Below are 114680 nucleotides of genomic sequence, written 5' to 3' on the forward strand. Positions count from 1 at the left end.
GAAGTCCTTGCGCAGGACGGGAATGTCGCAGGCAGCGCGCGCCTGTTTCAGGTATTCGTTCGAGCCCTGGAAGAAATTGACATCGGTCAGTACCGACAGGCAGGCCGCGCCGGCACTGGCGTAGCTGCCGGCGATTTCGGCTGGGCGGAAGTCCGGACGCAGCACGCCTTTCGATGGCGAGGCTTTCTTCACCTCGGCGATCACGCCGGCCTGGCCGGCTTCGATCTTGCTGCGCAGGCCGGCTTCAAAGCCGCGCAGGCCGGCGCGCAGTTCATTGTCGCCTTCGACTTCGTCGCGCAGGGATTGAAGGCTGCGGTGCTTCTTGGCCGCCGCTACTTCGTCGGCCTTCACGGCCAGGATTTTGTTCAGGATGTCGGACATGATGATTCTTTAATGTTGTTCGGCCAGGGCCAGGCGCGCTCCAAGCGCGATGAACAGGCTGCCGGTCGCGCGATTCAGCCACAGTGCCACCTGTGGTTTGACCTTCAGCCGCGCGCTGGCGAAGGCGGTGAAGATGGCAAGGCTGTTACACCACAGCATGCTGTTGAAATTGAAGATGCAGCCCAGGACCAGGAAGGCCAGCGGTTTGTTGGCCGCGCCCGCGTCGATAAACTGCGGCACGAATGCCAGGAAGAACAACGCGACTTTCGGGTTCAGGACATTGGTCAGGAAGCCTTGCGCGAAGATTTTGCGGTAGGGCAGATTCGCCTGCGGCGCAAACCGGTAGGGCGGTGTCTGACCCAATGGGTCAGACACCGGTGTGCCGGTTTTATCGGCCTTAAGCCGCGCCCGCAGCATGCAAATGCCGCACCAGACGATATACGCCGCGCCCACCCATTTGACAACGGTGAAGGCGGTGGCGGAGGTAGCCAGCAGGGCCGACAGGCCAAGCGCTGCCGCGCCGATGTGCAGCATGGTGCCCGCGCCGACCCCCAGCGCCGCAGCGCAACCAGCACGCCAGCCCTGGGTAGCGCTGCGCGCCATGATCAGCAGCGAGTCCGGCCCCGGCATGATGTTCAGCAGCAGACCGGAGATCACAAACAGCGTCAGGTCATGGATGCCGAACATCGCTTAACCCTCCCGGCCGAGTTCCTGCGTGACGCGAACGAACTGTTCCAGCTTGGCCACCGCGGCGCCGGACGACACGGCCGTTCGTGCCCGCGCCAGCCCGTCCTCGATGGACGAGGCTACGCCGGCCGCATACAAGGCGGTGCCAGCATTCAGCGCCACGATATCCGACGCAGGCCCCGGTTCGCCGTGCAGGGCTTCCATCACGCGCGCCTTCGATTCGGTGGCATCCGCCACCTTGAGGTTGCGCGAAGCGATCATCGACAGGCCGAAATCTTCAGGATGGATTTCATACTCGCGGATTTCGCCGTTGACCAGTTCACCCACCATGGTGCCTGCGCCCAGCGACACTTCATCCATATTGTCGCGGCCATAGACGACCACCGCATGCTGCGCGCCCAAACGCTGCAGCACGCGCACCTGGATACCCACCAGGTCCGGGTGGAACACGCCCATCAGGATGTTCGGGGCGCCGGCTGGATTGGTCAGCGGGCCAAGGATATTGAAGATGGAGCGCACGCCCAGTTCGCGGCGCACCGGCGCCACATGCTTCATCGCAGCGTGGTGATTTGGCGCGAACATGAAGCCGATGCCGGTCTGCGCGATCGACTGCGCGATCTGTTCCGGCTTCAGGTTGATGTTCGCGCCCAGCGATTCGATCAGGTCGGCGCTGCCCGAGGAGGACGACACGGAGCGTCCGCCATGCTTGGCCACGCGCGCACCGGCGGCAGCGGCGACAAACATCGAAGCGGAAGAAATATTGAACGTGTGCGCGCCATCGCCGCCGGTGCCGACGATATCCACCAGGTTGGTGGTATCGGCCATCGGGACCTTGGTCGAGAACTCGCGCATGACCTGCGCTGCAGCGGTGATCTCGCCGATGGTTTCCTTCTTGACGCGCAAACCCATGGTCAGGGCAGCCACCATGACTGGCGACATTTCGCCGGACATGATCTGGCGGAACAGGTACAGCATCTCGTCGTGGAAAATCTCACGGTGTTCGATGCAGCGAACCAGTGCTTCTTGATGCGTGATAGGCATGATGCTTCCTTCTCTTATTTGCGATCGAGGAAATTCTTCAGCAAGGCGTGGCCGTGCTCGGACAGGATGGACTCGGGGTGGAACTGCACGCCCTCGATGTCGTATTCCTTGTGACGCACGCCCATGATTTCGCCGTCGTCGGTCCAGGCTGTGACTTCCAGGCAGGAAGGCAGCGAGGATCGCTCGATTGCCAAAGAGTGGTAGCGGATTACTGTGAACGGGCTGGATAAGCCCTGGAACACGCCCACACCCGTATGCGCGATAAGAGAAGTTTTGCCATGCATGACTTGCTTGGCGCGGATAACTTTGCCGCCAAAGGCTTCGCCGATGGCCTGGTGCCCCAGGCAGACGCCCAGGATTGGTTTCTTGCCTGCGAAGTGCTTCAGCACTTCCAGCGAAATGCCCGCCTGCGACGGGTCTTTCGGACCCGGCGAGATGCAGATGCGGTCGGGATTCAATGCTTCGATTTCGTCGATGGTGATTTCGTCGTTGCGGTGCACGCGCACGTCTTCGCCCAACTCGCCGAAATACTGCACGATGTTGTAGGTGAAGGAGTCGTAGTTGTCGATCATCAGCAGCATTTCAGAACTCCCCATCCAGGCCATCTTGCACTTGCTCGGCCGCGCGCAGCACGGCGCGCGCCTTGTTTTCGGTTTCCTGCCATTCCATTTCCGGTATCGAGTCGGCGACGATGCCGGCGGCGGCCTGCACGTACAGCATGCCGTCCTTGATCACGCCGGTGCGGATCGCAATCGCCACGTCCATTTCGCCGCCGAAGGACAGGTAGCCACAGGCGCCGCCGTAGATGCCGCGCTTGCAGATTTCCAGTTCGTCGATGATTTCCATCGCACGCACTTTCGGCGCACCGGTCAGGGTGCCGGCAGGGAAGGTGGCGCGCAGCACGTCCAGGTTGGACATGCCTTTCTTCAGCTTGCCCTCCACGTTGGAAACGATGTGCTGCACGTGCGAGTACTTCTCGATCACCATCTTGTCGGTCAGCTTCACGCTGCCGGTTTCGGAGATGCGGCCCAGGTCATTGCGGGCCAGGTCGATCAGCATCACGTGTTCCGCCACTTCCTTCGGATCGTTCAGCAGCTCTTCGGCCAGCGCCGCATCGCGTTCGGGCGTATTGCCGCGCGGGCGTGTACCGGCGATCGGGCGCAGCGTGACTTTCTTTTCGCCGTCAGCCAGGGTTTCGTTGCGTACCAGGATTTCCGGCGATGCACCAACGATCTGCATGTCGCCGAAATTGTAGAAGTACATGTACGGCGACGGGTTCAGCGAACGCAGCGAGCGGTACAGCGTGAGTGGCGAATCCACATATGGCTTGCGGATGCGCTGGCCGATCTGCACCTGCATCAAGTCGCCCGCCAGGATATATTCGTGTGCCTTGGCGACGGCCTTCAGGTAATCCTCCTTGGCGAAGTCGCGGATGGTCTCGGTGCGTACCGACGGCGTGGTTACCGGCGCATCGACACCGCGCCGCAGCAGGGCGCGCAGGTCTTTGAGGCGCTGGCGCGCCTTGGCGAAGGCTTCCGGCTGCTGCGGATCGGCGTAGACGATCAAGTACAACTTGCCGGACAGGTTGTCGATGACGGCCAGTTCTTCGGTCACCATCAACTGGATTTCCGGCAGGCCCAGGTCGTCCTTCGGCTGCGTCCTGGCCAGGGTCTTTTCAATATGACGCACGGTGTCGTAGCCGAAGTAGCCGGCCAGGCCGCCGCAGAAGCGTGGCATGCCGGGACGCACGGCTACTTTGAAGCGCGCCTGGTATTGCTCAATGAATTCGAGGGGATTGCCTTCGTGGGTCTCGATCACCTCGCCGTTCTTGACGATTTCGGTCAGCTTGCCGGTGCTGCGAAGCAGGGTGTTGGCAGGCAGGCCGATGAAGGAGTAGCGGCCGAAACGCTCGCCGCCCACCACCGACTCCAGCAGGAAGGTGTTCTTGCCGTAATTCTGGGTCTGGGCCAGCTTGAGGTACAGGGTGAGCGGGGTTTCCAGGTCGGCGAAAGCTTCCGCGATCAGAGGGATACGGTTGTAGCCATCCGCGGCCAGGGATTTGAATTCGAGTTCAGTCATGTTTCTCTCCATTCCGCCATGGACGTGGTGGTGGCGGTTCGGTTACAAAAAACCTGCCGGAGCAGTGACACGCACGTGCGCCGACAGCAATCGGGACTAAGTCAGGATTGCCAGCGTCGCCACAGCCAGGCCTCAATCGAGCCCCGGTGGGTTACATTGTGTCTTTTGTTGAGAAACATTTCGGTCAGATAGCGTCGTTTTGCGTGCTAATCAAGGTTGCTGCATGAAGCAGCGTGTCAACTATACCATCGGAATCCGTTTCGTGTATACCCACGCCGTGGTTATATCCATATGGCACAGTCAGCACAGGACAGCCGGCCGCGCGGGCCGCTTCGGCGTCGTTCGAGGAGTCGCCGATCGCCACTACCTGCGCCGGTGGCAAGTCGAAAAATTCGCAGGCCTTCAGCAAGGGTAGAGGGTGCGGTTTCTTCTTTTCGAAGGAATCGCCGCCGAACAGCACTTCGAAGTAGCCGTCCAGGCCCTTCAGCGCAAGCAGCGGCTTGGCGAATGCCACCGGCTTGTTGGTCACGCAGGCCAGACGCAAGCCGTCTGCGCGCATGCGCTCCAGGCCCGCCACCACGTCGGCATATACTTCGCTGTGGCGGCCATTGATGACCAGGTAGTGGCGCTGGTAGGCTTCCATCGCGGCCGGGAAGTGCTGCTCGACGCCGGCCTCGTCGTAGTCCAGCGCGAGCACGCGCCGCACCAGGTTCTCCGACCCTTTGCCGACCATCAGCTCAATCTGCGCGACTGTAATGGGCGCCAGCCCCAGTTCTTCGCGCATCAGGTTGATGGCCACTTCGAAGTCCGGCATCGTGTCGAGCATCGTGCCGTCGAGGTCAATGATGGCGGCCCTTACGCCGCGCAGGACCGCCGCCATTCTTACAGCGAAGCCAGTTGGCCGCGCATCGCGTCGATCACGGCCTTGTAGTCGGGCTGGCCGAAGATCGCGGAACCTGCCACGAAGGTGTCGGCGCCGGCTTCCGCTGCCGCCTTGATGTTGTCGATCTTGATGCCGCCGTCGACTTCCAGCATGATGTCGCGGCCGGATTCGTCGATGCGGCGGCGCGCTTCGGCGATCTTCTTCAGCGCCTGCGGGATGAAGGACTGGCCGCCGAAGCCCGGGTTCACCGACATGATCAGGATCATGTCGATCTTGTCCATCACGTGATCCAGGTAGCTCAGTGGGGTGGCAGGATTGAACACCAGGCCAGCCTTGCAGCCGTTGTCGCGGATCAGCTGCAGCGAACGGTCGATATGGTCGGACGCTTCCGGATGGAAGGTGATGATGTTGGCGCCAGCCTTGGCGAAATCAGGGATGATGCGGTCGACCGGCTTGACCATCAGGTGCACGTCGATCGGCACTTGCACGTGCGGGCGGATCGCCTGGCAGACCAGCGGGCCGACGGTGAGGTTAGGCACGTAGTGGTTGTCCATGACGTCGAAGTGGATGATGTCGGCGCCAGCGGCAACGACGTTGCGAACCTCTTCACCCAGGCGGGCGAAGTCGGCGGACAGGATGCTCGGAGCGATACGGAAAGAGGTCATGGCTGGTCGGCTGAGAAAAAAGATGCGTTATTTTACGCTGCTGTGCGGACGATGTCCGATTGCTTGGACTAGAATTGCCCAATTGTTATGAAGGAAACCCTTATGGCCCAGTATGAGTTTGCGGTCGAGGTACGCACGCAGTACCTGCCGGAACAGTCCAATCCGGACCGCACCAATTTCGTGTTCACTTACACGATCACCATCAAGAACACCGGCACCGTGCCGGCCCAGCTGATCTCCCGTCACTGGGTGATCACCGATGCGAACAACCATATTGAAGAAGTACGCGGCCTGGGCGTCGTCGGCCACCAGCCATTGCTGGCGCCGGGCGAGGTGTTCGAGTACACCAGCGGCACGCAGCTGCGCACGCCGCAGGGCTCCATGTATGGGGAATATTTCTGCGTGGCTGAAGACGGCCACCAGTTTGAAACCAAGATTCCTGAATTCGTGCTGTCCTTGCCGCGAACCCTGCACTAGTTACTTCTCGCCGTCCTTCTTCTTTTTGTTGGACGGCAGCGTCCACCAGACGATGAATACCAGAAGGAAGAGCGCCACCAGCGCTTCAAGCATCAGATAAATCATAGACAACACCTCATGTTTTTGACACGCCGTAGTTTACCCGTTTGCGCCACCGCCGTCGCGTTAGTGCTGGCCGGTTGCGTCACTCCACCACCGCCGCCTGCCAAACCGTCGCAGCCTGCCCCTGTCACGCCGACTGCGCCTGCCACGCCGGCCCAGCCGCCGGTCCAACCCACCGTGCCGGCCGCACCGCCCCCGCCTGCCAAAGCGGAATTCATTCCCGCCCGCTTCTCCGACTTGCCGGGCTGGGATCGTGACGACCTGCGCGCTGCATGGCCGGCCTTCATGCTGTCCTGCTCCAAGCTGGCAAGCGGAGCAGACTGGAAGGAACCCTGCGCGATCGCCAAGACCGTGGACGCCAATAGCCAGGCTGCCATCCGCCTGTTCTTTGAATCCTTCTTCGACCCGCACCAAGTGGTCGCGCCGGATGGCAGCAATACCGGCCTGATTACCGGCTATTACGAACCGCTGCTGCGCGGCGCCCGCAAGAAGGGCGGCCCTTACCAGACACCGTTGTACAAGGTGCCGGACGATATGGTCATCATCGATGTCGGCTCGGTCTATCCCGAACTGGCGGGCAAGCGTGTACGCGGCCGCCTGAAAGGCAAGCGCGTCGTGCCCTATCCGGCGCGAGAAGAAATCAGCCGTACGGGCTTGGCGGGCAACGAGCTGCTGTGGGTGGACGATTCGGTCGAGGCCTTCTTCCTGGAAGTGCAGGGTTCCGGCCGTGTGCAACTGCCTGACGGCGATACCGTGCGCGTTGCCTATGCCGACCAGAATGGCCGGCCGTACCAGTCGATCGGCAAATGGCTGGTGCAGAAGGGTGAGCTGACCGCTGAACAAGCCACTGCGCAAGGCATCAAGGCCTGGATCGACGGCCACCCGACGCGCCAGCAGGAGCTGTTCAATGCCAATCCAAGCTACGTCTTCTTCAAGGAAGAAAAGCTGCCCGACCCGAAGGTCGGCCCGAAAGGGACGCTGAACGTGCCGCTGACGCCGCAGCGTTCCGTGGCGATCGACCGCAGCCAGCTTCCGCTGGGAGCCCCGGTCTACCTGAATACCACGCTGCCTGGCGACGATGAGCTGCCGCTGCAAAGGCTGATGCTGGCGCAGGATACCGGCGGCGCAATCAAGGGCGCCATCCGTCTTGACCTGTTCTTCGGCTTTGGTTCGGAAGCTGCCGATTTCGCCGGCCGCATGAAACAGCGCGGCAGTATCTGGGTGCTGTTGCCCAAGCTCGCCCGCTAACGCTTGCCCTGCGCATCGGGCACATTCAGCGCGCGCATGATCTTGCCGATATCGGCAGCATACATGCGCGCGCTTGCCTGGTAGGGAGAGCGGCAGGGAACGGGCAGCGTAGCGCCGTCCTTCAAACCCAGCACCACTTCATGCCGCGCGGCGCATGCCTGCGAGATGGCCGGCAAGGCCTGCATGCCGCCAAACAGCGGCTTTCTCTCGACCTGCACCACTTCCACATCCTGGCGCAAGGTCGTGCACGAAGGCAGGGTATCGACCAGGATGCTGGTGCTGGTGGGCGTCATGCTGCGCTTGCCCTTGCAGTCTTCGCGCACCAGCTTGGTCAGCGCCCGCAGCATCATCGCGTCGGTCTGGCGCTGCGTCGGCGCCACCGGCTTGGCCAACCCTGTCTGATCGAGCACGCGCGACCATTCGTCGCGCATTGCGCCGGAGCCATCCAGCACTGCCGGGAGCACCATTGCCTTGCAGGCCTGGCTTCCGCATTCCATTGCCTGGGCCAGGTCCGGCTTGGCGCCATTGCGAAGCTGGCGGTAAAAGTCGTCGATGCGCGCGACGGCGTCACCCTTGCCCTGGCGTGCCGCCAAGGCGTAAACAAAGGCCGGCAGGCCACATTCGTACTCCAGGCGCGTGCCGCCGATCTCCGCGGGGGAGATAGCATGCCAGCGGCGGTCGTCGGCGATCAGCATGCAGGCGGCCAGGGCATCATCCAGTTCGTTCGCGGCTTCCTGTGGCGTCAACCAGCCTTCGTGCACGGACACCAGCCAGCGCAGGAATTCGCCGATACCCTCGTTGATCAGGCGCGAATCGTCGTAGATGTCCACGGCGTCGCGGATCTGGAAGCGGTGGCTCATTTCATGCGCCACCAGCTTGTTGGCAAGGCGGGATACCTCCGGCGATGGCTCGGCAGGCCAGTTGAACAGCGCCAGATGGAGCATGTCGCCGGCGCTTCCGCCAATATTCGGTCCGCCCGGCTCCTTCGCCATGGTGGCAGCAATGATCGGGCGCCTGAACCGTGCTCCCGGCATGCGGTTGTTCAGCCACTTCGCAGTGCGGTCGGCCCGCTCGCGCAATTGCGCCACGGTGGCGGGCGGCAGCGCCGGATCGTAGTAGTCGAGGCTCGTGTCTGCCGCCGGCAAGCGGGCCGGGAACAGCAGTGCCGGCGCATCGGCGTGGGCAGTTGCGCTTCCTTCGTGCCGCGCCAAACCTGTCAGTATGCTGCCGGGCGCAGCAAAGCGGTAAATCACCGCTCCACAGGCCTCGGTGACAGCATAGTTCGACATATGCGCGTAGATACCTTCGCCGGTAGGGAAGGAACCGGGATATCCCTCGACCTTGTTGGTCGTGGCAGGGACGCGGAAGGCGAGCGCCTTGCAATTGTTGGCGCCGCGCGCCAGTGCGTCACCGCCAGCTTTGCCGCACTCACCGACAGCTTGCCAGTGCGAGCGTATCTCGGCAGCGCCGGCGCCGGTCTTCAGGAACGGCAGTTGCGTGCAGGCGGCGGGCAGCTCGTAGCTGACTTCCAATGCGTCGGGAGCCGCCAGGCGGACAGTGACGTGTACGTTTTCGGCAGCGGCGCCAGACATCGCCAGTGCCAGCCCTGCCAGTAAGCCGAGGTGCTTCATTCTGACCCTTGATCAAGTTGTGAATTCGATAAATATTACCAAATTCGCAATAAGATCAGGGGGTCAGCGTAGAACGAGCACCGGCAAATGCGTATGTGCGAGAACCTTCTGGGTTTCGCTTCCAAGGAATAGTTTATTCAGGCCCTTGCGGCCATGGGACGCCATCAGGATGATGTCGCAATGCCGCTCTTCCGCGGTCTTGACGATGACCTCGTAGGGGTTGATTGCCTCGCCCAGCACGGCATCGCACTCGATGCCGGCTGCGGTGGCTGCCGCAAGCACCTTATCCAGGCCAGCCTGGACGTTGCTCCGTACTTCGCGGTCAAAGACGCCGGGGTCTGGCAGCACGGCCGCATCGGCCAAGGGTACGAAGGGGAGGGGCTGGACCACGGAGACCGCAGTGATGCGCGCGCCATGGATCTTTGCGAATTCGATCGCAGTCTGGGTGGCCCGTTCCGAAAGTTGCGAGCCGTCGGTGGGCAGCAAAATCGATTTGAACATGGCAGTTCTCCTGACAAATTCTCCAGTCCAGTGTAGGTCTACCCCGGATTCATCGGCGCGCGCTTCGTGCACAACAGCTACAATTGCCCGATAGCTAACCGACTGGAGGAGAATAAATGGAATACCAGGACCTGCTCGTAGAAGTTCACGACAAAGTGGCGCTGATCCGCCTGAACCGTCCCAAGGCCCTCAACGCCCTGAACGACAATATGATGAATGAGCTGGGCGAGGCTTTTGCCAAGTTCGAAAAAGACCCCGCAATCCACGTGATCGTGCTGACCGGCAGCGAAAAGGCCTTTGCCGCCGGCGCGGACATCGCTGCGATGAAGGATTACACCTACCAGGACACCCACCGCGACAACTATATTGGGCGCAACTGGGAGCACATCCTGAAAGTGCGCAAGCCGGTGATCGGCGCCGTGGCCGGTTTCGCGCTGGGTGGCGGTTGCGAACTGGCCATGATGTGCGATTTCCTGGTTGCAGCTGACACCGCCAAGTTCGGCCAGCCTGAAATCAAGGTCGGCGTTACGCCGGGCGCCGGCGGCACCCAGCGCCTGCCGCGCACCATTGGCAAGGCGAAAGCGATGGATATGCTGCTGACCACCCGCATGATCGATGCGGCCGAAGCGGAGCGCATTGGCCTGGTCTCGCGCGTAGTCCCGGCCGACAAGCTGATCGAATCCGTGCTGGAGATCGCCCAGGGCATCGCCCAGATGCCGGTTTCCGTCGCCATGCAAATCAAGGACTGCGTGAACCGCGCCTTTGAGACCACGTTGTCGGAAGGCGTGAATTACGAGCGCCGCCTGTTCCACGCAGGCTTCGGCACGCCGGCCCAGCGCGAAGGCATGTATGCCTTCCTCGAAAAGCGCTTGCCAAACTTCGAGGGGCTTTGATATAGTTCGGTCCCTCGCAACGCAGCGTACTTAACGCAACGAAGCGAGAGAAGAAAAAGAGGGGTTGACGAGTTGCACGCTGTACCGCATAATCTCGCTTCTCTGCTGCTGACAAACACAACGCTTTGTCAACGATAAGGCAGCGATCTTTAAAAATCAACAGTCGATAAGTGTGGGCGTTTGACGATATGCCCGAGCCTTCGGGCTCGATGCTCAAAATATACGTTATAACGCTCGCACAAAATTAAACGTAAATCTCTTTATGAGATTTCGTCAGTATTTTGAGTGAGTGACCTGCCGCAGAAATGCGGCAAAAACAGAGATTGAACTGAAGAGTTTGATCCTGGCTCAGATTGAACGCTGGCGGCATGCTTTACACATGCAAGTCGAACGGCAGCGCGGGCTTCGGCCTGGCGGCGAGTGGCGAACGGGTGAGTAATATATCGGAACGTACCCAAGAGTGGGGGATAACGTAGCGAAAGTTACGCTAATACCGCATACGATCTAAGGATGAAAGCAGGGGACCGCAAGGCCTTGTGCTCCTGGAGCGGCCGATATCTGATTAGCTAGTTGGTGAGGTAAAGGCTCACCAAGGCAACGATCAGTAGCTGGTCTGAGAGGACGACCAGCCACACTGGAACTGAGACACGGTCCAGACTCCTACGGGAGGCAGCAGTGGGGAATTTTGGACAATGGGGGCAACCCTGATCCAGCAATGCCGCGTGAGTGAAGAAGGCCTTCGGGTTGTAAAGCTCTTTTGTCAGGGAAGAAAAGGGTCTGGCTAATATCCAGATCTGCTGACGGTACCTGAAGAATAAGCACCGGCTAACTACGTGCCAGCAGCCGCGGTAATACGTAGGGTGCAAGCGTTAATCGGAATTACTGGGCGTAAAGCGTGCGCAGGCGGTTTCGTAAGTCTGTCGTGAAATCCCCGGGCTTAACCTGGGAATGGCGATGGAGACTGCGAGGCTAGAGTTTGGCAGAGGGGGGTAGAATTCCACGTGTAGCAGTGAAATGCGTAGAGATGTGGAGGAACACCGATGGCGAAGGCAGCCCCCTGGGTCAAAACTGACGCTCATGCACGAAAGCGTGGGGAGCAAACAGGATTAGATACCCTGGTAGTCCACGCCCTAAACGATGTCTACTAGTTGTTGGGTCTTAATTGACTTAGTAACGCAGCTAACGCGTGAAGTAGACCGCCTGGGGAGTACGGTCGCAAGATTAAAACTCAAAGGAATTGACGGGGACCCGCACAAGCGGTGGATGATGTGGATTAATTCGATGCAACGCGAAAAACCTTACCTACCCTTGACATGGCAGGAATCCTGGAGAGATCTGGGAGTGCTCGAAAGAGAACCTGCACACAGGTGCTGCATGGCTGTCGTCAGCTCGTGTCGTGAGATGTTGGGTTAAGTCCCGCAACGAGCGCAACCCTTGTCATTAGTTGCTACGCAAGAGCACTCTAATGAGACTGCCGGTGACAAACCGGAGGAAGGTGGGGATGACGTCAAGTCCTCATGGCCCTTATGGGTAGGGCTTCACACGTCATACAATGGTACATACAGAGGGCCGCCAACCCGCGAGGGGGAGCTAATCCCAGAAAGTGTATCGTAGTCCGGATTGTAGTCTGCAACTCGACTACATGAAGTTGGAATCGCTAGTAATCGCGGATCAGCATGTCGCGGTGAATACGTTCCCGGGTCTTGTACACACCGCCCGTCACACCATGGGAGCGGGTTTTACCAGAAGTAGGTAGCTTAACCGCAAGGAGGGCGCTTACCACGGTAGGATTCGTGACTGGGGTGAAGTCGTAACAAGGTAGCCGTATCGGAAGGTGCGGCTGGATCACCTCCTTTCTAGAGTCGGCATCAGACTCAAACGTTCACACTTATCGACTGTTGTAATACGAAGAACAGCAATGTTGGGGCTGTAGCTCAGCTGGTTAGAGCACCGTGTTGATAACGCGGGGGTCGTTGGTTCGAGCCCAACCAGCCCTACCAAACCAATGGGGGATTAGCTCAGCTGGGAGAGCACCTGCTTTGCAAGCAGGGGGTCGTCGGTTCGATCCCGTCATCCTCCACCAAGTTTTCAAACGTAAGCGTAGCCGCTTAGGTTTGAACGCTTAAATGTTCATCGTTCTTTAACAATCTGGAAGAAGTAAAAGTTTTATTAAGCGATATCGAAAGATATTACTTAGGGTAGTAGTAAAACTCATCAAACACAGTAGTAAGTGCTTGTAACTGATAGCCGTCAAGGTTATAGGGACAAGTGAATAAGTGCACATGGCGGATGCCTTGGCGATTACAGGCGATGAAGGACGTAGAAGTCTGCGATAAGCTTCGGGGAGCTGACAAACAAGCTTTGATCCGAAGATTTCCGAATGGGGAAACCCGGCCTTATAGGTCATCACTCACTGAATACATAGGTGTGTGAAGCGAACGCGGCGAACTGAAACATCTAAGTAGCTGCAGGAAAAGAAATCAACCGAGATTCCCAAAGTAGTGGCGAGCGAAATGGGAAGAGCCTGTACGTGATAGTCGTTTGGATAATGGAACAGATTGGAAACTCTGGCCATAGCGGGTGATAGCCCCGTACATGAAATCCAAGCGGTGGTACTAAGCGTACGACAAGTAGGGCGGGACACGAGAAATCCTGTCTGAACATGGGGGGACCATCCTCCAAGGCTAAATACTCGTAATCGACCGATAGTGAACCAGTACCGTGAGGGAAAGGCGAAAAGAACCCCGGGAGGGGAGTGAAATAGATCCTGAAACCGTGTGCATACAAACAGTCGGAGCCTCGTAAGGGGTGACGGCGTACCTTTTGTATAATGGGTCAGCGACTTACATTCAGTGGCGAGGTTAACCAGATAGGGGAGCCGTAGAGAAATCGAGTCCGAACAGGGCGCCAGTCGCTGGGTGTAGACCCGAAACCAAGTGATCTATCCATGGCCAGGTTGAAGGTGCGGTAACACGCACTGGAGGACCGAACCCACTAATGTTGAAAAATTAGGGGATGAGCTGTGGATAGGGGTGAAAGGCTAAACAAACTTGGAAATAGCTGGTTCTCTCCGAAAACTATTTAGGTAGTGCCTCAAGTATCACCGACGGGGGTAGAGCACTGTTATGGCTAGGGGGTCATCGCGACTTACCAAACCATTGCAAACTCCGAATACCGTTGAGTGCGAGCTTGGGAGACAGACATCGGGTGCTAACGTCCGGTGTCAAGAGGGAAACAACCCAGACCGCCAGCTAAGGTCCCAAAGATTGGCTAAGTGGAAAACGAAGTGGGAAGGCTAAAACAGTCAGGATGTTGGCTTAGAAGCAGCCATCATTTAAAGAAAGCGTAATAGCTCACTGATCGAGTCGTCCTGCGCGGAAGATGTAACGGGGCTAAGCCAGTCACCGAAGCTGCGGATATCCGCAAGGATATGGTAGGAGAGCGTTCTGTAAGCCTGCGAAGGTGTCTTGTAAAGGATGCTGGAGGTATCAGAAGTGCGAATGCTGACATGAGTAGCGATAATGCGGGTGAAAAGCCCGCACGCCGTAAGCCCAAGGTTTCCTGTTCAACGTTCATCGGAGCAGGGTGAGTCGGCCCCTAAGGCGAGGCAGAGATGCGTAGCTGATGGGAAGCAGGTTAATATTCCTGCACCGTCGTATGATGCGATGGGGGGACGGATCGCGGAAGGTTGTCTGCCTGTTGGAATAGGCAGTTCCTGGTTCATAGAAGGCGCTTAGGCAAATCCGGGCGCGTAATTCAAGGGACTGGGACGAGTGAGCTTGCTCACGAAGCAATCGGAAGTGGTTCCAAGAAAAGCCTCTAAGCTTCAGTCATACGAGACCGTACCGCAAACCGACACAGGTGGGCGAGATGAGTATTCTAAGGCGCTTGAGAGAACTCGGGAGAAGGAACTCGGCAAATTGGTACCGTAACTTCGGGATAAGGTACGCCTCGGTAGCTTGACCACTTTACTGTGGAAGGGCGAAAAGGTTGCAATAAACTGGTGGCTGCGACTGTTTAATAAAAACACAGCACTCTGCAAACACGAAAGTGGACGTATAGGGTGTGACGCCTGCCCGGTGCTGGAAGATTAAATGATGGGGTGCAAGCTCTTGATTGAAGTCCCAGTAAACGGCGGCCGTAACTATAACGGTCCTAAGGTAGCGAAATTCCTTGTCGGGTAAGTTCCGACCTGCACGAATGGCGTAACGATGGCCACACTGTCTCCTCCCGAGACTCAGCGAAGTTGAAGTGTTTGTGATGATGCAATCTACCCGCGGCTAGACGGAAAGACCCCATGAACCTTTACTGTAGCTTTGCATTGGACTTTGAACCAATCTGTGTAGGATAGGTGGGAGGCTTTGAAGTAGGGACGCCAGTTCCTATGGAGCCATCCTTGAAATACCACCCTGGTTTGTTTGAGGTTCTAACCTTGGTCCGTGATCCGGATCGGGGACAGTGCATGGTAGGCAGTTTGACTGGGGCGGTCTCCTCCCAAACGGTAACGGAGGAGTTCGAAGGTACGCTAGGTACGGTCGGACATCGTGCTAATAGTGCAATGGCATAAGCGTGCTTAACTGCGAGACCGACAAGTCGAGCAGGTACGAAAGTAGGACATAGTGATCCGGTGGTTCTGTATGGAAGGGCCATCGCTCAACGGATAAAAGGTACTCTGGGGATAACAGGCTGATTCCTCCCAAGAGTTCATATCGACGGGGGAGTTTGGCACCTCGATGTCGGCTCATCACATCCTGGGGCTGTAGCCGGTCCCAAGGGTATGGCTGTTCGCCATTTAAAGTGGTACGTGAGCTGGGTTTAAAACGTCGTGAGACAGTTTGGTCCCTATCTGCCGTGGGCGTTGGAAATTTGAAGGGGGCTGCTCCTAGTACGAGAGGACCGGAGTGGACGAACCTCTGGTGTACCGGTTGTCACGCCAGTGGCATTGCCGGGTAGCTAAGTTCGGAAGAGATAACCGCTGAAAGCATCTAAGCGGGAAACTTGCCTTAAGATGAGATTTCCCGGAGCCTTGAGCTCCTTGAAGGGTCGTTCGAGACCAGGACGTTGATAGGTCAGGTGTGGAAGTGCAGTAATGCATTAAGCTAACTGATACTAATTGCCCGTACGGCTTGTCCCTATAACCTTGACGGTTATGTAGCACTTACACAGTGTTTGAGAACACTACCCCCACTTTTACTTCTTCCCGATTGTTGACAAGTCATGCCTGATGACCATAGCAAGTCGGTCCCACCCCTTCCCATCCCGAACAGGACCGTGAAACGACTCTGCGCCGATGATAGTGCTGCAACCAGTGTGAAAGTAGGTTATCGTCAGGCTCTTATTAGAAAAGCCCGCCAGGCATGAATGCCGGCGGGCTTTTTGCTTTTCTACTTCAGGCTCCCGCATGCAGCGTCAGTGTGAACTCGACGCCGCCAGCCACATTGCGCACAGCTACTGTGCCGCCCATCTTGGCCATATAAGTCTTGACGACGAACAGGCCTTGGCCGCGATTGGCGCCTTCTTCCTGGCCCGATACGCCAAACTCGAATACCTTGTCGATCAGCGCCGGCGCGATCGAGGCGCCTTTGTTATGGATTGCCAGGCTGGCTGTGCGCTGGTCTGACGTCAACGTCATCGTGATCGGGGTGCCCGGCGTTCGGTGGCGGTTAGCGTTGTTCAAGATGTGGGTCACCACATCTTCCAGCGAATAAGGATCGGCGCGAACCATGGCGGGCGTTCCGCCCTGGTAGCTTACGTCGGCAATGCCGACACAAGGTGCGTTGGCTGCCACATCGCGCAGGAAGGCGTCGAGGTCCAGGGTTTCCAGCTGCAGGGTGGTCGACTGAAATGCCTCGCTGGGTGATGCTTGTCCATAAAGTACACGTACTGCCTGCTGCATGCGGTGAATATAGCGCCCACTTGGGTCATGCTCGCCACCGTGCAGCGCCATCAGCGACTGTAGCGGCGACATGATTTCGTGGCCGACTGCGTGCCACATGTCTCGCTCCTGCTCGGCGCGAATCGCTTCCTTCTCCACGTCCTCGCGCACGCGCCGCAGCAGGTCGTGCAGGCAGTTGGCCAGCACACCCAATTCGTCGCGGCCGCGCAGGTCGGACAAGTCAAATTCATCGAGCGCTCCGGCAGTCTTGACTGAGCGTGCTACTTTGTCGGCGCGTTTGGTCAGGATGCTGATTGGGCGGATGATGCCAGCTTCCACTACAAGCCAAGCCACCAGCAATGCACCAAGGATGGCGCCGACAAACCAGGACACGCGGGTGGCCACCACGCTCAAGGTGTCGCTGACGCTGCGCGCATCTCCGCTCAATTCAATTTCGAAATTGCCAAGCGGTGTAGGCACGCTGGCGTGGGTTTGCAGTGCCTTGACGGTGGTGTCGACTGGCAGGTGGCGCACCAGGGTAAGCAGGGCGTGCCAGCTTTGGTCGCCACTGCTGCTGGCTGCCGAAAGGGTCAACACTTCCTTGCCTTGCTCGGTGCGGATGCGCAGGGTTTCACCTGGCAAAAGCAGCGACTGCAGGTCGCGCAGGGAAAACAGCGGCGTGGCCTGGTCGCGTGTCGTGTCCAGCAGCGCAGGGCCATCGCCTGGCGGCAGTACTGCCAAGTCAACGTTGATGTTGGCCAAGTCCGCTGGCGGCCAGGCTGGCCGGGGCTTGGCAAAAAGGGCGTCTTGCAGCACCCCGACCGGCAGCCGGACAGAGAAGAACGTGCTGTGCGCGCAGCCAGGCGTGCCTTCAGGTGCGCAAATCGGGCTTTGCCAGATCCAGCCGCGGAAATCCTTGACCGGACGGGCATGCGGCTGGCCTGCATCGGCCGCTGTGTAGCCGGTCAGGCGGCCGCGTATGCCGCCGTTTGCCGGGTCGCCGGTCTGTTCGAAAGGAGCGATCCAGTGGTACTCCTGGCCACGCAAGCTTACCTTCACGTCGACGCGGTGAGCCCCTTCGATTGACTCTTCGCGTATCGGGTGGGCCGCAAGCGGTGGAGCATGGAAGGTCCCGGCGACGTAGATAAAGCCGCCTGCCCAGGGATTGTTCCCGATGCCGACACAAAGCGTGCCCTTGTCGCTGCGCGGTGCAGCGCAGCCGGCCATGGAGATCGCTTGCTGCACCTTGGCCTGGTCGTCGAAATCCAATGCCGCATAAGGCAATAGTACCGGATGAAGGCCGGGGTTCTGGCCCACGGTTGGATTCAGCAGGGCGAGCTGGCCGGTTGGATGGCGCAGCGTAGCGGCGATCTGCTCGCGTGTCTTGTGGAAGGAGTGCTCGTAAGCCTGGTAGCTGAGCTGCTTTTCCTGCTGCAGCACGGATACCGCCAGGCCGACTGTGGCGACTCCCAGTAGCGGAAAGGCCATGCGCAATACGATGCGCAGTCGGTATGGCGTCAGCAGGGAAATGGGGTTCATGCCTGGTCGGTCCAGCGGAAACCGCGCATCGGGATGTTCTCGATGCACTCGAAGTCCGGATCGATTTCGCGGAAGGCGTCGCGAATGGTGCTCACATGCTTGCGGATATTGTCGCGGTTGCGCCCACTTTTCACCACTTCAAACAGGTCTTCGTAGGACACCACCTGGCCGCGCCGCTCGAACAGTGCTGCGAGGATGCGCTGCGCCGTCAGCGGCAGGTTGATGCGTTGTCCGCGCCAGGTGGGCGTGCGTTGGCGCAGCGGATCCATCGCAAGCTCGCTGGCCGGGGCGGCGGGCTTGCTGTCTTTTGCAGCGCGCAGGATCTCCAGGAAGGTTTCGATGAAATCGGCTTCTTCGAAAGTGGTTTTTTGCAGGTAATCCCAGGCATCCAGCGCTTTCATGATCGAGCGGTAGATAGCTGCCGGCATGGCCGACACCACCAATACCGGCGTCGCATGGCGCTTGTTGATGGCGTTGATGACGGCGACGCCGGCGTGGCGCTCGCGTCCCAGTTCAATGTCCAGTACCACCAGGTCATAGCGTTCGCGGGCGATGGCTGCCTCGGCGTCGTCGCGGTTGAACCACTGGTCGACCTGAATGCCGGGGCGGGCCGCGGCAATCCAGCCGGCGAGCTGGTTGCTGGTGGGGAGATCGTCTTCAATGATGGCTACGCGTGTCATGCAGGAAGTATTACCCAAAAGCCCGGCCGCCGGCGTGAATTTTTCTTCACAGGCCGGAAGGCAGTGGGCAGGCGGCAGCATTGAACGTTCGCGGCCTGCGGCCGGAAGATTGCTGTACCGGCGCCGTGCCGGGCCAACCAACCAGAAAGGCAATCATCATGAACAACCGGATCAGTACGATGCTGCAGGCGATTCGCTCGACGCTCGGCCGTGCTGCCAGCAGCATTCATCTCCCTTCCGGCGCCCGCAAGGGCGTCGTGCTGCTTGCCGTGACCGGCGCCGCCGCTTACGGTTTGTACCAGTTCCCTCCAATGCGCACGGTTGGCCGCGGCGAAGTGGCAGTGCGTACCAACCACCTGACCGGCGATACGGCGATTGTGCGCGAAGGCCTGGCGCTGGACCTGCCCGGCATCCATGAATTGCGCCTGCTGTCGCTGCGCGACCAGACCTATCGCCCGGCTGCTGCCGGCGAGACTCCCTTCCAGTCAGGGGAAGGCTTGTCTCTGGGTCTGGACATGTCGGTGCGCTATGGCCTGGACCAGGCCCGCCTTGAGCAATTCGCGTCCAAACTGCCGGCCGATATCTCGCGCGACGTGGTAGCGCCCGATGTGGAAGGGGTGATCTACAAGATACTGACGCGCTACACGGTGCGTGAAATCTTTTCTTCCAAGCGCGCCGAAATCCAGCAGGCCATTGAGGCTGAACTGAAGCCCAAGCTGGCTGCTGACGGCCTTGTGCTGCGCAGCGTCACCATCGGCAAGGTCGTGCTGCCGGAAGATTTCAAAGCCGGCATGGAGAAACTGCTGGCCGAAGAGCTGGCGTCCGAAAAAATGCGCTACACGTTGGAACTGAAAGAAAAGCAGGTGCGCCAGACCGCGCTCGAAGCCGAGGCTGAAAAAGTGGCGCGCGAAAAGGCCGCCGAAGCTGCCGCTTCCGAACAAGTGATTGCCGCCCGGGCCCAGGAAGAAGCCATGCGCCACGTGCTGCCGTTCAAGGAAAAGCAAGTCAAGCAACGTGAACTGGAAGCAGAGGCTGAAAAGACGGCCCGCATCAAGACTTCGGAGGGCAATGCCCAGGCCCGCATCATCGAAGCTGCCGGCGAAGCGGATTCGCGCCGCAAGCTGGCCGACGCCGAAGCCTATCGCCAGGAACTGGTGGGCAAGATCGCCAGCGCCCAGATGGAGCGCGACGGCGAGCTGCTGAGCAAGCATCCGCTGCTGATCCAGAAGACCATGGCCGACAAGCTGTCGGACAAGGTGTCGGTCATCATCGCGCCGCCGCCGGCCGATGGCGGCTTCATTGGCTCGACGCTGGTGGGTGCGCCGAAGACCGCGCACGCCGAGCGTATTGCTGCCACCGCTGGAGAATAAGCATGGCCGCCTCAATGCTTGCCGCCACCCTGGCCTTGGCCATCGTCGCCCAGGACCAACTCCCGCTGCGGGCGGCGCCGCGCGAATCAGCCCAGGCCCAGGCCGTGCTGTGGCAGGGCGACGCGCTGGAAGTGCGCGGCACCCGCGGCGATTTCCTGCAGGTGTACGACCATCGCCGCGAGCGGGCCGGCTATGTGCGCGCGAGCCGCGTGCGGCAAGTCGGCTTGCAGCCTGCTGCCGCGCCGGAGCTGCTGTCGGTGCTGCGCTTCCTGCGCGATACGCCGGGTTCCGAGGCGCTGGGCATCAGCTACGGTGCTGCCTACCTGAAGGCCGCCGCACCGCAAGCCATCGATGCTGAACCGTTTGATGCGATCGGCAGCATGGCGGAGCGGCTGGCGGCGCGTGCTTCTTCCAAACTGGCGCCGCAGGCCGAGACGGCGCTGGCCGCCCACCTGGAAGTGGTGGCCAGCTATGGCGTGGCGATGCGCAGCTACGAGAATGACGGCAAGATGCGGGTCTGCTACGACGGCGACGCTTTTCGCCGCGTGCTGGCGGTCGCCGCCAGTGCCGAGCAACGCTACCGCGCGGCGCTGGCGTTGAGCAACGGCGCCTGCATCGATCCAGCGCTGGGCGTCGTGCAGCGCGCCGAGCATGACCGCTGGCGCGCCGAACTGCTCGACACGGTGGACCTGGCGCGCCTGCCGGAACACATGAAGAACCGCATCCATATGCGGCGCGCGGCAGTCTGGTCGAGCGTGGCGTTCCAGCGCGCGCGCAAGGGCGAGGATGCGTCGCAGGCAGCCGGCCGCGCGGAGCAGGCGCTGGCGGCAGTCAACAAGTCAGAACTGGCGGACGAAGACAATGCTGCGTATGCGGAAGCCGGCGTGCGGGTCGGCGCGGTGCGCTGGGCGCTGGAACCCACCCCGGCGCCGGCGCAGGGCAAGACGGCGCCCCAGCTGGCAGTGACTTCCGCCGCGGGCCGGCCGGGCGAAACTTGCGTCAGCTTGCAAGGCGGCGGCAAGCAGCTCGCGAGCCGCTGTACCTGGGGTGTGGCGTGGATGGCGTCGGCGCGCGTACATCCGCAAGGCACGGCGTTGGCATTGGCGGTGCAGCCGCTCGATGGCTGGCGCGAAATGTGGCTGTTTCGCCGCCATGGCGAGAGTTGGGTGATCGACGTGCTGCCGCCGGCCTCCAGCGATCCGGACATCGGCTACGCGGAATTCGCGGGCTGGGTGCCGGGCACCGCCAAGATGCTGGCGGCGCGGGAAGTGCGCGCCGAGGGCAAGTTCCGCCGCAGCTTCGAGCTGCTGGACATGGCCACGCTGGCAACTGAACGCGGCGCCGACAGGCCGGAATCGCTGTCCACTTTCTACAAGTGGCAGGACCCGGCCTGGAAACGCCAGACGGTCAGCCTGCGCTGATTACTGCGGACGGTAAGTCACCTTCAGGTTATAGGTCCCGGCGCTGTAGCCGTTCAACATGACGTAGACGTCGCCATTGGCCGTGACACTGGTGCTGCAGGTCTCGGTCGCAGTGGAGCCGTCCGACTTGCAGCTGTAGCTGCTGGTGGTCGGCAGCGAACCTTTGCGGACATACAGGTCGATGTCGCCGGTGCCGGTGGTTTCAGCCTTGAAGGTGCCAACGCCTGCCTTGAACGGGCCGAAGGTTTTCTTCTGGTTCAGGGTCAGGCTGCCGCTGAAGGTTTCGACCGTGTCCGGCTGAACGATGACAGGACCGTCGCTGCCAAGTTCCACCGCAAAAGCGGCAGCCAGCTTGGCGAACTTCAGCGCATGGTCGGCCTGGTTGCCTGAATTGGCATAGGTGTCGTTGGACGTATGGATGTAAGGGTTATCTTCACCCATCAGCGTTTCGAACGGTATCGAGGCCGGGAAGCCCTGGTTCTGCCAGGAGGCATGGTCGGAGCAAGCGTAACCGCAGGAGCTGTAGCCCACGGTGACGCTCGGCTGGTAGGTCGACATCAGGGAGGCCAGGAATGTGTTCTGCTGGCTGTCCGTGTAGTCGGTGTAGATCCAGACATCCTTGGCCGAACCGCGGTAGTTGGTCATATCCAGCTGCAGCACGCCGACCACGTTGACGTTGTTCGCCTTGAAGTTCGCCGCGATATCCTTGGAGCCGAGCAGGCCGGCTTCCTCCGCCGCATAACCCATGATCTTGATGGTACGGCGCGGCTTGTAGCCGGCGGCGATCATGGCGCGCACCGCTTCGGTCAGGCTGGCGATGCCGGAAGCGTCATCGTCGGCGCCGGGCGAGCGTGAGGTCTCGCCATTGCCGCTCATGTTGATGCTATCCAGGTGGCCGCCCATGACAATGACTTCGGAAGCATTGTCGGTGCCGTTGATGGTCATGATCACGGACTTCTGGTTATAGCCCGAGTGCGTGTACTGGCTCACGCTGATGTCGCTGCGGCCCGCAGCCATGCTGGTCCACTTCTGCGCCAGCCAGTTGGAGGCATTGGCGCCATTGGTGGTGCGGTAGTAGCGGTTCGCGAAGTTCGACATGTCGATGATGGTCTGCGCGATGTTCGAGGCCTGCATCGTCGGCAGAATTCCGTTGACAGCGGTCTGGTTATCGATGGCGTAGCTTGGGCGGCTGACGGCCAATGCCAGCGGCTGCACGGTGCCTGCCTTGACCAACGCCTGGCGGCCTTCCTCCTCACTGGCATGCACGATGAAACCACCGCAGCGCTTCAATTCCTTATGGATGGCGGCCGACAGTTTCAGCATGGTTTCTTCATCGATTTGCACCAGATGGACTTTCTCCTTGCCCTGGCCTTGCTTGCTCTGCTTCGCAACGGCTTGCGGAGCGGCGGCTTGCAGCTTGGCGTAAGCGGCGTCGCCGAGGGTAATCCAGGTTGGGGCTGCATTTGCTGCGCTGGCTGCAAAGAGTCCTGCGGCCAGTACGACTGGGGTGAATCTCTTCATGTCTGCTCCTTTGCGCAAAAAAAAATGCACCCGGGGCGGGTGCATTTGTCAAAAATCTTAGCAGATTATTGGTTTCGCACGATTGTGTACCAATTTGATTTGCCTCAACTGTCGCAGAAATGCCGCGCACATCATGGAAGCGTGCACTTTTCTGACGGGGGAGGCAGACCATGAAAGCGCAACTGCTGGCCGCATGTGCGGCCATATTCCTCACTGCCTGCAGTGGCAAGGGCAGTAACGGCGGCACGCCGGCACCACAGTTTGCCGCGGAAGTCACCCGTACCAGCTATGGCGTGGCGCATATCCAGGCCAAGGATTTCGCAGGCGTCGGCTATGGCCTGGCCTATTCTTTTGCCGAAGACAATATCTGCATGTTGGCCGACAGCTTCCTGACGGTGCGCGGCGAGCGCTCGCGCTACTTCGGACCGGATGCCCACGCGACAAAGCCCCTCAACGGCGAATATGGCGCCGCCCTTGATTTCATGGATTTGCGCAACGAAGATAGCGACTTCTTTTTCAAAGGCTACCTGGATATCGAGAAGCTACGGGCCGGCTATGCCGCCGGTTCGAGCGAAATCCAGCAACTGCTGCGCGGCTATGCCGCCGGCTACAACCGCTATCTGCGCGAGCATGGTGCGCGCCTGCCCGAGGCCTGCAGGAATGCGGCCTGGGTCAAGCCGATCAGCTTTGACGACGTGATGCTCCTGATCGCGGAGAAGGCATTGCATGCCACGGGTGAAGTGTTTGCCGCCGAAATCGTGGCCGCAGCGCGCGATGTAGGCGGCAACGTTACCCTGGCTTTGCAGGAAGGCCCGGTGGATGCGCCACCATCGGGCGAGCCGTACGTCATGCCAACCCAGGGCGCGATGGCCAGCAACGCACTGGCAATCGGCAGGGAAGCCAGCAGCAACGGCCGCGGCATCCTGTTGGGGAATCCACATTATCCATGGACCAGCACCGACCGTTTCTACCAGCTGCACGTCACGGTGCCGGGCAGCTACGATGCAATGGGCGTGAGCCTGGGCGGCCTGCCGCTGGTGGTCATCGGCTTCAACAAGGACCTGGCCTGGACCCATACCGTGACCAAGGCGGTGCATTTCACCACTTTCCGCCTGCCCCGCGACGGCGCCGATCCCATGCGCTACGTGATCGACGGCGTGCCGCAATGGCTGGAGACCCGCACGGCGGCAATCGATGTGCTGCAGCCGGATGGCAGCTTGCTGAAAAAGAGCAAAGCCTTCTACTTCAGCAAACTGGGCGCCGTGCTGGCGGTGCCTGGCAGTCCGCAGGGGCAGGGCGGCCTGCTGGTGCTGGGCGACCCAAATCGCAACAACACGCGCTTGATGGAGCAATGGCTCGCCATCGGTCGCGCCAGCAGCGTGCAGGACTTGCAAAAACAGCTCGGGCGGCTGGTCGGCCTGCCTTGGGTGAACACGGTGGCCGCAGACAGGAACGGCGGTGCTTTCTATGCCGATGCCAGCGTCGTGCCGCACCAGGGCGCCGATCAGTTCAGCGGCGATTGCCTGTTGCTGGCGACACTGCTGATGTTCGACGGGGCGCGCTCATCCTGCGCCTGGGGGCACGATGACGATGGCACGCCGGACGGCATATTCGGCGGCGCCAATGCACCAAGCATGCTGCGCGCAGACTATGTGGCAAATTCCAACGACGGCTATTGGGTCACCAATGCGCGGCAATTGCTGGTCGGGCCGACGCCGCTTGGGTATTCTCCCTTGTATGGCCCTGTGGGTGTGGCGCAGCACCTGCGCACGCGCAGCGGCTTTATCGGCATCGAGGACATGCTGGCGCAGCGCGGCCATGTCGGGCAGGAGGACCTGCAGGCGCTGATGTTCGCCAATCGCGTGCTGGCGGCGGAACTGGTGCTGCCGGAACTGGTCCCGGCCTGCATGGCCAGTACCGACGACTTGCTGCTGCAAGCTTGCACCGCGCTGGCGACATGGGACCGCAAGGCGGAGCTGGACAGCCGCGGCGCCGTGCTGTTCCGCGAATTCTGGAACAGCGCCGCCAAGCTGCCGGCGATATGGTCGCAGGCATTCGATGCAACCGATCCGCTGCACTCGCCGCGCGGCGTGGCGCCGGCAGCAATACCTGCCATGCTGGCGGCGCTGAAGGACGCCGCTGTGCGATTGCGGCAGCTTGGCGTGCCGTTTGACGGGCGCCTGGCCGATTTCCAGGTAGAGCCGCGCAACGGCCAGCGCTTCCCCATCCACGGCGCGATTGGCGATATCGACGGCAGTTACAACTCCATCCATATGGCCGGCGTGCTGGGAACTTCGGGCTACGAGCGGGTGACCTGGGGCACCAGCTATATCCACCTGGTCAGCTTCGACGAAGATGGGCCGCAGGCGCGCGGCCTGCTGGTCTACGGGCAGTCCACCGACCCGCGCTCGGCGCATTATGCCGACCAGCTGCCGCTTTACGCCGAAAAGCGCCTGCCCCTGCTGCCCTTCACGGCAGCCGCCATCGCCGCCGACCCGGCGCGCCGCGTCAGGCAATTGCGAGAATAGTGACTTAGTGCAACTCCGCACACCGGGCTTGCCAGTCACCGGGCATGGGCATACGATGGGCGCATGAGCCCACAGCGCATCGAGCCGCCGGCGCTGCTCTTCATCGAGGGCGACCTCACGATCCGGCGCGTGCAGGAAATGAAGGACGTGCTCCTGGCACGCCTTGCCCAGTCACAGGCGCTGGAAGTGGACCTGGCTGGCGTGACGGAGATCGACACGGCCGGCGCCCAGCTGTTGCTGATGGCGCGCCGCGCCGCTCAAGCCAGCCGGAAGGAGCTGCGGCTGGTCGCGCACAGTCCCGCTGTCGTCGCGCTGTTCGAGCTGCTGCGCATCCAATAGGAAGGCACCCCCATGGACCTGGACGAGGGCTTGCTGGCGTTTGTCACCGAGGCGGGGGAGTTGCTGGCCGAGATGGAAGCCGGCTTGCTGAAGCTGGGCGAGCCTGCCGTGCAGGAGGAAGCCGTCAATGCCATTTTTCGCGCGGCTCACACCATCAAGGGAACGGCGGGACTGTTTGGACTGGATTACGTCGTGCTGTTCACGCATGCAGTGGAAAGCGTGCTGGAAGAAGTGCGCAACGGTGCCCAACCGCTCGATGGCGAACTGGTAGCGCTGCTGCTGGAATGCGCCGACCAGATTGGCGCGATGGTGCGCGATGTCGAGCGAGGCGGACGGGGCGAGCTGGGCGAACGGTGCCGCCCGCAGCTCGATGCACTGCATGCCTATCTTGCCCCGGCGCCCGCCCTGTTGCCGATGGCGGCGTCCTTCGGCGCCGCGGCCGATATTGGTGAAAGCGGCCGCTGGCTGGTGTCGCTGGAGTTCGGGCGCGATGTCTTCCGGCAGGGCATGGACCCGGCTTCCTTCATCGCCTATCTCGGCCGCCTGGGGCGAATCGTGGCGCTGGCCACGGTCGATGGCGGTTTGCCCCCGCCGGGGCAGATGGACCCGCAAAGCTGCTACCTTGGTTTCGAGATCGTGCTGGAAACGGCGGCAAACGCCGAACAAATCAGCAAGGTGTTCGAGTTCCTGCACGATGAATGTATTTTGCGGCTTCTGCCGCCCGGCAGCGGCAATGAGGACTTCCAGCGCCTGGCCAATATCTTGCCGCTGCACGGCGCCGCCATCGCGGAAGTGCTGCAGGCCAGCGCCCTCGGGACGGTGGCGCCGCCGGTTGCAGCGCCACCGGCGGCGCCTGGCGTTGCCGCAGCAGCGGCGGGGCCGCGAGAAAGCCGTACCATCCGCGTCGACGCCGAGCGTCTCGGCCAGCTGATTACGCTGGTGGGAGAGTTGATCATTGCCAGCGCACGCACCCAGATGATAGGCGGCCGCTTCAAGGACGCCGACCTGCAGGACAGTACTTCCGCGCTGGCTGGCCTGGTGGAGCAGGTGCGCGACAGCGCCCTGCAATTGCGCATGGTGAAGATCGGCGCCACGTTCAACCGTTTCCAGCGGGTGGTGCACGATGTGGCGCGCGAAATCGGCAAGGATATTCGCCTGGTCCTGGGCGGCGAGGACGTGGAGCTGGACAAGACGCTGGTGGAGCGCATCGGCGACCCGCTGACCCACCTGGTGCGCAACGCCATCGACCACGGCATAGAGGCGCCCGAAGTACGGCGCCTGCGTGGCAAGCCTTTGCAGGGGACCGTGTTCCTGAACGCCTTTCACGACTCGGGCAGCATCGTGATCGAAGTCGGCGACGATGGCGGCGGCCTGCAGCGCGAACGCATCATTGCCAGCGCCATCGAGCGCGGCCTGCTCGGGCCGGAGCAAAGACCCGGCGACAGCGAAGTGTTCGCGCTGATATTCGAGCCGGGCTTCTCGACCGCCAGTGCGGTGACCAGCCTGTCGGGGCGTGGCGTCGGGATGGATGTGGTCAAGCGCAATATCGAAGCGCTGCGCGGCAGCATCGCCATCGACAGCGAAGCTGGCCGCGGCACCACGGTACGGGTGCGCTTGCCGCTGACGCTGGCCATCATGGACTGCATGCTGGTGACGGTTGGCAGCTCGCGCTTCGCCATCCCGCTCGGCACGATCGAGGAATGCGTGGAGCATGAGCGTGGGGAACGGCGCGGCTTCGTCGACTTGCGCGGCGAGGTGCTGCCAACGGTGGCCCTGCGCCGGCTATTTCGCCTGCAAGGCGTAGCTCCCTGCCGCGAAAGCGTGCTGGTGGTGCGGCACGCCGGCCAGCGCGCCGGGCTGGTCGTCGATAGCCTGCAGGGACAATGCCAGGCGGTGATCAAGCCCCTCAGCCCAGTGTTCAGCGCCATCTCCTGCCTCAGCGGGTCGACCGTGCTGGGCAGCGGCGACGTGGCATTGATCCTGGACATACCGGCCCTGCTCAAGCAACTGCAGGCAAGGCAAGCTGGAAACCTGGCGGCATAGGAGCACGACGATGCGGCGAAAACTGACGGTGGGTATGCGCCTTGGCTTGCTGGTCGGGGTGCTGGTGATGATGATGGCGGGCATCGGCTACGCCGGCATGCGCGGCATTGAGTTCAGCAATGCCCGCCTGAAAACAACCTATGAGGACCGGACGGTGGCATTGATCTACCTTGGCAAGGTCAATGAATACATGCTGCGCACCCGCCACCGCATGGTGATGACCGCCGCGGCCGCCAGCCCGGCCGAGGTGGAGGCAGCCCAGCAGGGCGATGCCTCGCACCAGGAGTTGATCCGCAAGAACTGGAGCGCGTACATGGCTACCTCGCTGACGCAGCAGGAGCAGCAGCTGGCGGCGCAGTACACGGTAGCCTGGAGCGGCTGGCAGAACATGCGCAGCGCCATCATCCAGAAGGCGCGCGCCGGCAAGCATAAGGATGCGCTGGAGGATGCGCGCGGCGCCGACGTGCAGTTTCGCGCCGTGCTGGCAGCCATGGGCAAACTGATCGACTTGCAGGAGCGGGTAGCGCGCGAAGAATACGAGTCGGCCATGGCGCAGGCCAAGGCCACCATGCGCACCAACGCCATGCTGTTGGGCGGCGGCCTGCTGGCGGGCATCGTGCTGTCGGTGTGGATGATACGGGGCCTGTTGCGCCAACTGGGCGGCGAGCCGGATTACGCGGCCCACATCGTGCAGGAGGTCGCCGAGGGCAACCTGGCAGTGCAAATCAAGCTGCGGAAAGGGGACAAGGCCAGCCTGCTCGCGTCCATGAAACAGATGGTCGACAAGCTGTCCGGCGTCGCCTCGGAAGTGAGCAACGGTGCGCTGGCGCTTGCAGCGGCGTCGGAGCAAGTCAGCGCCACGGCGCAATCCCTGTCGCAGGCGGCCAGCCAGCAAGCGGCCAGCGTGGAGGAAACCAGCGCTTCGGTGGAAGAAATGAGCGCCTCCATCGGCCAGAACACGGACAATGCGCGCCTGACCGACACTACTGCCTCCAGGGCGGCTGGCGAGGCGGGAGAAAGCGGCGAGGCGGTGCGCAGCACGGTGAGCGCCATGCGCGATATCGCCAAACGCATCGTGATCATTGACGATATCGCTTACCAGACCAATTTGCTGGCGCTGAATGCCGCCATCGAAGCGGCGCGCGCCGGCGAGCATGGGCGGGGCTTTGCCGTTGTCGCGGCGGAAGTGCGCAAGCTGGCGGAGCGCAGCCAGGTGGCGGCGCAGGAAATCGGCGACCTGGCCAGCGGCAGCGTACAGGTGGCGGAACGGGCCGGCGGCCTGCTCGACGCCATGGTGCCGGCCATCCAGCAGACTTCGCGCCTGGTGCAGGAAATCGCCGCCGCTTCGATCGAACAGGCGACGGGGGTGGGCCAGATCAACATGGCAATGGGGCAGTTGAACCAGTCGACGCAGCAGAATGCCGCCGGAGCGGAGGAGCTGGCGTCCACCGCAGAAGAAATGAGCAGCCAGGCGGAGGAGTTGCAGCAGCTGGTGCGCTTCTTCCGCGTCGCCCATGACGAAGCGCCGCGCCGCACTGTTGAGACGAAGCCCCCGGCCGGCCAGCGGGCACCGCAGCGCCGGCTGGCGCGGGTGCCGCCGCTGGATGAAAGCAACTTCACGCGATTCTGAGGGCAGGGCATGGAAGCAGAACACCAGTACTTGAGTTTCCGCCTTGGCGAGGAAACGTTCGGGCTGGGGATCCTCGGCGTGCGCGAGATCATCGAGTACGGCGGCGTGACCGACGTGCCGATGATGCCGTCCTGCGTGCGCGGCGTGATCAACCTGCGTGGCGCCGTGGTGCCGGTGCTGGACCTGGCCGCGCGCTTCGGGCGCGCCCCGTGCACAACAGGACGGCGGAGCTGCATCGTCATCGTCGAATGCGGGCAGGCGCCGGAGCAGCAGGTGCTTGGCCTGCTGGTCGACGCGGTGAATGCGGTGCTCGACATCGACGCAGGGCAAATCGAACCTGCGCCCGGCTTCGGAGCGGGGCTGCGCAACGACTTCATCACTGGCATCGGCAAAGTCGATGGTAAATTCGTCATCCTGGTCAACCTGGAGGCCGTGCTGAACGTGCCGGAGATCGCCGCAATGGCGGGAGATGTGAATTGATGCAGACAGTTGCTCCCCTGACGGATCGCGAATTCGTGCAATTCCAGCGCTTCATCCACGAAGCGGCCGGGATTTCGCTGTCGGAGGCCAAGAAGCCGCTGGTGTCGGGACGCCTCGCCAAGCGCCTGCAGCACCTGCAGTTCGATAGCTACGGCTCCTATTTCGCGTTCATCGCCAGCGGAACGGCGCCGGAGGAAACCCAGATCGCGATCGACCTCCTGACCACCAATGAGACTTACTTCTTCCGCGAAGCCCGCCATTTCGAGCATTTGCGCACCGTGCTGAAGGAACGCCGGCAGGACGGGGCGCCGTTCCGGGTCTGGAGCGCAGCCTGCTCCACAGGGGAGGAGCCGTATTCGATCGCCATGGTGCTGGCCGACCTGCTGCCGCCACAAGGCTGGGAGGTGCTCGCTTCCGACGTCAGCGCGCGCGTGCTGGAGACGGCGCGCCGGGGCCACTACCCGATGACGCGCGCCGCCCATGTTCCGCCGGAATACCTGCGCCGCTTCTGCCTGAAGGGCATCGACGTCGAAGACGGTACGCTTCTTGTTTCACGCGTGCTGCGCGAATGCGTGGAATTCGCCCAGATCAACCTGAATGCGGCGCGCCTGCCGGCGCTGGGCAGGTTCGAGGTGGTATTCCTGCGCAATGTGCTGATCTACTTTGACGGCGAAACCAAGCGGCGCGTGGTGCTGCGCGTGCTCGATTACCTGCGCCCGGGCGGCTACCTGTACATCGGCCACTCAGAGAGCCTGCACGATATGGGGCTGCCGGTACGCGGCGTTTCCCCGGCAATTTATTGCAAGGAATGAGATGAAAACGGGCGCCGGCTTCGAGGTCTACCTGCTGCCCGGCGAGTACTTCGTCGGCGATGCGCGTTACCGCATCCGTACCGTGCTGGGCTCCTGCGTGTCGATCACCTTGTGGCACCGGCCCTTGCGCATCGGCGCCATGTCGCACTTCCTGCTGTCGGAGCGCGAAGCGGGGGCGGACGGCGAGCCGGAAGCTGGCTTGAGCGGCCGCTATGGCAAGGACGCGATGACGTTGATGGTGGCCCAGCTCAAGGAGCGCGGCGTGCCCGCGCGGGAATGCGAGGCGAAGGTATTCGGCGGCGGCACCATGTTTCCATCGATCGAAGCGGGCCGGCAAATGGGAATCGGGCACCGCAACGGTGTCGCGGCGGAAAAGCTGTTGGCTGAGTACGGCATTCCCGTGGTGTCGGAAAGCCTGTTCGGCACGGGCCACCGGCATATCCTGTTCGACGTGGCCACCGGCGATGTCTGGGTGCGCCAGGGAGAGCTGGCGGAAAAGGGCGAGGCATGAAGCAGATCAAGGTCATGGTGGTGGACGATTCGGCCGTGGTGCGGCAAGTGCTGAGCGGCCTGCTCGGCCGCGAGCCGGACATGCAGGTCACGCACGCCGTGGCCGACCCGATCCTGGCCGGGGAGCGCATGCGCCTGCAGTGGCCGGATGTGGTGGTGCTGGATGTCGAAATGCCGCGCATGGATGGCATCACCTTCCTGCGCAAGATCATGGCCGAACGCCCGACGCCGGTTGTCATCTGCTCCTCGCTGACGGAGAAGAGCACCCGCATATCGATGGAGGCGCTGGCTGCCGGCGCCGTTGCGGTAGTCGGCAAGCCCCGGCTGGACCTGCGCCAGTCGCCGCACGAGGGCTGCGACGATCTGGTAGCTGCGGTGCGCAGCGCGGCCCAGGCCAGGCTGCAAGCTCTTCCCGCCGTCCGCCTGTCGGCGCCGCCCCAGGTACCGCCGGCCAAGCTGAGCGCGGACGCTATCCTGTCCCCGATGGGCGAGCGAGAACTGCCCGCGCGTGGCAATGGGCGCGTCGTGGCCCTCGGCACGTCGACCGGCGGCACGCAAGCGCTGGAACGCGTATTGAGCGAGCTTACGCCGGCTGCGCCGGGCATCGTCATCGTGCAGCACATGCCGGAACAGTTCACCGCTGCTTTCGCCGAGCGCCTGGACGGCCTGTGCCAGATCGAGGTCAGGGAAGCTCGCAATAACGACCCCGTGCGTCCGGGCCAAGCATTGATTGCTCCAGGCGGCCGCCATATGCTGCTGCGGCGCGGGCCATCCCAATACTTCGTCGAAGTGGTCGATGGACCGTTGGTTAACCGTCACCGACCCTCGGTCGACGTGCTATTCAGGTCCGTGGCAAAGTGTGCCGGCGCGAGTGCGCTCGGCATTATCATGACCGGAATGGGCGACGATGGCGCTGTCGGCCTGCTGGAAATGCGCCAGGCCGGCGCCCGCACGCTGGCGCAGGACGAACAGAGTTGCGTGGTTTACGGCATGCCGCGGGAAGCGGTGAAGCGCGGCGCGGCGGAGCGCAGTGTCGCGCTGGATGCAATAAGCCGCGAAATCCTGCAATATGGAGGTGTCGAACGGAGGGCGAATGAAGGACTTTAGCGCAAGCACGGCCTTGATCGTCGAGGACAGCGCAGTGCAACGCGAGCACGTAGCAGCGTTGCTGCGCCAGATTGGCTTCGGCACTGTCCTGGTCGCGAACGACGGGATCAATGCCTTGCTCACGCTGGAGCAGCGCGCCGCCCCGGTGGACCTGGTATTGACGGACCTCGACATGCCTGGCATGGACGGCGTGGAGTTGATCCAGCAACTGGCCAAGCGGCGTTGGGCGGCCAACCTGATCGCCGCATCGGCCAACCAGCCGCGCCTGATGGAAGCGGCAAGCAGCCTGCCTGCAGGCAGTGCGATGCGCCTGCTGTCCACCATGCCCAAGCCGGTGCGGCTGGAAGCGCTGCAGGCACTGCTGCACGACGCATCGATGCTGGCGCTGGCCGAGCTGGAACAGGACGTCGCGCCGGAAGTTCCCAACTTCATGGAGATTGAGGCCGGCCTGGCGGCCGGAGAATTCATATCTTTATATGCGCCGCGCGTCGCCCTCGATAGCGGCCGGATGGTGGGCATCGCGGTGCAGGGCACTTGGCGCCGCCCGGGGCGTACTGCAATCGATGTCGCCCGCCTGCTTCCTGCGCTGGCGGGCGACAGTGAAACCATCGGCGCCATCTTGCTGGCGCTGGCAACCCAGTCCGCAGCAGACTTGCACGGTTGGCAGGAAATGGGGCTGTCAGCGATCAAGCTGTCGCTTCCGCTGCCGGCCGAACTCCTGGAAGACCTGGGAGAGCTGGGGCGGCTGGTGGCCGGCATCCAGGCGCAGGACGTCAAGCCGGGCAGCGTTTGCTGGGAGATTAGCGAGGCGGTGATTGCAGCCTGTGAGCCGGAAGCGCTGCACAATATAGGCCGCCTTAGCTTGCGCGGCTACGGCGTCGGGGCAGTCCACTGCGGGCGCTATGAGGCAAAAACGCGCGACTTTGCCTGCTTCCCGCTGGCGGAGATTTCGATCGACCCCTTGTTCGTGCACGAGGCGGCGCAGCGCAGCCATCGCAGGCCGTTGTTCGAGGGCCTGCTGGCCATGGCCGGCAAGCTTGGCGTGCCGGCTTGCGCCGACGGCATCGAAAACGTCGAAGACTGGGCGCTCATGAGGGAGATGGGCTGCAGCACTGGACAAGGCCCGTTGATTGCCGCCCCGATGGAGGGAGGCGAATTCGTCGAGTGGTACAAGGACAGCCGCCAGCGATTGCGCGACTGCGCGGGCCATCATCTCAGTGACGCGGCGCCTCCAGCGGCAGGGACAGGGTAAAGCAGGTACCGCAGCCCTCCTCGCTGCGTACGGTAATCCGTCCGCCCAGGATGTCGGAGACGATACTGTGCACGATATGCAGGCCGAGGCCTGAACCGCCGACGCCCATCTTGGTGGTAAAGAAGGGATCGAAGATGCGTTCCTGGTTGCTGGCGCTGATGCCGTTGCCGTTATCGCGCACGTGCAGCGCAATCCAGTCGGCCTTCTCATACTCAGCCACCAGTTCCACCTTGCCCTCGCTGCGGCCATCAAAGGCATGCATGATGGCGTTGTTGACCAGGTTGGCGATTACCTGGCCGAGCGGGCCGGGGTAGCTGTCCATCATCAGCTCGTCCGGGACGGACTGCACGACCTCGAACGGGGTGCGCCTGATCGATGGCAGCAGGGTCAATACATTCCCTGAAACGACTTCCGACAGCAGGAAGGTGCGGCGCTGGGTGCTGGTCTGGTCCACCGCCACTTGCTTGAAGTTGGTGACCAGGTCGGCGGCACGTTGCAGGTTGCGCATCAGGATCTCGGTCGTGGTGCAGGCATTATCCAGATAGCCGACCAGTTCCGAGCGCCGCATGTTTTCGCCCTTGTTGAAGTGCTCGCGAATATCCCCTGTTTGCGCCTCGAAGGTGCTTGCCACCATCAGGCTGTTGCCGATCGGCGTATTCAGTTCATGTGCAATGCCGGCAACCAGGGAACCAAGTGCCGCCAGTTTTTCATGGTGCACCAGGTCTTCCTGGGCCCGCGCCAGCGATTGGTAAGCCTGCTTCAACTCATTATTCGCGCGGCGCAGCGCAATGTGGGTATTGATGCGGGCCAGGACTTCTTCGACCTGGAAAGGCTTGGTGATGTAATCGACGCCGCCAACTGCGAAGCCGCTGACAATCTGTTTGGCGTCGCTGAGGCCCGTCATGAAGATGACCGGCACGTCTCGCGTATCGGCATCGGCCTTCAGGCGGCGGCATGCCTCGAAGCCATCCAGGCCAGGCATCACAATATCCAGGAGGATGAGGTCAGGTTCGGCCAGTGCCGCCCGCATCATGCCTTCGCGCGCATCGTGCGCCAGCACGACCAGGAAACCATGGTGGCTCAGGTGGTCGAGCAGGGCGAGCAGCAGGGTGGGCGAATCGTCGACGACCAGGACTGTTGGCGGGCGTGGCTGAGCTTGTTTAGATGGCATTCCAAACCTTTTTCACGTGTGGCCCTTGTCAGAGTGAATCTGGCTTGCTATAGTTCTGTCCCTCGCAACGCAGCGCTGACAAATCAGCGAAGCGAAACGAGAAAAAGATGGGGTTGACGAGTTGCACGCTGTACCGCATAATCTCGCTTCTCTGCTGCTGACAAACACAACGCTTTGTCAACGATAAGGCAGCGATCTTTAAAAATCAACAGTCGATAAGTGTGGGCGTTTGACGATATGCCCGGACCTTCGGGTCCGATGCTCAAAATATACGTTATAACGCTCGCAAAAAATAAACGTAAATCTCGAAAGAGATTTCGTCAGTATTTTGAGTGAGTGACCTGCCGCAGAAATGCGGCAAAAACAGAGATTGAACTGAAGAGTTTGATCCTGGCTCAGATTGAACGCTGGCGGCATGCTTTACACATGCAAGTCGAACGGCAGCGCGGGCTTCGGCCTGGCGGCGAGTGGCGAACGGGTGAGTAATATATCGGAACGTACCCAAGAGTGGGGGATAACGTAGCGAAAGTTACGCTAATACCGCATACGATCTAAGGATGAAAGCAGGGGACCGCAAGGCCTTGTGCTCCTGGAGCGGCCGATATCTGATTAGCTAGTTGGTGAGGTAAAGGCTCACCAAGGCAACGATCAGTAGCTGGTCTGAGAGGACGACCAGCCACACTGGAACTGAGACACGGTCCAGACTCCTACGGGAGGCAGCAGTGGGGAATTTTGGACAATGGGGGCAACCCTGATCCAGCAATGCCGCGTGAGTGAAGAAGGCCTTCGGGTTGTAAAGCTCTTTTGTCAGGGAAGAAAAGGTCGTGGCTAATATCCACGACTGCTGACGGTACCTGAAGAATAAGCACCGGCTAACTACGTGCCAGCAGCCGCGGTAATACGTAGGGTGCAAGCGTTAATCGGAATTACTGGGCGTAAAGCGTGCGCAGGCGGTTTCGTAAGTCTGTCGTGAAATCCCCGGGCTTAACCTGGGAATGGCGATGGAGACTGCGAGGCTAGAGTTTGGCAGAGGGGGGTAGAATTCCACGTGTAGCAGTGAAATGCGTAGAGATGTGGAGGAACACCGATGGCGAAGGCAGCCCCCTGGGTCAAAACTGACGCTCATGCACGAAAGCGTGGGGAGCAAACAGGATTAGATACCCTGGTAGTCCACGCCCTAAACGATGTCTACTAGTTGTTGGGTCTTAATTGACTTAGTAACGCAGCTAACGCGTGAAGTAGACCGCCTGGGGAGTACGGTCGCAAGATTAAAACTCAAAGGAATTGACGGGGACCCGCACAAGCGGTGGATGATGTGGATTAATTCGATGCAACGCGAAAAACCTTACCTACCCTTGACATGGCAGGAATCCTGGAGAGATCTGGGAGTGCTCGAAAGAGAACCTGCACACAGGTGCTGCATGGCTGTCGTCAGCTCGTGTCGTGAGATGTTGGGTTAAGTCCCGCAACGAGCGCAACCCTTGTCATTAGTTGCTACGCAAGAGCACTCTAATGAGACTGCCGGTGACAAACCGGAGGAAGGTGGGGATGACGTCAAGTCCTCATGGCCCTTATGGGTAGGGCTTCACACGTCATACAATGGTACATACAGAGGGCCGCCAACCCGCGAGGGGGAGCTAATCCCAGAAAGTGTATCGTAGTCCGGATTGTAGTCTGCAACTCGACTACATGAAGTTGGAATCGCTAGTAATCGCGGATCAGCATGTCGCGGTGAATACGTTCCCGGGTCTTGTACACACCGCCCGTCACACCATGGGAGCGGGTTTTACCAGAAGTAGGTAGCTTAACCGCAAGGAGGGCGCTTACCACGGTAGGATTCGTGACTGGGGTGAAGTCGTAACAAGGTAGCCGTATCGGAAGGTGCGGCTGGATCACCTCCTTTCTAGAGTCGGCATCAGACTCAAACGTTCACACTTATCGACTGTTGTTAGGTACTGGTCAAACGTAAGCCTTCGGGTTTAGGTTTGAGTAGTAACGTTCTTTAACAATCTGGAAGAAGTAAAAGTTTTATTAAGCGATATCGAAAGATATTACTTAGGGTAGTAGTAAAACTCATCAAACACAGTAGTAAGTGCTTGAACCTGTAGCCGTCAAGGTTATAGGGACAAGTGAATAAGTGCACATGGCGGATGCCTTGGCGATTACAGGCGATGAAGGACGTAGAAGTCTGCGATAAGCTTCGGGGAGCTGACAAACAAGCTTTGATCCGAAGATTTCCGAATGGGGAAACCCGGCCTTATAGGTCATCACTCACTGAATACATAGGTGTGTGAAGCGAACGCGGCGAACTGAAACATCTAAGTAGCTGCAGGAAAAGAAATCAACCGAGATTCCCAAAGTAGTGGCGAGCGAAATGGGAAGAGCCTGTACGTGATAGTCGTTCTGATAGTGGAATCCTCTGGAAATAGGAGCCATAGCGGGTGATAGCCCCGTACACGAAATCAGAGCGGTGGTACTAAGCGTACGACAAGTAGGGCGGGACACGAGAAATCCTGTCTGAACATGGGGGGACCATCCTCCAAGGCTAAATACTCGTAATCGACCGATAGTGAACCAGTACCGTGAGGGAAAGGCGAAAAGAACCCCGGGAGGGGAGTGAAATAGATCCTGAAACCGTGTGCATACAAACAGTCGGAGCCTCGTAAGGGGTGACGGCGTACCTTTTGTATAATGGGTCAGCGACTTACATTCAGTGGCGAGGTTAACCAGATAGGGGAGCCGTAGAGAAATCGAGTCCGAACAGGGCGCCAGTCGCTGGGTGTAGACCCGAAACCAAGTGATCTATCCATGGCCAGGTTGAAGGTGCGGTAACACGCACTGGAGGACCGAACCCACTAATGTTGAAAAATTAGGGGATGAGCTGTGGATAGGGGTGAAAGGCTAAACAAACTTGGAAATAGCTGGTTCTCTCCGAAAACTATTTAGGTAGTGCCTCAAGTATCACCGACGGGGGTAGAGCACTGTTATGGCTAGGGGGTCATCGCGACTTACCAAACCATTGCAAACTCCGAATACCGTTGAGTGCGAGCTTGGGAGACAGACATCGGGTGCTAACGTCCGGTGTCAAGAGGGAAACAACCCAGACCGCCAGCTAAGGTCCCAAAGATTGGCTAAGTGGAAAACGAAGTGGGAAGGCTAAAACAGTCAGGATGTTGGCTTAGAAGCAGCCATCATTTAAAGAAAGCGTAATAGCTCACTGATCGAGTCGTCCTGCGCGGAAGATGTAACGGGGCTAAGCCAGTCACCGAAGCTGCGGATATCCGCAAGGATATGGTAGGAGAGCGTTCTGTAAGCCTGCGAAGGTGTCTTGTAAAGGATGCTGGAGGTATCAGAAGTGCGAATGCTGACATGAGTAGCGATAATGCGGGTGAAAAGCCCGCACGCCGTAAGCCCAAGGTTTCCTGTTCAACGTTCATCGGAGCAGGGTGAGTCGGCCCCTAAGGCGAGGCAGAGATGCGTAGCTGATGGGAAGCAGGTTAATATTCCTGCACCGTCGTATGATGCGATGGGGGGACGGATCGCGGAAGGTTGTCTGCCTGTTGGAATAGGCAGTTCCTGGTTCATAGAAGGCGCTTAGGCAAATCCGGGCGCGTAATTCAAGGGACTGGGACGAGCGAGCTTGCTCGCGAAGCAATCGGAAGTGGTTCCAAGAAAAGCCTCTAAGCTTCAGTCATACGAGACCGTACCGCAAACCGACACAGGTGGGCGAGATGAGTATTCTAAGGCGCTTGAGAGAACTCGGGAGAAGGAACTCGGCAAATTGGTACCGTAACTTCGGGATAAGGTACGCCTCGGTAGCTTGACCACTTTACTGTGGAAGGGCGAAAAGGTTGCAATAAACTGGTGGCTGCGACTGTTTAATAAAAACACAGCACTCTGCAAACACGAAAGTGGACGTATAGGGTGTGACGCCTGCCCGGTGCTGGAAGATTAAATGATGGGGTGCAAGCTCTTGATTGAAGTCCCAGTAAACGGCGGCCGTAACTATAACGGTCCTAAGGTAGCGAAATTCCTTGTCGGGTAAGTTCCGACCTGCACGAATGGCGTAACGATGGCCACACTGTCTCCTCCCGAGACTCAGCGAAGTTGAAGTGTTTGTGATGATGCAATCTACCCGCGGCTAGACGGAAAGACCCCATGAACCTTTACTGTAGCTTTGCATTGGACTTTGAACCAATCTGTGTAGGATAGGTGGGAGGCTTTGAAGTAGGGACGCCAGTTCCTATGGAGCCATCCTTGAAATACCACCCTGGTTTGTTTGAGGTTCTAACCTTGGTCCGTAATCCGGATCGGGGACAGTGCATGGTAGGCAGTTTGACTGGGGCGGTCTCCTCCCAAACGGTAACGGAGGAGTTCGAAGGTACGCTAGGTACGGTCGGACATCGTGCTAATAGTGCAATGGCATAAGCGTGCTTAACTGCGAGACCGACAAGTCGAGCAGGTACGAAAGTAGGACATAGTGATCCGGTGGTTCTGTATGGAAGGGCCATCGCTCAACGGATAAAAGGTACTCTGGGGATAACAGGCTGATTCCTCCCAAGAGTTCATATCGACGGGGGAGTTTGGCACCTCGATGTCGGCTCATCACATCCTGGGGCTGTAGCCGGTCCCAAGGGTATGGCTGTTCGCCATTTAAAGTGGTACGTGAGCTGGGTTTAAAACGTCGTGAGACAGTTTGGTCCCTATCTGCCGTGGGCGTTGGAAATTTGAAGGGGGCTGCTCCTAGTACGAGAGGACCGGAGTGGACGAACCTCTGGTGTACCGGTTGTCACGCCAGTGGCATTGCCGGGTAGCTAAGTTCGGAAGAGATAACCGCTGAAAGCATCTAAGCGGGAAACTTGCCTTAAGATGAGATTTCCCGGAGCCTTGAGCTCCTTGAAGGGTCGTTCGAGACCAGGACGTTGATAGGTCAGGTGTGGAAGTGCAGTAATGCATTAAGCTAACTGATACTAATTGCCCGTACGGCTTGTCCCTATAACCTTGACGGTTATGTAGCATTTACACAGTGTTTGAGAACCCTACCCCCACTTTACTTCTTCCACGATTGTTGACAAGTCATGCCTGATGACCATAGCAAGTCGGTCCCACCCCTTCCCATCCCGAACAGGACCGTGAAACGACTCTGCGCCGATGATAGTGCTGCAACCAGTGTGAAAGTAGGTTATCGTCAGGCTCTTATTAGAAAAGCCCGCCCGGCATGAATGCCGGCGGGCTTTTTGCATTATGATACGGCACGCAATTCTTTATAAAGGAATAACGATGCCGATTACGAAACTCCTCAGCGGCCTTACCCTGGCCCTGCTTTCCCTGCACGTCTCCGCGGCGACCGAGCCGGCTTGGGTTACCAAGAGCAATGAGAACGCCAAACTGCTGCTGAACCTGCAAGCCAAGTACTCTCCCGAAAGCGCCAGCAGCCTCGGCGTCGATGGCTATGACGAGCAGATCACCGACATGTCGCGCGACCTGTTCGAAGCCACCGCCAGGGATACGCGCGCTGTCGTCGCCGAACTTCAAAATCGATTGAAGGCTGAGAAGGACCCTAAAGTCAGGCAAGACCTGGAAATCCTGATCGGCGCCGCAGAAGACCAGCTGCGCTCGGCCGCAGTGAACCGCAAATACCTGCTCCCATTCACCGACGTGACCCAGCTGATGTTTGGCGTGATGCGGCAGACGCTGGACCCGCGCATCCCGAAAGAACGCCAGAAAACCCTCCTGGTGCGCATGCAAAAATACGCCGGCATCACCAAGGGCTACCGACCGATTACCGAGCTCGCCTATGAGCGCTACCTGGAACGCCAGAAAGCCGACAAGAACCTGCTTGGCCCGTACAAAGGCGAAGTGGAGCAGGCACTGAGTGCTGCGCCAGCCCTGATCAAGGGCATGAAGGAATTGCTCAGCAAGAGCGAATTGAAGGGCTGGGAGCCGGCATTTGCCGCGATCGAATCGCAACTGACTGCATACAACGCCAAGATCAAGGACCAGATCCTGCCGAAGGCACGTGCCGACCATCGTCTGCCGGCGGAAGTCTATGCGGATAATTTGCACCAGTTCGGCGTAGATATCGCTCCCAAAGAACTGATTGCGAAGGCCTTGACGTCGTTTGCGGAAATTCGCAACCAGATGGCGATCACTGCCAGCCTGATCGCCAAGGAGCGCAAGCTGCCGGACGCAGACTACCGCGTCGTCATGCGCGAGTTGAAAAAACAGCAGATCCCGGTGGAACAGGTGATGCCACTATATGGCGAGCGCCTGTCGCAGATCGAATCTGCCGTGCGTGAGCAAGGCATTGTCACCCTGCCGGACCGCAAGGCGGTGATCCGCCTGGCGAGCGAGGCGGAGAACGCACAGCAGCCTGCGCCACACATGAGCCCACCGCGCCTGATCGGCAACACCGGCGAGTACGGTGAGTTCGTGCTGACCACCGGCATGCCGCCTGATGCGAGCGGCAAGAAGCTGGCCTTCGATGACTTCACCCACCAGGCCGGTAGCTGGACCCTGACCGCGCACGAAGCACGTCCAGGCCACGAGCTGCAGTTCGCGAAGATGATCGAAATGGGCGTGTCGACCGCGCGCGGCGTCTTCGCCTTCAATAGCGTGAACGTGGAAGGCTGGGCACTCTATGCCGAAGCGGAAATGCAGCCTTACGAGCCGCTCGATGGCCAGCTATTCGCCCTGCAGCACCGCATGATGCGTGCGGCTCGTGCGTTCCTGGATCCGATGGTCAACCTGGGGGAGATCACGCCAGAAGGCGTGAAATCGTTCCTGGTCGATGAAGTTGGGCTGTCGGAAGGCATGGCAACGCAGGAAATGCAACGCTATACCTTCCGCGCGCCGGGTCAGGCGACTTCGTACTTCTATGGCTACCAGCGCCTGATGGAAACCCGCCAGGCTGCCGAAGTGGTCTTGCGACAGAAGTTCAATCGCAAGGCCTTCAATGACTTCGTGCTGGCCCAGGGGATGTTGCCGCCTGTGCTGCTGCGCAAGGCGGTGATGGAAGACTTCGTCCAATCCCAGCGTTAAACGCCCCAAACGATATCGTGTCCGCCCGTCTGGGCGGCACGCAGCATTTCCAGCAGGGGGAAGGCGCGCTGCGCAAAGCCAACCTTCTGCGATTCCGCATATGCCGCATCGGCATCATCTTCCGGCAGCGCATGGCTGGGCATATGGGCGGCATGTTCGGAATCGACTTCCGGATGCAGCTTGCTGAGCGCAACTTCCTTCTCGAGCAGTTGCAGCGCCTGGGAAGCTTCCGCTGCCGTGATGACGCCCCGGGTGGGGCTCTTTTTCAGCAGGTCCATGATGCGTTCGACATGCTCGTGAGCCATCATGACTTCCGGTGACGAAATGGATTTAAATTTGATCAACATGGCGCGCTTCCCTTAGTTTGTTGATGTGCTAATACGATAGCACGAGTGCAGTCGCGCGCGTCGTGCCTACTTAATACAATTTAAACGAACTCAAGAATGTATCAACCGTATCCGCATCAAAATGTTTCTGGTTCCCCAGAATGACGACCTGATATACGCGTTTATCCTTCGCCAGGAAGCGGCCATGCATGGCCAGCGGGGCGCCATTGGGCGCGGCGCCGCGTGCTTCCACTTCAAATGCACCGTCCCTGGTGCTTTCCCTGGTAATAGTACCGCCGATATTGCGCACCATGGCAAGCTTCATCGCCTGCACGGCCTGCGCGGCCTTGGCTGCGTCCGGTAGCTCGGCAGTGCCGACGGCAAACATGGTGCCTTCGACTTCCGCTGCGGACATGGTCATCTTCACTTCCTGGCCATCGAGGTTGACGGTGCGGGTGTAGGTGGCGGCTTTGCCGGGCAACATGACGGTGTATGGCGCGTCGGTGCTACGGAAATCGCGCCAGTCGAATTTTGGGCTGCAGGCTGCGAGCGTGCCTGCAGCGAGCAGGGCTGCGAGGGCTTTGTCCAGGGTGAGTTTCTTCATAAGCCGAATGTTAGCACCTCGCGCGCCGCTCACACTCCGCCGGGGCCCATGCCCGGACCCATGCCGCCGCCAGGTGGCGGCCCCATGCCTGGTCCGCCTGGTCCGCGCATGCCGCCTGGCTCGTGGTCTGGGCCTCCTTCGCGACGTGGCCCGGGCGAGCTGCCGAAACGGTAGGACAGGCCGACGTAGATGATGCGGCCGTCGAACTCGCGCAGCGAGCGTTCGCGCAGTGCATAGGTGTCGGTGACGGTCGACATCTTGTTGCTGTTGAAGACGTCGGTGGCATTGACCATCAGGGCCAGTTGCGGCGTGATGGCGTGGCGCCAGGTCAGGTTCAGCGTGGTGTTCGGCTCGCGGTAGCCCTGGCCAGTCAGCATCTTGCCTTGCGCCTGCACTGCCGCCTGCAGCATGTCGGTGCTGGTCGCTTGCCAGTTCAGGCGCAGGCGGCCGCTCAGCGAGGAGGCCGTGCGTTTGGTCTGGTCGCCATTCATTTCGAGCACGCTCTGTTCGAAGCGCGCTACGTTGCCGCTCAGGTTCAAGGCAAGCGTTGGCAACAGCTTGCCGGTCAGCGTGAATTCCATTCCGCCCGAGCGGGTACTGCCGGCATTTTCGCGGGTGGTCAGCAGCACCGTGTCGCTGATGAAGTATTTGCGGTCCAGGATGGAATCGGTCTCGTCGCGGTAGTAGCCGCGCAGGTTGGTCTCCAGGCCGAACATGCGGGTCTCGTAACCGAGTTCGAAGGAATCGGTTTGGGCTGGCTTCAGCTTAGGGTTGCCGGAAGAGACGTTCAGTTCATCGCGGTAGACCACGAAAGGATTCAGGTCCTGCGCATTCGGGCGGCGCAGGCGATGCGCGTAGGCGAAGCGCATTTGCGAGTTTTCGCCCATCTTGTAGGTGGCGAAGAAGCTCGGGATCAGGTTGGTGTAGCTGTTGCCGGCGACGACCTGGCTGGTGAGCTGGTCAATCTCCATTTCGGTATGTTCGGCGCGCAGGCCGGCCATCAGTCCCCATTGCTCGTTGAGGCGCATCTGGTAGGAACCATAGGCGGCGTAGATGGTTTCCTTCATATCGAAGGCATTGCTGCGCAAGGCGTTAGGCGAGCCTTCCTGCGTGATCGGGTCGATGTTGGTGTAATCGATGCTTGAATCGTTGCGGTTCTGGACGATCTTGTAGCCAAGCTTGGTCACGCCGCCGAACAGGTTTGCTTCGTAGTCGCCGGTGAAATCGATGATCTCGTTCTTGTTGCGGTTCTTCTGCGCGCTGTCGGACTGGCTGCCGACGGGCGGACGTACCACGTAGGTGTTGCGGTAGGTGTTGTCGGAATCGTTGGTGGCGGTCGACACGCGCAAGTCCATCTTGAAGCTCTCGCCCGGCGCATCGCCTTTGTGGTCCCAGCGCGCATTCCACGAGTAGTTCTTGCTCTCGCCTTCGCGCACGGTGCTGCGCAGGTAGTTGTCGGTGATGGCGCCGTCGGGATCGGCCGACAGATAAGTGTCGGACGCGCGCGCATCATTGGTGCGATGGGAGTACGCGACCTGGGCGCCGAGCGTATCGTTGGCGCCCAGATTGTAGGTGACGCCGCCGTTCAGGCCTGCATTGTCATTCAGCCCGTTTGACTGCGATTGCTGCTCGCTGTGCGACAGCGCACCGGTGCGCGGGTCGATGCGGTCTCGCACCGTTTCGCCAACGGAGTTGCGGCCGTCATGGCGCACGTTGATGCCGCCCTGGAAGCCCCACAAGCCTTCGTTGTAGGTGCCGGACAGCGCACTGTTGTAACGGCCTGCCGTGCCGTAGTTGGCGTTGGCCACGCCAAAGCCGCCGGGCTTGCGGGAGCGTTTCATGACCAGGTTGATGATCGGGCCGCCGCCGCCTTCGTTGCCGAACTGCGCGCCGGGGTTGTTGATCACTTCCACCGATTCCAGGTCTTCGGCCGGAATCGACTGCAGCGCCGGGCCGCGGTTATCGCCCTGCAGCATGGCCGATGGCTTGCCGTCGACGTAGACCTGCACATTGCTGCTGCCGCGCAGGGTCAGCGAGCCGTCCGGGTCGACGTTTACGGAAGGCACGTTGTTCAGCGCATCGGCGGCGGAGCCGTTGCTGCTAGACGCGTCGGATTTCACATCGTAGACCTGGCGGTCGATGCGGTTGGTCGGGCGCTCGGCGGCCACCGTCACGCTGGCGATATTGCCTGCTTCAGGCGGGACTTCCTTTCTTACGGTTGCTGGCGCGGCGTCGGCCTTGGCTGGCTGGGAGGTCTGGGCTTGGGCAGCGGCGCTGCCGCAGCACAAGATGATCAGGAGAGGGCCGGCGCAGTAGCGCGAGTAACGGTATTGGGTAGTCATGGTGGCGGCAATTCTAGCGAAGAAACCGCCGCTAAAACCACGCATTTACGTGGAATTACATTTGAAACTTAGAGTTGCCGAAGGGCGCGGCGCAAGTTGATCGCTTCGGAGACATGCTTGCTGCCGATCTGCTTCTGCCCGTCCAGGTCGGCCACGGTGCGGGCCACACGCAATACGCGGTGATAGGCGCGGGCCGACCAGTGCAGCTTGTGCATGGCCGCTCGCAGCACAGCCTGGCCGCTGGAATCCGGCTTGCAGAAACGGTCGATTTCCCGTGGCGTCAGTTGCTGGTTGGTTTTGCCCTGGCGGGCGATCTGGCGCTCGAAGGCCGCGTGCACCCGGGCGGCGATGGTTTCTGATAGTTCACCCACTGCGTCCGCTTGCAGGATGTCAGGTGGTACGGGGCCGACTTCGATCTGCATGTCGATGCGGTCAAGCAGGGGCCCCGATACGCGGCTTTGGTAGCGCAGGATCTGGTCGGGAGTGCATTGGCATAGACCGGCAGGGTGACCGAGGTAGCCGCAGGGACAGGGATTCATGGCGGCGATTAGCTGAAAGCGGGCGGGGAAGTCGGCGTGCCGCGTGGCGCGGGCGATCGTGACGCGGCCCGACTCGAGTGGTTCGCGCAGGACTTCCAGCACACGGCGATCGAATTCGGGAAGTTCGTCGAGAAAGAGAACGCCGCAGTGCGCGAGCGAGATTTCGCCCGGCCGGGGCACGCTGCCGCCTCCGACCAGGGCCGCGCCGGACGAGGTATGGTGCGGCGCGCGGAAGGGGCGCACTTTCCAGCCTTCGACGGTGAAGCCGCTGATCAGGGATTGCACGGCGGCGGCTTCCAGCGCTTCGTCGTCGGTCATCAAAGGCAGCAGGCCGGCGAAGCGGGTGGCCAGCATGGTCTTGCCGGCACCGGGCGGGCCGACCAGCAACACCGAGTGGCGCCCGGCAGCAGCCACTTCCATTGCGCGCTTGGCGAAGATCTGTCCCTTAACGTCGGCAAAATCCGGAATCGATGGCGGCAGCGGCAAGGGCTGCGCCACGTGGCGGGGGAGGGCAAAGCTGCCATCTGGATCGAGGCCGAAGTGAGCGCATACCTGCAGCAAGGTGGCGGCAGGGTAGATGCGCGCGCCTGCAACCAGCGCGGCTTCGTCGGCATTGGCGAGAGGAAGAATGAAGCCGCGGCCGGAGCCGCCGGCGGAGCGCTGCATGGCATATGTCATCGCCAGGGCGCCGCGAATCGGGCGCAGTTCTCCGGTCAGCGACAATTCGCCGGCAAATTCGAATTGTTCCAGCGAGGAAGAAGGAATCTGGCCGGAGGCGGCGAGGATGCCGATGGCGATCGGCAAATCAAAACGCCCCGATTCCTTAGGCAGGTCGGCCGGGGCCAGGTTGACGGTGATGCGATGCTGGGGCAGTTCGAAACCGGCGTTCGTGATGGCAGCGCGCACCCGGTCGCGCGATTCCTTTACTTCGGTGTCGGCCAGGCCGACGATCGCGAAGGCGGGCAAGCCGTTTGCCAGGTGGACTTCGACGCTGACTTCCGGCGCCTGCATGCCGGCCAAGGCGCGGCTCTTGATGACTGCGATGCTCATGGTGGCCTCCCGGTCTACGACATCGTAGGCCTCGGGCGCCACCGCCCGTTTGAGCTAGCGCAAGGGGATTACTTGTCGGCCAGCTTGGCTTCCAGTTCGGCCAGGCGCGATTCCATCAGGTCCAGCTTGGCGCGGGCCTTGGCCAGCATCTGGGCCTGGATGTCGAATTCCTCGCGGGTCACCAGGTCAAGCTTGGCGAAACCCTGGGTCATCATCGCCTTGACATTCTTTTCAATATCCTTGGCCGGCGAGTTTTCGATGACCTGGTTGACCTTCTGCTGCAGGTCATTGAAGAAGGCGTTCATGTCCATTTTTTTATTCCTGATGTGTGAGATTTCGCACCACAACGGTGCGGCTTTGGCTTTAAATGGTGCGGAAAGCTGTCTTAACTTCAACTCCTGCACGATTTCTAGCTGGCACGCAATCTGCTAATAAGCAAGAAAGCTATGTTTCAGACTGAATTTTAAACCGCAATAAAAGTTCACTCAAAAGGAAATCGCCATGATTCATAAGAGCAAGAAGCTGGGTCTCACCGCTGCAGTCGCACTCGCAATGGCAACGATGGGAACCGGCCTGGCCCAAGCGGCCGATGCCGCACCCGAGGCGAAGCCTGACAATGAGATCAGCTATAACGCGGCCGTCACCAGCGACTACCGCTACCGTGGTATCTCGCAAACCCGCCTGAAACCGGCGCTGCAAGGCGGCGCCGACTGGGTCAACAACCCGACCGGTTTCTATGCAGGCGCCTGGGCATCCACCATCAAGTGGGTCAAGGACGGCGGCGGTGATGCTTCGGTTGAAGTGGACCTGTACGGCGGCAAGCGCGGCGAAATCGCGCCTGGCGTCAGCTACGACGTGGGCTTCCTGGCTTACGTGTATCCATCCAACGACCTGCATCCGAGCGCCAATACCCGCGAGCTGTATGGCCAGGTCGGCTATGGCCCGGCCACCCTCAAGTACTCGCATTCGCTGAGCAACCTGTTCGGCTTCGCCGACAGCAAGCACAGCACCTACATCGACGCTTCCGTCAACCAGGAAGTGTATGAAGGCATCGTCCTGAACCTGCATGTTGGCCGCCAGAAGGTGAAGAACAGCAGCGCCTTCAGCTACACCGACTGGAAAGTCGGTGCCACCAAGGACTTCGGCGTGGCATCCGTTGCGCTGGCCTATATCAAGACCAACAGCGACGCTTATATCGCGCCGACCAATGGCAAAAACCTGGGCAAGGGCGGCGTGGTGCTGACCGTGTCCAAAACCTTCTAAGAGGCACTCGTATGAAAATGATTACCGCCATTATCAAGCCGTTCAAGCTCGACGAGGTGCGTGAAGCCCTGTCGGCGATCAACGTGCAAGGTATTACGGTGACCGAAGTCAAAGGCTTCGGCCGCCAGAAGGGCCACACCGAGCTGTATCGCGGCGCGGAATATGTGGTCGACTTCCTGCCAAAGACCAAGATCGAGGCTGCCGTTGACGACGCGATCGTCGACCAGGCCATCGAGGCAATCGAGAATGCCGCGCGCACCGGCAAGATCGGCGACGGCAAGATTTTCGTCTCGTCGCTGGAGCAAGTAATCCGTATCCGTACCGGCGAAACCGGCAACGAAGCACTGTAAGGGGAACCGTGATGCACAAGACCATTAAGAAATGGCTGGCGGGGGTGACTGTCCTGTTGGCTTTCAGCGCAGCTCTGCCTGTGCTGGCTCAAGATGCCAAGCCGGCCGAAGCGCCGGCTGCCGCTGCAACCGCTGCAGCACCTGCGGCCGCACCTGGCGTTGCGTCGGCTGATGCTGCCGCTGCCCAGGCAGCCGCTGCTGCGGCCCCAGCCGCCCCGGCTGCTGCGCCAGCCGCGCCGGTAGCGCAAAAGGGCGACACCGCCTGGATGTTCGTGGCGACGCTGCTGGTGATCATGATGACGATCCCCGGCCTGGCCCTGTTCTATGGCGGCCTGGTGCGCTCGAAGAACATGCTGTCGGTGCTGCTGCAGGTATTCTTTGTGTTCGCGCTGATCATCGTGCTGTGGTGCCTGTATGGCTACTCGATTGCTTTCACCGAAGGTAATGCCTTCTTCGGTGGCTTCAGCCGCTCGCTGCTGGCCGGCATTTACGACCCAGCCAAAGGTGCGTTCTCGGTGGCGGCGACCTTCAGCAAAGGCGTTGTGATCCCTGAGTTCATCTACGTCGCCTTCCAGGGCACGTTTGCCGCCATTACCTGCGGCCTGATCGTCGGCGCGTTTGCCGAGCGCGTGCGCTTCTCCGCCGTGCTGGCCTTCATGGTGCTGTGGTTCACTTTCAGCTACCTGCCGATCGCCCACATGGTCTGGTTCTGGACCGGTCCTGACGCGATCACCAACGCCGAGACCCTGGCGACCGAAACTGCGAAGGCTGGCTGGATCTTCCAGAAGGGCGCGCTGGACTTCGCCGGCGGCACTGTGGTGCACATCAACGCCGCTGTTGCAGGCCTGGTGGGCGCAATCATGATCGGCAAGCGCGTTGGCTACGGCCGCGACTCCATGGCTCCGCACTCGCTGACCATGACCATGATCGGCGCTTCGCTGCTGTGGGTGGGCTGGTTCGGCTTCAATGCCGGTTCGGCACTCGAAGCAGGCGACATCGCTGCCCTGGCGTTTATCAACACCCTGCTGGCAACCGCCTGCGCAACCGTATCGTGGGTGTTCGGCGAGTGGATCTTTAAGGGCAAGCCTTCCATGCTGGGCGGCGCGTCGGGCGCAGTGGCCGGCCTGGTGGCGATTACCCCGGCTTGCGGCTTCGTTGGTCCGATGGGTGCACTGGCGATCGGCCTGCTGGCTGGCATCATCTGCCTGTGGGGCGTGAATGGCCTGAAGCGCCTGATCGGTGCGGACGACTCGCTGGACGTGTTCGGCGTGCACGGCGTGGGCGGTATCCTGGGTGCGATCCTGACCGGCGTGTTCGCCGCACCATCTTTGGGCGGCCAGGGTGTATTTGACTACGTTGCCAACAAGGCAAGTGCTGATTACTCGATCAGCGGCCAGGTGATTACCCAGGCGACTGCCGTTGGCGTGACCATCATCTGGTCGGCTGTTGTGGCCTTTGTGGCTTACAAGCTGGTCGATATCGTGATCGGCCTGCGTGTGCCGGAAGAGGAGGAGCGCGAAGGTCTGGATATCACCAGCCACGGCGAATCGGCGTACCACGCTTGAAGTCCGGGTCAGGCACCCAACAAAACATGGCTGCGCCATGTCTTGTCAGGTGCCTGACCCATCGCACGCCCCCTTTCGGGGGCTTTTTTTTTGTTCCAAAGTATCTTTTAATTGGCGGTTTTGCCCCAAAATGGAGAGTCTGCAAATACCAACCCGCAAGGAAGTCACATGGTTCCCCATCTCGTCACGGCCCTGACCGGGCCGTTACTGGATCTTGAAGAAAAGATCATTGCCGCGACCCCAGCCATTGAACGGTGGTTCCGCCTCGAGTGGCAGGAGCATACCCCGCCGTTCTATGCCTCGGTCGACCTGCGCAATGCCGGCTACAAGCTGGCCCCGGTGGATACCAACCTGTTCCCAGGCGGCTTCCATTACCTGGCCAACGAAATGCTCCCCCTTTCGGTGCAGGCGGCCATGGCGGCGATCGACAAATACTGCCCGGATGCCCGCAACCTGTTGCTGATCCCGGAAATCAAGCCGCGCCACCCGACCTATTTCCAGGGCGTGGCGCGCCTGATGCAGATTTTCCGCCAGACCGGGCTGAATGTCCGTTTTGGCTCGCTGGACCCCTCCGTCACCCAGCCGACGCCGCTGGCGCTGCCTGACGGCAATATGCTGGTGGTGGAACCGCTGGTGCGCTCGCCGAACGGCCGCCGCCTGGGGCTGAAGGATTTCGATCCTTGCACCATCTTGCTGAACAACGACCTGTCGGCCGGTATTCCGGACATCCTGACCAACCTGCACGAGCAAAGCCTCTTGCCGCCTTTGCATGCCGGCTGGGCCGTGCGCCGCAAGTCCAATCACTTCAATGCCTACGATGAGGTGGCGAAGAAGTTCGGCAAGCTGATTGGCGTCGATCCGTGGATGGTCAACCCTTTCCACGCGAAGTGCGGGGCGGTGGACCTGGCGACCGGGGAGGGGCAGGAGTGCCTGGCGTCTTCGGTGGATGCGGTACTGGCCAAGATCCGTAAGAAGTACAAGGAATATGGCATTAAGGAAAGGCCGTTCGTCATCATCAAGCCGGATGCTGGTACTTATGGCAAGGGCATCATCACCATTCGTGACGCGGCTGAGCTCAAAGAGCTATCGGAAGAGCAGCGCGCGCGCATGACCGTGATCAAGGATGGCAAGGCGGTGACCGACCTGAATATCCAGGAGGGGGTGCCGACCTTCGAGAGCATCAAGGAGGCGTTTGCAGAGCCGGTTGTCTATATGATTGACCGCTATGTGGTGGGAGGCTTCTACCGCGTGCACGGCGAGAAGGGGCCGGACCAGAACCTGAATGCGCCGGGATCGCAGTTCGTGCCGCTGGCGTTCGCGCAGCAGCATGCGGTGCCGGACGTGAAGGCCAAGCCGGGGACTGCGGCGCCGAATCGCTTCTATGTGTATGGGGTAGTGGCGCGGCTGGCGCTGCTGGCGGCTTCTCTTGAGATGGAGCGTACGGATCCGGATCCGGAGGTTTACTAAAACCGGTAAACCGGTGTCAGACCCGCAGGGTCTGACACCTAAGACGCAGCCGCTGCTGGCAACGTGTCTGACCCTGTGGGTCAGACACGGTTTTACCGGTTTTAAGCTAGAATCAGTTGTTACATTTTTGGACTAATCCATGAAAATCGCCTTCCTCGCCGACCCGCTGTCCAGCTTCAAGATCTACAAGGACTCCACCTTCGCCATGATGGCCGAGGCGGCGCGCCGGGGACATGAGGTGTATGCCTTCCAGCAGCGCCACATGGCGCTCAAGGAGGGCAAGGTTACGGCCCATGTCTCGCGCATCGAGCTGACCGGCGACCAGCACGACTGGTACAAGGCGGCGCCTTCGGAAGACACCAGCCTGGCCGCCTTCGACGCGGTGATCCAGCGCAAGGACCCGCCGTTCGACATGGAGTACGTCTACGGCACCTACCTGCTGCAGTTGGCGGAACAACAGGGCGCAAAGGTCTTCAACAAGCCGTCCGCCATCCGCGACCACAATGAGAAGCTGTCGATCGCGCAGTTCTCGCAGTTCACCGCGCCAACCCTGGTGACCAGCGACGAAACCCGACTGCGCGACTTCCAGGCCGAACACGGCGACGTGATCCTGAAACCGCTGGATGGCATGGGCGGCGCCGGCATCTTCCGCATCAAGGCTGACGGCCTGAACCTGGGCTCCATCATCGAGACCCTGACCCAGCATGGCGCGCGCACCATCATGGCGCAGCGCTACATCCCCGACATCGTCAAGGGCGACAAGCGCATCCTGCTGATCGACGGCAAACCGGTGCCTTACTGCCTGGCGCGCATCCCGCAGGCGGGCGAAGTGCGCGGCAACCTGGCTGCCGGCGGTACCGGCGTGGCCCAGCCGCTGTCGCAGCGCGACCGCGAAATCGCCGAGGCCCTGGGCCCGGAATTGGCTTCGCGCGGCCTCTTGCTGGTAGGATTAGACGTGATCGGCGATTACCTCACCGAGGTGAACGTCACCAGCCCGACCTGCTTCCAGGAGATCACCCAGCAGACCGGCTTCCAGGTAGCGTCCATGTTCATCGATGCGGTGGAAGCCCGGGCAGGCAAGCAAGGATAAACATGGTAGGGATTTTATTGATGACACACGCGCCGCTGGGCCAGGCTTTCCTGGCCGCCGCAGCGCATGTGTTCCGGGCCCCGGTTGAAAAACTGGAGGCGATCGACGTGGTGGCGGACCAGGACCTGAACGAAGTGCAGCAGCTGGCGCGCGAAGCCATCAAGCGTCTCGACACGGGCGCCGGTGTGCTAGTGATGACCGATATCAAGGGCGGCACGCCCGCCAATTGCTGTAACAAGCTGGCCGATGCGGGCCAGGTCGAGGTGGTTGCGGGCATCAGCCTTCCCATGCTGCTGCGCGCCATCACCTACCGTACCGATACGCTGGACGTAGTAGTGGAAATGGCCCTGGCCGGTGCGCAGAATGGCGCGGTCAAGGTCGATAACCGTATCCGAGTCAATTAAACAAACAAAACATGATTCAGCAAGAACTTGAAATTATCAACAAGCTCGGATTGCATGCACGTGCTTCTGCAAAATTCACCCAACTGGCAGCCAAATTCCAGAGCGATGTCTGGCTGTCGCGTAACGGCCGCCGCATCAACGCCAAGTCCATCATGGGCGTGATGATGCTGGCTGCCGGCAAGGGCGCCAAAGTCCTGCTGGAAGCAGACGGCGCCGATGAACAGGATTGCATCAACGCCCTGGCCGCACTGGTCAACGACAAGTTCGGCGAAGGCGAGTAAATGCGGGACGGCAGCCCGATGGCATCGTTCTCCCTTCACGGAATTCCGGTTTCGCGAGGCATCGCGATCGGCCGCGCGCACATCCTTGCGCCGGCGGCGCTCGATGTAAAGCACTATCTGATCTCCGAGGAGAACGTGGAAGCGGAAGTGAAGCGCCTGCAGCAGGCGCTGGCTGCCGTGCACCGCGAGCTGCAGACGTTGTGGAACGAGCTGCCGAAGGATGCCCCGACCGAGCTGGGTGCCTTCATCGACGTGCATGCGCTGATCCTGTCGGACCCGATGATCTCCGAGGCGCCGCTGGATATCATCCGCAGCCGCCACTACAACGCCGAATGGGCGCTGTTGACCCAGATCGACGAGCTGTCGGCCCAATTCGACGAAATCGAAGACCCTTACCTGCGGGAACGCAAGGCCGATATCCAGCAAGTGGCCGAGCGGGTGCTGAAAGTGTTGATGGGCAGCGAACCGCTGCTGCCAATGCAGGCCGAGCTCGAAGGCGATGAATTCCTGGCCAAGATGATCGTGGTGGCCCACGATATCTCGCCGGCCGACATGCTCAAGTTCCGCGACCGTTCCTTCATCGGCTTTGTGACCGATGTCGGCGGCCAGAATTCGCACACCGCCATCGTGGCCCGGTCGCTAGACATTCCGGCGGCGGTCGGCATGTCGCAGGCATCGACCCTGATCCAGCAGGACGACTGGGTGATCATCGACGGCGATGCCGGCGTGGTGATCGTCACCCCGAGCGCGCAAGTGCTGGAACAGTACCGCGAGCGCCAACTGGCCGCGATGCGCGCCCGCAAGAAGCTGGGCAAGCTGAAAAAGACCCCGGCCGTTACCAGGGACGGCACGCAGATCGCGCTGATGGCGAACATCGAGTTGCCGGAAGACTGCGAGCACGCGATGGAGTCGGGCGCCAACGGCGTTGGCCTGTTCCGTTCCGAATTCCTGTTCATGGGCCGCGATGGCGACATGCCATCCGAGAACGAACAATACGAGCAGTACACCAAGGCAGTGCTGGCCATGAAGGGGCGTCCGGTGACCATCCGCACGCTCGATATCGGCGCCGACAAGCCGCTGGACCAGATGGAGCACACCGCGCTCAATCCGGCATTGGGCTTGCGCGCCATCCGCTACTGCCTGGCCGAGCCGCAAATTTTCCTGACCCAGTTGCGCGCCATCCTGCGCGCCTCGGTGCATGGCAAGGTGCGCATCCTGATCCCGATGATGGCGCATGCCTTCGAGATCGACCAGTCGCTGGCCATGATCAAACGCGCCAAGGCGCAGCTGGACGAGGCGGGGGAGAAGTACGATCCTGAAGTGCGGGTCGGCGCCATGATCGAAATCCCGGCGGCCGCGCTGGCGCTGCCGATGTTCGTCAAGAAGATGGACTTCCTGTCCATCGGCACCAATGACCTGATCCAGTACACGCTGGCGATCGACCGCGTCGATTATGAAGTGGCGCACCTGTACGACCCGCTGCATCCAGCCATCCTGCAGCTGATTGCGATGACGATCGCTGCCGGCAGCAAGGCCGGCATCGAAGTGGCCGTATGCGGCGAGATGGCGGGCGACAGCAAGATGACCCGCCTGCTGCTGGGCATGGGCTTGCGCGAGTTCTCGATGCACCCGTCGCAGCTCCTGGCGGTCAAGCAGGAAATCCTGAACAGCGACCTGGAACAGATTGCGCCGCAAATGCGCAAGATCATGCGCAGCATGGACCCCGAAACGATTGCCGACGCAGTCAACGCCCTGCAAGCCCTGTAACACCAACTTTTTTACAACCGGATTCACATGCCTTCGATTGGAATCGTCTCGCCGCAGACCATGCACTTTGCGGAACCCCTTCAGCTACAGAGCGGAGCGTCCCTGCGCGACTACATGCTGATGTACGAGACCTATGGCACGCTGAATGCGGACAAGTCCAATGCGGTATTGGTGTGCCACGCGCTGAATGCTTCGCACCACGTGGCCGGCTACTACGCGGATAACCCGAAGAACGTCGGCTGGTGGGACAATATGGTCGGTCCGGGCAAGCCCCTCGATACCGACAAATTCTTCGTCATCGGCGTCAACAACCTCGGTTCCTGCTTCGGCTCGACCGGACCGATGCACGTCAATCCTGAAACCGGCAAGCCATACGGCGCCGCCTTCCCGGTGGTGACGGTGGAAGACTGGGTCGCCGCGCAGGCGCGCCTGGCCGACCAGCTGGGCATCCAGCAGTTCGCCGCCGTGATGGGCGGTTCCCTTGGCGGCATGCAGGCCCTGGCCTGGTCCATCATGTACCCTGAGCGCCTGCGCCACTGCCTGGTGATCGCTTCCACGCCAAAGCTGTCGGCGCAAAACATTGCCTTCAACGACGTGGCGCGCCAGGCCATCCTGTCCGATCCGGATTACCACGGCGGCGATTTCTACGAACACAGCGTAGTACCCAAGAACGGCTTGAAAGTGGCGCGCATGATCGGCCACATCACCTATCTGTCGGACGACGACATGGCCGAGAAATTCGGCCGCAAGCTGCGCGACATCGCGGCCAGCGGCGGCGACTACAAGTTCGGCTTCGGCATCGACTTCGAGATCGAATCCTACTTGCGCTACCAGGGCGACAAGTTCGCCGAGTACTTCGATGCCAATACCTACCTGCTGATCACCAAGGCGCTCGACTACTTCGACCCGGCGCGCAAGTTCGACGGCGACCTGACCAGGACATTGGCGGGCACCAGAGCCAAGTTTTTCCTCGCCTCCTTCACCACGGACTGGCGTTTCTCGCCGGAGCGCAGCCGCGAGATCGTGCAGGCCTTGCTCGCCAACCGCCGCGAGGTGACCTACGCCGAAATCGATGCGCCGCACGGCCACGACGCCTTCCTGCTCGAAGATTCGCGCTACATGAACATGGTGCGCGCCTACTACGAGCAAGTGTGGAAAGAAACGAACAAGGAACAAGCAGCATGACTTTCGATGACCTGAGCAGCGCCCGTCCAGACCTGGCCTTCATTGCGCACTGGGTGCGCGAAGGCGCCCACGTGCTCGACGTGGGCTGCGGCGACGGCGTGATGATGGATTACCTGCAGACCGACAAGCGCTGCACCGGCTACGGCCTGGAGCTGGCGGACGACCAGGTGCTGGCGTCGACCCAGCGCGGCGTGCGCGTGATCCAGCAGGACTTCGAAAACGGCCTGGGCATCTTCGGCGACAACTCCTTCGATACGGTGTTGTGCCTGTCCTCGCTGCAGATGATGAAGCACGTGGAAGACCTGCTGCGCGACATCGTGCGCGTGGGCCGCGAAGCCATCGTGTCCTTCCCTAATTTCGCTTACTGGCCGCACCGCGTGGCGCTGCTGAAAGGCCGCATGCCGGTCTCCAAGTCGCTGCCCTACCAGTGGCACGACACGCCGAACGTGCGCTGCGCTACCATCTACGACTTCCAGGAGCTGGCGGAAGAAGTGGGGCTGGAAGTGATCGAATGCGTGGCGCTGGCCGAGGGCAAAACCGTCTCGGTACTGCCTAACTTGCGCGGCGACCTCGCCGTGTTCCGTCTCCGGAAAAAGCAATCCAGTTAAGCTGTGTTATCTTAAAGCCATGAAGAAGTTCAAGTTCACTCTTATCGCGCTGGCGCTGGCCGCCAGCGCCGCCTCGTCCGCGCAGGCGCCTGCGCCGATGAATCCCAAAGCTGACGGCATCCCCGTCACCAAGCTTTCGCGCCTGCGCGTCTTCGCTGATGAGCAGGAAATGGACCAGCAGTCCAAGCTGCAGTACTCCCAACTGCTGAATGAAGCCAAGCAGAAGGAAGCGCTGGTACCGGAATCCGACCCGCAGGTGAAGCGCCTGCGCGCTATTGCCGCGCGCATCGTGCCCAATGCCCAGCGCTGGAATCCATCCGCCGCCAACTGGCAATGGGAAGTCAACCTGCTCAACTCCGACCAGGTCAACGCTTTCTGCATGCCGGGCGGCCGCATCGCCTTCTTCACCGGCATCCTCACTAAACTGAACCTGACCGATGACGAAGTGGCGATGGTGATGGGCCACGAAATTGCCCACGCCCTGCGCGAGCACGCCCGCAAGCGTGCCGTGCAATCGACCGCCGTGTCGCTGGCCAGCAAGCTGGGTGGTGCGGTGCTGTCGTCCTACCTCGGCATCGACCCGCGCATCACCGACGCCGGCGCCAATGTGGCCGGCCAGCTGACCGTGATGAAGTTCTCGCGCGGGGATGAAACGGAGTCCGACCTGGTAGGCATCGACCTGGCCGCCCGCGCCGGCTTCGACCCGCGCGCAGGCATCGCGCTGTGGCAGAAAATGGGCGCCGTCAATGCGCAGCAGCCGATGGAATTCCTGTCTACCCACCCAAGCGGCAATTCGCGCATCCAGGACATGCAGAAGCAGATGCCCCTCGTGTTGCCGGTGTATGCCCGCGTGCGCGGCCTGGACGTGAACAAGCTGCCGCCTTACCAGACTTCCCCGCTGCCGAAGTCCTGAGATGTCCCGCCCGAAGCAAGCCTCGGGCGCGCCGCCATTGCCGATGCGCGATGGCGTCACGCCCAGCTACCTGTGGCTGCCGGAGGGGGACTGGCCGGACATGATCACCTTCATGTCCGCCAACTATCCCGCCGTGACCGATGCCCAGTGGCGTGAGCGCATGGCGCGCGGCGACGTGGTGGATGGCAAGGGCGTGCCTGTGCAGCCGTCATCGCGCTATGTGCGCGGAGCGCGTATCTGGTACTACCGCGAGCTGGATTACGAATTCCCGATTCCGTTTGAAGAGGAAGTGCTGCACCAGGACGAGCATATCGTGGTGGTCGACAAGCCGCACTTCCTGCCGACGATTCCGTCCGGCCGCTTCGTGAAAGAGACTTTGCTGGTGCGCGTGCGCCGCAAGCTGGGCATCGAAGACCTGGTGCCGATCCATCGGCTCGACCGCGAAACGGCGGGGCTGGTGATCTTCTCCTGCAATGCGCGCAGCCGCGGCGATTACCAGTCGCTGTTCCAGAAGCGCTTGGTGCAAAAGGAATATGAAGCGCTGGCAGGGCCGTTGGCGGGCCGCGAATTCCCTTTCGTTTACCGCAGCCGCATGGTGGAGGGCGACAAGTTCTTCACCATGAAGGAAGAAGCGGGCGAGCCGAATTCGGAAACCATGATCGACGTAATCGAACAGCGCGGCGAGCATGTGCTGTACCGCCTCTGGCCGCACACCGGCCGCCAGCACCAGTTGCGTGTGCACCTGTCTTCGCTGGGGATCCCGATCGTGAACGACGTCTTCTATCCCGTCGCACTGCCGTGCAAGCAGGACGACGTGTCTTCGCCACTGAAGCTGCTGGCCAAGGCGATCGGTTTCCCCGATCCCCTGACAGGCGACTGGCGTTACTTCGAGAGCAAACGCACTCTTTGAGCCAGCTCCTTGCCTTCCTGCGACAGGAAGGGCGCCAGCTTCGCGTAGCTGATCTCAATGGTCTCGTTACAGTCGCGATGGAAATGCGGGTAATCGAGGTCGAAACTCAGGCCTGTTGCGCTTGGGCTCGATGGAATGATGGACGGCTCCAGCCTGTCGCAGACGTTGGCTTTCTTCATGATCAGCTTGCGCAGTGGTTCTTCAATCTCGCCGCTTTCGGCCAGCCAACTTGAAGGTTCGACCGTCTCGCCAGTGGCCAGGTCGAAGATCAGCGTGGAGTGGGACGAAGTGGTATGCGGGCCGCCGCAATAGACGTCGGGCGCATCGACGTTCACGAGCAGGTAGTTGGCCAGCACTTTGCCGGCAGTCAGGTTGTCCTGCCAGCCGCCGCCACCATTGCGTTCGCAGAAATTGGCCTGGGTGATGCGCTCTTCCTCCCAGTGTGCGACGTAGTCGTTAATCTTGCGCAGCGGCTCACTGCTGCCGACCAGATTAAAGCTCTCGCCAAGCGGGGAGTGGGAGATGCGCAGTGCCAATTTGCCGATTTGCCCATTGCTGTAGCGCGGTTTGTTGGCAGCAGCGATCGGTGCGTAGAAATCCGGACCGCAATCGCCGCCTGCCAGTGCGGAAAGGCGCGACAACTGTATCGGCATGCCTTTGTCATTGCCTGCGCCTATCCATTCGCCGGTCAATTGCGTGGCCGTGACGCTGGTAATTTTCCATTTGCCAGTGGCCTTGCCCTGTACCTCTTCATTCCAGGAATCGGCCTCTCCTTCCGCCTTTTCAAGCGGAATGCCGTGCAGGTGCTTCAGGTAGAAGTAATGCGAATCAGAATCGGTAAAGCAGGCATTGATTCCACTGTTGCCGATTTTCCCGGTCCATGCGCCATGGATCGGCAGGGCATCGCCAGCGTGTGCCGCGCTGGCCGCCAGCAGTGCGAGAGCTGCAATTTGTTTCATGCAGTCTTAGCCGAACATGTAGCGAACCAGCAGGCCGATAGGGAACCACATGCCGAACTGGATTGCGAGGGCGATGAACAAGGCTTGGTTCGATGGGCGCAGGCCGCCGGCGGCACCTTCCGAAATCGTGCGCGTCATCGCTGCATGGGCGACTTCACGCAGCGTCATGCCGGTGGTGGCCACTTCGGTAATGGTTTCGGCCAGGGGGATGCGCGAAGTCAGGCTGGCGAGCAGCCATGGCAGCGGTTTGGGCAGGCCGGATTGCAGGTTCAGGAAGCCGCGCCAGCCGCTCAGGAATTTTTCAGAGAGTGGGCGACCCGGTTCGTAATTGACGCTGCGCAGGAAGCTCTCCAGGATTCCTGCACCCAAGCGGGCGATCAGGCCCGACTGGCTTTCCACGACGCGCGCCAGGATGCCCTGCAAGCCAAGCTTATACGCCATCATGCCGGTCATGCCGACCGCGATCATGAAGGGCGCTGCGACGAAGGCAGCGTAGATCATTGCCGAGCCATGGCTGCTACCGAGTTCGCTGCGGAACAACAGCGTGACGCCCAGTGCGTTGACGATCACCGCAGCAAGCACGGCCAGCACGGTGCGCACGATGCCGGCACCGGCGCCACGGGTGACATCGCCCGCCAGCTGCTTGGCGAGGGCGATCTTGTCGATACTGCTGTTTTCTTCGTTTGACGGTGTCAGGACTTGATTCATGGCCAGCGCAATAGTTGTTTAAAGTTTGGCATTTTAAACAACTAGGGCGGGAATCGGCGCTTTTATTGGATTCAGTGCGCCGGTGCGGATTTTGGACTGTAGCTCGAGCCGGGAGGAGCCCAGAACAGCGGGCCTTTCGGGGAGATTTGCAGGTTGTCGCTCAGACCCTGCTTTTTCAGCTCCCGGCGCAAGCCTTCCACGCCGTCATCGCTCTCGATGATGAAGGCTTCGTCGATCACGTCGCCGTAGTGGCGGTTGGTGGTTTCGATCGCCAGTTCGACCAGGTCGCCGTCGGCTTCAATGCTCCACAGGTGCACGTCTTCGTCTTCGGCGAAAGTCTTGAAGCGCCAGGTGCCTTTGTCCGTCTGCACGAACTGGATCGTGTCGAATTGCTCGTCGGTGGCTTCGGTTTCTTCGTCGTTGATAAAGCTGCTCTTGATGGTCAGCAGGAACAGGACTAATACGCTTTTCATGGGGTCGCCGTTTTGTGCAGGTAATACGCCATTGTAAGGGAGAGGCTCGCGTACGCGCATTTACTAGCGCCTGCCGGACCTGTCAACCCCATATTCCTGCTAGTTATCGGCGAAGCGCCATCTCCATAAACTTCATTCCGTCGACACACACAACGTAGCGACAGCAGCAAACCAAACCACTATTAACTTTATGGAGAAATAAAATGACCCGTATCCTGAACCTGCAAGCCATGACCTCCTACCGCCCAATCGACGAAGACGGCGGCAGCACCTCCAGCGGCAACGGCTGCGCATGCTCGACCGCCAGCGCTGCCCTGTGCTTCATGGGCGACGAAGTGGTTGCCATCTAAGGCAAGCGTCGACCACCGGCAGGCAGTGGCGCGGACGTCGCGCCGCTGTCTGCGCCATACAGGAGAGAACCATGTCCCGCATCCTCAACCTCCAGGGCTTGTCGATCAAAACAGGTCTCGACGAAGACTCCAGCAGCACCAGCAGCAATCAGTGCTGCGCCTGCTCGACCCCGAGCGAATGCGCCTGCTTCATGGGCGAAGAATTCATCGCACTCTGAGCAATCCCGGCAAGGCGGCACGAGGCCGCCGATAGCATTTTCCTCTTCCCAATCATCTTCAGCTTGGTAGGCACAACATGTCAGAATTCGTAATCAAGGACAAATTCATTTATTCGCTGGCGGACAAGAGATACTATGAAACGCTGACACGCTACCAGGCGCAGCACGACGACTTCTGCCTTGGCCTGAAGCGCCGCCTGCCGCAGGACTGGGTCATGCAGCGTCACGAGCTGTGGATGCACTGCATGCCGCCGCAATACCAGTACCCCGACCAGGGCTGGAAAATCCACCTGTCGGCCACTCCCGCGCACGCACCGGCGATCCTGAATACTGCCGCCGCCATCCTGGTCCAGGCGAATGTGCCGTTCAAGTTCGTCGCCGACAAAATGCTGCTGAGCCTGTCGCTTGGCAAGCGCTGGTCGCGCGGCGCGGCAGGCAAGTTCATGGCCATCTATCCCAAGGACGCCGAGCAATGCGAGCGCCTGCTCGAAGCGCTGCACCAGGCTACCATCGGCTTCCACGGCCCCTACATCCTGTCCGATCGCCGCTACAAGGACAGCAAGGTGGTGTACTACCGCTACGGCGGCCTGCGCAGCACGCGCCGCATCGGCACCGACGGCAGCAAGACCCACGTCATCCTCGACCAGGACGGCAACTATGTGCGCGATGAGCGCACGCCATTCTTCAACCTGCCGGCAGGCGTGGTCGATCCGTTCCAGCAGGACCAGCACATGCAGGACGGCGGCGAAGAAGGTACGCTGAAGAAGGGCCGCTACAAGATCGACTCCGTGCTGGCCTACAGCAATTCCGGCGGCGTTTACCTGGCCACCGACCGCGTCGACGGGCAGCGCGTGGTGATCAAGGAAGCACGCCCCTTCACCAATGTCTCGACGCGCGGCCTGGACGCGGTGCAGTTGCTGAAAAAAGAGCACCGCATCCTGAGCTGCCTGAACGGGCTCGATATCGCGCCGCAGACGGTGGACTTCTTCTTCGACTGGGAGCACGCCTACCTGGTTGAAACCTATCTCGACGGCGCGCGCGACTTCCGCAGCTATATGGGCGCGGTGTCGCTCAGCCTGCGCACGCGGCCGGAGCCGGACGCCGGCCAGAAATTCTTCACGCGCTTTTGCGAAGTATTCCGCCAGCTGACGGCCATCGTGCAGGAACTGCATCGTCGCCACATCGTATTCGGCGACCTGTCGATGGCCAATGTGATGATCAGCGCACAGCCGGACAGCGACGCCATCAAGGTGCGCCTGATCGACTTCGAAGGGGCGCACGAAGCCCAGGTCGACCTGGCCGCCCACTTGTTCACGCCCGGCTTCTCGCCGGACGAATTCGGCTCGCGCGGCGTCACCTCGTCGGATGACGACCTGTACGCGCTGGGCGCACTGATGATGGCCGGCCTGTTCCCCATGAATATGCTGTTGACCCTGGACCGCAGCGCCCATAAGCGCTTCCTCGACGCCATGAGCGCCGACTTCGGCTTGCCCGCCCGCCTGCGCCAGGTGATCGAGGGCTTGATGTCGCCGCGCGACCAGCGGCCGGCGCTGGCGGAAGTGGCGCAGGCGCTGGTCGAGCCGTACAGCCTGCCGGCGCCGGTGATCCGCAGCGATGCCTTCAGCACGGAAGGCGCGCACGCCATGCTCGAGCAGATGATGCGCTATATCGATTCCACCGCCGACTTCGAGCGCTATGACCGCCTGTTCCCGGCCGATCCGGAAGTGTTTTCCTCCAACCCGCTCAGCCTGGCGCATGGCGCCTGCGGCATCGCCCTGGTGCAGCACCGCGTGCGCGGCAGGGTGGACAGCGCGGTCCTGGACTGGATCAAGCGCATCCCGCTCAAGCGCGACGCCTACTCGCCCGGCCTGTACAGCGGCCTGAGCGGCATTGCCTGGTTCTGGCTGGAACTGGGCGAGGAAGAGCGGGCGCGCGCCACCCTGGCGCTGGCTGAACAGCATCCTTACCTCAAGCAAAGTGCCGACGTCTACCATGGCGCCGCCGGCTGGGGCATGACGCAGCTGCATTTCTTCGAGCACTTCCGCGAGCCGCAGTACCTGGCGGCAGCGGTCAGCGCCGGCGAATACCTGTTGCAAAGCCGGGAGGCCATGGCGGAAGGACAGTGTGCCTGGCGCACCCCGCTTGGCCTGTCCGCCAGCTATGCGCACGGGGCGGCCGGCATCAGCGCCTTCCTGCTGTACCTGCACCTGGCCACCGGGCGCGCCGACTTCCTGCAGGCGGGCGAGGAAGGGCTAGCCTGGGTCATCGCCGGCGGCGTCGGCAATGAAGATGGCGGCCTGAGCTGGCTGGCGCGCGACACCACGCCCTCGCTGACGCCGTACTGGCGCTGGGGCAGTTCGGGCATTGCCCGCACCTTGCTGCGCTACTGGCACGTCACCGGCAAGGAAGAGTATGCCGCCATCATCGACCGCGCCATCATCGATGCCGACCGCAAGTATGCGATCTACCCGGGCTATTTCTTCGGCCTGGCCGGCATTGCCGAGCTGTTCCTCGACCTGACCCGCTTCGAACGCTGGCGCGAGCAGGCCGAGAGCAGCGTGGCGCGCCTGTTCTCGGGCGTCATGCTGTACGCCCTGGAAGAAGAGGCCGGCACGGCCTTCCCCGGCGAATCGCTGGGCCGCATCAGCTGCGATTTCGGCACCGGCAGCGCCGGCACCGCGCTGGTCCTGCACCGCCACCTGACGCGCTGCGGCCCATCGCTGACGGTGGACAGCCTGCTGCCCGGCTGGCCTGCAGAAGACCGTTAATCCCTCAACCGCAGGCCGCTGGTCGGCCTGCCAGTTTTTCGGAAGACAATCATGGATATCAAGACTGAGCAAGCGCCGGGCGTGATGGCGACCCTGAAACAGATGCTGCCCTTTGGCCGGCGCTTTGCCGGGCGCATTATGCTGAGCCTGCTACTCATCCTGCTGGCGGGCGCCATCCAGCTCACGCTGCCGCTTGGCATCCGGCACCTGTTCGACCAGCTGGTGACCACGCAAGACCGCTCTGGCCTGCACGTGCTGTCGATCTTGCTGGTCGGGGTGTTCGTGCTGCGTGCCGGCCTGGCGTTCTGGGGCCAGTACCTGTTGCAGCTGACGGGCGACAAGATCACCAACGACATCCGGGTTGCCCTGCTGCGGCATTACCAGCGGCTGCCGATCGCTTACCACCACCGCAACCGGATCGGCGAATTCATCTCGCGCCTGTACAGCGACGCCCCGGAAATCCGCAACGTGGTCACCAACCTGACCGTCAACGGCACCATCAACCTGGCCCAGCTGGTGGGCGCCAGCGTGGTGATGCTGTACATGAACTGGCGGCTCGGACTGGTGGTGCTGGCGCTGTGCCCGGCCACCACGGTGGTGGCCAACCTGTACGGCCCGTATTTCCGCCAGGTCTCGGCGCAGATCAAGGCATCGTTGTCGGGCGCAGTGGCGTATGCCCAGGAAACCGTGGCAGGCACGCATGTGGTGCGCATCTTCGGCGCCGACGGACGCGACGTGGCGCGCTTTGCCGACCAGATGGACGGCCACCTGGAGATGGCCGGCAAGGGGCGGCGCGCCGATGCCAGCTATATGGCGATCGTGACCCTGCTGACCGTGGTCTCGACCATCGTCCTGTTCTGGTATGGCGCCACCGAGGTGCTGGCCAGCCGCATGACGGTCGGTTCGCTGGTGGCCTTCTTCCTGTATTCCCAAGGCGTCAACCAGAGCATTACCGTGCTGGCGCAGCAGTATTCCACGATCAACCAGTCGCTGGGCGCCTCGGCCAGGGTGTTCGAACTGCTGGCCGAGCCGACCGAAACGGAAGACCCTTGGCAGGGCCAGCAGTTCACCGCGCGCCGCGCCACCATCGAGTTCAAGGACGTGAGTTTCCGCTACCACGATTCGGTGCCGGTGCTGGAGAAGGTGAGCTTCCGCGCCCTGCCGGGCCAGACAGTGGCGCTGCATGGCCGCAGCGGCATCGGCAAATCGTCGCTACTGGGCCTGCTGCCGCGCTTTTATGCGCCAACCTCCGGCACCATCTGCATCAACGGCATCGACATCACGCAATATTCGCTGGCGTCGCTGCGCTCGGCCATTTCGATGGTGTCGCAGGACGTGTTCCTGTTCTCCAGTTCGGTACGCGAAAACATCCGCTATGGCCGGCCGGATGCCACCGACGCCGAGGTGGAGCAGGCGGCGCGCGACGCCAACGCACACGACTTCATCCGCGGCCTGAAGGATGGCTATGACACGGCAGTCGGCGAGCGCGGCGTGCAGCTCAGCGGCGGCCAGCGGCAGCGCATTGCCATCGCCCGTGCGCTGCTGCGCGATGCGCCGATCCTGATCCTGGACGAGGCCACCTCCGCCGTCGATGGCGAGACCGATGCCCTGATCCATGCGGCACTGGAGCGCCTGACAGCCAACCGCACCACCCTGGTGGTGGCGCACCGCATGAGCACCATCGAACGCGCCGACGCCGTGGTGCACTTGGAAGCCGCGGCCGGCATGCAGTTCAGCCGTGAAGCCGCCTGACCCTGAAAGGACGCCATGAAGCTGATCGCCATCCTCACCCTTGCTGCCGGCCTGCAGGCGCCGGCCGGCGCCGCGCCGGGCGTGCAGCCGGGCGCCTCGATCGAGGGCATTACCGAATACCGCCTGGAGAATGGCTTGCGGGTGCTGCTGGCGCCGGATCCGTCGCGGCCGACCGTGACCACCAATATCGTCTACCAGGTAGGTTCGCGCCATGAAAACTACGGCGAAACCGGCATGGCCCATCTGCTGGAACACTTGCTGTTCCGGCCTTCGCAGAAGTTCAGCGGCAAGGACGGCGTGCCGACGCCGCTGCAACTGCTGAACGGCATGGGCGCCCGCTTCAATGGCAGCACCTGGTACGACCGCACCAGCTACCACGCCACGTTTCCCGCCGGCGGCAGCAACCTGGCGCGCATGCTGGACCTGGAAGCGGACCGCATGAGCGGTGCCGCCATCGCCCGCGACGACCTGTGGAACCCGCACACCGGCAAGGGGGAAATGACGGTGGTACGCAACGAATTCGAACTGGCCGAGAGCGACCCGTTGCGGGTTACCGGCGAACGGGTGCGGGCCGTGGCCTACGACTGGCATAACTATGGCAAGGCGGCAATCGGCGCCCGCTCCGATATCGAACAGGTCGACATCGAGCGCCTGCGCGCCTTCTACCAGCGCTACTACCAACCGGACAATGCGGTGCTGGTGGTGGCCGGGCAGTTCGAGGAAAAGGCCGCGTTGCAGCAGGTGCGGGCGGCGTTTGGCGCGATCCCGCGCCCGGCCCGCACCCTGCCTGCCACTTATACGGTGGAACCGGCGCAGGACGGCGAGCGCAGCGTGACAGTGCGGCGCAGCGGCGGCGTGCAGCTGGTCAGCGCCGGCTACCACATCGCGCCGGCCGGCCACAGCGACGGGGCTGCGCTGGAAGTCTTGCTGCGCATCCTGGCCGACGCGCCGGGAGGCCGCCTGCACCAGGCACTGGTGGCCGGAGGCCTGGCCACCAGGCTGCAGCTGGTGGACAGCGCGACGCGCGAGCCCGGCTTCCTGCAGCTCGGGGCGGTGGTGGCCAAGGATGCCGCCCTCGAGCCGGCCCAGGAGGCGCTGCTGCGTGTGCTGGAAGGCATGCGCGAGCGGCCCGTGACGGCAGCCGAGGTGGCGCGCGCGCGCCAGCAATTGCTGAAAGGTTTCGAGCAGACATCGGCCGACAGTGCGCGCCTGTCGCTGGCCTTGACCGATGCCTTGGCAGCCGGCGACTGGCGCCTGTTCTTCCTGCAGCGCGACCGCATCGCCAGGGTCGATGCCGCTGCGGTGCAGGCGGTGGCAGAGAAATACTTCAGGCCCAGCAACCGGACGCTGGGCCGCTTCATTCCCACCGAACAGCCGGAGCGGGTCCAAGTGCCTGCCAGTGCCGCGCTGGAAGCGGCGCTCGAGCACTACCACGGGCGCGCTGCCGTGCGCCAGGGGGAAGCGTTCGAGGCCAGCCCGGCTGCCATCGAAGCCCGGGTGGAGCGGCTGGCGCTGGCGAACGGCATGCAGGTGGCGCTGTTGGCCAAAGCCAGCAAGGGCGGCACGGTGCACCTCGCGCTGAAGCTGCGCCTGGGCAGCGAAGCCAGCCTGCATGGCAAGAGCGAGGTCGGACCGTTCGCGGCTGCCTTGCTGGCCATGGGCACCCAGTCGACTTCGCGCCAGCAGTTGCGCGACGCGCTGGATGCCTTGCAGGCGACCGTGAGCTTCCAGGGCGGCGCCGACAGCGCCAGCGTGTCCGTGCAGACCGTGCGCGAGCACCTGCCGGCCGTACTGGCGCTGGTGGCCGAGCAGTTGCAGCGCCCGGCCTACCCCGAGCAGGAATTCCTGCAGTACCAGCGCGAACGCGTGGCGCGTACCGAGCAGGCTGCAAGCGAACCGCAAGCCCTGGCAGCCAATGCCTTCCAGCGCCTGCTCAATCCCTTTCCGCCGGGCCACCCGCTGCACACGCCGGCCCTGCCGGACAGCGCGGCGGCGCAGAAGACCGTCACGCTGGAGCAGGTGCGCGCGTTCCACCGCCAGTTGTACGGCGCGCAGGATGCGACGCTGGCGGCGGTGGGCGATTTTGATGCGGCGCAGCTGAAGGAGCAGCTGGCGGCGCTGTTCGGCAACTGGCGCTCGGCCCAGCCTTATGCCAGGATGGCGCGCGCCTACCAGGCGGTGCCCGGTGCGCGGCGCCAGATCGACACGCCGGACAAGGCCAGCAGCGTAGTGATGGCGGCCTATCCCTTGGCCATGCGCGATGACGATGCGGCATTCCCGGCCATGCTGATAGCCAACTATATGCTGGGCGGCGGCGTCATGCGCAGCCGCCTGGCCGACCGCCTGCGCCACGCGGAGGGCCTGTCCTACACGGTCGGGTCGCAGCTGCTGGTGCCGGCGCGCGACGGCGCCGCGCTATGGCTGGCGACGGCCAGCAGTGCGCCGCAAAACAGCGGCAAGGTGGAAGTGGCCTTGCTGGAAGAACTGGGCCGCGCGGCGCGGCAGGGCTTCACGCAGGCCGAACTGGACGCCGCCAAGCTCGCCTGGGCCCAGGCCCGCCAGGTGGCGCGCAATGCGGATGCGGGCCTGGCCGGCATGCTGTCGGAATACCTGTCGCTGGGACGCACCATGGAATTCGACCGGGCGCTGGAAGCGCGCGTGGCCGGGCTGGCACTGGATGAAGTCAACCAGGCGGCGGCGCGGCTGCCGGCAGCGGACAGCCTGGCCGTGGTGAAGGCGGGCGACTTTCGTCCTTCAATGCTGGCGCAGCGCGCGCAGGGAAGCGGCAACGTCAACCCATAAGGCCACTGCCGTTTCGACCCCGACCTCGCGCGGCGGGGCGAAACGGCGCAGCACCAGGCCGGCCTGGCGCAGCATGCGCTCGACGGCCGTGGTGGTCACCGTCACATACTGTGCGATGCCCTGGCGCTCGCCAAAGGCGATGACCTCGCGGATCGACTGCAGCGTATGCGCGGAAAAGCCGAAGCCCGCCGCACCTTCTCCCTCCATCACGAAACGGCTGAGCTCCCAGACCTGTGGATCGTTCGGCGCCGCCTGGCCGCCCAGCAGCTCGGCAAACACATCCTTCAACATATACGGGCCATCGGTCGGCAGCAGGCGCCAGCAGCCGCACAGCAGGCCGCCTTCTTCGCGCAACAGCATGTAGTGGGGATCGATGGCGTCGAAGCCGTCGATCTCCATGCCCCCCAGCACGGAGACATCCCAGCCGCGGCGTTCGCGGAAGGCGCGGGCACGCATCTGGTGCATGGCGACCAGGGTCGATTTCGGGAAGGCACGGCGGGCGGCGATTTCGATTTGCAGCGGCATCTCTGGCTCCTTTGGTTGAAGTGACAGGACCATTTTTATGCGCGTCGCATACGGCGGGAACTAGCAGATCTGCTAGTTCCCTCGGTTCGTTGACAAAAAGCTACATTGGTGATTGAATGTTGGTATTGCTTAAATAATAATCTCTATTTTCAATTGGCAAGCTGGGTGCGGACGAAGGGGAGGCAAGGTGCTGGAACTGGACCAACTGCACACGTTGATGGAGGCGCAAAGCGATACGCAATGGGCGCAAGCCCTGGCTGAGCTTGCAGCCCAACTGGGTTTTGAATATTCCTTGTTCGGCGTGGTGCCCAACAAGGCGCAGCCGCTGGAATCGGCTTTTCTTGTGAGCAATTACCCAAGCGAATGGCGCGCCGCCTACGACAAGCTGCAGCTGCATGCGGTGGATCCGACGGTCAGCCATTGCCTTGGCAGCGGCTTGCCCATCATCTGGCAGCCGGCCAGTTTCCAGGGCGAGCGCCAGCAGCAGTTCTACGAGCAGGCGGCCAGTTATGGCTTGCGCTCGGGCGTGACCCTGCCGGTGCACGGGCGCTCCGGCGAATTCGGCATGCTGAGTTTCGTCAGCGACCAGCAGCAGCGCACGGCCGGCGCCGGCCAGCTCGACACGCTGGCCAGCCTGTCCCTGATCCGCGACTACGCCCAGGAATCGGCGCGCAAGTTCACGTCTGCCAAGGGGGCGCCGGCGCCGGCGGTCAAGCTGACGGCGCGCGAGCTCGAATGCCTGAAGTGGGTGGCGGCCGGCAAGTCATCGTGGGAAGTGTCACGCATCCTGGGCCGCTCGGAAGCCACCGTCAACTTCCACCTTGCGAACATCATGCGCAAGTTCGATGTCAGCACGCGCCAGCAGGCCATTGTCAAATCCATCGCGGCCGGCCTGGTCACGCCCGAATAAGGAGGCGCGGCGGCGCGCGGCTGCCAGGTCGATTTCGCTGATGTGCATGTCCAGGTAGAGCGACAGCAGGATCGCCAGCGGGGCCGGCACCCAACTGCCTTGTTCGATGCGGCTGCCTTGCGACTGGGTGACGCCGAACTGGGCCCAGAACTCGCCTTGGGTTTCGCGCCGGGATAAACGCAGCCAGCGCAATTGCTCACTGACGGCGCGCCTTGCCAGCCGCGCGGGAATTCGGCTCATAGGGGTGATGTTCCTGAAGGGATCGGGGTTCAAGCTTAGCACCGGCGGCCGCGCCGTCGAGCTAGCAGATCTGCTAGTTCCCGCCGTATGCATGGTGCATAAAAATGAAGGCTCTTCGATCCCACCACAAGGAGCCATCATGCAGCTGAACATCGAAATCGCGGAACGCAACGCCTTCCTGCAGTCGGACCTGTTTGCCATGCACCGCCTGCGCGCCAAGGTATTCAGCGAGCGCATGGGCTGGAAGGTGCCGGTCCTGAGCGGCATGGAAATCGACGGCTACGATGCGATGGACCCTTACTACATGATGATGCGCGAGGAGGGCGGCATGCTGCGCGGCTGCTGGCGCCTGCTGCCGACCACAGGTCCGTATATGCTGAAGGACACCTTCCCGGAGTTCCTGCATGGCCAGCCGGCGCCGGAAGACCCGCAGGTCTGGGAGCTGAGCCGCTTCGCGGTCGAGGCCGACGGCGTATCGAGCTTCGGATTTTCCGCCATGACCATGCAGTCGATCGCCGAGATCATCCGCTACGGCCACCGGCACGGCGTGTCCCAGTATGTCACCGTGACGGCCACGGCGATCGAGCGCATGCTGCGCCGCGCCGGCCTGGTCACCCGCCGCCTTGGCGCTCCCCTCACCATGGGGCGCGAGAGCGCGGTCGCCATCTACGTCGACATCGAAGCGTCGATGGAATCGCTTGGCCTGGCGCGCACCACCTTGCTGAACTAGCAGATCTGCCAGTGGCGCCGGCAGCGGCGCCGCCCCTACACTGTGGCGACCAATTCCAAGTACCGCTCCATGACGAATTTCGACAAGAAGCCCATTGCCGCGGCAGTGGGCATGGCCATGCTGTGCCAGCTGGGCACAGCCGCTGCGCAGGAGGTGCCGCTCGGCGCCGATCCCAATTCGCGTTCGGCGTTTGACACCAAGATGTACCGGGTGGAAGTCAAGACCCGCCCGCAAAGCGACCTTGACCTGCGCCGCAACGCTACGGTGGCCAGGCAGACTTTTGGCCGCGAGGAGATCGACAAGTTCGGCGACAACAGCCTGAATGAGGTGGTGCGCCGCCTGCCCGGCGTGGATATCCAGAACGGCCAGCCGCGCCTGCGCGGCCTGGGCGCCGGCTATACCCAGATCCTGCTCAATGGCGAGCCGGCGCCCAACGGCTTCTCGCTGGAGCAGCTCAACCCGGCGCAGGTGGAGCGCATCGACATCCAGAAGGCCGCCACCGCCGACCAGAGTGCGCAGTCCATGGCCGGCAGCATCAATATCGTGCTGCGCAGCGTGCCGAAAAAAGTCCAGCAAAGCGTGCGCATCGGCATGGCCTACGGTGTCGAGCATCCCACGCCCAATGCCAGCGCCCTGTATAGCGCGCGGGCCGGCGACCTGTCCTATTCGCTGCCGCTGTCGGCCTACGAATACCATGGCCGGGCCGACATGCGGGCCAGCCGGCTGGTGCCGCAAGCCGGCGCCGACACCGGCTTCGCGCGCCAGCTGGCCGCCCAAGATATGTGGGGCCACAGCGTCAACACCTCGCCGCAGCTGAACTGGCGCATCGACGAAGAGCAGGGCCTGAACCTGCAAGCCTTGCTGCAGCGCTCCGACTGGCACAGCAAGGTGCAGTTCGATAACCTGGCGGCCAGTTCGCCGGCGCTGTTCGAGGACCCCAGCCGGAATTCGGGCAGTTCCCGCAACCATCGCCTCAGCGGCCAGTGGCAGCGGCGTTTTGCTGCCGACCGCAAGCTGGAGCTGAAATTTACCGGTGGCGAGGCTGCCAATGATTTCGACAACCAGACTTTCCGCGCGGGCCAGCCCTACCGCCGCAGCGTGGGCGACAGCCGCGACCGCAGTTTCACCCAGTCGGGCAAGGTCGGCCAGCTGGTGGGGGAGCAGCACCGGCTGTCGGCCGGCTGGGAACTGGAGACCAGGCGCCGCGACGATGAGCGCCGCATCACCGTGCTCGGGGCCGACCAGTTGCCGGGGATCGACGGCTTGCCGCTGTCAGCCCGCATCAGGCGGCAAGCCTGGTACCTGCAGGACGAGTGGGAACTGTCCGAACAGTGGCTGCTGTACGGCGGCATACGGCGCGAAGCGATCACCACGCGCAGCGACACGCTGGAGCGCCCGGTACGCAACCACAGCGCGGTGCTGTCGCCTTTATTGCATATCAATTTCAAGCCCGATGCCAAGGGACGCGACGTGCTGCGCGCCAGCCTGACGCGCAGCTACAAGGCGCCGGACCTGTATGCCATGCTGGCGCGGCCCACCCTGAGCAGCATCTACCCCTTGCCGAGCCAGGGCAACGATTCGGTGGCAGCCGACCGGGTCGGCAATCCCTTGCTGCGGCCAGAACTGGCAAGCGGCCTTGACCTGGCCTACGAACACTACTTCAACGGAGGAGGCTTGTTCAGCATTGGCGTGTTCCACCGCCGGGTGAAAGACCTGGTACGCAATGTCACCACGCTGGAAGATCCCGACTGGGCCAGCGTGCCGCGCTGGGTCAGCCGGCCCGTGAACCTGTCGCGCGCCAGCAGCAGCGGCGTCGAGCTGGAGCTGAAAGGCCCGGCGGCGCAATTGCTACCCGGATGGATCGATCCGAAGACGCGCCTCGAGCTCAGGGGGAGCGTGAACTTTTACAAGAGCAAGGTGGATGCTGTGCCTTTGCCCAACAGCCGCCTGGATGGCCAGCAGCCCTGGTCCGGCACTTTCGGCTTCGATTACCGGGCGCGCAGCCTGCCGCTGGCAGTGGGCGCCAACCTGTCTTATACGCCCGGCTATGTCACGCAGCAGACCATGTCGCAGGCGCTGGCGCTGACCCACAGCCGGGCCATCGACCTGTATGCGCAATGGACGCTGAACCCGCAAGCCAGCCTGCGCCTGGGAGCCACCAACGCTGCCTCGCAGTGGTCGGGGCGCACCACTACTTCCGAGGATGGGGCGATGCTGGAGGTGGCGAAGAAATCGCGTCCAAGCTACACCTTTGCGCTGGAAATCAAACTGTAGCCGGCCGCTGTTCAGCACCCGCAGGCGGGTTCGCGGCCGCTGGTGTGCGCGGCCTTGCGCAGCAAGCTGCCCTCTCCTGTGCCGGAGGAGAGGTAAAGACGTTCGTCGTAGCCGCAATTGTCGTCGGGGATGGCCAGCAGCAGGTCGCCCTTGCCGTCGCCATCCAGGTCGCCGGCCCAGTAGACGACGGGCGTGGTGTCGCCTTCGTAATGGCCAAGCGCGTCAACGGCGAACAGGAACTGTTTGGCGGAGTCGCCGGTAAGGTGGTAGCGCTTGCGTCCTTCGGCCGTTTTCACCCAGGACAGCACCAGCGGCTGCGCTCCTCCGGGCAAGCTCCATTTACCCAGCTTGCGCAACTTTTCGTACTGGGGGCTGCCGAAATACTGCTCGTCGTTCATCGCGTGCCAGGTGACGACCTTGCCGGGCTTGAGCGGCAGGTTGGCGAATACCGCGCGCGACTTGCCGTCGATGGCGACGCTGTCCAGGCTTTCATCTTCGTCCAGGATATTCTTGGCGCTGCCTGTGCCGACATCAACGCCGACGGGGCGCAGTTCGCATTCCAGCTTCCGGCAGAACAGTCCCAGCCAGGCCGCATTGCGCGGAATGGAATTCGGCACGAATGACCGGGTGCTGTCGATGATGACAGCCGTATCGGCCGCGCCGGCAGTGCCGGCGCAAGTGAGCAGCAAAGCGGCTAGCGAGCGTCGCATCAGGCGTGGTACTCGATGATCAGAGGTGCATGGTCGGAGAACTTTTCGTCCTTGTAGACCGACACGGTATGCGCCTTGGATGCGATGCCAGGGGTGGCGACGTGGTAGTCGATGCGCCAGCCCACGTTCTTGGCGTAGGCCTGGCCGCGGTTGGACCACCAGGTGTATTGCTCGGGGCGCTGGTCGAGGCCTCGGTGCACGTCGACGTAGCCGACTTCGTCGAACAGCCTGGTCATCCAGGCGCGTTCTTCGGGCAGGAAGCCGGAGTTCTTCAGGTTGCCCTTCCAGTTTTTCAGGTCGATCTCTTTGTGGGCGATGTTCCAGTCGCCGCAGATCACGAACTCGCGGCCTTCGGCGCGCAACTGCTGCAGGTGAGGCAGGAACAGGTCCATGAAGCGGAACTTGGCCAGCTGGCGCTCTTCCGACGAAGAGCCGGACGGGCAGTACACCGAAATAACGGTCAGGTTGCCAAAGTCGGCGCGCACGTAGCGGCCTTCGGCATCGAACTCGGGGCTGCCGAAGCCGATCATCACCCGGTCAGGCGCCACCTTGCTGTAGATGCCGGTGCCGGAATAGCCTTTCTTTTCCGCGTAGTGGAAGTGGCCGTGGTAGCCGTGCGGGTTGAGGAATTCCTCGGTCATGTCCGGCGCCTGCGCCTTCAATTCCTGCACGCAGATGATGTCGGCGTCGATCGTCCCCATCCAGTTGAAAAAGCCCTTCTTGGCGGCGGAGCGGATACCGTTCAGGTTTGCGGAAATGATTTTTGGCATAGGTGTTCCGGTTAAAATATCGGCACTTTGAACAGAGATGGGTGCACTATGAGCAATTTGAGGCAAGAGTTTATCGCGTTTTCCGTACAGGCGGGAGTGCTGAAATTCGGCGAGTTTACGACCAAAGCAGGGCGGCAATCGCCCTATTTCTTCAACGCCGGCCTGTTCCATGACGGCGCGACCTTGGCCCGCCTGGCCGACTTCTACGCCCAGACCCTGCTGGACTCCGGCGTTGAATTCGACATGCTGTTCGGCCCGGCCTACAAGGGCATCACCCTGGCCTCCGCGACCTCGATGGCGCTGGCAGGCAAAGGCCGCAACACCTCCTTCGCCTACAACCGCAAGGAAGCCAAGGACCACGGCGAAGGCGGCACCCTGGTGGGCGCCAAGCTGACTGGCAAGGTTGTCATCATTGACGATGTGATCTCGGCCGGCACTTCGGTGCGCGAATCCGTGGAGATGATCCGCAACGCTGGCGCCGAGCCTTGCGCCGTGCTGATCGCGCTCGACCGCATGGAGCGCGGCGGCAAGGATGGCCAGATGTCCGAGCTGTCGGCGGTGCAGGAAGTGAGCAAGAACTACGGCATCCCGGTGATCTCGATCGGCAACCTGTCCGACCTGTTTGCCTACCTGTCGGCCGATCCATCGCTTGCACAGTACAAGGACGCGGTAGCCGCATACCGCAGCAAGTACGGCGTGGAATAAGCCGCGCTGGCGCCAGCCGGGCGTTGTGCTAGACTGTGATTGCTTCCTTACAACATTTAGATCGAGGAAAGTAATGAACATCGCAACGCTCAAGGTGTACGGCGACGAAAGCGCGGTCGCAGACGTGCGGGACGGGCTCCCCAGCGAGCCCGAAAGCGACTGGAAGAAGGGCGACACCAGCCCGACCGGCCGCACCCGCCTTGACCACGGCTTTTACGCCACGCTGGGCACCGACCCCGATCCGGACGGCCTGATGCGCAAGGTGCGCGCCTACCTGCACGAATGCCAGGCGCGCGGCATCACTTTCGATGTGGCGCCGATCCAGGCTGAATTGCGCGTTGCTTTCGCCCCCGCCGCGCCCAACCAGGGCGCTTCCACCCTTGATTTCACGCTGGCCGACATCTCGCTGTTGCTGGAGATGGGCATCGCGCTGAGCATTTCCTCGTGACCGCATGAACCGATTCGCCGAAGACCGCTTCGCCACATTCAAGGGGCGCAATGGCGCCGAACGCAAGATCCATATCTGGGAGCCCGAAAAGCCTGCGGCCGGCGTGCTGCTGGCCATCCACGGCGGACTTGCGCATGCGGGCGACTATGTGACGCCGGCGCTGTATTTCAAGCAGCACCGTTTTGCTACCGTGGCGTTCGACCTGTGCGGACATGAGAATGCGCGCCGGGTGGATATTCCGGACTTCGGGGTATTTATCGAGGAAGTGGAACTGTTCCTGCATTGGGTCAAGCAGCATTACCCGGGCGTGCCGGTGTTTATCATGGGGCATTCGATGGGAGCGCTGATTGCGACGCGCTTCGGGCTGGAGAGGCTTGAGCGTGATCCGCTGGTGAAGGGCTTTGTGCTGTCGTCGCCTTATTACGTGAATGCGATCAAGGTGCCGGCGGTGCTGGAGAAGCTGTCCGGCGTGCTGGCGGCGCTGGCGCCGACCATGAAGGTGCCGATGGCGTCGCTGACCGATGTGCTGACGCATGATCCGTCGATTACGGCGCGTCATCATCGCGACGAGGCGGACGATGTGCGGGCGCGCGAGTGCACGGTGCGGTTTGGCGTGGCGCTGCAGGGCGCGCAGAAAGGTCTGGCGGAGAAGATGCCGACCTGGCGCTGGCCTTTATACGCGGTCGTTGCTGGGGATGACAAACTGGCTGATCCGAAGGCTACCTTGGACCTGCTGGCGATGATTGATCCCAAGCTGCTGGAGTGCCATGTACAGCATGAGAACTATCACGAGAATTTCAATGAGGTGAATCGCGAGGAGATCTTTGCGGATATTCTTCGCTGGATGTGCGGGCACCTGCCAAAACCGGTAAACCAGGGTCAGACACAAGTGTCTGACCCTGTATGATCTCGCGGCCGCGGTGTTGGTTCTAGTCCTTTGACTTTTGTCGAAGATCAAAATCGCACAACCGCAACCCCTGGCTGTGCCGCAGACGGGGCCTGACCCTGCGGGTCAGACCCAGGATTACAGGGTTTAAGAAGCCAGCTTCTTCTTCAGCAGCTCGGTCAGCTGGGCCGGATTGGCCTTGCCTTTCGAGGCTTTCATCGCCTGGCCGATCAGCGCGTTGATGGCCGCTTCCTTGCCCGCGCGGTACTGCTCAACGGACTTCTCGTTGTTGGCAATAACCTCGTTGACGATAGCTTCCAGCGCGCCGGTGTCGGAAATCTGCTTCAGGCCTTTCTGCTCGATGATCGCATCGACCAGGTTCGGGTCTTCCGACTTGGCTTCCCACATTGCGCCGAATACTTCCTTCGCGATCTTGTTGGAGATCGTGCCGTCGGCGATGCGCTTCAGCATGCCGGCCAGCTGCGCAGGCAGTACCGGCGCTTCAGTGATCTCCACACCTTCGCGGTTCAGGGTCGACGACACATCGCCCATCAGCCAGTTGGCGGCAGCCTTGGCGTTCTCCTTGCCTGCTGCAGCAACCACGGCCTCGAAATAGGTGGCCATGCCCTTGGAGGCGGTCAGTACCAGCGAATCGTATTCCGGCAGCTTGTACTCTTCCACGAAACGCGCGCGCATCACGGCCGGCAGTTCCGGCATGGATGCCTTTACACGCTCGATCCAGTCGGCGCCGATGGTCAGCGGCGGCAGGTCCGGATCAGGGAAGTAGCGGTAGTCCTGCGCGTCTTCCTTGGTGCGCATTTCGCGGGTGACCTTCTTGTCCGGATCGTACAGGCGGGTCGCCTGCACCACCTTGCCGCCGTCTTCGATCAGTTCGATCTGGCGCGCGACTTCCACGTGCACGGCTTCTTCGATGAAGCGGAAAGAGTTCAGGTTCTTGATTTCGCAGCGGGTGCCGAATTCCTTCTGGCCTTTCGGGCGCACGGACACGTTGATGTCGCAGCGGAACGAGCCTTCCTGCATATTGCCGTCGCAGATGCCCAACCACATCACGAGGCCGTGCAGGGCCTTGCAGTAAGCCACTGCTTCGGCTGCGGAGCGGATCTCCGGTTCGGAAACAATCTCCAGCAGCGGGGTGCCGGCGCGATTGAGGTCGATGCCCGACATGCCGTGGTAGTCCTCGTGCAGCGACTTGCCTGCGTCCTCTTCAAGGTGAGCGCGGGTCAAGTTCACGGTGCGCGTGACGAACTGGCCGTCCTTCTCGAAGCCGAAGGTCAGCTGGCCGCCCTGGACGACTGGATCTTCGAACTGCGAGATCTGGTAGCCCTTCGGCAGGTCAGGGTAGAAATAGTTCTTGCGGGCGAAGATCGACTGCGGGGCTACTTTGGCGCCGACGGCGAGGCCGAAGCGGATCGCACGGTCGACGGCTTGCTTGTTCATCACTGGCAGCACGCCTGGCAGCGCCAGGTCGACCGGGCTGGCCTGGGTGTTTGGTTCGGCGCCGAACTTGGTCGGCGAGCCGCTGAAAATTTTGGAGTCGGTAGTGAGCTGTACGTGGTTCTCAATACCGATGACGACTTCCCATTCCATATTCTTTTCCTTAAATCGAAGAAGGCGCGCGTTTATGCCAGTCAGTAGCTTGCTGGAACTGGTGGGCCACATTCAGCAGCTTCGCTTCAGCGAAGTAGTTGCCGATGATCTGCAGGCCGACCGGGCGGTTGGCGTTTATCTCACCTTCGCCGAAACCGCAAGGGATGGACATGCCAGGCAAGCCTGCCAGGCTGGTGGACAGGGTGAAGATGTCGGCCAGGTAGTTCGCTACCGGATCGTCTGCCTTCGAGCCCAGGTCCCAGGCCACGGTCGGTGCCACTGGACCCATGATCACATCGCACTGGCTGCCCAGCACATTGGCGAAGTCCTGCGTGATCTTGCGGCGGATCTTCTGCGCTTTCAGATAGTAGGCGTCGTAGTAGCCGTGGCACAGGATGTAGGTGCCAACCATGATACGGCGCTGCACTTCAGGGCCGAAGCCTTGGGCGCGGCTCTTCTTGTACATGTCCTGCAAATCCTTGTAGCCCTCGGCGCGGTGGCCGTAGCGCACGCCGTCAAAGCGCGACAGGTTGGACGAGGCTTCCGCCGGGGCGATCATGTAGTAGGCAGGGATCGACAGCGCGGTGTTCGGCAGCGAAATGTCGACCAGCGTGGCGCCCAGTTCCACGAACTTGGCCAGCGCGGCGCGCACAGCCTTTTCGACGTCGGCAGCCAGGCCTTCGCCGAAGTATTCCTTCGGCACGCCGATGCGCAGGCCGGCCAGCGGCTTGTCCAGGTCGCGGGTGAAGTCTTCGGCAGCGTTGCCTTGTTCAGCGGACAGGCTGGTCGAATCGCGCTCGTCGAAGCCGGTCATGGCCGACAGCAGCAGCGCGCAGTCTTCCGCAGTTTGCGCCATCGGGCCTGCCTGGTCGAGCGAGGAGGCGAAGGCGATCATGCCGAAGCGCGAGGCGCGGCCATAGGTTGGCTTGATGCCGGTGATGCCGCAGAAGGCTGCAGGCTGGCGGATCGAGCCGCCGGTGTCGGTGCCCGTCACGCCAGGAGCCAGCCGGGCTGCCACGGCTGCGGCAGAGCCGCCCGAGGAGCCGCCTGGAACGGCAGACTTGTCCCACGGGTTTTTCACTGCGCCGAAGGCCGAGTTCTCGTTCGAGGAGCCCATGGCGAATTCGTCGCAATTCAGCTTGCCGAGGGTGACCATGCCGGCGTCCTGGAATTTCTGCACCACGGTGGCGTCGAACGGGCTGACGTAGTTGGCCAGCATCTTCGAGCCGGCGGTCGAGCGCCAGCCTTTGGTGACGAAAATGTCCTTGTGTGCGATCGGCACGCCTGTCAGCGGGGTGGCGGTGCCAGCTGCGATGCGCTTGTCGGCTTCTTCGGCCTGGGCCAGCGTCAGTGCGCGGTCCACGTGCAGGAATGCGTTCAGGTCGCTTTTTTCAATTCGGTCCAGGAAGTGGGTCGCCAGCTGGACAGCGCTGACTTCCTTTTTTTGCAGGAGCTCGGACAGCTCTTTGATTGTTTTGGTGTGCATTCGTTTTCCTCTTTAAACCAGTAAACCGGTGTCAGACCCGCAGGGTCAGACACCAATACGCGGCAGTTGCGGGCCGGGTGTCTGACCCTGCGGGTCTGACACCGCCTTACCGGTTTTACTCGATCACCTTCGGCACCAGGTACAGGCCATCTTCAGTCTTCGGCGCCACTTGCTGGTATTCCTCGCGGCGATTCGGTTCGGTTGCCACGTCTTCGCGCAGGCGCAGGGCAACCTGCATGGCATTGGCCAGCGGGTGGGACAGCGGGGCGACGCCCTCGGTGTCCACGGCCTGCATCTGCTCGGCCAGCGCGAAAATGCCGTTCAGCTTGTCCAGCATATTGGCGGAATGTTCAGCGTCCATCTCCAACTGGGCCAGTTTGGCGATGCGTTCAACGTCGTTCAGTGTCAGGGACATGGAATTGTCAAAATGTAATTTATTGGATTGATTGCCTATCACCAGTTAAATCGCGGCGAACGCCGCATAAATCAACGGTTGCGTGCTCGCACAATAGAGTGGATTTAGGGCAAATAACCTGTAGATTATAAGGTACAATCGCGGGTTAATGCGCTGCTGGTGCTGAACACCCGCCTGGCCGCATCTGACCGGATACCTCATATATAACGAATTTTGCGCACAGCGCCCTACAGGACACTCATGTTTGGTTTTTTACGTCGCTATATCTCGTCTGACCTGGCTATCGACCTGGGTACGGCGAACACCCTGATTTACGTCCGCGGCTCCGGTATCGTGCTGGACGAGCCTTCCGTCGTGGCGATCCGCCAGGAAGGTGGTCCAAACGGTAAGAAAACGATCCAGGCCGTTGGTAAAGAAGCAAAACAGATGCTGGGCAAGGTACCCGGCAACATCGAGGCGATCCGCCCGATGAAAGACGGCGTGATCGCCGACTTCACCGTCACCGAGCAGATGCTGAAGCAGTTCATCCGCATGGTGCACGACTCCAAATTCTTCCGCCCATCGCCGCGTATCATCATTTGCGTGCCTTGCGGCTCGACCCAGGTGGAGCGCCGCGCGATCCGTGAATCGGCCCTCGGCGCGGGCGCATCGCAGGTGTACCTGATCGAAGAGCCAATGGCAGCGGCGATCGGCGCCGGCCTGCCAGTGTCCGACGCGACCGGCTCGATGGTGGTCGACATCGGCGGTGGCACCACCGAAGTGGGCATCATCTCGCTGGGCGGCATGGTGTACAAGGGCTCCGTGCGCGTGGGCGGCGACAAGTTCGACGAAGCGATCGTCAACTACATCCGCCGCAACTACGGCATGCTGATCGGCGAACAGACCGCCGAAGCGATCAAGAAGGCCATCGGTTCCGCTTTCCCAGGCTCCGAAGTCAAGGAAATGGAAGTCAAGGGCCGCAACCTGTCGGAAGGCATCCCGCGCTCCTTCACCATCTCGTCCAACGAGATCCTGGAAGCGCTGACCGACCCGCTGAACAACATCGTCTCCGCCGTCAAGAACGCGCTGGAGCAGACCCCGCCGGAACTGGGTGCAGACATCGCCGAAAAGGGCATGATGCTGACCGGCGGCGGCGCCCTGCTGCGCGACCTGGACCGCCTGCTGATGGAAGAAACCGGCCTGCCGGTGCTGGTGGCAGAAGACCCTCTGACCTGCGTGGTGCGCGGCTCCGGCCTGGCGCTGGAGCGCATGGACCAGCTGGGGTCCATCTTCTCCTACGAGTAAGGTTGAGTAAAAGGGCAGCGGAAGCTGCCCTTATCAATTGGAAGACATGGAATACAGTCCACCGCCACTGTTCAAGCAAGGCGCGTCCGCCCGTTTCAAGATGATGGTGTTCGCGTGCATTTCGATTGCGCTGCTGCTGGCCGATTCACGCGTGAATGCGCTGACGGCAGTCCGGCAGGGCGTCGGCTTTGTCCTCTATCCCCTGCAGAAGATTGCGTTGCTGCCGCGCGACGCCATCAGCGGCATGGGCGACTACTTCTCCACGCTGTCGAAGCTGGAGAAGCAGGTCAGTGTCCTGCAACAGCAACAGATCGCAGCTTCGCAGGCCTTGCAGCAGGCGCAGCTCTACCAGGCTGAGAACAACCAGCTGCGCAAGCTGCTCGATGCGCAGCAGCGCGTGCCTGGCAAGTCGCAGCTGGCTGAAATCCTTTACGAAGCGCGCGATGTTTTCACGCGCAAGGTGATCCTCAACCGCGGCATCCAGCATGGCGTGTCTGCCGGCTTGCCGGTGATCGATAACCAGGGCGTAGTGGGGCAGGTGACGCGCGTGTTCCCGTTCACTTCCGAAGTGACCCTGCTGACCGACAAGGAGCAGGCGATTCCGGTGCAGATCCTGCGCAACGGCCTGCGTTCGGTGGCGGTTGGCCGCGGCCAGTCGGGCAACCTCGATTTGCGCTTCATGGCGCCGACAGCGGACGTGGTGGTCGGCGATATCCTGATTACGTCCGGCATCGACGGCGTCTATCCGGCCGGTCTGGCCGTGGCGCGCGTGGTGCAGGTGGAGAGCAATGCCAGCGGCGCCTTCGGCCGCGTGGTGTGCGCGCCACTGGCCGGTACCGAGCGCAATACCGCGCTGCTGATCCTGATGTCGCTGCCGGAAATGCCGCCGCGCCCTCCGGAAGAAGAGCCGGCCGCCAAGCCGTCGAAGAAGAAAGACAAGGAAAAGGTCAAGGCGGAAGCTGCAGAAGCGCCGAAGGAGGCAACCCGATGAACCGTCCACAATACATCCTGCTGCCTGTCAGCCCGCTGTTCATTTTTTTCAGCCTGTTCTGCGCGGTGCTGCTCAACATGCTGCCGTGGGGCCGCTTCTTCGCGGCGCCGGACTTCGTGGCACTGACGCTGGTGTTCTGGGGTGTGCACCAGCCGCGCAAGGTCGGCATCGGCACCGCGTTCTTCCTCGGCCTCCTGATGGACGTGCACGACGCTTCGCTGCTGGGCGAGAATGCCCTGGCTTATACGCTGCTGTCCTATTTCGCCATCATGCTGCATCGCCGGATCCTGTGGTTCCGCGTGACGACGCAGATCCTGCACGTGCTGCCGCTGCTGTTGCTGGCGCAAACCGTGCAGATGGTGGTGCGCTTCATCGTGGCCGGCAAATTCCCTGGCTGGTTCTTTTTCATTGAAAGCGTGGTGGCAGCGCTGTTGTGGCCATTGGCGACCATGCTGTTGCTGGCGCCGCAGCGCCGCGCCGTGGACAAAGACCACACCCGCCCGATCTGAGCATGACCGAGTTCAAGAATACAGAGCAAGACCTGCACCGCTTCCGGGTGCGACTGTCCGTGCTGGGCGGGCTGGTGTTCTTTTGCTTTTCGCTGCTGCTGGCGCGCTTCATCTGGCTGCAGGTCATCAAGCATAACGACTACATTGCCAAGGCCGAGGATAACCGCATCGCGGTGGTGCCGATCGTACCGAGCCGCGGCCTGATCCTCGATCGCAACGGCGTTGTGCTGGCGCGGAACTACTCTGCGATCACGCTGGAGATTACGCCTTCCAAGCTGGCCGCGCCGATGGAGGACGTGATCGACGAACTGGCCAAGCTGGTGGAGATCACCACCAAGGACCGCCGCCGCTTCAAGAAGCTGATGGAAGAATCGAAAAGCTTCACCAGCGTACCTCTGCGCAGCCGCCTGAGCGATGAGGAAGTGGCGCGCTTCGCCGCCAACCGCTTCCGCTTCCCGGGCGTGGATATCCAGGCTCGCCTGTTCCGCCAGTACCCGCTGGGCGAGGTGGCCTCGCACGTGGTCGGTTATATCGGCCGCATCAATCAGGCTGAATCAAAGGCGCTGGAAGGAACCGAGTACGAAGCCAATTACAACGGCACCGAACATATCGGCAAGGAAGGCCTGGAAAAGAGCTACGAACGGCAACTGCATGGCGTGACCGGCTACGAGGAAGTGGAGCGTACCGCCGGCGGCCGCGCCATCCGCACGCTGTCGCGCACGCCTGCGACGCCGGGCTCCAACCTGATCCTGTCGATCGATATCGAACTGCAGAAGATCGCGGAAGAAGCTTTCGGCGAATACCGCGGCGCGCTGGTGGCGATCGAGCCGAGCACCGGCGACGTGCTGGCTTACGTCTCGCGCCCCGGCTATGACCCCAACCTGTTCGTGGACGGTATCGATGCGCAAAGCTGGAACGAACTGAATACCTCGCTCGACAAGCCGCTGATGAACCGGCCGCTGTCCGGCACTTATGCGCCGGGCTCCACCTTCAAGCCCTTCATGGCGCTGGCGGCGCTGGAAACCGGCAAACGCACCACCAGTCAGGCGATTGCGGACCCGGGCTTCTTCTACCTTGGCACCCACAAGTTCCGTGACGACGTGGTGGGCGGGCACGGCATGGTCGACATGCGCAAGTCCATCGTCGTGTCCTGCAATACTTACTACTACATGCTGGGCCGCGACATGGGTATCGATTTGATCCATGATTTCATGGCGCCGTTCGGCTTCGGCCAGCTTACTGGAATTGATCTGGAAAACGAGAAGAAAGGCGTGCTGCCGTCGCAGGAATGGAAGCGCCAGCGCTTCAAGAAGAACCCGGCGGCAGGCAAATGGGTGGGCGGCGACACGATTTCGGTCTCCAACGGCTCCGGCTACAACAACTACACGCCGCTGCAGGTGGCGCACGCGGTGGCCAACCTGGCCAATAACGGCGTGGTCATGAAGCCGCACCTGGTCAAGATCCTTGAAGACGGCGGTACCCGCAAGCGCACCCTGACCGTGCCCAAGGAAAGCTACCGCATCCCGCTCAAGCAGGCCAACATCGACTTCATCAAGGATGCGATGGTAGGGGTGACCACCGAGCCCGGTGCGACCGGCTACCGCGCCTTCCTGAATGCCGGCTATAGCGTGGGCGGCAAGACCGGCACCGCGCAGGTGGTAGCGATCAAGGCCAATGAAAAGTACAACGCCGCGCGACTGGACGAACGCTTGCGCGACAATGCCTGGTTTACCGCCTTCGCACCGGCAGACAAGCCGAAGATCGTGCTGGCGCTGATCGTGGAGAACGCAGGCTTCGGCGGCGCCGTGGCCGCGCCGATTGCGCGTAAAGTGCTGGACTATTGGCTGCTGGGCAAGCGCCCGACGGAAAAGGAAACGACGCCGGTGCCGAAGGAAGATGCGGTCACCGTGCCGGTGGAAGACCTGCCTGAGGCGGACGTCGATGCCGCTGCCGAGCGACGCGCGCAGCAGCAAGGCCAGGCAGGTGGACAGCCGGCAGCGGCAGCGCCGCAGACGCCTGCACCGGTGCCGCAGGCGCCAGCGCCGGCGGACCAGAAGCCGCCGGCCGGCCCGCCGCGCAAGAGAGAATAAAGGAGGCAGCATGCCGATCAATGAAAGGCGTTCACTGTGGCGGCGCATGCGTCCGTACGTGACGGTATTCGATGGCCCGCTGATGCTGGTCATCGTCCTGCTGCTGGCGACCAGCCTGGTCGCACTGTATTCGGCCAGCATCGGCATTCCCGGCAAGATCGAAGACCAGTTGCGCAACATCGCCATGTCTTTCCTGGTGATGTGGTTCGTGGCGAATATTTCGCCGCAAAACATGATGCGCATTGCGCTGCCGGCCTATGTGGTGACGATTTCGCTGTTGCTTGCGGTGGCCCTGTTTGGCACCATCAAGCTGGGCGCGCGGCGCTGGCTCAACCTGGGTTTCGTGCAGATCCAGCCTTCCGAATTCGCCAAGATCGCAGTGCCGCTGATGCTGGCCTGGTACTTCCAGCAGCGCCACGGGCATATGCGCTGGCATGCATATGCGCTGGGCGCGGTACTGCTGCTGGTGCCGGTGTTCCTGATCGCGCGCCAGCCCGACCTGGGCACGGCGCTGCTGGTGGTGGCGGCCGGCGCCTGCGTGATTTTCCTGGCCGGCCTGGCGTGGAAGGCCATTCTCGCGCTGGTGGTGATGGGCGCTGCCTGCCTGCCGGTGGCCTGGTCGATGATGCACGATTACCAGCGTGAGCGGATCATGACGCTGATCGACCCGACGTCCGACCCTCTGGGCAAGGGCTTCCACATCCTACAGTCGACCATCGCCATCGGCTCCGGCGGCGTGACAGGCAAAGGCTGGACGCAGGGCACCCAGGCCCACCTGGAGTTCATTCCCGAGCGTACCACCGACTTCATCTTCGCCGTGTTTTCCGAGGAGTTTGGCCTGATCGGCAACCTGGTGCTGATGTTCCTCTACTTGCTGCTGATCGGCCGCGGGCTGATGATCGCCTCGGGCGCTCCGAACCTGTTTACCCGCTTGCTGGCGGGCGCGATCACGATGATTTTCTTTACCTATGCCTTCGTCAACATGGGCATGGTGAGCGGCATCCTTCCGGTAGTGGGCGTGCCACTGCCGTTCATAAGCTACGGCGGCACTGCGCTGCTGACACTCGGATTGGCATCGGGCATCCTGATGTCGATCCAGCGACATAGAAAGCTGGTGCAAACTTGAAGAAGCACGCAATCCGACTCCTGCCGCTTGCGGCAGCCGCACTGCTGGCCGCTTGCGGTACCACGCAGACCGACTCCACTTCGCGCAAGCCGCCGTCGCCCGTGACGGCCAGGCCGCAACCGGGCATTCCGGTGCTGCCGGCGGCTGGCTCGGGGCGCGGCGCCTACTACCAGGACGACGGCCCGGGCGACAACCCGCCATCGGGCTTGCTTGAGACGCCTGATGCTGAGGTGCGCAACGATCCTCTCGCGCCTTACTCCAATCGTCCTTACGTCGTCTTTGGCAAGACCTACAAGCCTATCCCGCTTGGCTCGGACTTCAAGCAGCGCGGACTGGGCACCTGGTATGGCAAGAAATTTCATGGCCAGCGCACCTCGTCCGGCGAGATCTACGATATGTACAAGATGACGGCGGCGCATCCGACGCTGCCGATTCCTTCTTATGCACGCGTGACCAATGTCTCCAACGGCAATTCTGTGGTGGTGCGCATCAATGACCGCGGGCCATTCCACTCCACCCGAATCATCGACGTTTCCTATACGGCGGCGCTGAAGCTTGGCCTGCTGGTCAACGGCATGAGCCAGCTTGAAGTGGTGCACCTGCCGCCGGCCGAGATCGAGCGCATGATCGCGGCGCGCAAGGCTGGCGGCAGCGCAGCGGCCACCGCTTCGGTGACGACGCCCCAGGCGCCGCAAAGCATGCCGAAGGCGGCGCCCATGCTGGCGTCCTCCAATGGCGACGAAGCCAGGCCGGTGTTGCTGGGCGGTGCAGGCGAGCAGGGCTTCTACCTGCAGCTGGGTTCTTATGCACGCGAGGACGGCGCCGACGGCCTGCGCAAGCGGCTGGAAGCAAGCGACGCCAGCCTGAAGCTCGACGTCGAGCAGGCTGGAAAATTCTACCGGTTGTTCGCCGGCCCTTACGCGAGCCGCGAAGATGCGCAGGCAGCCGGCAAGGCGCTGCCTTCAAGCCTGAAGCTCAGGCCTATCGTTATCGAGCGCTAGAGCAGGAACGGGTTTCCTGCTCGGGAAACTTGGCGGTGATCTTGGCGATGCGCGTCCTGGCGTCTTCGCTGAGGTCGCGGAACTGGAAGTACACCTGCTTGCTGCTGGTGTAGCGCGGCGCCACGCGGGCCGTTTGCACGCCTTGCTTGACCAGCGCGGCCAGTTGCGCCTGCGCGGCTGCCTCGGTGCGGAATACGCCCAGCGAGATACCCCATCTCAGCGGCGAGCTATCGTTCAGGATGAAGAAATTGGTGACGCCGAGTTCACGCAACTCGTCCGCCTTCTTTTCGGCGGCAGCGCGGCTGGCTTGCGGCGGGATGTGCACGATGTAGCTCGACACTTCCTGTTCGGCCACGTTGCGGCGCTGCTGGCGGTCGCCCAGTTCCAGCGGCGCCAGGCGGTTTTCAAACTTGCGCGCCTCGTCCAGCGCGAAGTTGCCCACTTCCACGCAGGCGACGGTGGCCGGCTCGTCGCGCGGTACCGGCGGTGGCGGGGCGAGTGCTGCTACCGCGCTTTCGGCCTTGCTGGCGCTGATCAACTGAAGCTTGTCGGCATTCTGCTGCTTTTGCAGGCGTCCAGGTTCATGCTCGTTGCCGCTGAATTGGCCGAGGTAGCCCTCGCCGTACGCATACAGCGCGGCATTGGCGACCAGCAGCAGGGCAAATATCAGTTTCAGCACGGGCGCTCCATACGGGTCAGGCGCTGCGCAAGGCAGCGTGCAGTCCAATCATCACAATGTTCTCGACGTGGCGGTGCGGCACGGGGACCGCTGGCGCGACGTAAGGCGCGGCGCCGCCGGAAATAATACATTCTACGGCCTGGTGCAGCTCGAACGCGCGTTCAATCGCACCGGCTTGCGCGGCCAGGCAGCCGGACAGGATGGCGTCGTCGGTGTTGTCGGCGAAGCCTTCCGGCAGCTTGCCGGGCTTGATCTGCGGTAGCTGGGCAGTGTTCCTGGCCAGCGAGGTGGCCATCAGGCCCAGGCCCGGCAGGATCATGCCGCCCAGGAAAGTGCCGTCAGCGGTGATCGCGTCGATCGTGGTGGCCGTACCGCAATTGGCGACCACGATGGCTTTGCCCGGGCACAGGGCGCGGGCGCCGATGGCCGCGGCGAAACGGTCGCAGCCAAGCTGCGCGGGATTACGGTAGGCATTGCGGACGCCGGCGCGCTCCGGGATGGAGGCGAACCATTCGATGGCTTGCGGATCGAGCTGCAGCTGCGGCGCGGACAGCCAGCCGGCCAGCATGTCGCGCACGGACTGGCCGGCCACGTTGGCGATCAGCACGCGGCTGATGCCGGGCGCGGCGGGCGCACCGGCAAGGGCACCGGCCAGTGCCGCCGGGAACTCGGCGGCGTCAGCATGCATGTGCGCACCTTGCACCAGCCAGTCGCCGAGGGCGGCGCCGGGGGCAACGAGCGCCCATTTGATGCGGGTGTTGCCGGCATCGATCAGCAGTTGGTAGCTCATGGCGCAAGCCTCAGCGAAACATCGCCCGACAGCACGGCCACGCGGCCAGCCGGCGTATCGAGCAGCAAGCGGCCCTGGTCATCGACGCCGGCGGCCAGTCCTTCCTGCTGGACTTCGCCCTGGTCGAGCAGCCGTACCGGCTGCCCGCGCCAGGCCTGCAGCGCGTTCCAGCGTTCGGTGAAGGCGGCAAAGCCGGTAGCGTCGAATTCCGCCAGCACCGCACACAGGCGGCTGAGCAATTGCGCCAGCAAGGCATTGCGGTCCATCTGCGCCAGCCAGGGGGCCGAGGATACTTCGCGGCCGATGGCCGCCTCCATCTCGTCCGGCATCAGCAGGTTCATGCCGCAACCGATGACGGCCCAGATGGTGCCATCCGGCGCAGCCTGGGTTTCGACCAGGATGCCGGCCAGCTTGGCGCCATCCTTCAGCATATCGTTCGGCCATTTGAGCTGGACGGGCACGCCCAGTCCATTCACGGTCTCGGCCAGCGCCACGCCGACAGCCAGCGGCAAGCCCACCATGCGGTGCAGCGGCGCGCGGAACGGCCAGGCGACGGAGAACGTCAGCGATGCGCCCGGCGCGGAGAGCCAGCTGCGGCCGGCGCGTCCGCGGCCTGCGGTCTGGCGCTCGGCCACGCGCAGCACGGGCCCGCTCAATGCGGCCGCCCCCGTCTGCACCGCGCAAGGCACGCGCGCCAGCAAGTCGGCGTTGGTCGAGCCGGTTTCGTCCACCACTTCAATGGCGACGTGGGATGCGCTGTCGGCGACCAGCGCACGGATTGCCGCAGCAGCGAGCGGTGTTGCATTCATGTTGTGCCCTTGCGCGCCTTGTGCGGCGCCTTGGCGAAAGCCCGGTCGAACAGCCAGTTCGGCAGCGCGCGCAACAAGCGCGCAATCATGCCTGCGCCGAAGGGAATGACCCGGTAGCTGTCGCCTCGCTCGATGCTGCGCGCTGCGGCGGCCGCGAAATCGGCAGGCTGCATCAGGAACGGCATCGGATATTTGTTCTGTTGCGTCATCGGCGTATCGATATATCCCGGCGCAATGGTGACCACCTTGATCCCGCTGCCGCGCAATTCGACCCGCAGCGCTTCGCAATACACCCGTACCGCGGCCTTGGACGCGCTGTAGGCGCCCCCGCCCGGCAGGCCGCGCACACCGGCAACGCTGCCAATGCCAACCAGGCGCGCCGGAGAGCCCTGCGCGCGCATCGGCGCGATGAAAGGCGAAAACGTCGCCACCGTGGCCGTGACGTTGGTGGCGATGATCGATTCGAAGACCGGCAAGTCTTCCGCCAGTTCAGTGATGGTGCCGTGCGAGATGCCTGCGCTGGCGATGACGATGTCGCAGCCGCCGGCATGGGCCAGGAAAGCTTCTGCAGCGCTGCGCAGCGCCGCATGGTCGGTGACGTCGGCCGCGTAGCAGCGGTGGCGCTCCGGATTGGGAAGGGTAGCGGCAAGCGCCTGCAGCGCCTCCGCGCGGCGTCCCAGCAGGCCGAGAACGCAACCTTGGGCGGCGTACTGCGCCGCCAGTGCCGCGCCGATGCCGCTGGAGGCGCCGGTGATGAAAACGCGCTTCAAGGTCTTACTTCTTCTCCGCCTTTGCCTTGGCCACCAGGAAATCCAGTACCGTCAGCGCATTGGCGTGCTGCTGGGCCTCGCTTGGCACCGGCTTGATGCTCTTGTTGGCTTCGGCAGGGGAGGTCATGTACTTGCCATCGACGATCAGCATCGGCCAGTAGTCGACCCGGTAATCGCCCATCATGCGTTCCGTGCGGCGCACCTTGGCCGCTACGCCAAAGCCGTTATAGGCTTCGGTAAATTTGGTCTTGTCGATGCCGTTGCTGGCGGCCCAGTCGATCACCGCGGCGTCGTTGCGCAGGGAATTGCCCTGTTCATGCATGGCGTTGAACACTTTCGCATGGTTCTGCTCCACCAGGCCGAGGGCTTCCAGCGCGAAGAACAGCTTCTGCTGCGGCAGCACGGACGGGCCGCGGCTCACATGGATGCGCTTGAACACCACGTTGTCGCCTTGTCGCTTGACCCAGGCGGCCATGGCCGGATCGAGTACATAGCAGTGCGGGCAGTAGTAAGCGAAGAACTCGATGACTTCAACCTTTTTGCCGGTGTCTACCGGCTGCGGCTCTGGCAGCACCACGTAATCGGTGCCGGCCACTGGCGCCGCCGGAGAGGCAATGGCGCCGAACGCGACGCCGCACAAGAGCGCGGCCAGGATCTGCTTAAACAGTTTCATCGCTCGCACTTCCCTTATTTTTGATTACGGACGACGGCAACATCGATGCCGTTTTCAGATAGCTTGGCGCGCACCTTGTTCATGGCCTCCACCTGGGTGAAAGGACCCATGCGCACGCGGTGCAACACGCCGGCGTCGGTGGCGCGGTCGGACACCGTCGCTTCGAAGCCCAGCAGGGCCAGCTTTGCGCGGGTGTTTTCGGCGTCGCCGACTTCGCGGAAGGCGCCGGCCTGCAGGTAGTACACGAACTTGTCTTCGCCTGGCAGGGCAGGCGCCGGGGCGGCTGACTGCGCCGGTGGCGCCGCGCTGTTGACCGGCGGCGGGGCCGCGGGCGAAGTGGTGGCAGGCGCCGGTGCCGGTGCCGCTGGCGCTGCCGCCGGGGCCTTGGCCGGAGCATGGCCCTGCGCCTGGATGTTGTCCACTACCTTCTGCAGTTCATCGGCTGGAGCTGGCTTCGCGTTATCGCGCTCGAATTCGCTGTTTGCCTTCTTCACCGCATCCTTGTTGCCGTACATCGGCTTGTTCGGATCGGCGATCTGGCCGGATGCTTCATCGGTCGGCTTGCCGTTTTTCGGCGCCTTGTCGGTGAACGGCGTCTGGCCCTTGGTGATGCTCAGGGCGACGACGACGGCGATGACCAGGCCGATGACCAGGCCGATGATGAAGCCAACCAAGGTATTACCTTGTTGCAGACGCGGAGAAAAGCGCGAGGAGCGAAAAGCCATGTGGACCTTACATTTGGTTAGGAGCAGAAACACCGATCAGTGCCAGGCCGTTGCGCAGCACCTGGCGGGTAGCGACCATCAGGGCCACGCGGGCCAGCTTGGTCGCTTCGTCTTCCACCAGCACCTTTTCGGCGAAGTAGAAGGAGTGCAGGGCGGCGGCCAGGTCGCGCAGGTAGAAGGCTACCTGGTGCGGGCCCAGTTCCGCCTGGGCGCGGGCCAGCACTTCCGGATACTGCGCCAGGGCGGCCAGCAGGGTCGCTTCGGTCGGCGCGGTCAGCGGCGACAGGTCGACGTTGGCGACCGAGGCTTCGTCGCCGCCCCAGTTTTCCAGCATGCGGCAGATACGCGCATGGGCGTACTGCACGTAGTAGACCGGGTTTTCGTCGGAAGTTTTCAGGGCAACGTCGACGTCGAACACGAATTCGGTGTCGGCTTTGCGCGAGATCAGGAAGAAGCGCACGGCATCGCGGCCCTTGGTGATGTCGCCGCCGCCGGACCATTCGATCAGGTCGCGCACGGTGACGTAGGAGCCGGCACGCTTGGAGATCTTCACCTCGGCGCCGTCCTTCATCACGGTGACCATCTTGTGCAGCACGTAGTCGGGGAAGCCTTGCGGAATGCCCAGTCCGACCGCCTGCAGGCCTGCGCGCACGCGGGCGATGGTGCCGTGGTGGTCGGAGCCCTGCACGTTGATGGCCTGGGTGAAGCCGCGCTGGAACTTGACGATGTGGTAGGCGACGTCCGGCACGAAATAGGTGTAGCCGCCGTCGGTCTTGCGCATGACGCGGTCCTTGTCGTCGCCGTAGTCGGTGGTGCGCAGCCACAGCGCGCCGCCGTCTTCGTAGGTGTGGCCGTTGGCGACCAGGGCTTCCACGGCCTTTTCCACCTTGCCGTCGGAGTACAGCGAGGATTCCAGGTAGTAGTTGTCGAACTTCACGCCGAAGGCCTGCAGGTCGATGTCCTGCTCGTTGCGCAGGTAGGTCACGGCGAAGGCGCGGATGTTCTCGATGTCTTCCACGTCGCCGGAGCCGGTGACGGGCTGGCCGTCGGAGGCGGAAACGGTCTTTTTGGCCAGGAAATCGGCGGCGATATCGGCAATATAGTCGCCGTTGTAGGCCGATTCAGGCCATTCCGCGTCGCCCGGCTTGAAGCCCTTGGCGCGGCACTGGACCGAGGTAGCCAGGGTCTGGATCTGGACGCCGGCGTCGTTGTAATAGAACTCGCGGGTGACCTTGGCGCCTTGCGCTTCGAACAGCGAGGACAGGGCGTCGCCCAGGGCGGCCTGGCGGCCGTGGCCTACGTGCAGCGGGCCGGTCGGGTTGGCGGAGACGAATTCGATGATGACGTTCTTGCCGGCCAGCGATTCGCTCTGGCCGAAGGTCGCGCCCTGTTGCAGCACGGTCTTGACCACGGACTGCTTGGCGGCGTCGGTGACGCGCAGGTTGATGAAGCCCGGGCCGGCGATGTCGGCCGATGCGACCAGGTGCTTGCCGGCCGGGTCTTCCTGCAGGGCGGCGACGATCTTCTGCGCCAGCTCGCGCGGGTTCATCTTGAGCTGCTTGGCCAGCTGCATGGCGATATTGCAGGCGACGTCGCCGTGCGATGGGTCGCGCGGGCGCTCCAGCACCACGTTGGCTTTAACGTCGGAACCTTCCAGGATAGGCTTGAGGGCGGCCTGGAACAGGGAAATGATCTCTTGCTTTTGTTGGGCGAGCATGTGAATAGCCGGGAACGTCTGAAAGAGGGACATTATACTGAAAAGCGTATCATTCCCTCTATTGCTTGACTTGACTCAGTGGATGGCTTGATTGTCCTGTTACGCTGTGGTTTTTATTGGCTGGAGACTCCAAATGCTTTCGCTGTCAGAATTGCAAGAATTGGCCTGTGCCCTTCCCGTCGAAGACAGGGCCCGGCTGGTGCGCGCGGTTTTGGATTCGCTGCCCGATGAGGGCTGGGGTTCTTTGCATCCGGACTGGATGGCGGAAATTGACAACCGTCTGGCAGCATTTGAACGAGGCGAGTTGGACGCTATTCCGGCCGAAGAGGTATTCAAGCAAGCATATAAAAAGGCGAGCTAAATGGCGGCTCGCTTCCTTGCGCCAGCGAGGAAGGAACTCCTCGACCATATTGATTTTTACGACGCGCGTCGACCCGGCTTAGGGAAGTTGTTTGTTCGGGCCGTGGAGCGCGCGGTTCGGCTGGCAGAAGCATTTCCTGACGCCGGGCGCCCCATTGCGGAATCTGTCCGGAGGATAGTGGTCCGCAATTTTCCGTTTGAATTGCTCTATAAGACAGAGTCACATGGCATTCTGATCATCGCAATTGCACATCAATCCCGGCAACCGGGATATTGGCGTGATCGGATATGACGGCGGTTTCATGGCTTAGGTCGGTCTTGTCCCGGGTTACAATCTTGGTTTTCACAGATTTACCGCGATGAATACGGCCGCCCGGCCGTGCCGCCGGCTGGCGGGCGCGATGACAGGATTGCAATGACTAAGAAAGAGCGCCCAACTTTATCCCTCAAACCCAAGGCTAAACCGGCTGCACCGGCGGCCAAGGCGCCTCGTGCGCAGGGGGATGGCGGACAGCGCTCCGCTGGTTCGGACCGCCCGCGTACCGCCGGCCCGCGTCCGGCTGGCCAGCCGCGCGGCGAATCAGCACCACGGGCCAATACGCCGCGCCCGAGCGGCGAGGGGGCCCAGCGCGGCTTCGGAGCACGCCCTGACCGCGAAAATCGTGGCGAAGGCCGCAGCGAAGGCCGTGCCGACCGCGAGCAGCGCAGTTTCGCGCCGCGTTCGGACCGGGAAAACCGCGGCGAGGGCCGCGACGACCGTGGCCAGCGCAGCTTTGGCACGCGCGCAGGCGGCGAAAACAGCCGCAATGAAGGCCGTGGCGAAGGAGTCCAGCGTGGTTTCGGCAGGCGCGAAGGCGCCGATTTCCGCAACGATTCGCGTTCGGATCGCCCACAGCGTGATTTTGGCCGTTCGGCCGGCGGCGAAGGTGCAGGTTCCGGCTCGCCTTGGGCAGCCCGCAAGCCTGCGGCTCGTGGAGAAGACGCACCGGCGCCACGTGCGCCAGCCAAGCCGGCCATCCGCGAAAGCCACCATCGCGACCTGAAACCTCGCGTACAGACCGACTTCCAGTCCGAACTGAAACAGGACTCGCTGGCCTTTGCGATCCTGGGCGCAGCGACTGCGGCAGTGCAGGTCCAGCAGGGCAAGGCATTGCCGCAGGCCCTGGCAGCCGTATTCGCAAACAACGGCGCCATCCCGCAAGCGCGCGGCGCGATCCAGGACATCGCCTACCGCGCCATGCGCCAACTGGCACTGAGCGAAATCCTGATCGGCCTGATGGCGCCGAAAGCCCCGGACCCGCTGGTCCAGTCGCTGCTTTCCATCGCCCTGCCGCTGATGCACCCGGCCGACGGCAGCCCGGCCCCGTACGAAGCCTTCACGGTCGTCGACCAGGCCGTAACGGCCGCCGGCTCCCACCCGGACACCGCGCGCGCGAAAAACATGGTCAATGCCCTGCTGCGCCGCTTCCTGCGTGAAAAAGAGGAACTGCTGGACGAAGCCCTGCAGCAGCCGGAAGCACAATATAACTACCCGCAATGGTGGATCGACTCCGTCATCACCGCCTACCCGAAGAACTGGGAGCAGGTACTGGCCGCCGGTAACAAGGCGCCGCCGCTGACGCTGCGCGTGAATACCCGCCGCACTTCGCTCAAGGACTACCTGGAGCGCCTGGCCGCGCAGGGCATCGAAGCGACCCAGGTCGGCGAATTCGCGGTGCGCCTGGCCAAGCCGGTGCCGGTATACCAGATCCCGGGCTTCGACCAGGGCGACGTATCGGTGCAGGACGCCGGCGCCCAGCTGGCCGCGCCTTTGCTGGACGTGCAAGCCGGCATGCGCGTGCTGGACGCCTGCGCCGCCCCGGGCGGCAAGACTTGCCACATCCTCGAACTGGCTGATGTCAATTTGATAGCATTGGACGCCGATCCAAAGCGCCTGCAGCGCGTCCAGGAAAATCTCGACCGCCTGCAATTGCAGGCAACGCTGCAGCCGGCAGAAGCCCAGGCCGACGCGTGGTGGGACGGCCAGCCATTCGACCGCATCCTGGCCGACGTGCCTTGCACCGCCTCCGGCATCGTGCGCCGCCACCCGGATATCCGCTGGTTGCGCCGCAAGAGCGACACCCGTCAACTTGCAACACTTTCGTCGCAAATTCTCGACAACCTTTGGAAAATGCTCGCCCCCAATGGTAAATTGCTGTTCGTGACATGTTCGTTGTGGCCGCAGGAGTCCGAGGCGCAGGCGGCCGCTTTCGCGGTGCGCAACCGCGCCACCCGCCTCGATGCGCCGGGCCAATTGCTGCCTCTGGGCGGCGCCGGGCAGGATCACGATGGTTTGTTCTACGCATTGTTCCAGAAAGATGCGTAACCCTTTGACGAGCACCAGGCAAGTGATCCAAAGATTTCTTCGACTCCTTTGCTGGCAGTTGCTGTTGACGCTTGCGTGCGCGTTGCCGCAGGCTGCCCACGCCTCCGACGAGACGGTGGAGATTACGCGCGCCTATATCGAGGCGGCGGAAGAGGGGTATCGCCTGTCCTCGGCCTATTCCTTCGAGCTGAGCCACGGGATGGAAGAAACCGTGCAGTCGGGCGTCCCGCTGCACTTCACCACGGAAATCAGCTTTACCCGCCCGCGCTGGTACTGGTTCGATGAAAAAGCCGTCACCGCCAAGCGCACCCACAAGCTGTGGTACGACGTCCTGATACGCCAGTACTACGTCAAGATCGTCGGTTCCGTTGCCCAGCCTTTCCAGACGCTGGACGAAGCCCTGTTTTTCATCCGCCGGCCTACCCGCTGGGTAGTCGCGCCGCGCGGCGCCCTGAAGGTGGGCGAAACGTATAACGTGACCCTGCGCATGGGCATGGACAAGGATTTCCTGCCCAAACCGATCCAGGTCAACGCCTTCAATAACAGCGAGTGGCGACTCTCGTCCAGCAAAAAAACCTTCCAGTACAGGGCTGAGTAAGTGACGTCTGCCCTCCGGTACTTGTTTGTCGTCGCTGGCGCGACATGCAGCATATTGCTGTTCCTGCTCGCCTCCGCCTCCGATAATTCCGCCTTCTTCGACCGCTATTACGGCTGGCTGCTGGGCCTGAACGCCTCCGTCGCGGTGGCGCTGGTGCTGCTGGTCGGGTTCTCCCTGTTCCGCCTTTATTCGCGCTACAAGAGCGGCAAGTTCGGATCGCGCCTGATGACCAGGCTGGTGGTGCTGTTTGCCGCCATCGGCGTCTTGCCCGGCCTGGTGATCTTCCTGGTGTCGGTGCAGTTCGTGTCGCATTCCATCGATTCCTGGTTCAATGTGCGCGTGGAAGAGGCGCTGGACGCCGGCCTGGACCTGGGCCGCTCTGCGCTGGATGAATCGCTGGCCGAACTGGAAGCGCAGGCGCGCGGCACCGTGCGCCAGCTGGCCGAAGACCCGTTCTACGCCGCCCCGGCCACGCTGGCGCGCTTCGTGCGCCGCCATCCAGGCACCCAGAGCGCCATCATCGTCGACGCCGACGGCGGCCTGATCGTGTCGGCCATGGGCGAGCGCCGCATCAACCTGTCGGCCGACCTGCCTTCGGCCGCAATGCTGAACAAGGCCAAGGACGAACCTTCCTATGCCGCCTACGAAGGCGGCGGCGAGCTGCGCGACGACCGCATCGGCGCGCCGCAGCCGGCGCCGCTCGACGCCAACAGCGTGCTGCGCCTGCGCGTGCTGATGGCGATTCCCGATCCGGTGCAACCGTCCGGCGCCCACCTGGCGCCGCGCTACCTGCAGATCATCCAGGCCGTGCCGCAAAAGCTGGCCAGCAACGGCGAAATGCTGCGTACCGCCTTCTCCGAATACAAGGAGCGCTTCGTGGCCCGCGTCGGCCTGCGCAAGATGTATATCGAAACGCTGACGCTGACGCTGCTGCTGGCAGTGTTTGGCGCCATCGCCGCCGCCTTCCTGATCGCAAACGACCTGGCGCAGCCGCTGCTGCTGCTGGCCGAAGGCACCCGCGCCGTGGCCGAAGGCGACCTGTCGCCGCGCCCCATCGTCGCCAGCTCGGACGAACTGGGCACGCTGACCCAATCGTTCAACACCATGACGCGCCAGCTGTCCGAAGCGCGCAGCGCTGTGGAACGCAACCGCATTGCGCTGCAAAACGCCAAGGCCCACCTGGAATCGGTGCTGGCCAATATGTCGGCAGGGGTGATGGTGCTGGATTCCGAATTCCGCCTGGTCACCTGCAACGACTCGGTCGAGCGCATCCTGCAGCACGCCGGCGTGACCCTGATCGGGCAGCCGCTGGCCGAGGTGGATGGCATGCAGGAGTTCGCCGCCGCCATCATCAACGCCTTCTCGGCGCAGTCGGCGCAGACCGCGGCCGGCCGCAACCTGCAGCGCCTGCACTGGCAGCGCCAGATCGAGATTCCGCGCCCGCCCGGCAGCGCCGAAGAAAATGAACTGATCCTGCTGACGCGCGGCTCGCGCCTGCCGCTGGAAACGGGCATCGGCTACATCGTCGTGTTCGACGATATCACCGACGTGATCTCGGCCCAGCGCTCGATCGCCTGGGGCGAGGTGGCGCGCCGCCTGGCCCATGAAATCAAGAACCCGCTGACGCCTATCCAGCTGTCGGCCGAACGCCTGCAAATGAAGCTTGAATCCAAGCTGGCGGGCCCCGATGTGGAATTGCTCAACAAAGCCTCCACCACCATCGTCAACCAGGTCGCCGCCATGAAACGCATGGTCGACGACTTCCGCGATTACGCCCGCACCCCGCCCGCCGTGCTGCAGCCGCTCGACCTGAACACCCTGGTCGAGGACATCCTGCACCTGTACGTGAGCGGGGAGGGCGACGACATCATCCACGCCAACCTGGCGCCGGCCCTGCCCATGATCCTGGGCGACGACACACAATTGCGCCAGGTGATCCACAACCTGCTGCAAAATGCGCAGGACGCGCTGCAGGAGCATCCTCCTGCCGACGCCAGGCCGCGCATCGACGTGGTCACGGAGGGCATCATCTACCAGAGTGCGGACGGCGGCACGCGTATTGCAGTGCGCCTCTCAATCTCCGACAATGGCCCCGGTTTCGCGCCGAAAATCCTGGCCAATGCGTTCGAACCGTACGTGACGTCGAAGGCAAAGGGCACGGGCCTGGGCCTGGCGATGGTGAAAAAGATTATCGAGGAACACGGGGGGCGGATCGATATCCAGAACCGTGACGATAGTAGTGGTGCGTCGGTGCTGATTTTGCTGTTAAAGTTGGCGTCGGTGTAGTTGGCATAATATTGTTGTACCAATAAAATCATTGTCGCGCCGACAGGTATAGAATGCCTGCGTAGAGAGCGATAAAAATGAGGGAAGGGGCAAGGGATACATGGCAAACATTCTCGTAGTTGATGATGAAATGGGCATTCGGGAGCTGCTCTCGGAAATCCTGGGCGACGAAGGTCATGCGGTCACGCTGGCGGAGAACGCCCAGCAGGCGCGCCAGGCGCGCGCCGCCGGGGCGCCCGACCTGGTCTTGCTCGACATCTGGATGCCGGACACGGACGGCGTTACGCTGCTCAAGGAATGGCAGCGCGATGGCTTGCTGACCATGCCGGTCATCATGATGTCGGGTCACGCGACCATTGATACCGCGGTGGAGGCAACCCGCATCGGCGCCATGAATTTCCTGGAAAAGCCGATTGCGATGCAGAAGCTGCTGAAGGCCGTGCAGGCCGGCCTGAGCCGCGCACAGGAAGCGGTGCGCGCACCGGTCATGACGACCCGCCCGGTGATGCCGGCGCCGGTCGAGGAAAGCAGTTTCGGCCAGGCGCAGGTGGCGCAGCAACCGGTGACCCACAACCTGGGCATGGCACGCGCCGTCAACGGCGACAACCCGATCTTCAACCTGTCGTTCGACCTGCCGCTGCGCGAAGCGCGCGACGCGTTCGAGCGCATGTACTTCGAACACCACCTGGGCCGCGAAGGCGGCAGCATGACCCGCGTGGCCGAGAAGACGGGACTGGAGCGCACCCACCTGTACCGCAAGCTCAAGCAACTGGGCGTGGAGCCCGGCAAGCTGTCGAAGAAAAACCAGGCTTGATTCCGACTACGCTGGTAACAGGCCCGACGGCCGCAGCACGTGAAAACGCGATTGCGGCCGTTTTGTCGCCTGGCCACGCCACGGCCATCATCCTTGAAGGTTTGGCCGACGCACATTCTCCATTGGTGTATGATGAAAGTGACCCGACGGCATGGCAGCCGCAGGTACACCGCATCGCCCCCGGCTGCCTATGCTGCGCCGGTAATCTTGTCTTACGTGTTACATTGAATCGTCTCTTGCGCCGTCCCCCGGCGCAGCTCTTTATCAGCCTGGCGGATGCCACTCACGTGGATAGCCTGCGCGCCATGCTTGCCACGGCCCCTTACGACGCCCTGCTGCGCCTGGAGCCGGTACTGAACGCTTGAAAATGGCTATGACAGCCCCATCTCGGTTTGGAAACGAAACGTGAAGGAAGCCATATGAACCTCATTTACAACAGCGAGCAATACAGTGTTGTCGAATTTGGCGCAGACCGCAGCCTGGAAGCCTTGCGCTTCGGCGGCTACGAGATCGTCGACAAAGGCGGCAAGCGCGAAATCTTCATTGCCGGGGTCATGGCGCAGAACTTCCGCCGCGACGTTAACGAATTGATTGCCAGCGAGCCCACCATCGAGGAGATCGATGATTTCCTGGGCAACTATGAAGCACTGATGAGTCAACCGGTGCTGCTGCACTAAGTTCTTTTGCATCCTCCGTGGAGCGCTCCCTTGCTCCACCATGGGCAGCCATGCCAGCGCTGCCCGTTTCCTCTGCTGAATCGATTCGAAAGCCCCGTGATAGAATTTGGAAAAATGTCAATTCGACATTTTCTTCACACTTGGGCCAGTAATTGCGTTCTACAACTCCAACGATCGTTCTCAAGCTTCGCTGCTTGATTCTCGTAGGTGCGTTGATATTCAGCGGCTGCGCGCAAGAGAAATCCGCACTGTTCACAGCGTCGATCCGCATCGCCCTCACCGATGCAGCGCCAGGAATGCCTGCGACTGTACTCCCTGAACTCCAGCGGCTAGGGTTCACGGAGCAGCTTAATCCAGCGCGTACTCCGCACTTCAGGATTTTCTCTACCAGGATTCCCGAAGAATACATGGTCGGCATCCCGTTGGATTCGGACCAGGAGACTTATCAAGTAAATATTTTCTTCAGCGGCCCCAAACCGTTTGGCGAGGCCGGCGTTGTGCTCTACCGAAATCTGGTGGCAGGCCTGAAAGATAGTCTCGGGGCGGCGCGCGTTACCGCCAGCTCGACCAGCGATACAGGGCAGGTTCTGCTCGAGAGCTCACCCCGTTAAGTGCTGCGGCACGCAGCGTACTTCCACGCCTGATCCCCGCGGCGGGAATGATGTGGGAGTATGATTCCCGCTGACACTCCCCTGAACATACTGCCAGAACGCATAACCATGAGCGCCCTCGGATTCAGTCACTACAACCTGCGTGCACCGCGAGCATTGCTTGATGAACTGCGCGACTTCTACTGCGACGTAGTCGGCTTGACCGTTGGCCAGCGACCTCCATTGCGCAGCTTTGGCTATTGGCTTTACGCTGGCGGACATGCCGTTTTGCACCTGTCGGAAGCCGGGCCGGAGGAAGTCAGGCCGACGCAGCCGTCGGGCACATTTGACCACGCAGCCTTTCGTTGTCGTGATCGCCCTGCGTATGAGAGGGCGTTGGCCTTGCGAGGCATCCGGTACCGCGTGGCCCTTGTTCCGGCAACGCAGCAGGTCCAGATTTTCCTCACCGATCCAGCTGGAAATGGGGTAGAGCTGAATTTCGATTCTTCCGACGAGGCCTGAAAAGCAGTGCGCTACGGAGACAAATGATGGCAGCCGAAGAAAACGCAATCCGCGCGGTGCACGCGAAGTGGGTCGAGGCAGCCAATGCGGCGGACCTTTCCAGCCTGCTTGCCATCATGACCGAGGACGTCGTCTTCCTCAATCCGGGCGAGGCGCCTATTGGCAGGGAAGGTTTTTCAGCCAAGTTCACTGCGGCCCATCAAGAGTTTCGCATCGCCTGCGGCAGCGAACTGAAAGAGCTGGTCGTAGCGGACGATTTTGCCTACACGCGCAGCGCAGACCACTTGAGCGTGACGCCGCGCGCCGGTGGCAATGCAACCCTGCTTGCCGGACAGCGAATGACAATTTACCGCAAGCTCCCCGACGGCCAGTGGCATCTTTCACGCGACGCGCATACCTTGTCGCCGGTGCAGAGCTTCAATTTCTTTGCCTCGGAAGTTTCAGCCGCGCCAGTCGATGGAATCTGGACAGTCGCATTTGGCGGCCCCGCGCACGGGGACTATTTCCTGGTCCAGCGCGATGTCGAGAACGTGCTGGGTGAGCGCGGACTCAACGTGCACTATATTGAACTGGGGGGCCAGTCGAAGGGATGTTACGGTGGTGTTGAAAAGGTGCAGGTGCTGCCGGATGCAGTGAAATTCCAGTTCACTTCCGACGCTGCGGTGCGCATCGGATTATCCGGGATTGTCGTTTCCTTTAGCCTGTCCAAGGCGGAGCTCGCGTTAGTGTCGTCTGCCTTGGCGCACATAGTGGAGCATGGGCGAGTCGAAGTACTGTAGGCACCACCATCAGACTGCCATGACCAATAACCAGCAATTCGTCTTGTATGGAGCTGCGGCTTCCGGTTCAGTCGCCGTTGAAGCCGCCCTGGAGCTGCTTGACATTCCATTCCTGGTAATAGAAGGGGAAACCTGGTCTTCGGCAGCAGCGCGGAAGCGTGTTGGAGGGCAAAACGCGCTGCGGCAAGTTCCGACTCTGGTGTTGCCGAGTGGCGAGACGCTTACAGAGAGCGCGGCCATCCTGCTTTGGCTGGCTGACGCTCACCCGGGCGCGAGGTTGGCGCCGGGCCCACATGATCCGTTGCGTGCGCAATTCCTGCGCTGGATGTTTTTCGTCTCGTCAGCAATCTACTCACTGCACTGGATCAAGCCGGATGTGAGCAGGATTGGCGCACCGCAAAGCGCCAGGGATGATGTAGTAGACTCAATCCATGAGCGCATAGCTTTCTGCTGGCGTACCATGGACGCGCAACTACGCCCTTCCAAGTACTTGCTGGGCGATACCTTGAGCGTACTCGATCTCTTCGTGGCTGTGATTTCGCGCTTCGGTCCATGGCGTGAGCGTTTCTATCAAGAGGCGCCAAACATGACTCCAGTGGTCAAGCGCGTCGACGAGGATTCTCGTTTGAAGGCGCTTTGGGAGCGGCGTTTTCCGTCAGACTAGGCAAATACGCGTTAGAAACTCGCGGGAGGATCTATGAAACGCACCTGGACAATCATCGGCGTCGCCGATGTCGCTCATAGCTTCAACTGGTACCAGACTTTGTTTGGCCAGCCAAAGACCGCACCGGCCCACGAATTCTTTGGGCAGGTACGCGACCCCGATGGCACGGTTCTGCTCTGCTTGCACCAGTGGGGATCGCATGACCACCCCACTCTGGCAAGCCCGGGCGATTCGCAGCCCGGCAATGGGCTGTTGCTATTCTTCCGCGTAGACGATTTCGACGAGGCGCTGGCAAGGGCGCGCGGCCTGGTGGCGAACCTCGAAGAAGATGTCAGCGTCAACCCAAGCACCGGCACGAGGGAATTCGCGCTGCGCGATCCGGATGGCTACTACGTCATGGTGAGCGCATGGGACTGAAGACCAAGCTTACGGAAAGGCTCGGGATCGAGCATCCGATCCTGCTTGCGCCGATGGGCGTCATGGCCGGCGGCAGGCTGGCGGCGGCGGTAACCAATGCCGGCGGCCTGGGCATCATCGGCGCTGGCTATGGCGATGCCGAGTGGATCGAGCGGCAATTCGCGGCAGCGGGCGGTGCGCGCGTCGGCTGTGGGTTCATTACGTGGTCGATGGCGCGGGATTCGACGTTGCTCGAGCAGGTCCTGGCCAAACGGCCGGCCGTGCTGATGCTGTCGTTCGGCGAGCTGGAGCCGCACGCCTCGATCATTAAAGCGCGCGGCATCCCGCTGATCTGCCAAGTGCAAGGCATGAAGTACCTGCGCGAGGCCGTCGACGCCGGCGCCGACATCATCGTGGCCGAGGGCTGCGAGGCGGGCGGCCATAGCGGCCATCGAGGCTTGTTCACGCTGGTGCCTGAAGCGGCCGATTACCTGGCAAAGCATGCGCCAGAAACGGTGCTGGTAGCGGCCGGCGGAGTCGGTGACGGGCGAGGGCTCGCGGCAGCGCTGATGCTCGGCGCGGACGGTGTCCTGGTTGGCACCCGTTTCATCGCGGCGGCCGAATCGGAGGCGCCGGAAGGCTTCCGGCAAGCGATCATTCGTGCCGATGGCGACGCTACGATCAAGTCCAACTCGGTCGACGTGGTGCGCAAGCGTTACTGGCCTAACTCGGAATTCGTGGTCCGAGTGCTGAAGAATGATTTTGTCTCGGCATGGCATGGGCGCGAGCGCGAACTGGAGAAATCAATCGATGTCGAGTTCGAGCGGTTCTGGGATGCGTTCAGGAAGGGCGACGCCGACAATTCCGGCGTACTGATGGGGGAGGTTTCCGGCATCATCCTGGATGCGCCACCGGCCGCAGAGATCATTCAGAAGATGGTTATACAAGCGACCACCTTACTGTGCAAACATGCTGATTTGACGCCGACCCAGGCCCCGCCATTATGATGACCGATTTCAAATTGATCGCAGGCCGCCTCGTCACCGAAATTAGAAAAGACATCTATTTTTTCGGAACCTGCGGAGTAGTGGTCGGACTACTAATGCTCTGGCAGTTCAAGCTCAAAACACTTGGCGTTGCCACAGGAAAGGCGTGGCCAACAGAGCTTTTTTCCGATTTCGTGTCGTTCAATGCGTTCACGCTGGTATTCGTTGGCTTGATAGCGATTGCGGCAGCGTCAACGTTGTTTCGGAGCTTTGGCTTTCCATTGCCTCGGCTTGAGGCCTTGGTAGCTCATCTTGAAGAACGGCTATCGCAGATCGCAAGTTCGATCATTTCATTTACCCTGGGATTGTCAGCATTGGCGCTCTTGCATGCCGTGCTCACGCTGGAACAGGGCGGCCTGGCACTGGCGCTTCTTGTCATGATTTTCGATTGCGTCATATTTTTTGGCTTCGTTACGGCTGGCGCCATTGCGCGTCGTGTCGCGCCATTCGATCAGAGGGGACCGTCGTTATTGGCCTTAGGTGGTTCAGTGATTTTCGTTGGTATTTGCCTAGTCAATGGCATCAACTAATTCCTTCGCGGTAAAGGCAGTTGATTTAGGCCCGCACGGGCTCTGGATGCATAGTGAAGGCCATTGCTTCGGCCTCGCAACCTGTTAAAGTTGTGGGATGTGCCAATTACTTGCAATGAACTGCAATGTCCCGACCGACATTGTGTTCAGTTTCACCGGCTTCGCCCTGCGCGGCGGGCAGACCGATACCCACCATGACGGCTGGGGCATCGCCTTTTTCGAAGGCGCCGGCGTGCGCCATTTTGTCGACCACCAGGCCGCGATCCATTCGCCGATTGCGGAACTGATCAAAAACTATCCGATCAAGTCCAAGAACGTGATCGCGCATATCCGCAAGGCCACGCAGGGCGAGGTCATGCTGGAGAACTGCCACCCCTTCGTGCGCGAGCTGTGGGGCCGCTACTGGGTGTTTGCCCATAACGGCGACCTGAAGGAATTCGCGCCGGTGCTGCATGGGCCTTTCCGTCCGGTCGGCACTACCGACAGCGAACAGGCCTTCTGCCTGATCCTGCAGGAATTGAGCGAGCGCTTCGGCGATACCTGTCCGCCGCTGCCGATGCTGCGCGCGCAGATCGAGAAGACCGTGCGCAGCATCGCCGCACACGGCACTTTCAACATGATGCTCTCCGACGGCCGCGCCCTGTTTGCGCATTGTTCGACCCATCTGCACTACATCGTGCGCCAATATCCCTTCGATACGGCCAAGCTGTCGGACGAGGACGTGAGCGTCGACTTTTCGCAAGTCACCACGCCGGACGACCGCGTGGCAGTGATCGTCACCCAGCCACTAACTACTAATGAGCAATGGACTGCCTTCGTGCCGGGCGAGATGAAGTGCTTTGTGGATGGCCTGCCGCAGAAACGGGACTTCGAGAAAATTTAACAGACACCGGCAGGATTTGATGCCAAAATGGCAGGACACGTCAGGAATTTCCCTATGATCGACCTTTCCAGCAACGATGCGGCCTCCCAGAGCCTGAAAGTTCGCGAATTTTATCTGGGCCGCCAGCCGATCCTGGACCGCAACCAGGCCTTGTTCGGTTACGAGTTGCTTTTTCGCAACGCCCCGGTTGGGCCGGCCAATATTAATACTTCCGCGCTGTCTGCTACCGCTGCGGTAGTGGCGCACGCCGCGCAACTGGGCATGGAGCGCACCATCGGCGATGCGATCGGCTTCGTCAACGTCGATGCCGATGCGATCCTGAGCGATATCTTTGGCTTCCTGCCGCGCGAAAAACTGGTGCTGGAAGTTAGCGCTGCCAACACCCTGGCGCCAGCTGTGCTGTCGCGCATGTCGGAGCTGGTGAGCCACGGCTTCCGCTTCTCGCTGGACGATATCAATCCCGATTCGCCGCAGTTGCCTGCGCTGTTGCCGATGGTGGAATACGTCAAGCTGTCGATGCGCGACATGCCGCTTGATGGCCTGGTCCAGCTGGCCCCGCGCATCAAGCAGGACGGCAAAAAGCTGGTGGCCAGCAAGGTCGAGAATCGCGACGAATTCAAGAATTGCCTGGACCTGGGCTGCGATTACTTCCAGGGCTATTACTTTGCCAAGCCGGTCATCATGAGCGGCAAGAAGCTGTCGCCGTCGCAAATGGCGGTGATGGAGCTGATGACCCTCGTGACCTCGGATGCGGACAACGCCGAGATCGAGCGCGCCATCAAAAAGGACGTTTCGCTGGCCCTCAACCTGCTGCGCCTGGTGAATACGCCGGCCGTAGGCGCGCGCCAGCGCATCGATTCCCTGAGCCAGGCGGTGCATGTCCTGGGCCGTCGCCAGCTTCAGCGCTGGCTGCAGATCATGCTGTACGCGGAGCCTGGCAAGCGCGGACATTCCATGACGCCCTTGCTGATGCTGGCCACCACGCGCGGCCGCCTGCTGGAACTGTTGGCGACCAAGCTGCGCCCGGCCCACCGGCACGTGGCCGATATCGCTTTCACGGTTGGCATCATGTCGCTGATGGATACGCTGTTTGGCATTCCGATGCAGGAAATCCTGGCGCAGATCCCGATGGGGGATGAGGTCGGGGAAGCGCTCGTGTTCCGCGGCGGCTTCTTCGGCGACCTGCTCAAGCTGGCCGAATGCATCGAGCGCCTGGAAGACATGGACACGCGCATCCTTCCGGCGCTGGCCGACCTCGCGATTTCGACCGAGGAACTGGTGGAGCTGGAAATGTCGGCATTTGAATGGAGTGACAACGTGGTGCGATACGCCCTGTAGAGGCATATGCACCGATGGCGGCGCCGCAGTAGCGGCGCCGTTTTTTTTCCGGAGGACGAAGAGTGTTAAGTGTCAGTGGGTTGAGCAAATCTTATGGCGAGCGGCGCGCGGTCGACGGCGTTTCGTTCCAGGTGCAGCGGGGCCAGACCGTGGGCCTGCTGGGGCCGAACGGCGCCGGCAAGTCGACGACAGTCAGCATGATCTGCGGCTTGATCAAGGCCGACGCGGGCAGCGTCACGCTGGATGGCGAGCCGGTGGTGCATGGCGCCAGCTCGGCCAAGATGAAGCTGGGGCTGGTGCCGCAAGACCTGGCCTTATACGAAGAGCTCCCCGCAATCGAAAACCTCAAGCTGTTCGGCGCCCTGTATGGCATGAAGGGCGCAGCGCTGGTCAAGCGCGCGCAAGAAGTGCTGGCGCTTGTGGGCCTGTCGGACCGTGCGAAGGAAAAGCCTTCGACATTCTCGGGCGGTATGAAGCGCCGCCTGAATATCGGCGCGGCGCTGCTGCATGATCCGCAATTGCTGATTCTCGACGAGCCGACTGTGGGCGTTGACCCGCAAAGCCGCAATGCCATTTTTGAGACGCTGGAAGCGTTGAAGGCACAAGGGCGCTCGCTGATTTACACCAGCCATTACATGGAAGAAGTGGAGCGGCTGGCCGACCATATCGTGATCATCGACCACGGCAAGGTGCTGGCAGATGCGCCGCCGGCGGAACTGTACCGCCGCCTGCCGACGCAAGCAGCCCTGCAGGTGGAATTGGCGGGCAGCGACGTCCTGCCGGCGGAGTTGCTGGTCGCGTCGCTGGCTGGCTTGCCGGGCGTCGCTGGCGTGCGCCGCGATGGCGTCTCGCTAGACATCAGCCTGCACGGCGCCGCCCATGCCGCACCGGTGCTGCGCTGGCTGGATGAGCAGGGGCACACGCTGGCTCATTTCTCCACCGCCCGTACCAAGCTGGAAGACATCTTCCTTTCCCTGACCGGCCGCACCTTGCGCGACTAAGGAATTCCGATGACAGCAATTATTGCAATGATCCGCAAGGACCTGATCCTCTACATCAACGACAAGCGCGCGTTGATGCTCAACTTGCTGATGCCGATCGTGCTGGCGGCCTTCTTTGGCTCACTGTTCGGCGGCGGCGACAGCGGCAACAACAGCAAGATCGAAATCGGCCTTGTGCAGCAGGACAGCAGCGTGATCGGCCGAAAAGTCGGCGACTCGCTGAAGGCCGATGCCAACTTGACCGTCAAGGAAATGAGCCTGCAGGAAGCGCAGGAAAAAGTCCGTTCAGGCAAGCTGATGGTGGCCGTCGTGATCCCGGCCGGTTTCGGCGATGCTGCCGGCCAGTCGCTGTTCCAGTCAGGCAGCAAGCCGGAATTGCCGGTGTATTACGATCCATCGCAATCGACCGTGCTGGCGATGGTGAAAGGCTTGCTGACGCAGCACGTTATGCAGGGCGTGACTGGTGAAGTGATGGGCGGCAGCGCGACGGGCGCCAAGTTCACCGACGACAGCCTGAAGAAACTGGAGAATTCTCCTGCGAGCGATGAAAAGGAAGCGCTGGTCGGCCTGCTGGGCAGCCTGAAGAAATTCCAGGAGCAGGAAGCAGCCAAACCGGCCAGGGAGTCGAGAGGCGGCGGTGGCTTGAGCGTGCCGTTTACCACGAAGGATCAAGCTCTCAGCTCAGGTCCGAAGTACAACGGTTACGCGCACTCGTTTGCCGGAATGGGCGTGCAGTTCATCCTGTTCATGGGGATCGACCTCGGTATCGGCATCCTGCTGGCGCGCCGCATGGGGATCTGGAACCGTTTGCTGGCGGCGCCGGTGACCATGTCGCAAGTGCTGCTTGCGCGCGCGTTGTCGGGCGCGATGATTGCCGCCGGCCTGATGACAGCGATCTACTTCTGCGCGATGTTGATCTTTAAAGTGCAGGTGACCAATGTGCCGGGATTTGCACTGGTGGTAGCAGCCTTCTCGCTGATGACTGCTTCGTTCGGCTTGTTGATTGCAGCGTTCGGCAAGACGCCCGAGGCGGCGCGCGGGCTGGCGGTTTTTGCCACCCTGATCCTGGTGATGCTGGGCGGGGCTTGGGTGCCGACGTTCGTGTTCCCTGCGTGGATGCAGCAGCTGACCATTATTGTGCCGACGCGCTGGGCGGTTGACGGCCTGGATGCCATGACCTGGCGTGGGCTGGGAATGGATGTGGCGCTGCAGACGGCTGGCGTGCAGCTTGCGTTCGCGGTGGTATTCGGGACGCTGGCAATCTGGCGCTTCCGAGCGCAGGCACGCTAATTCGACTAAACCGGTGCCTGCTTTATCGACGCAGGCACATCGCCGCCGTTTGATGCGCGGCGGATCAGGCATGAGCCGTGGATGAATCGGAAAGGCTTGTTGAGGTGAACGGGTGAAGGCGAAAAATGTGATCTTGGCTGCAGCGATGCTGATAGCACAAAGCGCTTTCGGGTGGGGCGACCTCCAGTAACGGCCAATAACGGAAGTTGCGAATCGATTAGGACTTCACATGCAATATACATTGAGGAAGATGGAATGACATTTGACGAGCCCGCGCCGCGACTCGGATCGCTGGATACTGAACCAGTTTCAGGAGCGACTCCACCGCCTTCTTATTTGCTTGAACGTTCAGACATCTCGACTGAAATCGTTCTTGATATACTCGGCCGGTATCAGGTGACTCTCGATACTCAAAGTTTTCCAGCGGCTCTGTATGCCGAGTCGCTGATCTACATGCTCTACTGGTTCCATCGCTTGCGTGATCCGATTCGCAAGCATGGCATCGAAGTCAACATTGCCAGCTATCTGAACATCGAACCTCGATCCGAGGTGATCGCTGCACTGCTTTCCCATCAAGAGCTCAAGAGGCGAGCGAAGGACCGAATTGAACAGGGCACCCTCGTTCGCAGGACCGTCGACGTACTAGTGATGCGCGAAAGGCCGAGCGGGAAGGAATTTCTAGTCCTGGACCGGGCCTTTTTCCCCACCGGCATGGCACTGCCAGGCGGTTTGCTCCAGGACGAAGACGAGCTGAACGAATTTGGAATCCCAGGCGACATTTTTGCTGCGCTAAGGATTACCGCATCCAAGGTGCTGCGAGCGGCCGCCATCCATTATGGAATCTCGGAACGCAACGGACGAAAATACTATTTTTCCGCGACCGAGACTGGCGAAGAAGCCCGAGTCTATATGGACAGGACCATATCGCACGGGTTTCGCGATCACCTCAGAGACATTACCGCGCCGTCGGACCCGCGCCATATCGTCGACACCATCGGCCTCCTCGTCGAGATCACGGATACGGACAAGGTTCAGGGCCGTTGGATCACTGAGAGCCTGGTTACCACACCCAACACGAGAAATGGCACATTCGCTTTCAGACATCACAAGCAGATTGTTGCCGCGCTCCTCGCAAAGAACTTCACGAAGACCAAAGGCGTTTCTCATCACGAATGGATACGGAAAGCGGTAACTAGTCCGCTGGACGTTTACCGGGATATCAGGGCACGGTTCAGCCAGAATAATGACAGGCCGGACACGCCGGTCATAGAATTATTGCCGGTCGTCGACTACGTCCGCAGCCAGATGACTTCCCCGTCGGTCGACGAAAGTTGCAGCGGCAACGCGGCACTGGAGATCATGCGAGACCAATTGCTGCACAAGCTTCATCATGTCACGATCGAGAACGGACCGATGTGTCCGTATGCGCCGACCTTGCGCGTCTTGTTCGAAGCAGTAGCCTTCTTCGACGTGGTATGGCGTACCAGAAAAAACCTGAGCACCCACTTTCAGAAGAATTACTGGTACCGCTACGAACACCTGATGAGCCGAATCCCGGAAGCAATCATCATTCCGACTTTTGATAACATCTCTGCGACGGACCTCATGAAGGTCCGGGGCGCCCCTATCTATTCATTGGGGTGTCGACCGAGCCAGTGTATGTGGATGAGTTCTGGCAATCTCCGCTTGAGTTTCTCATCCATGACCTGAACCACGCATGGAAGATGCTCGATATGGATGACAGATTCTTGCGAGCACATCCGGACATGAGCAGGGACGCATTCATGGAGGCGTCCAATCGCTTCATTCGCGACTATTTGCCGACGATCGCCGTTCAGAAATCCGATACGGAGTTGCAGAAAGAGATCAAGAAGCTCAAGAAGATTCTGCTGTTCGAAGTCGGCCACGAAGATGGGCGACCGCTACTGCCAGGCATCATCGCCGAGACGCTTCTGGAAGCCGAGGGATACGAATTTCCGGACAATGTCGTTCGCTACGCTGACCGCGAAAGCCAGGCATATCTGGAAAGACGCATCATAGGTGGAATTACTGCGCTATCCTATGTTCGGCACAAATTGCAACACGGTTTCTTCGACCAGACCGACTCGCAGAATATTCAGATCGTCAGCCCAAAATTTCGGACGGTAGAATGGATCGTAACTGCGGCTGTTGAATTGCTGGAGGAAATGCATGCAGTGATCCCCCCAGAAATTCAGGCTGAGGGCTTGACGGAATACCTGATGCGGCAAGCCTGCTCAAGGGGCCCAACAATTCTCCATGCGCCCGAAAACCTGGATCCGGTGATTGAGAACTACGGCGATGGAACAATGTTCGACAGCAGCAGAAAAGTCGCCATCGATGAGGGTGAGCGGGCGGATATTGCATCGCCCTGAGTCAGGCTGCGTCACCTTGGTGAATGAGTACAATCGGCCAGAACCGGACTACCGCAGCAAATTGAATGAATAAATGGAATATGGAATTTTCTGAAGATGTTGAGCACTGGCTTGCGTCCGCGCTCGCTGTAGAAGTCCCTCAAACAGTAGTGGCGTACTCATTTAACCTCTTCGAACTAGCATCTGCAGAGTCAAAATACGGAATTGAACTAATCGGCGCCGAAGAGTTCGATGAAGATGACTGGGACTGGGCATGTGATGAGGCGTGGGTGGCCAGTCCTCGTTCTATTTCAATTCCTCGAGAATTCGCCGACGGGAGCTGGGAAGAGTGCCTACGCGATACGAAGCAGTTGCTGGTCAAGCTGCTACGCAAGTCGTCGGGTGCTGCAGCAAAACTAAAGGAAGGAAAGGCCGTCGCTGTCGGGTTCATCGATGGCGACTTAGACCTAATTTGGCAGGGCTAAGCTGAAATCGGCCAACAGCTGCCGTTGCGCCCTCGGCTTCCCTCCCCAGTTGGTTGCAAATATGTCAAAATCGGTGCGTACTAGGTCGCTGCGACTTTTGTCGATTTTGTTAACCCTGTATGGAAATGCAGTAAATATTAAAGAAGCCCCGCCGTTGAAGGGCTTCTTTGGTCAAAAACAAGGGATGTTATATCGTAGACGCCCATGTTAACTCGGTATTTTGCGATCTATAACACGTTGGGCCTAAATGCGAACTTTTGGAAAACGCGAATGTCCCCGGTGTGGAACCGAAATGACGACATTTTGTCCGTCGGTTGAAACATTCTCTTCTATCGGAAATGATCTTGTGGGTAACCGGGACGCGCTCGAGAAGAAGATCGCTACTCTTGAAGATGTTGCTGTTGAAGTCGTTCGTGAGTACATGGATCATCGAATGTTTCCGAAATGCGAAGATGTTTTTGGTATCTGCCCTCACTGTGGTGGGAAGCTCGCAACTCGGGCCGCTCAGCAATGTTTGAACTGTCATACCTCATGGCACTCCAGGTAATGCGCAACTGGCCCAACAATTCCGTCAACCGGACCTACGCATCGCTTCGCGCTGCTGCGGCCGGTTACGTCCAACGTTGATGCCGCAGGCAGAATCCGGCCAACAGCAGACGGCCAGGAAGTATGATTAAGAGAAATTCCTTCTACAGAGGTAACGTTTAATGTCTGTACGTGAGTTGGGTACTGCCATCTGCTCCAGCCTAATCAAAACATTGAAACCTTATGGCTTTACCAGGAAAGGGGCAAGATTCAGCCGCGACAACGCCCAATACTGTGAACACTTCGCGGTAAGTGGTAGTCGCTGGAATTCGGGCGAAGCGCCATGGGAATTCTCCGTTGATGTAGGCGTGTTTTTTCATGAGATTCCTGCCAGAGAGGGCGCAAAAGGCCTTTGGCGATATTCGCACGCGGTTGGCTCGACCAATAGCATTCTGGCGGGAAGTCCGACTGCATTCTTTGTAACGCCTGATAACGTAGAATCCGTAGCTAGTGACGTGGCGAAAATCATTCTCGCAACAAGTGAGCAATTGCCAGGCATTGTAGGCCCAGCATGTCAGCGCGCACACGATGGTTGGGCTAGCTTCCTTCCTGTTCCTGCTTCGTGGAGTGTTGGCGAGGCGTGCCCGTCAAATGCTGACTAATGTAGTTGGTTTCGGCCAGTAGCGGACCAACACATATAATCGATCTCGCCCCGAGGTGGCGGCCCGAAATTGATGGATCACAGCACGTGAAAAGATCTCTAGTTGCACTTGCCTTATTTTGCTTGTTCTCTTGCGCGAATGCCGACTCGACACGCGCCCCACGCTCGATGGGAAAGTCAAATGAGAACGGTACTTATGTCGTGCACATCACGCCGGGATCAAGCATGGGCGATGTCTTTGGATACTCTGAAAGTGAAAAAGGTCCGTATGCTGTTGCTGAATGGTACAAGTACGACGGCGAGAGATACACGATGGTTAGCCGCACCGCCCTGCTTAATCCGATTGCGCCTCAACAGATTGAAGTAACGGAAGAGGGTAACTTGATCACCCTGGATAACTGGCACAATCAAGGAATTGGAGCGGTACTGGCCCTTTACTCGTCTGATGGAAAAATCGTAAAACAGTATGCGCTGCAGGATCTATACTCGGATCGCGATGTGAAGCGAATTCGAACCTCCATCTCGTCGATTCATTGGCGGTGCGACGGCCTCTCGACTTTTCTCGACACGCCTCGCAAACTCTTGATCGACGATAGCCTCGGCGGGAGGTTTTTAGTCGACGTAGCGACTGGAAAATTCGACTATCTCACCGATGGTGGCCACTGCGGACGGTGACTACATGGTCGTTTTCGGCCATGAGCAGACTGTTGCTTAAAGGTGCGGTTCAGCCCAGCATTTAAGCGTAATGACTTGCGCCAGACAGTGGGCGCGGTTTGTCGATGTGTGAAAACTGTTCGTGTCGGAAAATTCCATTTTGAAGGAAAGAAATCGTGGTTGATTTAATGAGCACCGAAGAATTTATGCGTTTCGAACGAAAGTGGAAGATTATTTTCACCTTCTTTGGCGCCATCCTTACTGGTACTCTATTGGATTACTTGCTTCGCTCTCCTCGTGGAGTCGAGGCTTTTTGGTGCTATACGTTGGGCGCTGCCGCATTGTTGGTCTGCCTATGGTCCGCACACAAAC

103 protein-coding genes, 2 tRNA genes, 6 rRNA genes and 1 pseudogene (2 of these 112 only partly in view) are annotated in these 114680 nt (G+C 61.4%); 77 read left to right on the forward strand and 35 right to left on the reverse strand.

Annotation, left to right across the window (positions count from 1 at the left end; all coding sequences use genetic code 11):
- The 7 genes from trpC to rpe form a co-directional block, all read right to left on the reverse strand.
- Positions 1 to 381, reverse strand: the 5' portion of a protein-coding gene (gene trpC / locus ACN9MU_RS06060; RefSeq protein ID WP_426341273.1) for an indole-3-glycerol phosphate synthase TrpC. The gene continues 420 nt to the left of window position 1, outside the view; only the first 381 of its 801 coding nucleotides appear in the window; the start codon lies at positions 379 to 381; the stop codon falls past the left edge of the window.
- A 9-nt stretch (positions 382 to 390) separates the two neighbouring features.
- The gene (locus ACN9MU_RS06065; protein WP_426344302.1) at positions 391 to 1068 is read right to left on the reverse strand and encodes a LysE family translocator; all 678 of its coding nucleotides are present in this window, start codon (positions 1066 to 1068) and stop codon (positions 391 to 393) included.
- Between the two features lie 3 nt (positions 1069 to 1071).
- Complete coding sequence (gene trpD, locus ACN9MU_RS06070) at positions 1072 to 2109, reverse strand: anthranilate phosphoribosyltransferase (RefSeq protein WP_426168438.1); 1038 nt, start codon at positions 2107 to 2109, stop codon at positions 1072 to 1074.
- A gap of 14 nt (positions 2110 to 2123) precedes the next feature.
- A complete protein-coding gene (locus tag ACN9MU_RS06075) occupies positions 2124 to 2690 on the reverse strand; it encodes an anthranilate synthase component II (protein ID WP_426341276.1) in 567 nt (188 codons plus the stop codon).
- A 1-nt stretch (position 2691) separates the two neighbouring features.
- Positions 2692 to 4188, reverse strand: a complete 1497-nt coding sequence (trpE, locus tag ACN9MU_RS06080; protein WP_426341277.1) for an anthranilate synthase component I — start codon at positions 4186 to 4188, stop codon at positions 2692 to 2694.
- A 184-nt stretch (positions 4189 to 4372) separates the two neighbouring features.
- On the reverse strand, positions 4373 to 5068 hold the full coding sequence (locus ACN9MU_RS06085) for a phosphoglycolate phosphatase (RefSeq protein ID WP_426344303.1): 696 nt from the start codon (positions 5066 to 5068) through the stop codon (positions 4373 to 4375).
- 2 nt (positions 5069 to 5070) lie between these two features.
- Positions 5071 to 5736 (reverse strand): ribulose-phosphate 3-epimerase, encoded by a 666-nt coding sequence (rpe, locus tag ACN9MU_RS06090; protein WP_426341279.1) that lies wholly within the window; start codon positions 5734 to 5736, stop codon positions 5071 to 5073.
- A gap of 102 nt (positions 5737 to 5838) precedes the next feature.
- Between rpe and apaG the strand changes: the two genes are divergently transcribed.
- Complete coding sequence (gene apaG / locus ACN9MU_RS06095) at positions 5839 to 6213, forward strand: Co2+/Mg2+ efflux protein ApaG (protein WP_342115459.1); 375 nt, start codon at positions 5839 to 5841, stop codon at positions 6211 to 6213.
- A gap of 117 nt (positions 6214 to 6330) precedes the next feature.
- Positions 6331 to 7563, forward strand: coding sequence for a murein transglycosylase A (gene mltA, locus ACN9MU_RS06100; protein WP_426344304.1), 1233 nt, complete (start codon positions 6331 to 6333; stop codon positions 7561 to 7563).
- Here the strand turns inward: mltA and ACN9MU_RS06105 are convergent.
- The gene (locus ACN9MU_RS06105; protein ID WP_426168451.1) at positions 7560 to 9194 is read right to left on the reverse strand and encodes a hypothetical protein; all 1635 of its coding nucleotides are present in this window, start codon (positions 9192 to 9194) and stop codon (positions 7560 to 7562) included. The genes mltA and ACN9MU_RS06105 overlap by 4 nt on opposite strands.
- Positions 9195 to 9257: 63 nt before the next feature.
- Positions 9258 to 9695 carry a universal stress protein gene (locus ACN9MU_RS06110; RefSeq protein WP_426321139.1) on the reverse strand — a complete coding sequence of 146 codons (438 nt, stop codon included), beginning with the start codon at positions 9693 to 9695 and terminating at the stop codon, positions 9258 to 9260.
- 116 nt (positions 9696 to 9811) lie between these two features.
- Here ACN9MU_RS06110 and ACN9MU_RS06115 point away from each other — a divergent pair, with 116 nt between their 5' ends.
- The 6 genes from ACN9MU_RS06115 to rrf (ACN9MU_RS06140) all read left to right on the forward strand — a co-directional run bounded on the left by ACN9MU_RS06115 (position 9812) and on the right by rrf (ACN9MU_RS06140) (position 15921).
- Positions 9812 to 10588, forward strand: a complete 777-nt coding sequence (locus ACN9MU_RS06115) for an enoyl-CoA hydratase (protein ID WP_426168456.1) — start codon at positions 9812 to 9814, stop codon at positions 10586 to 10588.
- Positions 10589 to 10913: 325 nt separating this feature from the next.
- Positions 10914 to 12444: ribosomal RNA gene (locus ACN9MU_RS06120) — 16S ribosomal RNA — on the forward strand.
- Positions 12445 to 12511: 67 nt separating this feature from the next.
- Positions 12512 to 12588, forward strand: a tRNA-Ile gene (locus ACN9MU_RS06125).
- Between the two features lie 7 nt (positions 12589 to 12595).
- Positions 12596 to 12671 (forward strand) — tRNA-Ala (locus ACN9MU_RS06130).
- Positions 12672 to 12850: 179 nt separating this feature from the next.
- Positions 12851 to 15722 (forward strand): 23S ribosomal RNA (locus ACN9MU_RS06135).
- Between the two features lie 86 nt (positions 15723 to 15808).
- Positions 15809 to 15921, forward strand: a 5S ribosomal RNA gene (gene rrf, locus ACN9MU_RS06140).
- Together the 16S, 23S and 5S rRNA genes with 2 tRNA genes alongside form the textbook arrangement of a ribosomal RNA operon.
- A gap of 56 nt (positions 15922 to 15977) precedes the next feature.
- On the opposite strand, the gene ACN9MU_RS06145 is transcribed toward rrf (ACN9MU_RS06140), so the two are convergent.
- A complete protein-coding gene (locus tag ACN9MU_RS06145; RefSeq protein ID WP_426344305.1) occupies positions 15978 to 18002 on the reverse strand; it encodes a sensor histidine kinase in 2025 nt (674 codons plus the stop codon).
- Complete coding sequence (locus tag ACN9MU_RS06150) at positions 17999 to 18682, reverse strand: response regulator transcription factor (RefSeq protein ID WP_426168461.1); 684 nt, start codon at positions 18680 to 18682, stop codon at positions 17999 to 18001. The genes ACN9MU_RS06145 and ACN9MU_RS06150 overlap by 4 nt, the downstream gene beginning before the upstream one ends.
- 158 nt (positions 18683 to 18840) lie before the next feature.
- Here ACN9MU_RS06150 and ACN9MU_RS06155 point away from each other — a divergent pair, with 158 nt between their 5' ends.
- Positions 18841 to 20052, forward strand: coding sequence for an SPFH domain-containing protein (locus tag ACN9MU_RS06155; protein WP_426168464.1), 1212 nt, complete (start codon positions 18841 to 18843; stop codon positions 20050 to 20052).
- A gap of 2 nt (positions 20053 to 20054) precedes the next feature.
- Positions 20055 to 21473, forward strand: a complete 1419-nt coding sequence (locus tag ACN9MU_RS06160) for a hypothetical protein (protein WP_426344306.1) — start codon at positions 20055 to 20057, stop codon at positions 21471 to 21473.
- Here the strand turns inward: ACN9MU_RS06160 and ACN9MU_RS06165 are convergent, their stop codons facing one another.
- Entirely contained in the window at positions 21474 to 22994 is a 1521-nt protein-coding gene (locus ACN9MU_RS06165) for a M20/M25/M40 family metallo-hydrolase (RefSeq protein WP_426168470.1), read from the reverse strand.
- A 170-nt stretch (positions 22995 to 23164) separates the two neighbouring features.
- Here ACN9MU_RS06165 and ACN9MU_RS06170 point away from each other — a divergent pair, with 170 nt between their 5' ends.
- From ACN9MU_RS06170 to ACN9MU_RS06210, 9 genes are all read left to right on the forward strand, one after another.
- Positions 23165 to 25522, forward strand: a complete 2358-nt coding sequence (locus tag ACN9MU_RS06170; RefSeq protein WP_426336970.1) for a penicillin acylase family protein — start codon at positions 23165 to 23167, stop codon at positions 25520 to 25522.
- A 63-nt stretch (positions 25523 to 25585) separates the two neighbouring features.
- Positions 25586 to 25861 (forward strand): STAS domain-containing protein, encoded by a 276-nt coding sequence (locus ACN9MU_RS06175; RefSeq protein ID WP_426168475.1) that lies wholly within the window; start codon positions 25586 to 25588, stop codon positions 25859 to 25861.
- Positions 25862 to 25873: 12 nt separating this feature from the next.
- Entirely contained in the window at positions 25874 to 27904 is a 2031-nt protein-coding gene (locus ACN9MU_RS06180; protein WP_426168478.1) for a chemotaxis protein CheA, read from the forward strand.
- A gap of 10 nt (positions 27905 to 27914) precedes the next feature.
- A complete protein-coding gene (locus ACN9MU_RS06185; protein WP_426168480.1) occupies positions 27915 to 29534 on the forward strand; it encodes a methyl-accepting chemotaxis protein in 1620 nt (539 codons plus the stop codon).
- A gap of 9 nt (positions 29535 to 29543) precedes the next feature.
- Entirely contained in the window at positions 29544 to 30014 is a 471-nt protein-coding gene (locus ACN9MU_RS06190; RefSeq protein ID WP_426168482.1) for a chemotaxis protein CheW, read from the forward strand.
- Positions 30014 to 30826: a CheR family methyltransferase gene (locus ACN9MU_RS06195; RefSeq protein WP_426172117.1), complete on the forward strand. Its 813-nt coding sequence runs from the start codon at positions 30014 to 30016 to the stop codon at positions 30824 to 30826. The genes ACN9MU_RS06190 and ACN9MU_RS06195 overlap by 1 nt, the downstream gene beginning before the upstream one ends.
- Before the next feature lies 1 nt (position 30827).
- A complete protein-coding gene (locus tag ACN9MU_RS06200) occupies positions 30828 to 31337 on the forward strand; it encodes a chemotaxis protein CheD (protein WP_426321152.1) in 510 nt (169 codons plus the stop codon).
- On the forward strand, positions 31334 to 32443 hold the full coding sequence (locus ACN9MU_RS06205) for a protein-glutamate methylesterase/protein-glutamine glutaminase (protein ID WP_426168486.1): 1110 nt from the start codon (positions 31334 to 31336) through the stop codon (positions 32441 to 32443). Before ACN9MU_RS06200 ends, ACN9MU_RS06205 begins: the two co-directional genes overlap by 4 nt.
- Entirely contained in the window at positions 32430 to 33695 is a 1266-nt protein-coding gene (locus ACN9MU_RS06210; RefSeq protein ID WP_426344307.1) for an EAL domain-containing protein, read from the forward strand. The genes ACN9MU_RS06205 and ACN9MU_RS06210 overlap by 14 nt, the downstream gene beginning before the upstream one ends.
- Here the strand turns inward: ACN9MU_RS06210 and ACN9MU_RS06215 are convergent.
- Positions 33658 to 34866: a hybrid sensor histidine kinase/response regulator gene (locus ACN9MU_RS06215; RefSeq protein WP_426321154.1), complete on the reverse strand. Its 1209-nt coding sequence runs from the start codon at positions 34864 to 34866 to the stop codon at positions 33658 to 33660. The two genes, ACN9MU_RS06210 and ACN9MU_RS06215, sit on opposite strands and share 38 nt — an antisense overlap.
- A 372-nt stretch (positions 34867 to 35238) precedes the next feature.
- Between ACN9MU_RS06215 and ACN9MU_RS06220 the strand changes: the two genes are divergently transcribed.
- The 4 genes from ACN9MU_RS06220 (at position 35239) to ACN9MU_RS06235 (ending at position 41907) form a co-directional block, all read left to right on the forward strand.
- Positions 35239 to 36769: ribosomal RNA gene (locus tag ACN9MU_RS06220) — 16S ribosomal RNA — on the forward strand.
- Between the two features lie 220 nt (positions 36770 to 36989).
- Positions 36990 to 39861, forward strand: a 23S ribosomal RNA gene (locus tag ACN9MU_RS06225).
- An 86-nt stretch (positions 39862 to 39947) separates the two neighbouring features.
- Positions 39948 to 40060: ribosomal RNA gene (rrf, locus tag ACN9MU_RS06230) — 5S ribosomal RNA — on the forward strand.
- Positions 40061 to 40146: 86 nt separating this feature from the next.
- On the forward strand, positions 40147 to 41907 hold the full coding sequence (locus ACN9MU_RS06235; RefSeq protein ID WP_426168494.1) for a DUF885 domain-containing protein: 1761 nt from the start codon (positions 40147 to 40149) through the stop codon (positions 41905 to 41907).
- Here the strand turns inward: ACN9MU_RS06235 and ACN9MU_RS06240 are convergent.
- The 5 genes from ACN9MU_RS06240 to ACN9MU_RS06260 form a co-directional block, all read right to left on the reverse strand.
- Positions 41904 to 42254: a DUF1840 domain-containing protein gene (locus tag ACN9MU_RS06240; RefSeq protein WP_426168497.1), complete on the reverse strand. Its 351-nt coding sequence runs from the start codon at positions 42252 to 42254 to the stop codon at positions 41904 to 41906. The two genes, ACN9MU_RS06235 and ACN9MU_RS06240, sit on opposite strands and share 4 nt — an antisense overlap.
- Before the next feature lie 70 nt (positions 42255 to 42324).
- On the reverse strand, positions 42325 to 42837 hold the full coding sequence (locus tag ACN9MU_RS06245) for a hypothetical protein (protein WP_426336974.1): 513 nt from the start codon (positions 42835 to 42837) through the stop codon (positions 42325 to 42327).
- Positions 42838 to 42866: 29 nt separating this feature from the next.
- Entirely contained in the window at positions 42867 to 45179 is a 2313-nt protein-coding gene (locus ACN9MU_RS06250) for a TonB-dependent receptor domain-containing protein (RefSeq protein WP_426321157.1), read from the reverse strand.
- 68 nt (positions 45180 to 45247) lie between these two features.
- Entirely contained in the window at positions 45248 to 46768 is a 1521-nt protein-coding gene (locus ACN9MU_RS06255) for a YifB family Mg chelatase-like AAA ATPase (protein ID WP_426321159.1), read from the reverse strand.
- A 68-nt stretch (positions 46769 to 46836) separates the two neighbouring features.
- On the reverse strand, positions 46837 to 47079 hold the full coding sequence (locus ACN9MU_RS06260; protein WP_057261060.1) for an accessory factor UbiK family protein: 243 nt from the start codon (positions 47077 to 47079) through the stop codon (positions 46837 to 46839).
- 190 nt (positions 47080 to 47269) lie between these two features.
- On the opposite strand from ACN9MU_RS06260, the gene ACN9MU_RS06265 reads away from it, so the two are divergent.
- The 12 genes from ACN9MU_RS06265 to ACN9MU_RS06320 all read left to right on the forward strand — a co-directional run bounded on the left by ACN9MU_RS06265 (position 47270) and on the right by ACN9MU_RS06320 (position 58571).
- Positions 47270 to 48031 carry a TorF family putative porin gene (locus tag ACN9MU_RS06265; RefSeq protein WP_426168585.1) on the forward strand — a complete coding sequence of 254 codons (762 nt, stop codon included), beginning with the start codon at positions 47270 to 47272 and terminating at the stop codon, positions 48029 to 48031.
- A gap of 11 nt (positions 48032 to 48042) precedes the next feature.
- On the forward strand, positions 48043 to 48381 hold the full coding sequence (locus ACN9MU_RS06270) for a P-II family nitrogen regulator (protein WP_028102386.1): 339 nt from the start codon (positions 48043 to 48045) through the stop codon (positions 48379 to 48381).
- Positions 48382 to 48392: 11 nt separating this feature from the next.
- Positions 48393 to 49946, forward strand: coding sequence for an ammonium transporter (locus ACN9MU_RS06275; RefSeq protein ID WP_426168588.1), 1554 nt, complete (start codon positions 48393 to 48395; stop codon positions 49944 to 49946).
- 168 nt (positions 49947 to 50114) lie between these two features.
- Positions 50115 to 51413, forward strand: a complete 1299-nt coding sequence (gene gshA, locus ACN9MU_RS06280; protein ID WP_426321162.1) for a glutamate--cysteine ligase — start codon at positions 50115 to 50117, stop codon at positions 51411 to 51413.
- Positions 51414 to 51552: 139 nt separating this feature from the next.
- Positions 51553 to 52503: a glutathione synthase gene (gene gshB, locus ACN9MU_RS06285; RefSeq protein ID WP_426337005.1), complete on the forward strand. Its 951-nt coding sequence runs from the start codon at positions 51553 to 51555 to the stop codon at positions 52501 to 52503.
- Between the two features lie 2 nt (positions 52504 to 52505).
- A complete protein-coding gene (locus ACN9MU_RS06290) occupies positions 52506 to 52907 on the forward strand; it encodes a PTS sugar transporter subunit IIA (RefSeq protein ID WP_426168596.1) in 402 nt (133 codons plus the stop codon).
- 11 nt (positions 52908 to 52918) lie between these two features.
- Positions 52919 to 53188: an HPr family phosphocarrier protein gene (locus tag ACN9MU_RS06295; RefSeq protein WP_055928627.1), complete on the forward strand. Its 270-nt coding sequence runs from the start codon at positions 52919 to 52921 to the stop codon at positions 53186 to 53188.
- 18 nt (positions 53189 to 53206) lie between these two features.
- A complete protein-coding gene (ptsP, locus tag ACN9MU_RS06300) occupies positions 53207 to 54955 on the forward strand; it encodes a phosphoenolpyruvate--protein phosphotransferase (RefSeq protein WP_426323695.1) in 1749 nt (582 codons plus the stop codon).
- Positions 54956 to 54982: 27 nt separating this feature from the next.
- Entirely contained in the window at positions 54983 to 56140 is a 1158-nt protein-coding gene (gene metX / locus ACN9MU_RS06305) for a homoserine O-succinyltransferase MetX (protein ID WP_426321167.1), read from the forward strand.
- The gene (gene metW / locus ACN9MU_RS06310) at positions 56137 to 56748 is read left to right on the forward strand and encodes a methionine biosynthesis protein MetW (protein ID WP_426168599.1); all 612 of its coding nucleotides are present in this window, start codon (positions 56137 to 56139) and stop codon (positions 56746 to 56748) included. Before metX ends, metW begins: the two co-directional genes overlap by 4 nt.
- Positions 56749 to 56767: 19 nt before the next feature.
- Positions 56768 to 57661 (forward strand): M48 family metallopeptidase, encoded by an 894-nt coding sequence (locus tag ACN9MU_RS06315; protein ID WP_426168601.1) that lies wholly within the window; start codon positions 56768 to 56770, stop codon positions 57659 to 57661.
- Position 57662: 1 nt separating this feature from the next.
- On the forward strand, positions 57663 to 58571 hold the full coding sequence (locus ACN9MU_RS06320; protein WP_426344308.1) for a pseudouridine synthase: 909 nt from the start codon (positions 57663 to 57665) through the stop codon (positions 58569 to 58571).
- On the opposite strand, the gene ACN9MU_RS06325 is transcribed toward ACN9MU_RS06320, so the two are convergent.
- The 3 genes from ACN9MU_RS06325 to ACN9MU_RS06335 all read right to left on the reverse strand — a co-directional run bounded on the left by ACN9MU_RS06325 (position 58544) and on the right by ACN9MU_RS06335 (position 60711).
- Complete coding sequence (locus ACN9MU_RS06325; RefSeq protein WP_426344309.1) at positions 58544 to 59530, reverse strand: hypothetical protein; 987 nt, start codon at positions 59528 to 59530, stop codon at positions 58544 to 58546. The two genes, ACN9MU_RS06320 and ACN9MU_RS06325, sit on opposite strands and share 28 nt — an antisense overlap.
- Before the next feature lie 6 nt (positions 59531 to 59536).
- Complete coding sequence (locus ACN9MU_RS06330) at positions 59537 to 60238, reverse strand: hypothetical protein (RefSeq protein WP_426321177.1); 702 nt, start codon at positions 60236 to 60238, stop codon at positions 59537 to 59539.
- Between the two features lie 71 nt (positions 60239 to 60309).
- Entirely contained in the window at positions 60310 to 60711 is a 402-nt protein-coding gene (locus ACN9MU_RS06335; RefSeq protein WP_426168611.1) for a hypothetical protein, read from the reverse strand.
- 203 nt (positions 60712 to 60914) lie between these two features.
- Here ACN9MU_RS06335 and ACN9MU_RS06340 point away from each other — a divergent pair, with 203 nt between their 5' ends.
- The 5 genes from ACN9MU_RS06340 (at position 60915) to ACN9MU_RS06360 (ending at position 68601) form a co-directional block, all read left to right on the forward strand.
- Positions 60915 to 61061: a hypothetical protein gene (locus tag ACN9MU_RS06340; protein WP_426168613.1), complete on the forward strand. Its 147-nt coding sequence runs from the start codon at positions 60915 to 60917 to the stop codon at positions 61059 to 61061.
- Positions 61062 to 61132: 71 nt separating this feature from the next.
- Positions 61133 to 61279: a hypothetical protein gene (locus ACN9MU_RS06345; protein WP_426168616.1), complete on the forward strand. Its 147-nt coding sequence runs from the start codon at positions 61133 to 61135 to the stop codon at positions 61277 to 61279.
- Positions 61280 to 61356: 77 nt separating this feature from the next.
- Positions 61357 to 64047 carry a class III lanthionine synthetase LanKC gene (gene lanKC, locus ACN9MU_RS06350; RefSeq protein ID WP_426344310.1) on the forward strand — a complete coding sequence of 897 codons (2691 nt, stop codon included), beginning with the start codon at positions 61357 to 61359 and terminating at the stop codon, positions 64045 to 64047.
- Positions 64048 to 64098: 51 nt separating this feature from the next.
- Positions 64099 to 65799 carry an ABC transporter ATP-binding protein gene (locus tag ACN9MU_RS06355; protein ID WP_426321182.1) on the forward strand — a complete coding sequence of 567 codons (1701 nt, stop codon included), beginning with the start codon at positions 64099 to 64101 and terminating at the stop codon, positions 65797 to 65799.
- Positions 65800 to 65814: 15 nt separating this feature from the next.
- Positions 65815 to 68601, forward strand: a complete 2787-nt coding sequence (locus ACN9MU_RS06360; protein WP_426321184.1) for a M16 family metallopeptidase — start codon at positions 65815 to 65817, stop codon at positions 68599 to 68601.
- On the opposite strand, the gene ACN9MU_RS06365 is transcribed toward ACN9MU_RS06360, so the two are convergent.
- Positions 68554 to 69126 (reverse strand): acyl-homoserine-lactone synthase, encoded by a 573-nt coding sequence (locus ACN9MU_RS06365; RefSeq protein WP_426168628.1) that lies wholly within the window; start codon positions 69124 to 69126, stop codon positions 68554 to 68556. The two genes, ACN9MU_RS06360 and ACN9MU_RS06365, sit on opposite strands and share 48 nt — an antisense overlap.
- A gap of 187 nt (positions 69127 to 69313) precedes the next feature.
- Between ACN9MU_RS06365 and ACN9MU_RS06370 the strand changes: the two genes are divergently transcribed.
- Positions 69314 to 70036, forward strand: coding sequence for a helix-turn-helix transcriptional regulator (locus tag ACN9MU_RS06370; RefSeq protein WP_426168631.1), 723 nt, complete (start codon positions 69314 to 69316; stop codon positions 70034 to 70036).
- Between the two features lie 66 nt (positions 70037 to 70102).
- Here the strand turns inward: ACN9MU_RS06370 and ACN9MU_RS06375 are convergent.
- Positions 70103 to 70513 (reverse strand): annotated as a pseudogene (locus tag ACN9MU_RS06375) (hypothetical protein); the annotation flags it as partial.
- Between ACN9MU_RS06375 and ACN9MU_RS06380 the strand changes: the two are divergent.
- Together ACN9MU_RS06380 and ACN9MU_RS06385 are read left to right on the forward strand one after the other, a co-directional pair.
- Complete coding sequence (locus tag ACN9MU_RS06380) at positions 70416 to 71006, forward strand: acyl-homoserine-lactone synthase (protein ID WP_426168634.1); 591 nt, start codon at positions 70416 to 70418, stop codon at positions 71004 to 71006. The pseudogene ACN9MU_RS06375 and the gene ACN9MU_RS06380 sit on opposite strands and share 98 nt — an antisense overlap.
- 69 nt (positions 71007 to 71075) lie before the next feature.
- Positions 71076 to 73280, forward strand: a complete 2205-nt coding sequence (locus ACN9MU_RS06385; protein WP_426337011.1) for a TonB-dependent receptor plug domain-containing protein — start codon at positions 71076 to 71078, stop codon at positions 73278 to 73280.
- An 11-nt stretch (positions 73281 to 73291) separates the two neighbouring features.
- Here ACN9MU_RS06385 and ACN9MU_RS06390 read toward each other — a convergent pair whose 3' ends face one another.
- The gene (locus ACN9MU_RS06390; protein WP_426337012.1) at positions 73292 to 73990 is read right to left on the reverse strand and encodes a hypothetical protein; all 699 of its coding nucleotides are present in this window, start codon (positions 73988 to 73990) and stop codon (positions 73292 to 73294) included.
- Positions 73990 to 74760 carry an exodeoxyribonuclease III gene (locus tag ACN9MU_RS06395; protein WP_426168645.1) on the reverse strand — a complete coding sequence of 257 codons (771 nt, stop codon included), beginning with the start codon at positions 74758 to 74760 and terminating at the stop codon, positions 73990 to 73992. Before ACN9MU_RS06395 ends, ACN9MU_RS06390 begins: the two co-directional genes overlap by 1 nt.
- A gap of 48 nt (positions 74761 to 74808) precedes the next feature.
- Between ACN9MU_RS06395 and pyrE the strand changes: the two genes are divergently transcribed.
- The 3 genes from pyrE (at position 74809) to ACN9MU_RS06410 (ending at position 76820) form a co-directional block, all read left to right on the forward strand.
- Positions 74809 to 75465 carry an orotate phosphoribosyltransferase gene (pyrE, locus tag ACN9MU_RS06400; protein WP_426168647.1) on the forward strand — a complete coding sequence of 219 codons (657 nt, stop codon included), beginning with the start codon at positions 74809 to 74811 and terminating at the stop codon, positions 75463 to 75465.
- Positions 75466 to 75538: 73 nt separating this feature from the next.
- Positions 75539 to 75913 carry a hypothetical protein gene (locus ACN9MU_RS06405; RefSeq protein WP_426344311.1) on the forward strand — a complete coding sequence of 125 codons (375 nt, stop codon included), beginning with the start codon at positions 75539 to 75541 and terminating at the stop codon, positions 75911 to 75913.
- A 4-nt stretch (positions 75914 to 75917) separates the two neighbouring features.
- Positions 75918 to 76820: an alpha/beta fold hydrolase gene (locus tag ACN9MU_RS06410; RefSeq protein ID WP_426321193.1), complete on the forward strand. Its 903-nt coding sequence runs from the start codon at positions 75918 to 75920 to the stop codon at positions 76818 to 76820.
- A 126-nt stretch (positions 76821 to 76946) separates the two neighbouring features.
- Here ACN9MU_RS06410 and gatB read toward each other — a convergent pair whose 3' ends face one another.
- From gatB to gatC, 3 genes are all read right to left on the reverse strand, one after another.
- A complete protein-coding gene (gene gatB, locus ACN9MU_RS06415) occupies positions 76947 to 78407 on the reverse strand; it encodes an Asp-tRNA(Asn)/Glu-tRNA(Gln) amidotransferase subunit GatB (RefSeq protein ID WP_426321195.1) in 1461 nt (486 codons plus the stop codon).
- 10 nt (positions 78408 to 78417) lie between these two features.
- Complete coding sequence (gatA, locus tag ACN9MU_RS06420; protein ID WP_426337015.1) at positions 78418 to 79893, reverse strand: Asp-tRNA(Asn)/Glu-tRNA(Gln) amidotransferase subunit GatA; 1476 nt, start codon at positions 79891 to 79893, stop codon at positions 78418 to 78420.
- A 115-nt stretch (positions 79894 to 80008) separates the two neighbouring features.
- The gene (gene gatC / locus ACN9MU_RS06425) at positions 80009 to 80308 is read right to left on the reverse strand and encodes an Asp-tRNA(Asn)/Glu-tRNA(Gln) amidotransferase subunit GatC (RefSeq protein WP_426168661.1); all 300 of its coding nucleotides are present in this window, start codon (positions 80306 to 80308) and stop codon (positions 80009 to 80011) included.
- A 240-nt stretch (positions 80309 to 80548) separates the two neighbouring features.
- Here gatC and ACN9MU_RS06430 point away from each other — a divergent pair, with 240 nt between their 5' ends.
- The 6 genes from ACN9MU_RS06430 to ACN9MU_RS06455 are packed head-to-tail and all read left to right on the forward strand — an operon-like array spanning position 80549 to position 87309.
- A complete protein-coding gene (locus ACN9MU_RS06430; RefSeq protein WP_028102363.1) occupies positions 80549 to 81592 on the forward strand; it encodes a rod shape-determining protein in 1044 nt (347 codons plus the stop codon).
- 46 nt (positions 81593 to 81638) lie between these two features.
- Complete coding sequence (gene mreC, locus ACN9MU_RS06435; protein WP_426168664.1) at positions 81639 to 82583, forward strand: rod shape-determining protein MreC; 945 nt, start codon at positions 81639 to 81641, stop codon at positions 82581 to 82583.
- Positions 82580 to 83092, forward strand: a complete 513-nt coding sequence (mreD, locus tag ACN9MU_RS06440) for a rod shape-determining protein MreD (RefSeq protein ID WP_130316749.1) — start codon at positions 82580 to 82582, stop codon at positions 83090 to 83092. Before mreC ends, mreD begins: the two co-directional genes overlap by 4 nt.
- Before the next feature lie 2 nt (positions 83093 to 83094).
- Positions 83095 to 85182: a penicillin-binding protein 2 gene (gene mrdA / locus ACN9MU_RS06445; RefSeq protein ID WP_426344312.1), complete on the forward strand. Its 2088-nt coding sequence runs from the start codon at positions 83095 to 83097 to the stop codon at positions 85180 to 85182.
- Positions 85183 to 85192: 10 nt separating this feature from the next.
- Positions 85193 to 86308, forward strand: a complete 1116-nt coding sequence (rodA, locus tag ACN9MU_RS06450; protein ID WP_426337018.1) for a rod shape-determining protein RodA — start codon at positions 85193 to 85195, stop codon at positions 86306 to 86308.
- Positions 86305 to 87309, forward strand: coding sequence for a septal ring lytic transglycosylase RlpA family protein (locus ACN9MU_RS06455; RefSeq protein ID WP_426337019.1), 1005 nt, complete (start codon positions 86305 to 86307; stop codon positions 87307 to 87309). Before rodA ends, ACN9MU_RS06455 begins: the two co-directional genes overlap by 4 nt.
- Here the strand turns inward: ACN9MU_RS06455 and ACN9MU_RS06460 are convergent.
- From ACN9MU_RS06460 to argS, 7 genes are read right to left on the reverse strand one after another with little or no spacing between them, the layout of a single operon-like run.
- Positions 87296 to 87988, reverse strand: coding sequence for an SPOR domain-containing protein (locus tag ACN9MU_RS06460; RefSeq protein WP_426321201.1), 693 nt, complete (start codon positions 87986 to 87988; stop codon positions 87296 to 87298). The genes ACN9MU_RS06455 and ACN9MU_RS06460 overlap by 14 nt on opposite strands.
- A gap of 16 nt (positions 87989 to 88004) precedes the next feature.
- Positions 88005 to 88778 carry a type III pantothenate kinase gene (locus ACN9MU_RS06465; RefSeq protein WP_426168676.1) on the reverse strand — a complete coding sequence of 258 codons (774 nt, stop codon included), beginning with the start codon at positions 88776 to 88778 and terminating at the stop codon, positions 88005 to 88007.
- Positions 88775 to 89587 carry a biotin--[acetyl-CoA-carboxylase] ligase gene (locus ACN9MU_RS06470; RefSeq protein WP_426168679.1) on the reverse strand — a complete coding sequence of 271 codons (813 nt, stop codon included), beginning with the start codon at positions 89585 to 89587 and terminating at the stop codon, positions 88775 to 88777. Before ACN9MU_RS06470 ends, ACN9MU_RS06465 begins: the two co-directional genes overlap by 4 nt.
- Complete coding sequence (locus ACN9MU_RS06475) at positions 89584 to 90357, reverse strand: SDR family oxidoreductase (RefSeq protein ID WP_426168682.1); 774 nt, start codon at positions 90355 to 90357, stop codon at positions 89584 to 89586. Before ACN9MU_RS06475 ends, ACN9MU_RS06470 begins: the two co-directional genes overlap by 4 nt.
- Positions 90358 to 90361: 4 nt before the next feature.
- The gene (locus tag ACN9MU_RS06480; RefSeq protein WP_426168684.1) at positions 90362 to 91030 is read right to left on the reverse strand and encodes a thiol:disulfide interchange protein DsbA/DsbL; all 669 of its coding nucleotides are present in this window, start codon (positions 91028 to 91030) and stop codon (positions 90362 to 90364) included.
- Between the two features lie 14 nt (positions 91031 to 91044).
- Entirely contained in the window at positions 91045 to 91755 is a 711-nt protein-coding gene (locus ACN9MU_RS06485) for an SPOR domain-containing protein (RefSeq protein WP_426337021.1), read from the reverse strand.
- Positions 91756 to 91762: 7 nt separating this feature from the next.
- On the reverse strand, positions 91763 to 93472 hold the full coding sequence (gene argS, locus ACN9MU_RS06490; RefSeq protein ID WP_426168690.1) for an arginine--tRNA ligase: 1710 nt from the start codon (positions 93470 to 93472) through the stop codon (positions 91763 to 91765).
- 133 nt (positions 93473 to 93605) lie between these two features.
- Here argS and ACN9MU_RS06495 point away from each other — a divergent pair, with 133 nt between their 5' ends.
- The 25 genes from ACN9MU_RS06495 to ACN9MU_RS06615 all read left to right on the forward strand — a co-directional run.
- On the forward strand, positions 93606 to 93833 hold the full coding sequence (locus ACN9MU_RS06495; RefSeq protein WP_426168693.1) for an addiction module protein: 228 nt from the start codon (positions 93606 to 93608) through the stop codon (positions 93831 to 93833).
- Positions 93834 to 94124: a type II toxin-antitoxin system RelE/ParE family toxin gene (locus ACN9MU_RS06500; protein WP_426337022.1), complete on the forward strand. Its 291-nt coding sequence runs from the start codon at positions 93834 to 93836 to the stop codon at positions 94122 to 94124.
- Positions 94125 to 94847: 723 nt separating this feature from the next.
- Positions 94848 to 96197: a 16S rRNA (cytosine(967)-C(5))-methyltransferase RsmB gene (rsmB, locus tag ACN9MU_RS06505; protein ID WP_426344871.1), complete on the forward strand. Its 1350-nt coding sequence runs from the start codon at positions 94848 to 94850 to the stop codon at positions 96195 to 96197.
- A gap of 64 nt (positions 96198 to 96261) precedes the next feature.
- Positions 96262 to 96795 carry a DUF4390 domain-containing protein gene (locus ACN9MU_RS06510; RefSeq protein ID WP_426168697.1) on the forward strand — a complete coding sequence of 178 codons (534 nt, stop codon included), beginning with the start codon at positions 96262 to 96264 and terminating at the stop codon, positions 96793 to 96795.
- Positions 96796 to 99081, forward strand: a complete 2286-nt coding sequence (locus tag ACN9MU_RS06515; protein WP_426321206.1) for an ATP-binding protein — start codon at positions 96796 to 96798, stop codon at positions 99079 to 99081.
- Positions 99082 to 99181: 100 nt separating this feature from the next.
- Entirely contained in the window at positions 99182 to 99895 is a 714-nt protein-coding gene (locus ACN9MU_RS06520; protein WP_426168703.1) for a response regulator, read from the forward strand.
- Between the two features lie 236 nt (positions 99896 to 100131).
- Positions 100132 to 100260 carry a hypothetical protein gene (locus ACN9MU_RS06525; RefSeq protein WP_307143689.1) on the forward strand — a complete coding sequence of 43 codons (129 nt, stop codon included), beginning with the start codon at positions 100132 to 100134 and terminating at the stop codon, positions 100258 to 100260.
- A gap of 54 nt (positions 100261 to 100314) precedes the next feature.
- Positions 100315 to 100572: a BTH_I0359 family protein gene (locus tag ACN9MU_RS06530; RefSeq protein WP_055928525.1), complete on the forward strand. Its 258-nt coding sequence runs from the start codon at positions 100315 to 100317 to the stop codon at positions 100570 to 100572.
- 194 nt (positions 100573 to 100766) lie between these two features.
- Entirely contained in the window at positions 100767 to 101183 is a 417-nt protein-coding gene (locus ACN9MU_RS06535; protein ID WP_426344313.1) for a hypothetical protein, read from the forward strand.
- A 108-nt stretch (positions 101184 to 101291) separates the two neighbouring features.
- Positions 101292 to 101684: a VOC family protein gene (locus ACN9MU_RS06540; protein WP_426168708.1), complete on the forward strand. Its 393-nt coding sequence runs from the start codon at positions 101292 to 101294 to the stop codon at positions 101682 to 101684.
- Between the two features lie 23 nt (positions 101685 to 101707).
- Positions 101708 to 102463: an Imm10 family immunity protein gene (locus tag ACN9MU_RS06545; RefSeq protein WP_426168711.1), complete on the forward strand. Its 756-nt coding sequence runs from the start codon at positions 101708 to 101710 to the stop codon at positions 102461 to 102463.
- Positions 102464 to 102482: 19 nt separating this feature from the next.
- Positions 102483 to 103127 (forward strand): glutathione S-transferase family protein, encoded by a 645-nt coding sequence (locus tag ACN9MU_RS06550; RefSeq protein WP_426168714.1) that lies wholly within the window; start codon positions 102483 to 102485, stop codon positions 103125 to 103127.
- 33 nt (positions 103128 to 103160) lie between these two features.
- Entirely contained in the window at positions 103161 to 103544 is a 384-nt protein-coding gene (locus ACN9MU_RS06555) for a VOC family protein (RefSeq protein ID WP_426168717.1), read from the forward strand.
- Positions 103535 to 104530, forward strand: a complete 996-nt coding sequence (locus ACN9MU_RS06560; RefSeq protein WP_426344314.1) for an NAD(P)H-dependent flavin oxidoreductase — start codon at positions 103535 to 103537, stop codon at positions 104528 to 104530. The genes ACN9MU_RS06555 and ACN9MU_RS06560 overlap by 10 nt, the downstream gene beginning before the upstream one ends.
- The gene (locus ACN9MU_RS06565) at positions 104527 to 105099 is read left to right on the forward strand and encodes a hypothetical protein (RefSeq protein ID WP_426337025.1); all 573 of its coding nucleotides are present in this window, start codon (positions 104527 to 104529) and stop codon (positions 105097 to 105099) included. Before ACN9MU_RS06560 ends, ACN9MU_RS06565 begins: the two co-directional genes overlap by 4 nt.
- Before the next feature lie 97 nt (positions 105100 to 105196).
- Positions 105197 to 105982, forward strand: coding sequence for a class II glutamine amidotransferase (locus ACN9MU_RS06570; protein WP_426337026.1), 786 nt, complete (start codon positions 105197 to 105199; stop codon positions 105980 to 105982).
- Between the two features lie 54 nt (positions 105983 to 106036).
- On the forward strand, positions 106037 to 107320 hold the full coding sequence (locus ACN9MU_RS06575) for an EAL and HDOD domain-containing protein (RefSeq protein WP_426168728.1): 1284 nt from the start codon (positions 106037 to 106039) through the stop codon (positions 107318 to 107320).
- A gap of 80 nt (positions 107321 to 107400) precedes the next feature.
- Positions 107401 to 108321, forward strand: a complete 921-nt coding sequence (locus ACN9MU_RS06580) for an ABC transporter ATP-binding protein (RefSeq protein ID WP_426321224.1) — start codon at positions 107401 to 107403, stop codon at positions 108319 to 108321.
- Between the two features lie 9 nt (positions 108322 to 108330).
- Positions 108331 to 109611, forward strand: a complete 1281-nt coding sequence (locus tag ACN9MU_RS06585) for an ABC transporter permease (RefSeq protein WP_426321226.1) — start codon at positions 108331 to 108333, stop codon at positions 109609 to 109611.
- 255 nt (positions 109612 to 109866) lie between these two features.
- Positions 109867 to 111321, forward strand: a complete 1455-nt coding sequence (locus ACN9MU_RS06590) for a hypothetical protein (RefSeq protein WP_426344315.1) — start codon at positions 109867 to 109869, stop codon at positions 111319 to 111321.
- Between the two features lie 23 nt (positions 111322 to 111344).
- Complete coding sequence (locus tag ACN9MU_RS06595; RefSeq protein WP_426344316.1) at positions 111345 to 112004, forward strand: hypothetical protein; 660 nt, start codon at positions 111345 to 111347, stop codon at positions 112002 to 112004.
- A 65-nt stretch (positions 112005 to 112069) separates the two neighbouring features.
- Positions 112070 to 112468, forward strand: a complete 399-nt coding sequence (locus ACN9MU_RS06600) for a hypothetical protein (protein ID WP_426337062.1) — start codon at positions 112070 to 112072, stop codon at positions 112466 to 112468.
- Between the two features lie 707 nt (positions 112469 to 113175).
- On the forward strand, positions 113176 to 113655 hold the full coding sequence (locus tag ACN9MU_RS06605; protein WP_426344317.1) for a hypothetical protein: 480 nt from the start codon (positions 113176 to 113178) through the stop codon (positions 113653 to 113655).
- A gap of 224 nt (positions 113656 to 113879) precedes the next feature.
- Positions 113880 to 114329: a hypothetical protein gene (locus tag ACN9MU_RS06610; protein ID WP_426344318.1), complete on the forward strand. Its 450-nt coding sequence runs from the start codon at positions 113880 to 113882 to the stop codon at positions 114327 to 114329.
- Between the two features lie 167 nt (positions 114330 to 114496).
- Positions 114497 to 114680 carry the 5' portion of a hypothetical protein gene (locus ACN9MU_RS06615; protein ID WP_426344319.1) on the forward strand. Its footprint extends 86 nt past the window's final position, so the window shows 184 of its 270 coding nt (coding positions 1-184); its start codon is at positions 114497 to 114499; its stop codon lies off the right edge, out of view.

It is taken from the genome of Pseudoduganella sp. R-32 (assembly GCF_049913245.1).
GTDB lineage: Bacteria > Pseudomonadota > Gammaproteobacteria > Burkholderiales > Burkholderiaceae_D > Rugamonas.

Coding starts and splice junctions, on each gene's coding strand:
- ACN9MU_RS06065 (WP_426344302.1), bottom strand. CDS start 1,068: ATGTTCGGCATCCATGACCTGACGCTGTTTGTGATCTCCGGTCTGCTG.
- trpD (WP_426168438.1), bottom strand. CDS start 2,109: ATGCCTATCACGCATCAAGAAGCACTGGTTCGCTGCATCGAACACCGT.
- ACN9MU_RS06075 (WP_426341276.1), bottom strand. CDS start 2,690: ATGCTGCTGATGATCGACAACTACGACTCCTTCACCTACAACATCGTG.
- trpE (WP_426341277.1), bottom strand. CDS start 4,188: ATGACTGAACTCGAATTCAAATCCCTGGCCGCGGATGGCTACAACCGT.
- ACN9MU_RS06085 (WP_426344303.1), bottom strand. CDS start 5,068: ATGGCGGCGGTCCTGCGCGGCGTAAGGGCCGCCATCATTGACCTCGAC.
- rpe (WP_426341279.1), bottom strand. CDS start 5,736: ATGACCTCTTTCCGTATCGCTCCGAGCATCCTGTCCGCCGACTTCGCC.
- apaG (WP_342115459.1), top strand. CDS start 5,839: ATGGCCCAGTATGAGTTTGCGGTCGAGGTACGCACGCAGTACCTGCCG.
- mltA (WP_426344304.1), top strand. CDS start 6,331: ATGTTTTTGACACGCCGTAGTTTACCCGTTTGCGCCACCGCCGTCGCG.
- ACN9MU_RS06105 (WP_426168451.1), bottom strand. CDS start 9,194: ATGAAGCACCTCGGCTTACTGGCAGGGCTGGCACTGGCGATGTCTGGC.
- ACN9MU_RS06110 (WP_426321139.1), bottom strand. CDS start 9,695: ATGTTCAAATCGATTTTGCTGCCCACCGACGGCTCGCAACTTTCGGAA.
- ACN9MU_RS06115 (WP_426168456.1), top strand. CDS start 9,812: ATGGAATACCAGGACCTGCTCGTAGAAGTTCACGACAAAGTGGCGCTG.
- ACN9MU_RS06145 (WP_426344305.1), bottom strand. CDS start 18,002: ATGAACCCCATTTCCCTGCTGACGCCATACCGACTGCGCATCGTATTG.
- ACN9MU_RS06150 (WP_426168461.1), bottom strand. CDS start 18,682: ATGACACGCGTAGCCATCATTGAAGACGATCTCCCCACCAGCAACCAG.
- ACN9MU_RS06155 (WP_426168464.1), top strand. CDS start 18,841: ATGAACAACCGGATCAGTACGATGCTGCAGGCGATTCGCTCGACGCTC.
- ACN9MU_RS06160 (WP_426344306.1), top strand. CDS start 20,055: ATGGCCGCCTCAATGCTTGCCGCCACCCTGGCCTTGGCCATCGTCGCC.
- ACN9MU_RS06165 (WP_426168470.1), bottom strand. CDS start 22,994: ATGAAGAGATTCACCCCAGTCGTACTGGCCGCAGGACTCTTTGCAGCC.
- ACN9MU_RS06170 (WP_426336970.1), top strand. CDS start 23,165: ATGAAAGCGCAACTGCTGGCCGCATGTGCGGCCATATTCCTCACTGCC.
- ACN9MU_RS06175 (WP_426168475.1), top strand. CDS start 25,586: ATGAGCCCACAGCGCATCGAGCCGCCGGCGCTGCTCTTCATCGAGGGC.
- ACN9MU_RS06180 (WP_426168478.1), top strand. CDS start 25,874: ATGGACCTGGACGAGGGCTTGCTGGCGTTTGTCACCGAGGCGGGGGAG.
- ACN9MU_RS06185 (WP_426168480.1), top strand. CDS start 27,915: ATGCGGCGAAAACTGACGGTGGGTATGCGCCTTGGCTTGCTGGTCGGG.
- ACN9MU_RS06190 (WP_426168482.1), top strand. CDS start 29,544: ATGGAAGCAGAACACCAGTACTTGAGTTTCCGCCTTGGCGAGGAAACG.
- ACN9MU_RS06195 (WP_426172117.1), top strand. CDS start 30,014: ATGCAGACAGTTGCTCCCCTGACGGATCGCGAATTCGTGCAATTCCAG.
- ACN9MU_RS06200 (WP_426321152.1), top strand. CDS start 30,828: ATGAAAACGGGCGCCGGCTTCGAGGTCTACCTGCTGCCCGGCGAGTAC.
- ACN9MU_RS06205 (WP_426168486.1), top strand. CDS start 31,334: ATGAAGCAGATCAAGGTCATGGTGGTGGACGATTCGGCCGTGGTGCGG.
- ACN9MU_RS06210 (WP_426344307.1), top strand. CDS start 32,430: ATGAAGGACTTTAGCGCAAGCACGGCCTTGATCGTCGAGGACAGCGCA.
- ACN9MU_RS06215 (WP_426321154.1), bottom strand. CDS start 34,866: ATGCCATCTAAACAAGCTCAGCCACGCCCGCCAACAGTCCTGGTCGTC.
- ACN9MU_RS06235 (WP_426168494.1), top strand. CDS start 40,147: ATGCCGATTACGAAACTCCTCAGCGGCCTTACCCTGGCCCTGCTTTCC.
- ACN9MU_RS06240 (WP_426168497.1), bottom strand. CDS start 42,254: ATGTTGATCAAATTTAAATCCATTTCGTCACCGGAAGTCATGATGGCT.
- ACN9MU_RS06245 (WP_426336974.1), bottom strand. CDS start 42,837: ATGAAGAAACTCACCCTGGACAAAGCCCTCGCAGCCCTGCTCGCTGCA.
- ACN9MU_RS06250 (WP_426321157.1), bottom strand. CDS start 45,179: ATGACTACCCAATACCGTTACTCGCGCTACTGCGCCGGCCCTCTCCTG.
- ACN9MU_RS06255 (WP_426321159.1), bottom strand. CDS start 46,768: ATGAGCATCGCAGTCATCAAGAGCCGCGCCTTGGCCGGCATGCAGGCG.
- ACN9MU_RS06260 (WP_057261060.1), bottom strand. CDS start 47,079: ATGGACATGAACGCCTTCTTCAATGACCTGCAGCAGAAGGTCAACCAG.
- ACN9MU_RS06265 (WP_426168585.1), top strand. CDS start 47,270: ATGATTCATAAGAGCAAGAAGCTGGGTCTCACCGCTGCAGTCGCACTC.
- ACN9MU_RS06270 (WP_028102386.1), top strand. CDS start 48,043: ATGAAAATGATTACCGCCATTATCAAGCCGTTCAAGCTCGACGAGGTG.
- ACN9MU_RS06275 (WP_426168588.1), top strand. CDS start 48,393: ATGCACAAGACCATTAAGAAATGGCTGGCGGGGGTGACTGTCCTGTTG.
- gshA (WP_426321162.1), top strand. CDS start 50,115: ATGGTTCCCCATCTCGTCACGGCCCTGACCGGGCCGTTACTGGATCTT.
- gshB (WP_426337005.1), top strand. CDS start 51,553: ATGAAAATCGCCTTCCTCGCCGACCCGCTGTCCAGCTTCAAGATCTAC.
- ACN9MU_RS06290 (WP_426168596.1), top strand. CDS start 52,506: ATGGTAGGGATTTTATTGATGACACACGCGCCGCTGGGCCAGGCTTTC.
- ACN9MU_RS06295 (WP_055928627.1), top strand. CDS start 52,919: ATGATTCAGCAAGAACTTGAAATTATCAACAAGCTCGGATTGCATGCA.
- ptsP (WP_426323695.1), top strand. CDS start 53,207: ATGGCATCGTTCTCCCTTCACGGAATTCCGGTTTCGCGAGGCATCGCG.
- metX (WP_426321167.1), top strand. CDS start 54,983: ATGCCTTCGATTGGAATCGTCTCGCCGCAGACCATGCACTTTGCGGAA.
- metW (WP_426168599.1), top strand. CDS start 56,137: ATGACTTTCGATGACCTGAGCAGCGCCCGTCCAGACCTGGCCTTCATT.
- ACN9MU_RS06315 (WP_426168601.1), top strand. CDS start 56,768: ATGAAGAAGTTCAAGTTCACTCTTATCGCGCTGGCGCTGGCCGCCAGC.
- ACN9MU_RS06320 (WP_426344308.1), top strand. CDS start 57,663: ATGTCCCGCCCGAAGCAAGCCTCGGGCGCGCCGCCATTGCCGATGCGC.
- ACN9MU_RS06325 (WP_426344309.1), bottom strand. CDS start 59,530: ATGAAACAAATTGCAGCTCTCGCACTGCTGGCGGCCAGCGCGGCACAC.
- ACN9MU_RS06330 (WP_426321177.1), bottom strand. CDS start 60,238: ATGAATCAAGTCCTGACACCGTCAAACGAAGAAAACAGCAGTATCGAC.
- ACN9MU_RS06335 (WP_426168611.1), bottom strand. CDS start 60,711: ATGAAAAGCGTATTAGTCCTGTTCCTGCTGACCATCAAGAGCAGCTTT.
- ACN9MU_RS06340 (WP_426168613.1), top strand. CDS start 60,915: ATGACCCGTATCCTGAACCTGCAAGCCATGACCTCCTACCGCCCAATC.
- ACN9MU_RS06345 (WP_426168616.1), top strand. CDS start 61,133: ATGTCCCGCATCCTCAACCTCCAGGGCTTGTCGATCAAAACAGGTCTC.
- lanKC (WP_426344310.1), top strand. CDS start 61,357: ATGTCAGAATTCGTAATCAAGGACAAATTCATTTATTCGCTGGCGGAC.
- ACN9MU_RS06355 (WP_426321182.1), top strand. CDS start 64,099: ATGGATATCAAGACTGAGCAAGCGCCGGGCGTGATGGCGACCCTGAAA.
- ACN9MU_RS06360 (WP_426321184.1), top strand. CDS start 65,815: ATGAAGCTGATCGCCATCCTCACCCTTGCTGCCGGCCTGCAGGCGCCG.
- ACN9MU_RS06365 (WP_426168628.1), bottom strand. CDS start 69,126: ATGCCGCTGCAAATCGAAATCGCCGCCCGCCGTGCCTTCCCGAAATCG.
- ACN9MU_RS06380 (WP_426168634.1), top strand. CDS start 70,416: ATGCAGCTGAACATCGAAATCGCGGAACGCAACGCCTTCCTGCAGTCG.
- ACN9MU_RS06385 (WP_426337011.1), top strand. CDS start 71,076: ATGACGAATTTCGACAAGAAGCCCATTGCCGCGGCAGTGGGCATGGCC.
- ACN9MU_RS06390 (WP_426337012.1), bottom strand. CDS start 73,990: ATGCGACGCTCGCTAGCCGCTTTGCTGCTCACTTGCGCCGGCACTGCC.
- ACN9MU_RS06395 (WP_426168645.1), bottom strand. CDS start 74,760: ATGCCAAAAATCATTTCCGCAAACCTGAACGGTATCCGCTCCGCCGCC.
- pyrE (WP_426168647.1), top strand. CDS start 74,809: ATGAGCAATTTGAGGCAAGAGTTTATCGCGTTTTCCGTACAGGCGGGA.
- ACN9MU_RS06405 (WP_426344311.1), top strand. CDS start 75,539: ATGAACATCGCAACGCTCAAGGTGTACGGCGACGAAAGCGCGGTCGCA.
- ACN9MU_RS06410 (WP_426321193.1), top strand. CDS start 75,918: ATGAACCGATTCGCCGAAGACCGCTTCGCCACATTCAAGGGGCGCAAT.
- gatB (WP_426321195.1), bottom strand. CDS start 78,407: ATGGAATGGGAAGTCGTCATCGGTATTGAGAACCACGTACAGCTCACT.
- gatA (WP_426337015.1), bottom strand. CDS start 79,893: ATGCACACCAAAACAATCAAAGAGCTGTCCGAGCTCCTGCAAAAAAAG.
- gatC (WP_426168661.1), bottom strand. CDS start 80,308: ATGTCCCTGACACTGAACGACGTTGAACGCATCGCCAAACTGGCCCAG.
- ACN9MU_RS06430 (WP_028102363.1), top strand. CDS start 80,549: ATGTTTGGTTTTTTACGTCGCTATATCTCGTCTGACCTGGCTATCGAC.
- mreC (WP_426168664.1), top strand. CDS start 81,639: ATGGAATACAGTCCACCGCCACTGTTCAAGCAAGGCGCGTCCGCCCGT.
- mreD (WP_130316749.1), top strand. CDS start 82,580: ATGAACCGTCCACAATACATCCTGCTGCCTGTCAGCCCGCTGTTCATT.
- mrdA (WP_426344312.1), top strand. CDS start 83,095: ATGACCGAGTTCAAGAATACAGAGCAAGACCTGCACCGCTTCCGGGTG.
- rodA (WP_426337018.1), top strand. CDS start 85,193: ATGCCGATCAATGAAAGGCGTTCACTGTGGCGGCGCATGCGTCCGTAC.
- ACN9MU_RS06465 (WP_426168676.1), bottom strand. CDS start 88,778: ATGAGCTACCAACTGCTGATCGATGCCGGCAACACCCGCATCAAATGG.
- ACN9MU_RS06470 (WP_426168679.1), bottom strand. CDS start 89,587: ATGAATGCAACACCGCTCGCTGCTGCGGCAATCCGTGCGCTGGTCGCC.
- ACN9MU_RS06480 (WP_426168684.1), bottom strand. CDS start 91,030: ATGAAACTGTTTAAGCAGATCCTGGCCGCGCTCTTGTGCGGCGTCGCG.
- ACN9MU_RS06485 (WP_426337021.1), bottom strand. CDS start 91,755: ATGGCTTTTCGCTCCTCGCGCTTTTCTCCGCGTCTGCAACAAGGTAAT.
- argS (WP_426168690.1), bottom strand. CDS start 93,472: ATGCTCGCCCAACAAAAGCAAGAGATCATTTCCCTGTTCCAGGCCGCC.
- ACN9MU_RS06495 (WP_426168693.1), top strand. CDS start 93,606: ATGCTTTCGCTGTCAGAATTGCAAGAATTGGCCTGTGCCCTTCCCGTC.
- ACN9MU_RS06500 (WP_426337022.1), top strand. CDS start 93,834: ATGGCGGCTCGCTTCCTTGCGCCAGCGAGGAAGGAACTCCTCGACCAT.
- ACN9MU_RS06520 (WP_426168703.1), top strand. CDS start 99,182: ATGGCAAACATTCTCGTAGTTGATGATGAAATGGGCATTCGGGAGCTG.
- ACN9MU_RS06530 (WP_055928525.1), top strand. CDS start 100,315: ATGAACCTCATTTACAACAGCGAGCAATACAGTGTTGTCGAATTTGGC.
- ACN9MU_RS06540 (WP_426168708.1), top strand. CDS start 101,292: ATGAGCGCCCTCGGATTCAGTCACTACAACCTGCGTGCACCGCGAGCA.
- ACN9MU_RS06545 (WP_426168711.1), top strand. CDS start 101,708: ATGATGGCAGCCGAAGAAAACGCAATCCGCGCGGTGCACGCGAAGTGG.
- ACN9MU_RS06550 (WP_426168714.1), top strand. CDS start 102,483: ATGACCAATAACCAGCAATTCGTCTTGTATGGAGCTGCGGCTTCCGGT.
- ACN9MU_RS06555 (WP_426168717.1), top strand. CDS start 103,161: ATGAAACGCACCTGGACAATCATCGGCGTCGCCGATGTCGCTCATAGC.
- ACN9MU_RS06560 (WP_426344314.1), top strand. CDS start 103,535: ATGGGACTGAAGACCAAGCTTACGGAAAGGCTCGGGATCGAGCATCCG.
- ACN9MU_RS06565 (WP_426337025.1), top strand. CDS start 104,527: ATGATGACCGATTTCAAATTGATCGCAGGCCGCCTCGTCACCGAAATT.
- ACN9MU_RS06570 (WP_426337026.1), top strand. CDS start 105,197: ATGTGCCAATTACTTGCAATGAACTGCAATGTCCCGACCGACATTGTG.
- ACN9MU_RS06575 (WP_426168728.1), top strand. CDS start 106,037: ATGATCGACCTTTCCAGCAACGATGCGGCCTCCCAGAGCCTGAAAGTT.
- ACN9MU_RS06585 (WP_426321226.1), top strand. CDS start 108,331: ATGACAGCAATTATTGCAATGATCCGCAAGGACCTGATCCTCTACATC.
- ACN9MU_RS06590 (WP_426344315.1), top strand. CDS start 109,867: ATGACATTTGACGAGCCCGCGCCGCGACTCGGATCGCTGGATACTGAA.
- ACN9MU_RS06595 (WP_426344316.1), top strand. CDS start 111,345: ATGGATGACAGATTCTTGCGAGCACATCCGGACATGAGCAGGGACGCA.
- ACN9MU_RS06600 (WP_426337062.1), top strand. CDS start 112,070: ATGAATAAATGGAATATGGAATTTTCTGAAGATGTTGAGCACTGGCTT.
- ACN9MU_RS06605 (WP_426344317.1), top strand. CDS start 113,176: ATGTCTGTACGTGAGTTGGGTACTGCCATCTGCTCCAGCCTAATCAAA.
- ACN9MU_RS06610 (WP_426344318.1), top strand. CDS start 113,880: ATGGGCGATGTCTTTGGATACTCTGAAAGTGAAAAAGGTCCGTATGCT.